Genomic DNA, 113,536 nt, shown 5'->3' on the forward strand with positions numbered 1-113,536 from the left:
ACCGCAAGATTCTGTTCATGAAGGCGCTCTCGGAGAACCTCTACTTCCGCAACCTGGACAACGATGCGGGCGTCTTCCATCACCTGCTCGACGCGGCCGAGGAGGCCGAGGTCACCGAGGTGCTTCTGGCGTACCACTTCCTGCGCACCGCCGACGGCCCGCAGGCCGGGCGCGACGTGGCCGAATTGGACCGGCGCATCGAGGAATTCTTCGCGCAGCGCTGGGACACCCAGGTCGACTTCGAGGTCGAGGACGGCTTGCGCAAGCTGCGCGATCTGGCCCTGGTCAGCGAGGACGCCGAGGGCGGGTTGCGGGCGCTGCCCCTGGACGAGGCGCAGGAACACCTGCACCGGGTGTGGGACGACCTGTTCGTCAGCGCGCAGCCCACACCGCAGAGGTAAAGGGGGCAATCATGAGCCGGCTGCGTGGGCCGCTGCGCCCGTTCCGCAGCGGACAGTACAGGCTCCTGACCGGTTCGGTCGTCATGTCGCTGTTCGCCACCGGCGTTTGGGTGATCGCGCTGGTGTGGCAGGTCATCGCCATGGGCGGTGGCCCGAGCCAGCTGTCTTTCGTCGCCACCGCGGGCGCGGTCGGCATGCTGGCGACCACGCTGCTCGGCGGCGTGCTGGCCGATCGGGTTTCCCAGCGCGGCATTCTGCTTGCCGTGGCGGGCCTGCGCACGGTCGCGATCGCCGTGGTGGCCGCGCTGGCGCTGGCCAACCTGCTGACGATGTGGCAGCTGGCCGTGGTGGCGCTGCTGATCGGCGTCGGCAACGGCTTCACCTATCCGGCCTACTCCGCGCTGCTGCCGTCGATCCTGCCGGCCGAGGATCTGCTTGCGGCCAACGGCGTCGAGGGCATGGTGCGCCCCACCGTCATGCAGGCCGCCGGACCCGCCCTGGCCAGCGCGCTGATCGCGGCCTCCTCGCCGGGCGCGGCGATCGCGGTGGTGGCGCTGCTCGAGCTGGCCGGGGTCGTGTTTCTGATCGGGGTCAGGCCGGTTCCGCTGCACCGTGAGCGTTCCGTTGCGGCCTCCCATCCGGTACGTGGCACGCTGATCGATCTGCGCGACGGCCTGCGCTACATGGTGCGCACGCCGTGGCTGTTCGCCACGCTGCTGTTCGCCTCGGTGCTGATCCTGCTCGTGATGGGGCCGCTCGAGGTGCTGATGCCTTTCGTCATCAAGGATCGGGCCGGGGGCGGACCGGCCCAGCACGCCATCGTCATGGCCGCCTTCGGCATCGGCGGCGCGCTGGGCTCGCTGGCCACGGCCTCGTTGACGTTGCCGCGGCGCTATCTGACCGTCATGAATGTGGGCTGGGGCGTGGGCTGCCTTCCGCTGGTGCTGCTCGGCTTCGCCCATCGGGTGTGGGTCATCGCGGCGGCCGTCTTCGTGGTGGGCGCATGCTTCTCGGCCTCGATGGTCATCTGGGGCACGCTGCTGCAGCGCCGCGTGCCCTCCCACATGCTCGGCCGGGTGTCCAGTCTGGACTTCTTCGTGTCATTGGCGTTCATGCCGTTGTCGATGGCTATAGCCGGGCCGGTCAGTGTGGCCATCGGCGTCGGCGCCACCTTCGTGCTGGCCGGTGCTTTGCCCACAGTGCTGGCCGTGCTGGCGGTGGTGCTCGCCAAGATGCCCCGCGACGAGCTGGAGCACCCGCTCGACAGCGCGCCGGCGCAGCCCGAGGCAGCCAGCGTTACTTGAGCAGCTGCGCCGCGGCACGTTCGGCACCGGCGCGAGCCTGCTGGTAGTACAACGGATCAGCGCCGCGTCCAATCGGGACAATCTGAGCAACCGTGTAGCGCACCTCGATGACCCGGTTATCGCGACGGGCGATCAGGGTGGCTTTGACGGTGGTGTTGTCGAAGCTGAACTCGAGCAACGCCTGCTCGCCCAGCTTGGGATGTTCGGTGGGCGGCAGGAAGCTGCGGTTGAACCGCGATCGGATCTCCTCCTCGGTGCGGAAGCTGCGCTTGGCCTCGGCCGGGTCCAGGTGATCGTTGATCTTCACGGTCAGCTCACGGCCGCCGCCGGTCAGCGTGCACTCGCTGAGCAGCCGAGTCAGCGTGCGATGGGACGCCTGGGCGTTGGGCACCAGCTCCGCGTTCATCGCCGGGGTGAGAATCACGCACGCCGAGGGCAACCCCGGCCCCTGTTCGGTGGCATCGATCGGCCCGGTGGGCGGCGACATCGCATACCAGAGCGCCCAGCCGAACATGGCCAGGAAAAGCAGGATGCCACCGATCCGGAACACCTGTTGTTTCACTTGGCCACCACCACCATCGAGGCGACCGCTTCGGCGGCGGCTTCGAGCGCGGCGAGGTTCTCCTCCGACGTGTACGGGGCGGAAGCCTCGATCTTCACGATCCGGAAGCCGTCGAAGGCCTTCACCGTGACCGTCACCACGTCGTCATAGATGGCCGTGTACCGGTATCCGCCATCGCCGAGGCCCGGAACGCGATGCGTGACCTGCACGCGATCGTCGCGTTCCCAGTCGTCCTCCATCGCCGAGTCGGCTCTGGTCTGACCCTCGGTGTAGCTCACCGGCTGGGTGACATTGGCCTTGACCGTTACCGGGCCGCCCGCCGCCTCGGCCGCGCGCCACTCACACCTGATCGACTCTGACCCGGCCTGCTCCTGGTGCGCCAGCTTCAATCCGGCCAGCCCGGCCGGCAGCGCCTCCGGCTTGAGCAGGGCACACTCGGTGAACCTGGTGGAAGCGCAACCGGTCAGCAGCAACCCGGCCAACGGCACCGCGAGCAACGCCCGCGCGACAGTCATCACCGGCACAGTGTGCCGGGCACCCGCAACATCATCATGTGTGCTCAGCTGGGCAGGCTGCGGCGCAGGAAGTCCAGCTCGTGCAGCATCAAATTCTCGGCGATCACCTCGTTGCCGGCCATGTGCGTGATGCCGGACAGCGGCAGCATCTCGTGCGGCCGGCCCGCGGCCACCAGCGCGCCGGAGAGCTGAAGACTGTTGGCAGGAAACACATTGTCGTCAGCCAGCCCGTGCACGAGGAGCAGCGGCCGGGTCAGCTTCGGGGCGTCGAGCAGCAGCGAGCAGGCGTCGTACCTTTCCGGGAACCGGTCGGGATGACCGAGGTAGCGCTCATTCCAATGCGTGTCGTAGAGCCGTTTGTCGGTGACGGCCGCCCCGGCCACGGCGGCGTGGAAGACGTCCGGGCGGCGCAGCACGGCCAGCGCGGCCAGCGATCCACCGTAGGACCAGCCCCGGATCCCGACCCGGCCCAGATCCAGGTCGGAATTCAGCAGGGCGGCTTGCTCCAAACCGGACACCTGGTCGTCCAGGACCGCGCTGAACACGTCGCCGTAGACCTCGCGTTCCCAGGCCGGGCCGCGGCCCGGGGTTCCGCTGCCATCGATGACCAGCACCGCGAAGCCCTGCTCGGCGAACCATTGGGAACGGAAGGACCACGGCGCCTGTGCGGCGAGAACCTTGGCCGACGCCGGGCCGCCGTAGGGATCCATCAGCACGGGCAGCTTGCCCGAACCGGGCTCGTGCCACGATGGCAGGAACAGTTGCGCCCGCAGCTGCCGCTCGCCCAGCACCAGCGTGCTGACCCGCAGCGCCTGCACCGGCTCGTGCCGGAACGCGCCCACCTCCACGCCGGGCGCCCCCACCGGGCCGGCCGTGGTGATCCGCTGCGGGCTCGCCGGGGTGCGCTTGACGCACACCAGGGTTCCGGCGCGGTAGGCGCCCGTGTACACGCCGGGCTCGTCGCTGAGCCGGCGCAGCCCGTGCTCGGCTTCGTAGAGCCAAAGGTGCCGCTCGGTCGGATCGGCCGTCCCGACGAACAGGATCGCTTCGCCATCGATGCCCAGCACCTCGACCAGCTGCAAGCCTTGTGGGGTAACGGTTTCGCCGGCAACGGTCAGATGGCGGGTCTCGCCCAGGTCGGCGTGGCCGACCAGCGCGCCCGACCCGGTCCGGCCCGGCAGGCCCGGCGTCAGGTGCACCCAGCAGTCGTCGAGCTGGCGGGCGAGCAGGGTGGTGGTGCCGTTGTCCGCGTCGATGCCCAGCGTCCGCACCTCCTGCTGGTCGCGGCTCTGCACGGCGGTGAACGGGCCGTGCTGGTCCCATCCGGCCACCGCCACGTATTCGAACGCGGCCCTGTCCCAGGTCACCTCTGCACGGGCGCCGTCCAGGCCGTAGACCCAGAGCGTCACCTCCGCGTTGGCGCTGCCCACCGCGGGATAGCGCACGGCCCGCGGGGCCTGGGCCGGCGCGGCGGGATCGGTGATGTACCAGACGTCGACCCCGGCATTGTCCACTCTGGACACCAGCAGCCGCTGTCCGTCCGGGGACCACCAGTAGCCGTGGTGCCGGGCCATCGACTCACCGGCGACATGCTCGGCCAGGCCGTAGGTGACCTCGTCGCCGTCCGGCTCGGCGATCACCCGATCGGCGGTGCCGTCAAGCTCGGCCACGTGCAGAGCGCCGCCACTGACGTAGGCGACCCGCTGCCCGGTCGGGTCAAGGCGCGGGTCGACGACCGAGCCGTGGCTGGTGACCGCTCGCGCCGCGCCGGAGCCGGTGTCCACCACCCACACGTCGCCGGAGAGGGCGAAGGCGGCCACGCGCAGGTCGCGATCGGTGCTGTAGTCGACAATGCCCCGCCCCTGCTGGCGGGACCGTTCCCGGCGCACCCGCTCCTCGGGCGGCAGCTCCTCGGTTGCCCCGCCCAGCAACACCGACGCGTCGGCGAGCAGCCTTTCCTTGCCGCTGCTCAGATCCAGCTCCCACAGGCAGCCCGCCAGCTCGTCGCCGCCGGGGCTGCGCAGGAAAAGGACGCGCTGACCGTCGGGCCCAATGGTGAAACTCGACGGGGTGCCGGTGGTGAAGGACCGGGTGCGGACCAGCTGACGGGGAAGGGAGGTCGTCGACATCCCCCGAGTATGCCTCGGACTGCGCGCAAGGTCAGGGCAGCCAGCCGGGACGGACCAGCCCCGCCTCATAGGCGAAGACGACCAGCTGCGCGCGGTCGCGGGCACCGAGCTTGACCATCGCCCGCGACACGTGGGTTTTCGCGGTCGCCGGGCTCACCACGAGCCGGGCCGCGATCTCGTTGTTGGACATACCCGCCCCGGCCAGTGCCACCACTTCCCGCTCCCGCTCGGTCAGCTCGGCGAGCCGGGCCGGTGGGGCCGGGCTGGCCTTACGCATCGCGAACTGCTCGATGACGCGCCGGGTGACACTGGGCGAGAGCAGGCCCTCCCCGGCCGCGACCACCCGCACGCCCCGGATCAGCTCGGCGGGATCGGTGTTCTTCACCAGGAACCCGGCCGCGCCCGAACGCAGCGCCTCGGCCACGTACTCGTCAAGCTCGAAGGTGGTCAGGACGACGATGCGCACCCCGGCCAGCGACGGGTCGGCGGCGATCTGACGGGTGGCTTCCAGGCCGTCGACACCGGGCATCCTGATGTCCATCAGCACGATCTCGGGTTGCAGCTGCCGGGCCAGGCGCACCGCGTGCGCGCCATCGCTGGCCTCGCCCACCACCTCGATGTCCGGTTCGGACTCCAGCAGCGCCCGGAAACCGGCGCGCACCAAGGCCTGGTCGTCGGCGATCACCACTCGGATCATGAGCTCTCCACCGCGGTCGTGGGCAGCATCGCGCTTACCTGCCAGCCGCCGCCGGGCATCGGCTCGGCGATCAGCGAGCCGCCCAGGGTGGTGGCGCGCTCACGCATGCCGCTGATCCCGTTGCCCTCCGCGGCCGGCTCGATGATGGGGCCCTGCCCGCCGCCGTCGTCTCGCACCTGCACCAGCATCGCCTCGGGCGGGGTGTAGTCGAGGGTGATGGTCGCGGTCGCGCCCAGCCCGGCATGCCTTCGCACGTTGGTCAGTGCCTCCTGCACGATCCTGTACCCGGCCCGGTCGATCTCGGCCGGCAGCGCCCGCGGCTGCCCGGTGACGATGGTGTGCACCGGCAGGCCGGCGTCGACGGTCAGCTGGTCGAGCCGATCGAGGCCGGGCTGCGGCGCCCGCGGCGCGTTCTGCCCGGTGGGATAGAGCGCATTGAGCACCGACTGCACCTCGCGCAGCGCCTCGGCGCTGGCGTCCTTGATGGTGTCGAGCGCCGCGCGGGCCTGCTCCGGCTGGCGATCCATCAGGTGCCGCCCCACCCCGGCCCGCACGTTGATCAGCGACAGGTGGTGGCCGAGCACGTCGTGCAGCTCCTGCGCGATGCGCAGCCGCTCCTCGCTGGCCTGGCGGCGTTGCTTCTCCTGCTGCGCACGCCGCTGTTCCCGCATGGCCCCGGCGGCCAGCCTCCCGACTCCCAGCACCACCTCAAGGACCACGGCGAGACCGAAAACCCACGCCGCCAACGTCAGCCCCTGGGCGAAGGTGGCTTCGGCGAGGACGATCCAGGCGATCATGCAGGCGATCGCGGTCAGGCCAAGGAGCTTGTGACGCCCTGCCCGGATCAGGGCCACCGCCGTCACGATGGCGGCCATGAAGGTCGGGCCGCGCGGATAGTCGAGCACGTGATAAGCGACGGTCACCCCGCCCACCGCCAGCGCGGTTAGCCGAGGAGAGCTGTGCCGGGCCGACACCAGCATGCCGCCGCCAATCAGCAAGGCATAGCCGAGCAGGTTGAGCTGTGCCTCCTGGCCGCGTGCGGCGAGCATGGTGCCGATCGTCTGCACCAGGATCGTCAGCAGCGCCAGGCCGCCCCCGCCGCGGCCGTGACGTTGCGGCAGCCGGCTCGGGCTGGCGCTTGTCATGCCATGCACCATAGGCGACGCGAGCCAGGCGCGCCGTCGGCCAAAGAGGGGCAGGCTCGATACTCCGGGCGGCGCAGCGATCGCGACCGGATACCCCGGCGGGCGCAGACCGGTTGCCGCCATCGGCCCGACGCGACCACCACCCCCGCCTTGGCAACCTGACCGCCATGAAGGCATTCGTTTATCGCGAGTACGGCACCTCCGAGGTTCTCCAGCTCGAAGACGTCGCAGTGCCAGAGCCGGGCGACGAGCAGGTTCTGGTCCGGGTGATCGCCGCGTCGGTCAACCCCTACGACTGGCACCATCTGACCGGCAAGCCCTACCTCGTGCGGCTGATGGCCGGTTTCCGAAGGCCCAAGGAGCCGACGATGCTCGGCGCCGACATGGCGGGCCGGGTCGAGTCGGTCGGTTCGGCGGTGACCCGGTGGCGGCCCGGCGACGAGGTCTTCGGGATGCGCTCGGGCGCGTTCGGCGAGTACGTCGTGTGCGGCCAGGACCGGCTGGCCCGCAAGCCCGCCAACGTGACCTTCGAGCAGGCGGCGGCCGTCCCGATGGCGGGCCTGACCGCGCTGCAGTCGTTGCGCGACAAGGGAAAGGTCAAGGCCGGGCAGCAGGTGCTCATCATCGGCGCCTCCGGCGGGGTGGGCACGCTCGCCGTGCAGCTCGCCAAGGCGTTCGGCGCCCACGTCACGGCGGTGTGCAGCACCCGCAACGTGGAGACCGTGCGCGGGCTCGGGGCGGACCGGGTCATCGACTACACCGGTGAGGATTTCGTCCACAGTGGACATCGCTACGATCTGATTCTCGACGGACCCGGCAACCGATCCATACGAGATCGCCGCCGCGTCCTTGCCCGCAACGGCATCCTGGTGATGTATAGCGGCCCGAAGAAGAACAGGTGGGTCGGGCCGTTGTTGTCCACCTTGCGCGTCTCGCTGGCTTCCTCATTCGGTACCCAGAAAATGACGGGCATGATGACCAGCAACAGCAAGGCGGATCTGGACCTGTTGGGGCAGCTCATGGCCCAGGGAAAGGTCACCCCGTGGATAGAGCGCACGCATCCGCTGGTCGAGTTGCCCCGGGCGATCGATTATGTCGGCACCGGGCACGCCCGAGGCAAGGTGGTCATCACGATCGGATGAAACGGATGAGGGCGACCCCCGCCAGGATCGCCCTCATCCGCCTTTGCCGCTCAGCCAAGGAATTCGTCGACCGCCGCCGCGGTCTGGTCGAACTGTTCCACCTGGGGCAGATGGCCACTCTGCTCGATCATCGCCACCTTGCTGTGGGCGATGAGGTCGGCGAAGTCGGAGGCATAGCGGGACGGCACGAAGGCGTCCTGCCGGCCCCAGACGATCAGGGTGCTGGAGGTGATTCGGTGCAGCCGCCGGCGCAGGCCGCGATCGGGAATCGGCCAGATGAACTTGCCCGCACAACCCAGCGACCACACCATCTGCGAGGCCGCGACCACGGCGGTCTCCGGGTCCTCCGGCATGGCCATGGCCACCTTGGCCACCTCGGGATTGTGGAAGAGGATGCCGGGCAGCTGCTCGGCCGAAGCGGCCAGCAGGTTGGTCACCGGCGCATCGTCGCGCCAAAGCCCAAGCGGGGCAAGCAGAACCAGCCTGTCGGTCAGCGAGGGGAAATGGGCGGCCAGCTCGGCGGCGAGCATCCCGCCGAACGACTGTCCAACCACGACCGGATTGTCCAGGCCCAGATTGCGCACCAGTTCCTCATACGCCAGCACCATGTCGGAAAGCTCGTCGACGACATGGATCGAATAAGGATCTCCCAGGGTGGTACCGGGAAACTGCGGCGCATACACGGTGTGCCGCTCGGTCAGGTGTTGCAGGAACGGATCCCACGCCAACCCGGCCGCCTGGTGCAGATAGAGCAGGGGCGGGCCGGTTCCGGCGACGCTGACGGCCACGGTCAGCTTGCCGCCCCACAGCTCGACGGTCTCCTGACGAACCTCGGACATCAGACGCTCACCTTCTCTCCCGGCTTCGCGGTGGCGGGTGCGGGCTTGCCGCCCAAGCGTTCCGGCCACCAATGGTGCTCGAACCCGCTGTCGGACCACAGTTTGCGCAGATGCGGCGCCACCTGTTCGGCGAACAGCTTGATGTTGCCCTTGGCCAGCTCCGGCGGCATCGACCCGAAGCTGAGCATCGCGTGCAGGTTGCCGATGCCGTGCTGCTGGCACAGCTCGGTCAGCTGGTCGCGCACGGTGGCCGCGCTGCCGACCACGACCGTGCCGTTGTCGATGAGATCGCGCAGCGACGCGGTGCGCATCTGCGCGTACATGCCGAAGTCGGCCGGATCCTTGAGCAGCGCCTGCACACCGCGGATGTCGATCCCGCCGGGAAGGGAGAGCTTTTCGGCCGGAATGGCGCCCAGTCCGGTGTGGAAGGCGTACTCGATGTGCTTGCCGTAAAGCCGTTCGGCTTCGGCGTCGGTGTCGGCGACCGCCACGTTCTGCAGGAAGCCGACCCGATACGGGTTGCGCGGGATGTTCGACTGTTCCGCCAGCTCCCAGAACCGGGGGAAAATCCGCTGCGCGGTGAGCTTGCTGCCGGCGAAGCCGAAGAAGTTGAAGCCGAATCCTCGCTCCAGCACCTGTTGCATGGTGGCCGGGTTACCTATCCCGGTCAGCCACACCGGCGGCTGCTCCTGCAGCGGCCGTGGCCAGATGTTGACCTGCGGGTATTGGATGTGTTTTCCGTTGAAGGCGAAGGGAATCTGGTCGCGCCACGCGCGCAGCACCAGATCGAGGTTCTCGTTGAATCGGCCCCGCACCTCGATGGGCGGCACTCCGTTGTTGATGCTCGCGTCGTAGCTCAGGCCGACCGGGAACCCGGCCACCAGCCGCCCGCCGCTCATCACGTCAAGCAACGCGTACTCCTCGGCCACCTTCACCGGCTCGCGCGACTTGCCCAGCGAACGGCCCATCGGATAGACGGCCACGGGCAGCCCTTCGGCTTCGGTGACATAGGCCAGCGCGCCCGCCACCACATTGGGATTGGGCATGACGTCATAGCTGCTCTGCCCGTGCTCGGTGATGGAGACGCCGTCCAGGCCGCAGCGCGCGCCGAAGAGCAGCTCGTCGATGAGATGGCGCACCGACGCGTACATGCCGTCCTTGGTCACGAGCGAATAGGGGGTGTCGCAGACCGAGTCGTGATGCTGGGCGAAGTCGTCCGGCAGGTAGCGATACGCGGCCTGCCCGAAGATTGAGACCTTCATGCTTCTCCCGCCTACAGCTGGACGACGAGCACGACCGACTCGCCATTGACGCTCTTGCTGGCATGGCCTTTGCCGGTGGTGTCCTCCACCAGAACCGTCTCGCCCGGACGGAACTGGCGCACCTCGCCATCGCTGGCCCGCACCTCCAGCGCCCCACTGAGCAGCGTCATCTGCTGACGCCGGGGCGCTGGGTGCAGGTCGCCGTACCAGCCGGTGGGCAGCTTCAAATAGACCATCTGCTTGACCTCGGTCGGCGCGGACATGAACATCGGCGGGGCCGGAGGCGCGAAGTCAACCTCTTGCACCTGCGCCGTCTCGTCCAGGAAATGGGATTCGCCCGCCGAGTCTGTGTAAAGTCGCGTGACATTTAGCTTGCCTGAGTCCGCTGCCATGTCTCTCCTCAAAAAAGAGGCGAACCGGCCGTAGCCGGTTCGCCGCGAGCGGAGAGGGCAGGATTCGAACCTGCGTGAGCCGGAGCTCTTCCAGACCGAAGTCCGGATCCGATAGGCCGCTACGGTGACCTCTCCAGTTTCCCGGCTGAACTTCCGCCGTTGAGACCAACTATGGCAGGCCGCGCTGACCGTTGGCTGATCGATGGCTGACGGGTCATCCGTCAGCGGACCGTCAGAGCCCCATCACCTATCTATGTTACTGATTGTTATAAATCCCTCGACTGAATTGGGCGGGCATCACCTATGGAATCGACCTCGACCATTGTGCGGCTACGGTCGCTGCCCATGTCGGAGCGCCGCGAAGAGCTGGAGTCGACGATCCTGTCGGTTCTCAGAGCCGCGCTTCTGATGAACGAGGACGAACCCATATCCACCTCGCAGAGCTTTTTCGACATGGGCCTGACCTCGCTCGCGCTCACCGAGGCCAAGGAGCGGCTGGAGGGCATGCTCGGCTGCCACATCAGCGCGACCGTGCTGTTCAACAGCCCGACCGTGGAGCAGATGACCGATCATCTGGCCGGCGATGTGCTCGCCGACCTGTTCGACGAGCACGACTCGGCCGCGCCCGGCAACGGCAAGCGGCCGTTGTGGGATGACGTGATGAGAGACGTGGCAGTCAGTGAGTGAGGAGTCAGCCAGATGACCGAAAACGTCGCAGTCATCGGGGTCGGGTTGCGTTTCCCGGGCGGTAGCACGGGTTTGGACAGTCTTGACGAGTTCCTGCGCGGCGGCGGCTCGGGCATCGGCCCGCTGCCCGCCGACCGCTGGGACGTCGAGGCTTTTCGCCACGAGGATCCCAAGCAGCCGGGCACCATCCGCACCGAGGCCGGTGGATTCCTTGACCGGATAGACGAATTCGACGCCCAATTCTTCAACATCTCCCCGAAGCAGGCGGTCTACGTCGACCCACAGCAGCGGCTGCTGCTGGAAACGGCGTGGGAAGCGCTGGAGAACGCCAACATCGACCCGTCCACCACCCGGCACGGCAACGGCGGCATCTACATCGGCGCGACCCCATTCGACTTCGCGCTGGAGCTGGAGGCGTTGCCCTATCCCGAACTTGACGGGCAGCTGGCCACCGGCATGGGCGCCTATGCGCTGTCCGGGCGGCTGTCCTACTTCCTGGGCTGGCGGGGGCCGAGCCTGACCACGGACACCGCCTGCGCCTCTTCGCTTACCGCCCTTCACCTGGCGGTCAACGGGCTGCGTCGCGGCGAGTGCGACCTCGCCTTGTGCGGCGGGGTCAACGCGCTGCACCATCCCCGCATCTTCACCATCCTCTCCCAGGGGCAGGTGCTGGCCGCCGACGGGCACTGCAAGGCTTTCGACGAGGCCGCCGACGGCTACGCCCGCGCCGAGGGGTGCGGGGTGCTGGTGCTCAAACGCCTTGCCGAGGCGCAGCGCGACGGCGACCGGGTGCTGGCCGTGGTCCGCGGCACCGCGATCGGCCAGGACGGCGAAAGCGCCGGGCTCACCGCCCCCAACGGCGCGGCACAGGAAACCATCATGCGAGCGGCGCTGGCCGACGCGCGGCTGGAGCCGGGTGACATCTCCTATGTCGAGGCGCACGGAACCGGTACCCCACTTGGCGACCCGATCGAGATGGGTTCCATCAACGGCGTCTTCGGCCCGGCCCACGACGGGCGCGAGCCGCTGGTGGTGGGCTCGCTCAAGTCGAACATCGGGCACATGGAACCCGCCGCGGGCATCGGCGGCGTCATCAAAACGGTGCTGCAGCTGGATCGCGGCGTGGTCTACCCACACCTTTACACGACGCCTTCCAAGCGGATCCCTTGGGACAGCTACCCGGTCCGGATCCCGACCAAGACCGAGCCGTGGCGCGCAGAGCCGCGCCGGGCCACCGTGAACAGTTTCGGCCTGGCCGGGGCGATCGGTGTCGCCGTGCTGGAGCAAGCGCCGCCTTTTGAGGGGACGGCAGACGACGGCGCTGTGGACGACCAGGACCACGTGGTGACCTTCTCCGCGAAGAGCTCGGCGGCGCTTGCGCTGCAAGTCAAGCAATACCAACGGTTCCTTGCCGATAACCCGCGGATCAGCCTGGCCGACCTGAGCTTCACCCGCAACACGGGCCGCGCCCACTTCGGTCACCGGCTGGCGTGCGTGGCGCACGACGTCGCCGAGCTGGCCGAGCAGCTGGGCGCGGAACAGAGCCCCGCCGGTGACTACCGCAAGGCGGCATTCCTTTTCACCGGCTCGGGTTCCCAGCACGTCGGCATGGGAAAGGCGCTCTACGAACAGTTCCCGCTGTTCGCCAAGCACATCGATGAGTGCGACGAGCTCTTCCGGCCCCATCTCGACCGCTCGATCCGGGACCTGATGTTCGGGCTGACACCAGACGCCGCGACGGCCCTGGACTCCACGACACACACCCACGCCGCGCTGTTCACGCTCGAGTATTCGCTTGCCCAGCTTTGGCTCTCCTTCGGAGTAAGGCCCAATGTGCTTATCGGGCACAGTGTTGGCGAGGTCATCGCGGCCGCGGTGGCCGGCTTGGTGAGCCTGGAGGATGGCGTGCATCTGCTGGCCACCCGGGCCGGGCTCATCCAGTCAATCACCACGCCCGGCGGCATGTTCGCCGTCGGCGCCCCCGCGGCCCAGATCGAACAACTACTCGGGCCGTGGCCGGACCTGTCCATCGCCGCCATCAACTCGCCGCGCCAGACCGTGGTCTCGGGCGCCACCGAGCCGCTGGAGAAGCTGGCCGACAAGCTGCGCGCCGACGGCCTGACGGTCACCCCGCTGAAGGTCACCACGGCGTTCCACTCGCCGCTCATGGCCCCGATCGCGGACCGGCTCGGCGAAGCGGTGCAGGCGATCCGGTTCCGTGAGCCGTCCTTCACCCTGATCTCCAATCTCACCGGGCAGATCGGCCATCCGCGCGACCTGTCCACGCCGCAGTACTGGATGCGCCACCTGCGTGAAGCGGTCAACTTCGCCGACGGGATGCAGACCGTCGCCAAGCGCGGCAAGCTGGTGATGCTCGAAGTCGGCCCGTCCAGCGCGCTGACCTCGCTGGCGCGCCAGGCGGTCACCGACTCCAAGCACCGCTGGATCGCCAGCCTGCATCCGCAGGACAAGCGGGGCAAGGCTCTCCGCCGAGCGGTGGCCCAGGCCTACACCGCTGGCCTGAGCATCGATTGGCGCAGGTTCCATGCCGGACGGCCGGGCGCCCGGATCGAGCTGCCCGGCTATGCCTTTGACCGCAGGCGCTATTGGCTGCCCATCCGCGGCACCCGGCACGGCCTGCGCGGCAGCGCCGCCGCAGGTGTCACGGTGTTGGGCGCACAGGTCCGCGGCGAGCTTGAGTTCCACACCCGGCTGAGCACCGGCAGCGCCGATTACCTGGCCGACCACCGGGTTCGCGGGCGTGCCTTCGTCCCGGCCGCGTGCTATCTGGAGATGCTGCTCGGGGTCTGCGATGCGATCCACGGCGTGACCGCCCATCCACTTGAGGACATCCGCTTCGAAGAGGCGATGTTCCTCAGCGACGTGCCCACCGAGGTCCACACGCGCGCCACCCGGGACGAGAACGGCCGCGCCCACGTGGAAATCTTCAGCGTGCACGGCACGGGTGAGGAGGCGATCCAGCGCCGCCACGTCACGGCCACCATCGCCACCCACAGCACCCACACCCTCAGCGATCGCGCTCAGGAGCTGCGTCATCGCGAGGCGTCCCCGGGCGAACCCGAGGCATCCCTTACGCCCGACGAGGTCTACGCCGAGTACGCGAAGATCGATCTCGACTATGGCCCGGGCTTGCGCCGGGTTCGGGAAATGACCCGTTACCGCGATGGGCTTGTGCTCAGCGACATCGACGGCAGCGGCATCAGCGCCGCCGACCACCTGCCACCGGCCGTCTTCGACACCGCCACCCACGGCATGGCCGCCCTGGCCGCGGGCGAAAACCTGATGGGTGTTTCGATCGGCTCGGTACGGGTCTTCCGCAAGCCGCGCTCGCAGCGGCTGCGGGTCGCGATGGCGGTGGCGCCGCCCGCCGATGGGCTCGACTTCGCCGTCGACATCCTCATTCTCGACGGCGACGAAGTGGTCGCCGAGGCGCTGGGGCTGGGCTTCGTCCGGCTCGCCACGCCGCCCGCCCCGACTCAGGAGCCGACCGGAAAGGTCGCGATGGCAGTCGACCGGATCGAGGAGCTGATTCGCGACTGCGTCGGCGGGATGCTCGAGCTGGAGGAGCCGATCGCCGCGGACCTTTCCTTCCTCGAGCTCGGGATGGATTCGCTGATGGCCGGTGAGCTGAAAGCCACGCTGGAGGCCAAGCTCGGGCTAAGCCTGCCGAACACCGTCGCCTTCGACCATCCGACCGTCGAGTCTCTAGCCGAACACCTTGCCACCAAAGCTGACCAAGGCGGGAGATCATGACAGAGCTCACCAGCGAGACCATTTGGGCGAGATCGGCGAAGCACGCCAAGCAGCGGCCGGACGAGATCGTCATCATCTGCGAGGGACGCCGCGTCACCTACGGCAAGTTCCACCTCGACACCAACCAGACCGCGCACGCCCTGCACGCGGCGGGGCTGCAAACCGGTTCCCGGGTCGGCTATCTAGGCCGGGAGTCGGAGCACTACTACGACATCGCGGTGGCCTGTGCCAAGGCCGGGGCGGTGCTGGTGCCGGTCAACTGGCGGCTCACCCCGGCCGAGGTCGATCACGTGCTGCGCGACTCGCAGGCCGAGGTGCTCTTCGTGGAGCGCGAATTCCTCGGCGTGGCCCACCGGCTGCGCGACGAGCTCTCGTCGCTGAAGACGGTGGTGCAGATGGACACCGCCGACCGACGGGCCGCCGGTTTCCTGGCCTGGAAGGCCGATCAGCCCAATTCCGATCTGGAGCCGCGCACCGGGCCCGAGGACCCGGTCGCGCAGATGTACACCAGCGGCACCACCGGCCTGCCCAAAGGGGTGGTGCTGGCCCACCGAAGCTTCTTCACCTTCATCGCCGACATGCGCGCGCACGATCTGGACTGGATCGACTGGCTGCCGCAAGACCGCAGCCTCAGCCTTTTCCCAGGTCTTCACGCCGGCGGGTACGCGTGGTTCATGCACGCCTTCAACGTTGGCGCCACCAACGTCGTGATGCGCATGTTCATCGCCGAGGAAGCGATCAAACTGATCGAAGGGCATCGGGTCACCCTGATCTGGGCCGCGCCGGCCATGCTCAAGATGCTGCTCGCCGAGCCCGATGTCTCCCACGACACCTTCCGGTCACTGCGCAAGATTGTCTATGGCGGCTCCCCCATCGATGGCGACCTGCTGCGCGAGTGCCTGGCGGGCTTTCCCTGCGAGCTGGTGCAGGCCTACGCCTCCGCCGAGACCGGCAGCTTCGTCACCTGCCTCACCTCCGCCGAACATGTGCCGGGCAACCCGAAGCTGGCTTCGGCCGGGCGGGTCTGCCCGGGCAGCGAGATCCAGATCGTGGACGACGACGACCAGCCGTTGCCCGCCGGTGAGATCGGGCGCATCAAGCTGCGCAGTCCGGCGGCATTTCTCGGGTACCACAACCGCCCCGACGCGACCGCCGAGATGATCGCCGATGGGTGGCTGCGCATGGGCGACGCGGGCTATCTGGACCCGGAGGGCTACCTGTTCCTGCGCGACCGGATCAACGACACCATCATCGTGGCGGGGCAGAACATCTATCCCGTCGAGATAGAGAACGCGCTGCGCGATCACCCGGCGGTGGCCGATGTGGCCGTCTTCGGAGTGCCCGACGCTCGCTGGGGCGAGGCCGTTCGCGCCGCGGTGGTGGTGCGCGACGAGGCCCGGGTGGCGCCGCGCGAGCTGATGGTCTTCTTGCGCGGCAAGCTCGCCGACTTCAAGATCCCGACCGGTTACACCTTCGTCGACGATCTGCCCCGCAACCCGACCGGGAAGGTGCTGCGGCGGGTGCTGCGCGACGACGCCGTTGCGGCGGCCGGCTGACATGTGGCTGCGTCCCGCGGAGGCGAGCCCGGAGGCGGCGGTGCGCCTGTTCCTGTTGCACTACGCCGGCGGCGGGATCGCCATGTACAGCCGGTGGCCTTCGCTGGTACCCGGCGACATCTCGTGTCAAAGGGTGCAGCTGCCGGGTCGCCATGACCGCCACCACGAGCCTCTGTTCACCGAGCTGGATCCCCTGCTCGACGAGCTGCGTGCGGTGCTGGAGGCGGAGGAGGACGGCCGCCCAACCGTCCTGTTCGGACACTCGATGGGCGCGCTGCTCGCCTATCGGCTCGGCCTCGCCGTCAAACCCGCTCTGGTCGGCGTTTCCGGCTGGGCACCGGTCGGGTTTCGCGGCCCGAGCATTCAAGCCGCCACCGCTTCCGGCTCGGCGCCGGTAGGGCTGCACGGCCCCGGCACCCACACCGCCGCCGATTCCGGCTCGGCGCCGGTCGGGCCTCACAGCACCCAGCCCGTCCCCGATGATGAGCAGATTGTTGAAGGCGTGCTCGCGCTCGGCTCGGCGATGCCCTCGCTGCTGGCCGACGAGGAGCTGCGCGAGCTGATGGTGCCGGTGATGCGCGCCGACATGTCCGTCTGTGCCAGCTATCGCGACGACGGCGCGGCGCTGGATTGCCCGCTGGTCGCCTACGCCGGCACCGACGACCCGCTGGTGCAGCCCGAGGCGATGGCCTCGTGGTCGAGCCGCACCCCGCTTTTCCTTGGTACCAGACAGTTCCCGGGCGGGCACTTCTTCATCCACGACCACGCCCCCGCCATCGCGGCCGACCTGACCCAGGTGATCCGCCAGCACGCGCACTGAGGTGAATCATCACCGAGTCAGGCTGTCGTCAGGCCGCCTCGCCACAATTGAGCTATGACGATATCGCCAAACGCTTTCGCAGAGCGCTATGTCGAGCTGTGGAACGAGACCGACCCCGATATCCGGCGCAAGAAGGTGGCCGAGCTTTACGCCCCGGACGCGACCTACATCTTCTATCGCCGCGACCCGTTCCACGGCCAGGAGGCCATCGCGGAACAGGTCACCTACACCGCCAACATCTATCACCCGATGGGATACGTCTTCAAGCCCGCCTACAACGCGACCGGCCACCACCACCTGATCCGCTTCAACTGGGCCATGGTGCATCACGTGACCGGCGACCTGCAGATGGCCGGCCAGAACGTGGTGGCCCTCAACGACGATGGGCTGATCGTCGAGGACTACCAATTCCATGACAAGATCCCGACGGCCTTCGTCTACAACGACGGCTTCGAGGAGACCGGAAAGGTCACCCGGCCCGCCAAGCCCACACCGGTAGCGGCGGCGGGCTGAGACTCCTCAAGCGGCGCGGCCGGCGGGCTCCGGATCAAAACGTGTCAACAGCGGATCATGATTGAGGATGGCCATCTCGTACTGCCGCAACACCGGCGATGGCTCGATGCCCAGCTCCTCGGAGAACCGCAGGCGCAGCTGGCGGTAGAGCTCCAGGGCGTCGGCCTGCCGGCCGGCCCGGTACAGAGCGACCATGAGCAGGCTGCAGAACTGTTCCGACAAGGGGTTCTGGTTCACCAGCTCGGTCAGCTCCGGGATGATCTTGGCGTGGCTGCCGTTCTTCAGCTCGAGGTCGAAGAGCATCTCCAGCGCCGTGTTGCGGGCCTCGTCATATTTGAGCGCCGCCACCTGGCACAGCGGGCCGCCGGCCAGCCCGCCGAAGACCGGCCCGTTCCACATGGCCAGGGCGCTGCGCAGGTCGGCGATGTCGCGGGCCAGATCGGTCCCGTCGCGGGCGCGGATCGCGTCGATGGTGTGCAAGAAGGAACACGCATCGATCTCGCTCCAGTGCACCGCGAAGCGGTAGCCGGCCACGCTGGTGGTCAGCCTCTCCGCGCTGTTGTCCGGCTCAAGACGGTGCAACGCCCGGCGCAGGCGGCTGATCTGCGCCTGCAGTGCGTTTTCCATCTTGGCCGGAGGCGTTGTCCCCCATAACTCTTCGGCCAGCGTATCGACAGATACGAGTTTATTCTCGGCTGCGAGAAACGCGGCCAGCAGCGTCTGCCGCATCGGGCGACGGGGCCGCAAGATCTGGCCTACTCCGCGGATCTCGATCGAGCCAAGCACAGAAAACATAAGCACATATGGCTTTTCCGTGCCGCGCTCGACCTTAAACGCCTCAGCGGTGCCAATGTTTAACAAATCTCAAATTATGTTACGAAGCGGCTCTCGCCTCTGAGAATGCTTGCTGGATAACGGAAACTGTCGCATCAACATCATCGGCGGTGGTCTGCCAGGAAGCCACCGAGATGCGCATCGCCGCCCGGCCGTTCCACATGGTGCCGCCGAACCAGCACTGGCCGCTTTCCTGCAGCCGTTTGATGACCTCGCGGGTGAGCTCATCGTCGTCGCCGAAGCGGACCATCACCTGGTTGAGGGCCACTTTGTTGAGCACCTCCACCCCCGGCACCTCCCGCAGCCGGCCGGCGAAACGCCGCGCCAGCAGGCAACAGCGGTCGATCTGCTCGGCAATCCCTTCTCGCCCAAGGGTGCGCAGGGTCGCCCACACGGGCAGGCTTCGGGCCCGGCGCGAGAAATCCGTCACCCACTCTATCGGGTCACGCTTCTCGGCCGCAGCGTTGGGCAGATAACCCGCGCGCTGATTGAGCATCGCGGAGCTGTGCGCTTCGGCATGCGCGACAAATACCAAGCCGCAGTCATAGGGGACATTCAGCCATTTATGCGCATCGCTTGCCCAGGAGTCGGCCCGGTCCAGGCCCGGTACCAGGCGCCGCAGCTTCGGGCTCGCCGCCGCCCACATTCCGAACGCACCGTCCACATGAACCCAGGCCTCGCGTTCGTGGGCGATGTCGCAGATCTTGTCCAGCGGGTCGATCGCGCCCGTGTTCACATCGCCGATCTGGGCACAGACGACGATAGGCCCGTCGAGTTTGGCGATGCGTTTGCGCAATTCGCCCACGCGCATGCGGCCCTGGCTGTCGCTGGGCACCACGATGACGCGGCTCGTGCCGAAGCCCAGATAGCGCAGGGCCAGGTCGATGGTGAGGTGACGCTGCGCCCCGACCACAATGTGGACCTCGGGCGCGCCTTGCAGCCCATCGTGTTCCACGTCCCAGCCCGCCTTGGCCAGCACGTGGTGGCGCGCGGAAGCCAGCGCGACCACGTGCGCCATGGCGCAGCCGGTGGGAAATCCCACCGACGTGCCCTTGGGCAGCCCGAACAGGTCGACCAGCCACTCGGCGGTGATCTGTTCGGCGACGGCGACCGCGGGGCCGAGCTCGTGCACGCCGCTGTTCTGGTCCCAGGCGCTCACCAGCCAGTCCGCGGCTATCGACACGGGATGGGTGCCGCCCACCACGAACCCGAAGTAACGCGGGCCCGAGCTGGCCACCACGCCCCCGGCCTCGGCGGCCTGTTCCAGCAGGCCCATCGTCTCGGTCGCGGGGATCCCCCGGGCCGGCAACGGCCCACCCAGCAGAGAGCGCAGCTGTTTGGGGGTGGCCGTGGCGCCCACGGGCCGCTCGGGCAGTCCCATCAGATAGGCCAAAGCCTGCTGCGAAGCCAGTTCCAGCACGTCCGTGCCCGCGTATTCCATAGTGTGCAAACTATTCCGGTGCGCTGATCGGACGCTGATGCGAACAATTCGAAATTGTCGCGTCAGGTGATGGTCAGCGTTCGATCAGCGCGCTGCGGGAAACTGGAGCCACTCCTTCTCAATGAATGAGGCGGGCCGTCGGACAGCGCTCTCTCCTGGCGGCCCGCTTTTCTTGCCCCATCGAGCGTCAGGCGATGGTCAGGCCGAGGTCAGCGCGGGTTGTGATACTTGCCGGTAATTGCACCCCAAGGAGTGGCGGAATGAATTCCAACACGGCAAGACTTCGCTCTTTGCGCGATGCCCGGGAGGTTTGCGAAAAATATCACCCGGGCCTTATCGCGGCTCTCGAAAAGACGCCCCTGACCAAACGCGAGGGTGCCAAAAGCTCGGTCGTCGAGACCTATCGTGAATTCGGCGGCCCGGGGCTTCTGGTCCCCTCGAAATACCAGGGCCCCGCGGCTAGCGCCCTTGATGCCAGCCGGGTCCAGCGGGCGGTCGGCTCCCTGTCGCCCTCGCTGGCCGTCGCCTCGGTGATGCACCATTTCACCGTCGCCATGCTGTTCAGCCTCGCCGAGACCGCGGAAAGGCTGACGCCGGAGCAGATCAAGATGCTTTCGGCGATCGCGACTGACGGTCTTCTGCTCGCCTCCGGATGGGCCGAGGGAAGCACCGACCAGAACATCCTGCTTCCCACCGTGGTGGCCGAGAAGACCAACGGGGGCTACCTCGTGAACGGCTCGAAGAAGCCGTGCAGCCTGTCCAAGTCGATGAACATCCTCACCGCGAGCGTGTCCATCACCGACGACCAGGGCCGGGCCAGCCTGGCGCTGCTGCTCATCCCCGCCGACTCCCCCGGTATCTCGGTCAAGCCGTTCTGGACCAACCCGGTGCTGGGCGCCGCCCAGAGCCACGAGGTCATCCTCAAAGACGTCCTGGTGCCCGACGAACTGGTGATCAGCAGCACCCCCGAGGACCTGCATCGCCTCGACGATCTGCAGACGGCCGGCTTCACCTGGTTCGAGCTGCTGACCACGGCCTCCTATGTGGGCGCCGCGAGCACGCTGGTGGATCTGGTCTACCAGCACCATCGCGCGACACCGGCGGTGCGTGCCGCATTGGCCATTCGGCTCGAGGCGGCGGTGGGCCTGGTCGAGGGCACCGCCAAGGCCATCGACGCCGGCCTGAGCGGCGATGACTCGGTCGCCGCTGTGCTAATCACCCGCTATGCGACCCAGGACTTGCTCTCGCGCGTGGTGGACGACGCAGCTGAATACCTGGGCGGGCTGGCCTTCATGCGCTCCTTCGACATCGCCTACCTGAGCTCTGCGGTGCGCGCGCTCGCTTTCCACCCGCCATCGCGCGCCAGCGTCGCCGAGCAGATGGACGAGTACTTCGTCGGCCAGCCACTTCGCCTCACGTGACGAAAGGAGAGTCGGATGGACCAGAAAAACCCGTTCGAGTCACCCATCACCTTCAAATTGCACCGCGCCGAGTACCTGGTGTTCTTCGCCATCTCCATCGTGCTCACCATCATCCACTTTGGAGAGATCAACTGGTGGGCATGGGCCGGATTGTTCCTCTACATAGATCTCATCGGCTACATCCCGGGCGCGATCGCCTTCCGGCGCAGCAAGGACGGCCGGATTTCCAAGACGTACTACGTGCTCTACAACACCATGCACAGCCTGGTCACCCAGACCGTCGTGGTCGGGCTGTGGCTGTTGCTGTTCGGGCCGGAATGGGCGCTGCTGGCGATCCCGTTCCACGTCTACGGCGACCGCGGGCTGTTCGGCAACTTCCTCAAGCCCTTCGGGCTGCCGTTCGAGCCGACCCCGAACCCGATCTACGAGCGCCTGATGGCCCTCATGAAGACCCGGTCCGACCACGAGGACAGGGTGCCCGCGCCCGTGCACCACGAGCGCGTCCAGGTGGGAGCGAGCAGTTGAAATCTCCCACCGTGTCGGAGCTGGAGACCAGCTCGGCCGCGCGATTGGCGCTGCGCCGCATCGCCTCGGGCGTGACCGTGCTGACCGTCAACCTCGACGGGGTACGCCACGGCGCCACCGTGAGCGCCGTGGTCCCCATCTCCCGCGATCCGCTGGTGCTGGGCGTGTGCCTGCGAAGCCCGTCCGGCTTCAGCGAGATGACCCGCCAGGCGGGCCAGTTCTGCGTGAACGTGTTGTCCACCAAGCAGGCCTGGCTCGCCACCCAGTTCGCCAAGCCCAACCGGCCGCCGGGCGACGCCCAATTCCATGCGGTGCAATGGTGGGCCGATCGGGTCACCGGCGCGCCGTTCCTGGCCGGCTGCGTGGCCCACCTGTCCTGCGCGGTGCTCAGCCACCACCCGATCGGCGACCACGACCTGATCGTGGCGCAGGCCATGGCCGGATTCTTCAACAACGGCTCGCCTTTGATCAGCTACGCCGGCGCCCTAATGGAGGAGAGTTCATGACCACCGTCATTGCCAAAGAAGCCGACTGGGACGACGCACCGTCACTATTGGACGGCGCAGCGAACCTCGAACTGACCGTTGAGCAATGCGACCTCGCCTACTGGTTCACCTCGGTGGCGCAGGGCACCCTGCGTGGCCGTCCGCTGGGCCACTCCGGCGACATCCCGACCCCCGAATACATGAAGACGCCCGGCCCGCTGCGCGAAGCGCTCAGCCTCGAGCTGGCCTACCGATCGCTCGACGAAGAAGCCGCCACCCGCGTTCTGGCCGACTACGTGGCCACCGCCCCAGGCATCCCCGAGCTGGAGTTCTTCAGCACCCAGCTGCTCGACGAGGCCCGCCATCACATGATCTTCCGCAATCACCTGGTCGATCTCGGCCATCCGCGCGAGGGCCTGATGGATTGGGTACGGGAGGTGGGCGCCGACTACGAGCGCCTGATCCTCAACCCGATCCGCGAATTCGCCACCCAGGTGACACGCGAGGAGCGTGACTTCGTCGGTGGCGTGGTCGCCTTCGCCATCATCATCGAAGGCGTCCTGGCCGCGTCGACCGAGCTGAGCGAAATCAAGTGGAAGGTGCTCGATCCGGTGGCCGGTGAGATCGCGCGGGGCGCCGCCATCGACGAAATCCGGCACCTTGCCGTCGGCAGTTCCTTTGTACGCCAGCACCTTATCGACCACCCCGAGTCGCGCGAACACGTGCTCGACATCCTGCGCCGGGGACGCAAACTCTGGGAGACGTTGGAGGACAAGGAATTTGTGATGAATCGCGAACGGCTCTTCCAGGAGGGCATGCAGCCGCATGCGGAGTTGCTGAGGGATTACGAGCTTTTCCCCGGTACCCGTCTGATCGATACCACACCGGAGGAGCGCTGGGACATCGCGGCGCGCTGGAACGACGAGCTGGCCGACGCGCGCCTGGCCTACATGGGCATCCCCGAGGCCATCGACCTGTTGCGGGCACAGGCTCCGCGCATCCTTTAGGAGAAACTGACATGAGCTCTCAGCCGCTGCGCGGCTCGCTGACCACACCGCGCATCGTGTTCCTGGTGGTGGCGGCGGCCGCGCCGCTGGCCGCCATGGTCGGCACCGTCCCGCTGGCGTTCGCGATCGGCAACGGCGCCGGGGTCCCGGCGACCTTCGTCCTGGCCGGGCTGGCGTTGCTGTGCTTCTCGGTCGGCTACGCCGCGATGAGCCGCAAAATCGTCAACACCGGCGGGTTCTACACCTACCTCGCCCGCGGGCTCGGCAAGCCGCCGGCCGTGGCGGGCGGACTGGTCGCCGTCATCGCCTACAACGCCCTTACCGTCGGGCTGGTCGGCGCCTTCGGCTACTTCGTCCAGCTCATCGCGAGCGACTACGGTGTGAACCTGCCCTGGTACCTGTTCGCCGGAATCGGCCTGGCCTTGCTGGCCTTCTTCGGCTATCGGCAGATCGACCTCAGCGCCCGCGTGCTGTCGGTGGTGATGCTGGCCGAGATCGGCATCCTGACCGTTCTCGCAATCGCCATCGTCGCCCAGCGCGGCGCGGCGGCGTTCCCGCTGACCACCTTCGACCCGAAAACGTTCCTCGCCCCGGGCCTCGGTGTCGCCCTGATGTTCGCCCTCATCTCCTACGTGGGTTTCGAATCCGCCGCGCTCTACGGCGAGGAAAGCCGTAACCCCACGCGAAGCGTGCCGCGGGCCACCTACGCCTCGATCTCGGTGATCACCGTCTTCTATGCGCTCATCAGCTGGGTCGCCGTCGGCGCGATCGGTGTGGCAGGCGTGACCGAGACCGCCACTTCACAGCAAGGTGAGCTGTTCTTCACGCTCAGCGGCGACTTCCTTGGTCAGGCCGCCACGGTGATGATGCAAATCCTGTTGTGCACCAGCCTTTTCGGCTCGACGCTCGCGCTACACAACGGCGCCAACAGGTACATGTACGTGCTCGGCCGGGAGCGGGTGCTGCCGCAGTGGCTCAGTGGGGTGCACCACAGCCGCGGCGTCCCGCACCGGGCGAGCATGGCTCAGGTCGCCATCACCGCGCTCATCGTGGCCATCTTCGCCCTAGCCGGCCTGCATCCGTACACCAACCTGGCCACAAGCATGCTGGGCCTGGGCACGCTTGGGGTGGTCGCCTTGCAGTGCGCCGCAGCCGTGTCAGTGCTCGGGTTCTTCCGCAACCGCCCCGACCGGCACTGGTGGCGCACAGGATTGGCGCCCGTGCTCGGCCTGATCGGGCTCGGCACCGCCGGTGTGCTACTGGTGCAGAACTTCGCCATCGTCACCGGCACCACCTCCCCCATCGTCAACCTTCTGCCGTGGCTGCTGGTAATAGCGGCCGTGGCCGGGGTGGCCTACGCGTGGTGGATGCGCGCCAACGATCCGCAGCGCTACCACGGGCTAGCCGAAACGCCTGCGCGCCAACAAGAGCGGGAAACGCCGCTTTGCCCACTCTGGCCAGAACCCGCACTCATCAACGGCAACCAGCGCTACGCCAACCATGCCTCGTCATACGACCGCTCCCGTGAGGGTGCGCAACCAGGGCGGCGCAGCCATGCATGACGCCAAGGCTCTGCTCGCCGGGCCGGCCAAGGAACGGCTGGCCCGGCGCGGGTTCGAGCTGCCCGTGGAGGAACTGCAGGCCCTGGTCACCCAGCGTTCGAAACTCATTGCCGAGCGCGACGCGTTGCGTGGCGAGCTGAAGAGCCTGGCACGCGAGGCAAAGGCCGAGGCCAAAGCGCGTCTTCGCCAGCTGGAAGAGGACTCGGGCGGCTGCGACGGCGAGCTTCGCCGAATGCTGCTCACCATTCCCAACCTGCCCAGCGACGATGCTCCCGACGGCGGGCCGGCCGACCCCATGGTGACAGTCCGCAGCTGGGGAACCGCGCCAGAATTCGACTTCCCACCACTGGACCACGTCGAGCTCGGAACCCGGCTCGGGATCCTTGACCCGGCCAGGGCCGCGAAGCTTTCCGGAGCGCGCTTCGCGGTCACCCGCGGCGCGGGCGCCCGGCTGGAACGGGCATTGGCAGGCTTCCTGCTCGATCTGCACACCGGCGAACACGGCTACCTCGAGCACGGCCTGCCCCATCTCGTGACCGCCGACGCCATGACCGGAACCGGACAGCTACCCAAGTTTGCCGATGATTTGTTTGGTACCAAGGTAGGCGATCGCGATCTGCTGCTCGTTCCCACCGCGGAAGTTCCACTGGTGAACCTCTACCGGGAGGAAATCGTCGACGCGGCGACGCTTCCTCTGGCCCTGACCGCGTGCACGCCCTGCTATCGCGCCGAGGCGGGCTCATACGGTCGGGACACCCGTGGCCTGATCCGGATGCACCAATTCGAAAAGGTGGAGTTGGTGCGCCTGTGTCATCCGGACCAGGCCGAGCGGGAGCTGCAGATCCTCCTCGGTCACGCCGAGGAGGGGCTGCGGCGTCTCGGATTGCACTACCGCGTGGTCGACCTGCGCGCAGGCGATCTGGGATTTTCGGCACGCCGAACTTTCGACATCGAGGTCTGGCTGCCCGCCCAGGGCGAGTACAGGGAGGTCTCCTCGTGCTCCGACTGCGGCGACTTCCAGGCGCGGCGCGCCGCCATCCGAGCCCGCGAACGCCAGGGCGGCAAGATCTTTGTCAACACCCTGAACGGCTCCGGCCTGCCCATCGGCCGGACCATGGTGGCCCTGCTCGAACAGGGTCAACATGCCGACGGATCGATAACCATTCCGCCTGCGCTGGTCCCCTACACCGGGTTCTCCAAAATTCCCTCGAATGGTCACGTTTAAAGATGTTTCCGGCACCGCTCAAGGGGAACTACCCCTGTTGATGGACCACGACCAAGGAGGTTCAGGTGGCCGCTCAGATCGGTAACGTAGGAATCGACACCAACGACATGAAGGGCGCAGTGGCCTTCTGGAAGAAGGTGACCGGTTACCAGGTTGCCTCGTCAGACGAAACCACGACCTATCTAGAGGACCCGGACAAGAAGAGTGTAGGGATCTCGCTGCTGGTGGTGCCCGAGGCGCGCAAGGGCAAGAACCGCCTTCACCTTGATCTGTTCACGGACGATCTCCATGGCGAGGTGGCACGCATAAAGAAGCTCGGCGCCACCGAGGTGAAGAGCTTCGCCGACGGCGACTCCGGCTGGGTGGTCCTGGCCGACACCGACGGCAACCAGTTCTGCGTCTGCGCTTCGTAACCACTGGGAACACGCTGGGCCGAGCGCGGTGCAAACCCGCCTGGCCCAGCGGTCGCGTCGATACACTGGCCCGCGGAGGCACATCGTGACTGAGCCCAAATACGCGCTCTTCGACACCCCGATCGGCAGCTGCGGCATCGCATGGAGCCCCGACGGCCTGCTGGCCGTCCAGCTACCCGAGGCCGACAAGCGCGCAACCCGCGCCCGCATGGCCAAACTGCTCCCCGACGCCGAAGAAGCCGAGCCGCCCGCAAAACTGCGCCAAGCCATCGCCGCCATAACCGACCTGCTGCACGGCAAACCCATAGACCTACACTCGATCCCGCTCGACATGAAAGACGTCCCCCCATTCCACCGCCGCGTCTACGAAGCGGCCCGCGAAATCCCACCCGGCGACACCCTGTCCTACGGCGCTATCGCCAACCGCATCGGCTCCCCCGGCTCAGCCCGCGCCGTCGGCCAGGCCCTGGGCCGCAACCCCTTCGCCATCGTCGTCCCCTGCCACCGCGTGGTAGCCGCGAACGGCAAGCTGGGCGGCTTCTCCGCCAACGGCGGCGTCACCACCAAAGCCAACCTCCTAGCCCTGGAAAACCCCGACCCCCAACCCTCCGCCGCGCCCAAGAAGACCAGCGCGGCCAGCGCGGCCAGCGCGACCAGCGCGGCCAAAGTCACCACGGGCAGAGCCAGCACGGCCAAAGTCAGCACGGCCAAAGCCGATAGCGCAGCAAAGGGTGTTGCTGCCTCAGCTAGCGGCTCAGCCACCGCTGGCGGAGGCAACAAAGCAGGCCGTGCAGCCAAAGCTAGCGTCGGCAAAGCGGGTGGCGCGGCCAAAGCCGGCGGCACTGCCAAAGCCGGCGGCGCGGCCAAAGCCGGCGGCACTGCCAAAGTCGGCCGTGCGGCCAAGACTGATGGTGCAGCCGAGGCGGGTGGCTACGGTTTTAGTCCGAAGACGGCGCTGGCTCATTTGCGCAAGGTTGATCCGAAGCTGGGCCGGTTCATCGACGGCGCTGGGCCGTTCGACATGATTATCAATCCGGCCGACAGCGTGTTCGGCATGCTCGCCGAGGCTATCGTCTACCAGCAGCTGACCGCGAAGGCTGCCAGCACCATTTTCGGCCGGGTCTGCGAGGCCACCTCCGGCGGCAAGCGGCCCAAGCCGAAGGATGTGCTTGCCACGTCTGAGGCCGACCTTCGCGGTGCCGGCCTGTCCAACGCGAAAACCCGTGCCCTGCTTGATCTTGCCGACAAGGCTGAGAGCGGTGAGCTTCCCACGCTTGCCAAGATCCGGCAGCTACCCGACGACGAGATCATCGAGACCCTTGTCAAGGTACGTGGCATCGGCCGTTGGACGGCCGAGATGTTCCTCATTTTCCGTCTCGGCCGCCCCGATGTCCTCCCGCTCGACGACTATGGCCTGCGGCGCGGATACACCATAGTGTTCGGCACGAAAGACCTGCCCAGCAAAGCAGAGCTGGAAAAAGCGGGCGAGAAGTGGGCGCCCTACCGCACTGCCGCCAGCTGGTACCTATGGAAGGCTGCCGAGCCGCCGGGCCTGACCACGTGACCGCCTGACGTTAGATGAAGAAGAGCATGTTCACGACGGGAAGCAGCACGGTCACCTGGAAGCCGAGCACGAAGGCGCTAAAGATGGCAAGCAGCCGGAACTCCATCCCGCCGCCGGCGCGGTATCGCCGCACGCCGACGACGAGGCTGCCCAGGATCATCGGGACACCCAGCCAGGACAGCGTTCCCAAGGCGAAGAGCGTCCAGCCTGGCCAGCTGCGCGCGACGAACCCGTCGACCGGCCTTGGGAATGCCGGCCGGTGCAACAGGCTCACCGTCAAGATGGTGAGGCATAAGACGAAAAGGATCGCCGATCCCAGTACCATGGCATAGGCGGCCATATCCACATCGCGGTCGCCAAATCGTTCGGCCTGTTGTCTAATTTGGATATTGCGATGGCTGGCCCACTGGTGCAGCCCCAAACTGATCGACGTGACGGCGATCCAGAACCAAACGTAGGGCCCTGAGGCGAACCGCTGGCGCAAACCCGACCACATCAGCGAGCGCCGTCCATGGCCGCTCAACGGATCTTCGCCGTTGTCGCTCGCATCGAGCATCATGGCGACCATGTCTGCGCCGTGCCTTTCGCGCCACGGCTTGGAGTAGAAGCGCAGGGCGCGCCAGTAAGGGATGTGAGCTGTGGTCAAAGCGACTCTCCCAATGCCGGGCGGCGCGCTATCCGGCGCACCGCCTTCTCCATCGTGCTACGACGCTGTGCCTCAGCGGCAAACACGGCCTTTCCGGTAGCGGTCAGCCGGTAGTTGCGGCGCAGTCGGCCGCTGACGATTTCTTCGCTGGAGATCTGGATCCAGCCGTCGTCGAGCATGCGATCGAGCGCCTTGTAGAGCGTGCCCGGACTCAGGCTGATCACACCGTCACTGAGCGCCCGAACCTGCTGGATGATGCCGTAGCCGTGGAGCGGCTCGGTCAGCATCGACGCAAGGATCAGGTATTCGTGTTCAGTGAGCGCCCGCCTACTAGTCACGCGAGCCATATTACGCTCAGGAATATATAGGCGCAAGCGTACGGTCGATACTGTTGCGGCACAACGGTTTCACTTCTCTTGTCCTTTTAGTACATGCGTGCTAGCCTTGCTTCGTGACTGGGGCGGGGGCCTTGTGGAGCATGTCGGACAACGAGTTGTCCGGCGAGCTTCTCCAGGTGTGGGCCGCCGAGCAGGCTATCGTGGCGCGTCGTCTTGGGCTGGTTCGTGAGATTGACGGGCGCGGGCTGGCGGGTCGTGAGGGCGCTACCTCTGCGGCGGTGTGGCTGCGTGACAGGCTTCGGGTCACGATCCATTCGGCGCGGCAGATGCTGTCGCTGGCCGCTGTCCTAGATGGGCCTTGTGAGGCAACGGGAGCGGCGCTGGCCGATGGTGTGGTCAACGTGCAGCAGGCCCGCGTGATCGCCGATGCGGTGAACGATCTGGGCGAGCACGGCCCGGCGGTTCAGGCCAAGGCCGAGCAGGTGTTGCTGCATCCCGATTGTGTGGTGCTGGAGCCGGTGTCGTTGAAGGTGGCCGCCGACCATGTCCTCGAGCATGTGGCCCCAGAACTGGCCGAGGAAAAACAGCGCCGCGACCTGGAAGCCGCCGAGCGCCGTGCCGCCCGAGACCGGGCGTTCACGATGAGCCCCGACGGCACCGGCCGGGTCCGGCTATCAGGCTGGCTCGGCCACGAAGCCGCCGCCATCATCAACGCCGCCATCGACCCGCTATGCGCCCCAGCCGGCAAACACGACGACCGCACCGCCACCCAACGCCGCGCCGACGCCCTCACCGAAGCATGCCGCCTCACCCTGGCCGCCGGCGAGCTACCCGAAAACGGCGGCGACCGGCCCCAGCTCGTGCTCACCATGCGCCACGACGACCTCCTGGCCCGCATCGGCCACGGCATGCTCGACACCGGCCAGCCCCTCACCCCCGACACCGTGCGCCGCATCGCCTGCCAAGCCAACATCATCCCCGCCGTGCTCAACACCACCGGCCAAGTCCTCGACCTCGGCCGCCAACGACGCCTGTTCACCGGCCCCATCCGCCGCGCCCTCATCCTGCGCGACGGCGGCTGCGCCTTCCCCGGCTGCGACAGGCCGCCACGCTGGTGCGACGGCCACCACATACTCTCCTGGCTCCTCGGCGGCGCGACCAGGCTCGACAACGCCGTCCTGCTCTGCGGACACCACCACCGGCTCATCCACCACAGCGAATGGGAAGTCCGCATCGGACCCGACGGACTACCCGAATTCCTCCCACCATCCTATATGGACCCACTGCGCAGACCACTTCGCCACCACCGCCATAGACGGCCCTAACGGGCCACCCCTCGCCACCCTCACCACCACGATCGTCCTTTCCGGACCTACCCCCGGTGAGTCCACACCTCACCAGCGCCGCCGGTGGGAGCTGGGGTGGCCGCGAATAAATAGTCTGGCGGTGGGGCGCGGTGGTGCTAGCTTGATCGCTATGACACGACTGGTCCAGGTGGATCTCCGATCCGGTGACAGGTTCCTCACCTGCTGGGTGGAACCGCGGGTCCGGGTTGGAGATCAGATCACCCTCAAGAATCATGAGGAGCCTGCTCTGCGTTGGGACGTTCTGCGCGTGGGCACGGCTCGCGACTCGGGCGACATCAAGCGCGGCTGGGCGAATTTTGTTGCGCGCGGCGGGCGTCAGGCGGTGTCCGGATAGCGGTTGTCCATTGTGGACAGCGGTCCGGGAAAGTTGGTGAGACGACGGTCACATCGGGTCGACGGTAAGGTTCGCCTAACCTAAGCTGTGGCTCCGTGAAGAGGAGCGCCGTAGTAATCCTCGGCGTCCTGCTGTTGGGGGCTGCCGTTGCCGCGAGCCTGGCCGTCGGCAGCCGGGACATCCCGCTGAACGACGTGGTCAGCGCACTGCTGCGACCGTCGGACGGCGAGCACACGGTGATCGTCAGAGAGCTGCGGTTGCCGCGGACCTTGGTGGGGTTGCAGGTTGGCGTCGCGCTCGCGGTTGCGGGCGTGATCATGCAGACGCTGACCCGCAACCCCATTGCCGAACCGCGCATTCTGGGCATTGCGGCGGGCGCATCGTTCGGGGTCGTCGTGGCGATCGCGGTGTTCGGCCTGAGCACGCTGGCGGGGTGGATCTGGTTCGGGTTGGGCGGAGCGGCGTTAGCCGGCGTCGCCGTGTTCAGTATCGCCGCGCGAACGCGCGAGGGGTCGGCCCCGGTCAACCTTGCGCTGACCGGAGCGGCCATCGACGCCGGCCTCGGTGCGCTCATCTACGGGGTGCTGAGCATCGACGCCGCCACGTTCGACCAGTTCCGGTTCTGGGTGGTGGGCTCGCTCGCTGGGCGTACCCCACAAATGGCCCTTCAGGTTTTGCCGTTCCTCGCCCTCGGCCTCGTCTTCGCGGCGATGGCCGCTCGTGGGTTGGATGCCCTGGCGCTCGGCGACGATATGGCGCGTGGGCTGGGACATTCGGTGGCGCGCTGGCGGGCGATCGCGGCAGCGGCGGCGATCCTGCTTACGGGTGCGGCGGTGGCGGTGGCCGGGCCGATCGCCTTCGTGGGGCTGGCCGTGCCGCACGCGGCGCGCGCGCTCGTGGGAACGAATCATCGATGGACTCTGCCGGTGTCGGCATTGCTGGGCGCGATCCTCGTGCTTGGCGCGGACGTGCTTGGGCGCGTGCTGTTTCCGCCCGGCGAAGTGCCGGCCGGAGTCATCACGGCGCTGGCCGGAGCGCCCGTGCTGCTGTGGGTGGTGCTGCGCAAATGAAAGGGTACTCGCGGCTGGGGCTGGTGGCGGTGGCGCTTGCTGTCGCGGTGGTGGCCAGTGTGAGTGTCGGTGAAGTGAGCGTGCCGCCGATCGAGGTTGTTAAATCTCTTCTTTTCGCGGGTACCGATTACGACCTCATAGTTCGCGAATTGCGTTGGCCCCGAACGGTTCTGGCCGTGGTGACGGGAGCCGCGTTCGGCATCGGCGGGGCGCTCATCCAGTCGGTGACGCGCAATCCGCTCGCCAGTCCCGACATCATTGGTATCACCCAGGGTGCGGGGCTGGCCGCCACGATCGCGCTGACGACCGGGGTGATCGCAGTCGCCCCGGCCGCATTGGCGGGCGGATTGCTTGCGGCGCTGCTGGTTTTCACGTTCGGGTCGCGGTCGGGATTTTCCGCCAGGCGGTTCGTGCTGGCGGGGGTGGCGGTCGCCTTCGCGCTGCGGGCCGGCATCGAGGTGGTGCTCACGTCGGCGGAAACCATTGACGCGCAACGGGCGCAGATCTGGCTCATCGGCTCGCTCAATGGGCGGGGGTTCACCGAGGCGTCCGCGATCGCGCTGACGCTGGTCTTGGCGCTCGGCCCGCTGTTGTGGGCGGGCTGGGCGTTGCGCACGAGCGCTCTGGACGACGATGTGGCGCGTGGTCTTGGGGTTCGGCCGGTGGCACGCCGCTATGGCCTGGCCGCGGTCGGCGTGGTCTTGGCGGCCGCCGCGACCGCTCAGGTCGGCGCGATCGATTTTGTGGCTCTGGTCGCGCCGCAGGTCGCGCGCAGGATCCTGCGCACCGAGCGCCCTGGCTTGCTGGCTTCCGCCCTTGTCGGCGCGACCCTGGTGGTACTGGCCGATCTGGCCGGGCGGCGGCTGCTCGCGCCCACCCAGCTGCCGGCCGGTGTGCTCACCGCCGCGCTGGGCGCGCCTTATCTCATCTATCTCCTTCTGCGCGGGAGGCGTCATGCTGCTTGAGGCTCAGTCACTTTTCGCCGGGTACGATGAACGCACTGTCCTGGATGGACTGTCGGTGCGGATCCCGCCCGGCGAGCTCACCATCATCATCGGACCCAACGCGTGCGGCAAGTCGACCCTGTTGCGCACGCTGGCCCGGCTGCTCAAGCCGCGCGGCGGTGCGGTCTTGCTTGACGGGCGGTCGATTCACGAGCTGCCGCCCCGGCTCGTGGCTCAGCGACTCGGCGTGTTGCCGCAGTCGCCCCTGGTACCCGAAGGAATAACGGTTTTGGAATTGGTGTCGCGGGGAAGGCAGCCATACCAGCGCTGGTGGCAGCAGACGGCACCCGGTGACCGCGCTGCCATCGAGGCCGCGATGCTGGCCGCCGACATCGTGGCGCTGGCCGATCGGCCGGTGGATTCGCTTTCCGGCGGGCAGCGGCAGCGGGTGTGGATCGCGATGGCGCTGGCGCAGGAGACCGAGGCGCTGCTGCTCGACGAGCCCACCACCTTCCTCGATCTGTCGCATCAGGTCGAGGTGCTCACGCTGCTGCGCCGGCTGCAACGCGGCGGGCGCACCGTGGTGGCCGTGCTGCACGACCTCAACCAGGCCGCCCGCTACGCCGACCACGTGATTGCCATGCGCGACGGGGCGATCGTGGCCGCCGGCCCGCCAGCGCAGATCGTCACCACCGAGCTTGTCCGTGACGTCTTCGCCCTCGACTGCGTCATTGTGCCCTGTCCTGTCACGGGCGCACCCTTGGTTGTCCCCTCTGGAAAGGAATTGTCGTGAAACGAATTCTGCTCGCCGCCGCAGCCGTGCTGGCCCTGGCCGGTTGTGCCAACGAGCCGTCCATGCCCATCGTCACCTCCGTGTCTGTCAAGCACGCCATGGGCACGACCGAAGTTCCGGTGGCCCCCAAGCGGGTGGTGGTGCTCGACACGGACAAGGTGGACACGGCGCTGACGCTGGGCATCAAGCCCGTGGGCGCGGCTCGGGCGGGCGAGCTGACCGGCTGGCCCACCTATTTCGGCGCCGACGCCACCGCGGGCATCAAGGAGGTGGGCACGCTCGCCGAGCCCAACCTGGAGGCCATCGCCGCGCTGAAGCCAGATCTGATTCTGGGCTCCAAGTTCCGGCAGGAGAAGTTCTACGACGAGCTGACGAAGATCGCCCCCACCGTGTTCACCGAGAACGTCGGCAAACCGTGGAAGGAAAACTTCCTGCTCGACGGCGAAGCTCTCGGCAAGAAGGCCGAGGCCGAGGCCGCCCTTGACGGCTATCAGAAGCGCACCGCCGCCCTGAAGGTGAACAAGGCGCTCAAGGTTTCTCTCGTGCGCTTCATGCCTGACCACATCCGCGTCTACGGCCCCGAGTCGTTCTCCGGCATCGTGCTGGGCGACGCCGGCCTCGCCCGGCCCCAGTTCCAGCTGTTGGAGGGCAAGCAGGACAGGCGTTTCGAGAAGGTCAGCCCGGAACGGATCTCCGACGTTGACGGTGACTTCATCTTCGTCGCCGCCTATGGCGAAAAGGCCGCCGCTGAGCAGGCCCGCGTGACCGGTGGGCCGCTGTGGGCCGGGCTGGGCGCGGTGAAAGCGGGCAGGACCAAGGTGGTCGCCGACGAAACCTGGATGACCGGCATCGGCGTGACCGCCGCCCACAAGATCCTCGACGATCTGGAGAAGTACCTGGCGTAGATACGCCGCCGCCCCGTCCAGGACACCGAGGGGACGGGGCGGCACGTTATCTTCGGTGATGACTATTGCGAGGTGTCGCGTTCGTTGAGCAGTTTCTCCAGGCGTTCCAGCGCCTTGTCGGCCTGCTTGCCGACCTTGACGTCGTCCGGTGCCTCCCCGCACGCGCCGAACATCTCGAACACCTTCTGACCCGCTTCCGCGATCGCCTGATCGGTGGGCATCTGACCAATCCTCCACTCCTAGATGGCGTTGCAGGCCCTGAAGATGTGGATGAGCGCGGGAATGCTGGCCCGGCCGTGCTGGAAAGCGATGTACTCGCCGAGCACGAGGTCCTGCGCCCACTTGTCCTTATAGGCGAACTGGGTTTGCGCCGGGTACACCATCTCGCCGTTTTCCCACAGGTGCGACATGAACCAGTGGAAGGCCCGGCTGTAGTTGGGGAACTTCGGCTGCGAATCCAGGCCGGTGAAGGGGGTGAAGCCAAAGTGCAGCCACTCGACCTTCTCCTCCTGGAACTTCTCGATGGCCGTTCTGTTGATGGCCTCCATGACGCCCGGCGGGCAGTCGGGTTGGCGGCGGCTCAGATCGTGCATCCATCCCGGACGGGTGCCGTAAACCGGCGAGTACGAGATGTAGCCGATGAGCTTGCCGTCGTTCTCGGCGACGAACAGACGCCGCATGTGCTGGTACGGCCCGCCGGTCTGGCCGACCAGGAACTCCAGCGGCTTGGCCCCGCCTTTGGTGCCCAGCCAGGCGCCGTCGAGCTCGCGAATCCGGTCGATCCACGGCTCCAGCGGAACCTCATTCACCTGAAGACCGCTGCCGAAGGCGCGCTTTATCTTGTTGCGCAGCTGCATGAACCGAGTCCCGGCGAGGGTGAACGTCTCCAGGCGCAATGCGAAGGACGCGCCCATCTGATTCACCACAAAGCCTTCCGCCAGGTACTCGGGCGCGTCTGCCGCTTGTAGTTGCACGGCAACGATTTCGCGCTTCTGTTCGGCCGCCCATTCGATGAAGGCTTTCAGCAGCTGCGCCCGCGCACCCTCAGGGGCGAATGGCCCACCGAATTGGACGATGTAGCGGCCGGTCTCGCGATAGACGATCACTCCTGGGACGTCCGGCAGCGTGAAGTAGCTGTTTCCTTCGTTGACGGCGAGGAACGAGCTTGGGTTGTCGGCGTCCGGGTAGCTTTGGATCGCCTCCAGCGCCACATCGGACCCCGTCAGAACATCGGTCATGGGGATCTCCGTCCACTATTAGCTCACCCCACGTTATGCACGTCCTTGCTTCAATCGCAAGGAAAATGGGGCCGTAAAATAGCATCAGGCGCGCGTCAGCCGATCGTCAGAGCGATGCGGCAGACTGGCCTTAGCAACAAACCAGGAGAGGTCTCCATAGCGGCCTATTGGGGATCGGCTTTTGTCGGTCGGGTGCTTGTCACCCGCGCAGGTTCGAATCCTGCCCTCTCCGCTCAATATAGTCGGCGAAGCACCAGGTGATCACCTGGTGCTTCTTCGTTTTCGGAGCTCGAATCACTCATCAGGCTTGCGTCAGGTGCAGGTCAGGAATCGCTGCGAGACTTCCTTTTGAAGCCGCCACGGAGAGGCATGCAGGTGAGCATCATTATTGATCGCACCAAAGGTGATACCCGCGCATTCGACGCGGCCTCTATTGGCGCTGCTGCGCGCCAGATTGCGGGCGTCGAGCCGGACGAGCCTTTGCGTTTCATGGACGGATTTGCCCACCTCACCTCCTCCCTCGATACCGAGGCCAGGCTCACCGACGCCGGGCGGCGCTCCGCCCGGGCAGCGCTGGTGAAGTCGCTGGTGACCCAGCTGGAAGTGCGAAGGATGCTGCGCTCGCAACCGGAGCTGGCGCAGACCCCGATCCAGCCCATCGTCATTACCGGGCTGTTGCGTTCCGGGACCACGTTTCTGCAGCAGCTGCTCGCCCAGCATCCGGGTCTGCGCGCGCCTGCGCTCTGGGAGCTGATGGCTCCGGCGAGCCCGCGTAAACCGAGCCATCTCGTCGCCGACGGGGAGTCCTATGTGGAGGAATACTATCGGGCGGCTCCGGACTTCAGGTCGATTCATCCGCTCGATGCGCGGCAACCCGAGGAATGTCACCGGCTGACCGCGAACTCGTTCCGGCACTTCATCTTTGGGTTGCGCTACCGGGTGCCGAGCTATGTCCGATGGTTGCGGGCTCAGCCGATGGCCGAGGCCTATCGCTTCCACCGTGAACAGCTTTCCTGTCTGCTGGCACGCGAGCCGGGCGATCCCGTTCTGCTCAAGTGCCCATCACACCTGTGGCACCTCGACGCCCTCGCGCAGGTCTATCCGGGGGCCAAAGTCGTTCGGCTGCATCGCCGCGCGTCGGTGAGCCTGCCGAGCGTCGCCAGCCTGACCGCGGTGGTGCGCGCGGCACGGTCGGCCGCCGTGGATCCGGCGGAGATCGGCGCTTACTGGCTTGAGGAAGCCGCGCCGGTGCTCGACAGCATGCGCCGCGGCGTCGGGCCATTGCGCACGCCGCCGCTGGACATCCGCTTCACCGATCTGACCGCCGACCCGCTGCGGGTGGCCGGGCAGGTCTGCGACTACGCCGGCGTGCCCATGACCGAGCAGGCGACGGCTCGGATGACGGCTTTCCTCTCCGGCGCCACCGGCAAGCCGGGCAACCATCGTTACCGCGCGCAGGACTTCGGGCTCAGCGCCCAGCTGCTTGACGAACGGTTCGCCCGCTATCACAGCGAATTCGACCTGTAGACAGCAGGAGGAACAGTGACCACCACAGCATCAAGCCACTTTGAACGTGCTCGGGCCATGGTCGCCGAGGTCAATGAACGCGCCGGTGAGGACCCTATCCGGATCGGCATCATCACGCCGCTGTGCGAGCCGGGCGATGCCACCGCGGGCGAGCTGGTGGTACGCGGCGCCTGCCTGGGTGCCGAATATGTAAGGGAAACCGGGGGAATGCGGGGCGGCCGGCAGGTCGAGTTCGTCCTCTACAACGACCAAGCGACGGCGCAGGAAGAGGGCATGGCTCGGTCGTCGGCCGCCCAAATGACCAAACTGGCTCTGGTGGACAACGTGGTGGCCGCGATGGGCCAGTGGCATCTGCGCACCACGCCGTGGGTGGTCGACGTCGCCACCCGGTACGGTGTCCCGATTTTCATCGAGAACGGGCACAGCTGGATCACCGCGCAGAAGCGCCGCAACGTTTTCCGGGCCTATTTCACCATCGCCGACCGGGTCCCGATCATGCTCGACTTCGCAGCGCGCAACTCGATGAAACGCATCGGCCTGATCGCCGCGGATACGGTGTTCGGCCAGATGACCGCGGACACGCTGGTCGAGTACGGCCAGCAGCGCCACGGCATGGAGTTCCTGCGCTTCGACTTCGCCCAGGACGACACCACCGACTTCCGCGAACAGCTCAGAGCGATCAAGGAGTACCAGCCCGACCTGTTCATCAACGGCGCCGTCATCAAGACCAACTACATGATCATCGAGCAGGCGGCCGAGATCGGCCTGATTCCGGCCACCCCGATGATGGTGACCTTCGGTTTCCCGCTGCGGTCGGCCGACTTCTGGCGGCTGTCCGGCGACGCTGGGGTGGGCACCATGTGGCCGGCCATGCGCTATCGCGACTCCTGGGACGGCCTCACCGACGTGGGCAGGTGGTTCATCGACCGATACACCCAGCGATACGGCCAGTTCCCGCCGGACACGGCATTGACCCACTTCACCGACGTCACCATCATCGCCGCCGCGCTGCGGGCCGCGCGCTCGGACAGCCGGGAGGACCTGCTCGACGCGTTGGAGGCCATGGAGTTCCAGACATGGCAGGGCCCGATCCGTTACGAGCGCGGCCCGGCCCACTGGCATCACGTCGCCCCCGAGCTGGCGTTGCTGCAGTACCAGAAGATGGATCAGCTCTTCGACGATTCGGCCATCATCCACCCGCCGCAGCTGGCGACGGCCACCTATCTGCCACCGGCGACCAACGGCACGCAGAAGGACGGCACGCAGAAAGCCGTCAAGCGGGGCACGGTCAGCGCGGCTTCCAACACCGCGGCGAAACGGCGCGCAGTCAACGCGGCGGCTGGCACCCGGCACGCCCCGGTCAAGGCCGCCAAGCCGGTCAAGGGCGCCAAGCAGACGCGGCCGCACAAGGGTGGTGAGCGCGGTGACCGGTGAACAGCGCACGGCCGCCTGGGCGGTGGTGGAAAGCCTGCGCCAGCACGATGTCGACCGCGTCTTCTGCGTGGCCGGGGAGAGTTACCTGCCGATCCTCGATGCCCTCCATGACCTGCCGGAGATGGATGTGGTGACCTGCCGGCACGAGGGTTCGGCCGCCTTCATGGCGCTGGCCGACGCGAAGCTGACCTGCCGCGCTGGTGTCTGTTTGGTCAGCCGGGGCCCGGGGGCCACCAACGCGGCGATCGGGGTGCACGCGGCGGCCGAAGATGCCACACCTCTTGTGCTTTTGGTGGGCGGGGTTGGTACCCAGAAGATGAACCGCGAACCCTTCCAGGGCCTGGATTGCGCGAGCCTGTTCGGCGGGCTGGCCAAGGCGGTCTGGACAGTGCACAGCGCGCAGGCCCTGGCCGAGTTCGTGGGGCGGGCTTTCCGGCTGGCCGAGGCCGGCACCCCCGGCCCGGTGGTGCTGGAGCTTCCCGAAAATGTGCTGGAGGGCAGCGCACCCGCTGTGGCGGCGCAGCGTCCCACCATGGCGGCGGTGAACGTGGCCGAACGCGACCTGGAAAGCGTGCACACGTTGCTGGAGCGGGCTTCCCACCCCATGATCCTCGCCGGATCCCGGCTCTGCAGCGACCTGGGCCGGGCCCTGTTGCAGCAGGTCGCCGAGAGGCACGGGCTGCCCGTGGTGACCAGCAACAAGAATCAGCACCTGCTGCCCAACCGGCACCCGAATTACGCCGGGCATCTGCACAACGCGACGCCCAAGCATCAGCTCGAGGCGCTGAGCCAGGCCGATCTGGTGCTGGCCATCGGCACCCGGCTGGATGGGGTTTCCACGCGGGGGCACCGCTTCCCCACCGCCGAGCAGAACCTGGTGCACGTCTATCCCGATCCGGCCCGCATCGGCACCTACCACGACACCAAGGTGGGGATAGCCTGCGAGCCCATCGAGTTCCTGCGCCAGACGGTTGCCTGGAGTTCGTCCGATGTGGAGGAACGGCAGGCCTGGCTGGCTCAGCTGCACCAGATCGAGGTGGACAAGGCGGTCTGGCATCCGTTCTCGGCCGACGACGGGATAGTCTTCGGCGAGGTGGTCGCGGCCCTCGATGAGCTCACCGGTGGAGACGTGCGGGTGGTCGTGGACTCGGGTACCTTCACCAGCTGGGTCTACCGATATCTGCGCCTGGGCCCGCACGGGCACCTGCTCGGCATCGGTTCCAGCGCCATGGGTTTCGGGGTCGGCGCGGCGGTCAGCGCCGCCCTGCGCTCGGAGGGCCGGCCGGTGGTCGCCTTCGTCGGCGACGGCGGATTCCTCATGAACAGCGGTGAGCTGATCACGGCCTGTGCCCGGCAGCTGCCGGTGGTCTACGTGGTGGCCAACAACGGCAGCTACGGCACGATCCGGCTGCATCAGGAGAAGACCTACCCGGACCGGGTGGTGGCCACCGACCTGACCAACCCGGACTTCGCCCGGATGGCCGAATCCTTTGGCGCGCTTGGACTGCACGTCGACTCCCCGGATCAGGTCAGGCCGGCGCTGACCAAGGCGCTGGAGTCGCAGGGCCCGGCCGTTCTGGACGTCACCACCAGCCTGAAGCACATCACCGCCTACACCGTGCTGGGGGCGAACCGTGCAGTTTCGTGAGTCGGTCATAGACCTGATCGGGCAGACCCCACTGGTGAGGCTGGGCCGCCTCGGCGCCGGGCTGGCCCCGACCATCCTGGCCAAGCTGGAGTCGGCCAACCCGGGCGGCTCGGCCAAGGACCGCATCGCGCTGCGCATGATCGAGGCCGCCGAGACGGCCGGACTGCTGCGCGAGGGCGGCACCATCATCGAGCCGACCTCCGGCAACACCGGCGTCGGCCTGGCCCTGGTCGCCCAGCGCAAGGGCTACCGCTGCATTTTCACCTGTCCGGACAAGGTTTCCGCAGACAAGATCGCGGTGCTGCGGGCCTACGGGGCGCAGGTGGTCATCTGCCCGGCCGCGGTGCCACCGGAGCATCCCGAGTCGTATCGCAGTGTGGCGCAGCGGCTTGCCGAGCAGACGCCGGGCGGCTACCGGCCCGACCAATATTCCAACCCGGGCAACCCGGAATCGCACTACTACGGGACCGGGCCGGAAATCTGGGCGCAGACCGAGGGACGGGTCACCTGTCTGGTCGCGGGCGTGGGCACCGGCGGCACCATCTCAGGCACCGGCCGGTACCTCAAGGAGGTCTCGGGCGGGAAGGTGAGCGTCATCGGGGCCGACCCGGACGGCTCGATCTACACCGGCGGCTGCGGCCGGCCCTACTTCGTGGAGGGCGTGGGCCAGCCCAGCTATCCGCAGTCATTCGACCCGAGCGTCCCCGACGAGATCCTCGCGGTCACCGACGAGGACTCCATCGCCACCACCCGCCGCCTGGCCCGCGAGGAGGGCATCCTCACCGGCGGCTCGGGCGGGATGGCGGTCGCGGCCGCCCTTCGCCACGCGCGAGCCTGCGGGCCCGATGACGTGATGGTGATCGAAGGTGCCCGACTCCGGGCGCGGGTACCTGTCGAAAATCTTCAATGACGACTGGGTTTTTCGGCACGGCTTCGAAGACCCGCAGGGCAACGGGGCACGGGTCGGCGATCTGCTTGAGCACGGCCTGATCGTGGTCGAGCCGGGGCAGAGCCTGCGCGTGGCCGCCAAGGCCATGCACGCCAGCGGGCTGACCCACCTGCCGGTCTCCGCCGCGCAGGCGCCGGTGCGACTGGCCGAGATCGTGGGCACTCTGACCGAGGAAAGCCTTGCCCGGCGGGCGATCCACGGCCGCATCGGCGAGGACGACGCCGTCGCCGACCATATGGGGCCGCCGCTTCCCATCGTCGGGCGCGGCCAGTACGTGCGCGACATCATCGACACCATTCGTCCCGGCGGCGCGGCCCTGGTCCTGGATCACGGGCTGCCGTGCGGGGTCATCGGCTGGCGGGAAATAGCCGGAATTGTTTCGGCGTGAACGGAGTGATGGCATGACGACGCTTATCGAGTACGAGGATCCGGCCGAGGGTTTCCGCGGCTGGCTCGCCTACGACGGCATGCAAAGCCCGCTCGCCGCGGGCGGTTGCCGGATGCAGGCCGGCCTGACCGCTGACGAGCTGGCTGTGCTGGCGGGCAGGATGACGCTCAAGCAGCGGGTGCTCGGCATCAATGTGGACGGTGCCAAATGTGGCATCGACTACGACCCGCGCCGCGGCGGCGCGCGGGCCGCGCTGGGCCGGTTCATGGCGTTCATCGCCGACCAGATGCGCACCAGGTTCAGCATGGGGCCCGACATGGGCACCAAATGGCCTGAGCTGAACCAGCTTGCGGCCCGCGCTGGGCTTCCCTCCATCAAGTACGCGATAAAGCACGCCCAGGGCCTCAGCGACACCGAGTTCTTCGCCCGCATCGGACGTCTCGACGACCGCGTCGGCCCGCTGACGCTCACCCAGCGCCGGGCCGGGCACGCGCTGGCCCACGCCGCGATCGCCGCCGCTCGCGCGGCGGGCGTCACCGGCGCTATCACGTGTGCCATGCAGGGCTTCGGCAACCTGGGCCTGGCGGCGGCCTGTTCCCTGGCCGAGGAGGGGGTGATGCTGACCGCGCTGGCCGACGAGCACGGCTGTGTGGCGCAACAGGACGGGCTCGATGTCGCGGCCATGCTGCGCACCACGCTCGGCGCGCCAGTGCCGCAGCTGCTCACCCCGGGCGAACGGTTGGAGTCGGGGGAGCTTTTCCAGCGCCCGGCCGATGTGCTGATCCTGGCCGGCTGCGCGGATGCCATGGGCGACAAGGACACCGCTTCCGCCGCGTTCGGCAGTGTGGTGGTGGGTGCGAACTGTGGCCTGAGCGAGGCCGCCGAGGACGCCCTGCACCACCGGGGAGTGCTGGTGGTGCCCGACTTCATCGGCGGCATCGGCGGATCCGCCTCGATGGAGGCGCTTTTCGGCCCGCCCGAGCCGCCCACCGCCGAACAGGTTCTCGACAACCTGGCCAGGCTCATGCGCGAACTCGTCGGCGACCTGATCACCGGCGCCCGCGAAAGCGGCGTCGCACCAAGGACAGCGGCCAAGCAATTGGCGGCCGATGCCCAACCCGATCCACACGCCCCACCCTACGGCCAAAGCCGTTACCTGGCATCAACTGTCCATTGAGGAGACACCCAAATGACTGGCATAGTCTGCGTCAGCGAATGCACCCATAGCCGGGGCCACATCAGCGATTCCCGGTTCTATGGGGACAGATACGCCACGCCCGCGAGCCGGCGGATATTCTGCGACAACTGCCGGCATCAGCGATGGCTGGATGTCGAGTCGGCGCTGGCGCAGGCCGAGGCCGAGCTGGGTTTGATACCACAATCGATGGCCGACGAGATCAGCGCTTCGGCCCAGCTGGAGCTGATCAACCTGGGCCGGGTGGAGGAGGAGATCACCATCAGCGGTCACTCGCTGGTGGGCCTGTTGCGAGTCTTCGAGCGCGCCTGCGGCAAGGCGGCCGGCCAGTTCATCCACTATGGAGCCACCACCCAGGACATCCAGGACACCGGCCAGGCCCTGGAAATGCGAGATGTCCTGCGGGAGGTCGAACCGGCCCTGCGCGAGATCGTCAAGCATCTGGCGAACCTGGCCGAGGAGCATGCCGAGACGATGGCGCTGGGGCGCACGCACGCGCAGCCCGCGCTGCCCATGGGTTTCGGGCTGAAGCTGGCCAGCTGGGTCGATGAGCTCAACCGCCACTTCGACCGGATTGAACAGGCCCGTGAGCGGATCCTGGTGGCGCAGCTGTTCGGCGGCGCCGGAACCATGGCCGGTTTCGGCGTGCGCGGGCCGGAGCTTCTGGAGCGGTTCGCTTCCCGTCTCGGCTTGAAGGCGCCCACGATGGGCTGGCATGTGGCCCGCGACCGGGTGGTGGAGTTCGTCTCGCTGCTAGCCATGATCACTGGGAGCCTGGGCCGGATCGCCGATGAGATCCGCATCCTGTCCCGGCCCGAGTTCGGTGAGCTGGAGGAGGCGTGGAAGGCCGGCAAGGTGGGCAGCAGCACCATGCCGCACAAGCGAAACCCGGAACGCTGCGAGCAGGTGGTGGTCATGGCCCGGCTGGCCGCGGCTCAGGTGGGGCTGGCGTTGACCGGCATGATAGGCGACCACGAAAGGGATTCCCGTGCGCTGCGAATCGAATGGGCCTGTGTGCCCGACGTCGCCCACTACTGCCTTTCCGCCTGCGCGATGGTGAAGGAGAGTGTGGCCACCCTGATCGTGCACCCGGAGCGGCTCGCCGAGAACGTGGCCGCGGTCACCAATCAGGTGATGTCCGAGCGGCTGATGCTGACCCTGGGCGAGGGCGTGGGCAAGCAGCGGGCGCACGAGATCGTCTACGACATGACCCAGCAGTCCATCGAGGAGGGCGTGGACATCCACGAAATCATCGACCACAACGAGGAGGTCAAGGACCAGCTCGACGACGAGGAGCTGGCTACGGTCTTCAACCCGCTCACCTATCTCGGCTCGTCGGCCGAGCTTACGACGCGCACGGTGGCCGAGGCGCGCAAGCGCCTCGACGAGGACCGGCCGGAGGTCGACTGATGCGCAGGCTTTCAGCCGCGTCCGAGTTGCGCGCCGCCGTTGATCTGGATGATCTGGCCGGTAAGGAAACCCGCTTGTGGGCTGCACAGGTGGGCGACGGTGGCCGCGACCTCCTCGACCTCGCCGCCGCGGTTCATCGGGTTCTGCGCGGCCCGTCCGGCGTGGAATTCCGGGTTCATCCGCGCGCCGTAGAATTCGGTCGCCGGGATGTATCCGGGGGCCACCGCGTTGACCGTAATCCCTTGCGGCGCAAGCTGAGTGGCAAGGTCGTAGACCCAGGGGTGCAGGGCCGCCTTGGCCCCGCCATAGGTCGCCGGGCCGCGCAGCGCCGCGATCGACGTCACCGCGATGATGCGCCCGCCGGGACGGGCCATCAGCGGCAGCAGCGCGTGGGTCAGCAACACGGTGGGCAAAATGTTGCCCTCCAGGTTGTCCAGCCAGGTCTGGCGGACACCGGCCAGGTCCTGCGCGGCCTGCGCGGCGAAGTTGCCGCCCGCGTTGTTCACCAGAACATCAATTTTCTGGGTACGGAGCTCGGCCGCCACCCGTTGCACTTCCTGCACCGAACACAGGTCCCCGCTGATCGCCCGGACAAGCTTGGCCCGCACAAGCTCATTGACGGTGTCGACCGTCTCCGCAAGCGGCTCCGGGCGGCGGCCCACGACGACGACTTCTACTGCTTCGGCGGCGAGGGCGGCGGTGATGGCACGCCCAATCCCTGTCCCGCCTCCGGAAACAACGGCAAATCGAGGCATGTGCCGGTCTACCCCGGCCGTGCGGCGACCAAACACCTTGGTGGTGACCTGTGATGCGGCGGTTCCTCAGCGTCTATCTGCTCACCGTGGCGGTGCCGGCCGGGCTGGCCATCTTCGCCGTGGCAATGCTCGCCAACGGCTCTTCCTCCGGCGGCGCTGAAAACACGTCCGGGCAAGGCGGAAGTCAGCTGGTCTACCGTCTGCTCATCGCGACAGCGATCGTGGTGGCCCTGGCCGCGGCCGCCGGTGCCCTGGCCCGAAAGCTGCGCCAGCCACCCGTCATCGGCGAGATGGCGGCCGGGCTGGTGCTCGGGCCCTCGGTGCTGGGCTGGATCGCGCCTGACGAACAGCGCTGGCTTTTCCCGCAGTTCATCATGCCGCACCTGAACACCTTCGCTCAGTTCGGCGTCGTCTTCTTCATGTTCCTGGTCGGCGCGGAACTGGCCCCGCGCACCCTGATGGCCAGCGGCGCCAAGGCGGTGGTGATCGGGCACGCCTCGATCGCCCTGCCGCTGCTGGCCGGGGTCGGCGTGGGCTGGTGGCTCTACACCGTCTTCCCGCCCGCCACCGACCCCGGCCTGCTCCCCTTCGTGCTGTTCATCGGGGTGGCCTTCGCCATCACCGCTTTCCCAGTGCTGGCAAGGATTCTCACCGACCTCAAGCTGCTGCGCACCCCGGTCGGCACCACCGGGATAGCCGCCGCCGGGATAGGCGACGTCACCGCCTGGTGCCTGCTGGCCGCCGTGGTGGCCATCGTGCGAGGCACCTCGATGATCTCCGCGGTGATCGCCGTGCTGCTGGTGCTCGTCTTCGGCGCGGTCATGTTCTTCGCCGTCCGGCCCGCGCTGACCTGGGTCCTGCATCGTGCCGAAACCCGTGCCACGCCCAGGTTTCCCATCTTCGCCGGCCTCATCACGCTGGTGCTGGCGGCGGCGCTGGCCACCGAACAGATCGGGGTGCACCCCATCTTAGGCGCTTTCGCCGCCGGGGTCGTCATGCCGCGCGGCTCACGCCTGGTCACCGAGCTCACCAACAAGATTGAAGGCATCACCATCTGGTTCATGCTGCCCATCTTCTTCGTCGTGGTCGGCCTCAACACCAAACTGGCGTCGCTTAGCGGTGGCCTGCAATGGCTGGCCTGTGGCTTGATCACGGCGGTGGCCATCGCCACCAAATTCCTTGGCACCGGAATCGCCGCCCGGGCAACGGGTTCGCCGCTTCGCGACTCGGTCGCCCTGGGCGTGATGATGAACTGCCGTGGGCTGACCGAGCTGGTCGTGCTCACGGTCGGTCTCCAGCTCGGGGTGCTCAGCCCGGCGCTGTTCGCGATGTTCGTCATCATGGCCCTGCTCACCACCGCGATGACCGGCCCGTTGCTGCGATCCACGATGCCTACCGCACCTGTCCAATCCGATCGAAAGGCGAGTCAACATGATCCAGCCTTGCTCTGAAATCCCGGTGACCGATCAGCTCGAAGCGCTCGAAGCCGAGGCGATCTTCATCATTCGCGAGGTCGTCGCCGAAGCACAACGCCCCGTGCTGCTTTTCTCGGGCGGCAAGGATTCCATCGTGCTGCTTCGCCTGGCCGAGAAGGCATTCGCCCCCGCCAAGGTGCCGTTTCCGCTGATGCACGTGGACACCGGCCACAACTTCCCCGAGGTTCTGGAGTTTCGTGACCGGCGGGTGGCCGAGCTGGAGGCACAGCTCGTCATCGGCGATGTGCAGGCGGCCATCGACGAAGGTTTCGTCGTCGAGCCACCGTCGGGCATGCGCAACCCGATCCAGACCCCGGTGCTGTTGCGCACCGCCGAGGAGCATCAGTTCGATGCGCTGTTCGGCGGGGCCCGCCGCGACGAAGAGAAGGCGCGCGCCAAGGAACGCGTGTTCAGCTTCCGCGACGACTTCGGCCAGTGGGATCCCAAGAACCAGCGGCCCGAGCTGTGGTCGCTCTACAACACCCGGGTTCAGCCGGGCGAGTCGCTGCGGGTCTTCCCGCTGTCCAACTGGACCGAGCTTGACGTCTGGCAGTACATCGAGCGCGAGAAGATCGACCTCCCCTCGCTCTACTTCGCCCACCACCGCACCGTGGTCGACCGCGACGGGCTGCTCTACGGGCTGCATCCGGCCCTTCGGGTCAGCGACGACGAGGAACAGTTCGACGCCATGGTGCGCTATCGCACCGTCGGGGACGCCTCCTGTACGGCGGCCGTGCGCTCGGATGCCTACGACGTGTCCAGCGTGATCGCGGAGCTGACCCTGACCCGCATCACCGAGCGCGGCGCCACCCGCGGTGACGACAAGGTCAGCGAGGCGGCTATGGAGGATCGCAAGCGGGAAGGGTACTTCTAAAATGACAATGCTCCCAAAGATGCAAATGCTACGTCTGGCCACAGCGGGCTCGGTCGATGACGGCAAGTCGACGCTCATCGGCCGCCTGCTCTACGACTCCAAAGCCATCTTCGACGACCAGCTCTCGGCGGTCGAGGCGGCCTCGGCCGCGTCCAACGACGACTACACCAACCTCGCGTTGCTCACCGACGGGCTGCGCGCCGAACGCGAGCAGGGCATCACCATCGACGTGGCGTACCGCTACTTCTCCACGCCCGCCCGCAAGTTCATCATCGCCGACACCCCGGGCCACCTTCAGTACACCCGCAACATGGTGACCGGGGCGTCCACCGCGGATGTGGCCGTGATTCTGGTCGACGCCCGCAAGGGCGTGCTGGAACAGAGCCGCCGCCACGCCTACCTCTGCTCGCTGCTGCGCGTGCCGCACATGGTGTTGTGCGTCAACAAGATGGACCTCGTCGACTGGTCGGCCGACGTGTTCACCGTCATCTCCACCGAGTTTCGCACCTTCGCCGAATCCCTGGACCTGTCCAGCCTGACCACCGTTCCCGTCTCCGCCCTCAACGGGGACAACATCGTCGCCGGTTCCGGCAACGCGCCCTGGTACACCGGCGAGCCCTTGCTGCCCTACCTTGAAAGCACCGCGTTCGCAGGCCCCGACGCCTGCGCCGCCGGCCGGCTGCCGATCCAGCACGTCATCCGCCACGACACCGGAGTGCGCTACGCCGGCCAGATCGCCTCCGGCGAGCTGCGCCCCGGCCAGCAGGTCACGGTGCTCCCGTCGGGCGCCCAATCCTGCATCGCCGCCATCCACACCGCTGACGGCCCGCGCGACTTCGCCCGTGCCCCGCTTTCGGTCGCCATCGAGCTTTCCGACGACATCGAGCTGCACCGCGGGGACATGATCTGCACCGGTCCCGACTCCCCCAGCGTCACCCAGGACATCGACGCCACCATCTGCTGGATGGACGAAAACGCCGCGCTGACAACGGAATCCGAGTACACCATCAAACACACCACCCGTACCGGGACCGCCACCGTCACCGACCTGGTGCACCGCATCGACGTCAACGACCTGGGCGCCACCACCGCGGCCGATGAGCTCACCCTCAACGAGATCGGCCGGGTTCGCCTGCACACCTCTATCCCGCTCGTGTGCGACAGCTACCGCGACAACCGAGCCACCGGAGGTTTCATCCTCATCGAAAACGAATCCAACCGCACCGTCGCCGGCGGCATCATCACTTGCTAGGGGGTACAAATGTCCTGTCCAACTCCGGATCGGTGACTCTGAACGCCACGGTCCCGCGCACCTACCGTTTGGGTCATGACACAAGCGGTAAGGCTGGCCGGGGTCGCCAAGACCTACGGCCCGGTGCGGGCGGTGGACGGGATAGATCTTTCGATCGGCCGGGGCGAGACCGTGGCGCTGCTCGGCCCCAACGGGGCCGGTAAGTCGACCACCATCAACATGCTTCTCGGCCTGGCCGAGCCCGGCGAAGGCGTCATCGAGGTCTTCGGCCGCAGCCCGCACGAGGCCGTGCAGGCGGGCAAGGTGGGCGCCATGTTGCAGGAGTCGGGGTTCGCCGCCAACGCGAGGGTGATCGAAATCATCGAGCTGGCCCGCGCCCTGTACAAGCACCCGCTGCCCACGGCCGAGGTGCTGGCCACAGCCGAGCTGACCGAGGTGGCCCGGCGCCGGGTGGACAAGCTCTCCGGCGGGCAGACCCAGCGCATCCGCTTCGCCTTCGCCCTGGCCGGAAACCCCGAGCTGCTCCTGCTCGATGAGCCGACAGTGGCCATGGACGTGGAAAGCCGCCAATCGTTCTGGGCCGCGATGCGCAGGTTCACCGCGACCGGGCGCACAGTGCTGTTCGCCACTCACTACCTCGCCGAGGCCGACGATTACGCCGATCGGGTCGTGGTGATGGCCCACGGCAAGGTGATCGCCGACGGCAGCGGCTCGGAGATCAAGAAGATGGCCGGCGGCCGGACGATGAGCTTCCGGCTCAACGGCACCGGCGACGGCCTGGCCGATCTTCCCGGCGTGACCGCGGTCGAGGTCCGCGGCGACCGCATCCTGCTGCGCTGCGACGACTCCGACGCGGCGGTACAGGCCTTGATCCACAGCGGGCGGGCCTATCGTGACCTGGAGATAACCGGCGCCGGACTCGAGGCGGCCTTCCTCACCCTGACCTCAGCCAACGGCAAGGAGTGATCGACATGTTGGCTTTCCTGAAGTTCGAGGCACGCCGGTTGCTGCGCGAGCCGCGGGCCATCGTGCTCACCCTGGTGCTGCCGGTGCTCGTCTACACGATCAGCTCCGGCAATCAAGGCGATGTCGGCGGCCTCGACGTAGCGGCCTACCTGATGGTGAGCATGGCCGCCTACGGTGTACTCGTGGGTGTGATGACCGTCGGCATCTCGGTTTCCCAGGAACGCGCCTCCGGCTGGCTGCGCCAGCTGCGAATCACCCCGCTGTCCCCCGGAAAAGTGGTGGTGAGCAAGGCATTGCTCGGCTCGCTGCTGGCCGTGCCGGTCGTCCTCGCGGTCGGCGTCACCGCGGTCGCCTCGCACGGGGTTTCCCTGGGCATCGACCGCTGGGCGGCCCTGATCGGCCTGCTCTGGCTGGGCAGCCTGCCCTTCGCCGCGCTCGGGCTGGCGCTGGGCTTCTCGCTTCCCCCGCAGCTGACCCAGCCGGTGAGCATGCTGGGCGTGTTCGGGCTATCGTTCCTGGGCGGCCTGTTCGTGCCGACCGAGGTGATGCCCAAGGCGCTTGCCCAGATCTCGGGCTGGCTGCCCAGCAACCGCTACGCCGAGCTTGGCCGTTCGATCGTCCTGCATCACGCCCCGCCCGCGCGCGGCGTCCTCATCCTGGCCGGCTGGGCGGTAATCTTCGCGCTCCTGGCCATGACCGCCTATCGCCGATCGGCCGCGGCGAAATGAGCTCCGGGGTGTTCTGGGCGAGCGTGGACGATCCGCGCCCGCCCAGCGCCTCCGAAATCAGAGCCCGGCGGCTGCGCGGCATGCTCTTCGCCGCGCCCTGGCTCTCGCCGCTGATCGGCACCTTCGCCGCGATCCAGCGCGGGCAGGTGCCGCAGCCGTGGCTGGCCGCCCTGGGCCTGGTGGCCTTCATCGCGCTCTACCTCTACGTGGTCGTCAAAGCTTTCGGCCGCCGCGCCGCCGACCCGACCGCGATGGATCAGGCCGTGCTGTTCCTCACCACCGGCCTGGCCGTAGCGCTGATGCTCCGATACTCGACCAGCCCCGGCTGGTGGGGGCTGACCCTCTACCTCACCGCCGCCGGAGCCGCGCTTTACCGCCCGCCCAAGGCGTTCTACTGGATCGGCGGTGTCATCGCCCTGCAAGTCGCCATCGGCGTCATGAACCAGCACACTCCGCAAGACATCGCCGAGACTGCGTTCTCCACGCTGCTCGGCGGGGCCGTGGTCCTGCTCATGCGGCAGATGGTGCAGCTGATCCGGGTGCTGCGCGACACCCGCGACGAGCTGGCCCGCACCGCCGTCGAACGCGAACGGCTGCGTTTCGCCCGCGACCTGCACGACCTGCTGGGCCACAGCCTTTCCCTGATCGTGGTAAAGGCCGCGGTGGCGCGCAGGATGGCCGCCACCGATCCACAACGCGCCGCGCAGGAGGCTACCGAGATCGAACAGATCGGGCGCACCGCGCTGACCGAGGTACGTCAGGTGGTGACCGGCTACCGGACTCTGACCTTCGGCGACGAGGTGCGCAAGGCTGAAGCGTCGCTCAAGGACGCGGGCATCGACACCGTCGTGCGGGTCACCGATCGCGAGCTACCGTCCAATCTCGACGATGTCTTCGGCTGGGTGGTGCGCGAGGCCGTCACCAACGTCATCCGGCACAGTGGCGCTTCTTCATGCGTTATAGCTTTGTCTGGTACCAAGGAATGGGTGCTGGAAATCAGAGACGACGGAAAGGGCGGGCCACCGAGCACGGGCAACGGCTTGCGCGGGTTGACCGAACGCATGGCCGAGGTAGGCGGCACACTGTCCGTCATGACCGACGACGGCTACACCCTCCGGGCGGCCGCACGATGATCCGGCTGCTGCTCGCCGAGGACCAGGGCATGATGCGCAGCGCCCTGGCGCTCCTGCTCGGCCTCGAGCCCGACATCGAAGTGGTGGCCCAGGTCGACCGCGGCGACGCCGTCCTGGCCGCCGCCCTTGAACACCGGCCCGACGCCGCGCTGCTGGACATCGAGATGCCCGGCACCTCGGGCCTCGACGCCGCCGCCCAGCTGCGCACCCACCTTCCGGCCTGCCGCGTCATCATCCTCACCACCTTCGGCAGACCCGGCTACCTTCGCCGCGCCATGGACGGCGGCGCCCGCGGCTTCCTCGTCAAAGACGCCCCCGTCGAAGAACTCGCCGCCGCCATCCGCCAAGTCCTGGCCGGCCAAACCGTCATCGACCCCGCCCTGGCCGCCGCCGCCCTAGCCGCCGGCCCCAACCCGCTCACCGACCGCGAACGCGAAGTCCTCTCCGCCGCCGCCGACGGCGCAAGCGTCGCCGACCTCGCCATACGGCTGCACCTCTCCGAAAGCACCGTGCGCAACTATCTTTCGGCCGCCATCGGCAAAACCGCCACCCGCAACCGCATGGAAGCCGTCCAAGCCGCCCGAGCCCAAGGCTGGCTCTAGCGGGGCGCTCGGTGCGGCTAGAGGACTTCTAGCAAGGCATCGATCTCCACCTGCCGTTCTGGATGCGCCTGTACGTACCGGGCCGCCACCTCGTCTCGAAGTTCTGGTATCTCCAAGGCGGCCAAGACTGCCGCATTCTCGCGCATTCCCTGCCCATGCTCCTCGCTGCGCAGCCACGCATCCAATGGCTGATGGCGGCTGCGGTGAGACGCCACTGACCTCCTCGCAGCGGCAAGGGCTTCGACCATCTGCGCCTTGGTTGGCGGCGGTGAGATGCCGGCACAAAGCAGGGCCATCAGAGCCGCCCGCCGACGATCCTCAAGCGCTTCTTCCATCTCGGCGCAACTCCGTGACAACCTGGTTGAGAAGCTTCGTCGCCAACGCCCACTCTCCGACGAGGCGCGGCCCGGAATAGGCGGGATCAGCCGGGACGAACTTCATGTCGAGATAGAGATTCGCATCAACCGCGATCGTCGAATAACCAGCCTTGTCGCCCCGGTAATACCGAGCCGCTTCCGCTGCGGTCTGCACATCATCTTTATCGCCACGCATCTCCCCGTCGTACTTTGCCGCACCCTTGTTGAAAGCCGTTTGGGCACCTTCAGCAGAGGAAAAGGTCTGGGCCACCAGGTCGAGTCTTTGGACAAACTGGGGATTCGCCTTCTTGTCGGTCAGTGTGACCCGGCAGGTCACCTTGTCCGAGGTGTCAGCCTGTTCGCCGGGCGACAAGTTGCTCGCTTCGCCAATCGGGCTGAAGTCAATCCGCTGGCACAGATCAGCCTTCATCGCATACGACGCAGGCTTCGGCGCCGACGCCTCAGAGCCCGATCCGCCAGCACAACCCCCGACACTCAAAGCTACGAGTGACAGCGTCGCGCCCAGAACCAATGACGCTCGTGCCGCAGTCGCTCGAATCGCGAACCCCATCACGGTATCTCGTCCTCCCCAGGAGGTGTGGGCTGCGGTCACGCTGCACCAACCGCCCACACCTCCAAACTCACTATTAGCCGATTTTCGTACCAGCAAGCACTGTCGCAATCGCCGCATCCAGGGTTTGATCCCGCTCGCTACTACGCAACTTCTCCAGCAGCTCCTCGCCCTCAATGAGGCGGCCGCTACCAAGAAGATTCGCATCATCAACAATTTGACCCGCTGCACACACAGCGATGGCTATCGACATCGCAATACTGAGTACATAAGAGCCATCGGTTCGATCCGAAGTGACATAGGCGAAGAGGCCCGACTCCGGATCATCACCTCTGGGCAAGAACTCCGCCAGACCGAGTGAACATCCACCCCCGATGGCGGGGACTTCAAGCAGAAAGTCGATCGATTCCGTCCCCGCCCCCCATGAGTAGGGGTCATATATCTCAGCCAACCCTTGAGGTTCGATCGGGCGACGACCGCCGCCGGCAACGAGCGTCGATGTCGCAATCACTGTGAGTGACTCATCACCTGGACTGCCGAGGATCTCCTGCAAATGGGCCGTAGAAGATCTAAGCACCTCATCCAGCGTAAAGCTGCGATTCACCCGCACCGACCACTCGACGCTCACTTCAGTCTCCTATGCACAGGTTCCGTTTGTGCAATAAATCCAACCGCTATCAGTCTTGATGAAGATCTGGCCAACGGTTCCTTGCGTCGTAATGTCCGCGAAGTTTCCCTTCGCGATGAAGTCTCGCATCACTGCATCGGAAACATTCGATGCTCTAATCGAGACAATCCCATTGGAATAACCGGCATTCCTTAGTTGACTTTCAGCTTTAGACGCATGCCGGAAGACGGCGGTTGGGCTAGCCCCGGTCACGTCCTTCAGGCTCGTCGGAATACTATCCATCCAGCCGTCAATTCCCGGCATGTTCGGTGCGGTCTGTCCAACAAAGTTGCCAGCTCCCGCGTAGTCACCAAGCTCTTTCGCATGAGCCGCCTCGGTTGGACTCATCCTATTCGGCGTGACGATACAGGGCCCGCTACTGTTGTGCACGAGAACCGGCGTAGCCCCTGCCAGCACGTAATAGGTGTGGAGATCCGACACCGTGAGGTTGTAGGCCAAGCCTTCCGTGGTGGGCTTTACTGCGCTGCTCGTCACCGGAACGCGACGGCCGTCGGCTGCGATGAGCAGGTCGCCTCGGTCTAGCTCGTCCGCACGCTGCCACTCTTGGTCGGTGTCGTTCCAGAACGGGTGATCTTCGGTGGTCCTGACGACCTTTCCATCGACTTCCAGCTCAACGAAACTGTCGTCGTGAATCCAAACTGCGGTGATCGTGCGACCGCCGCTTTCGCCGGTTTCGGGATCTGAGGCGTGGACCTTGTCGCCGATGCGTACGTCGGCTAGCGCCTTCGAGTTTCCATCCGCCATGAGCACGCGGGTGTCGGGGCTGAAGCTGCAGAAGGCGCCACCACGGCTAATCTTTAGATCCTCTAGCCCTTTGAGAGCCTTCGCGTCGGCGCCAAGGGAATTCGCTATGGCGGCGCCAAGCCTGCCCATTTTCGCTAGTTTGGCCAGGCCGCCCAGGGGAATGAGCCCGATTGCCGTCCAGACACATGCGTCGCGTTCGCCTGCGGCGCATTTCATTCCGTCGATTACGGTGCCGACGACCGGGACCAGGCTCAGCAGGAATTCGAAGACTTCGCCGACTGTCTCGCCGCCACCGCCGCACATGGTGGGGTTCAGTTCGCAGTAGGAGCCTCTGAGGACGGCCGCCTTGTCCTCCTCGCCGAGCTGGGCGAAGGGGACGCCGAACATCTCGCGTGAGTAGTCATCCAGCGACCACTTGTGGCCGTGCTTCAGGACCGTTCCGCAGTAGGGCACGCTGGTGTAAAGGCTCTTGTCGACGTTCCAGTTTTCGAGTGCGCTTTGGTTTTCAAGAGCTGTGCCGCAATTGACTTCGTTGTCGAAGGTGAACTTGCCGGTCAGGTAGTCGTCGAGGTTGCTGACACCGCCTTCGCAGACGATCAGCCCGACGCCTTCGCTGTCCTCGACGAAGCCGCCATGGCATGCGCCGTCCTTGATGGTGTAGGCACCGGGGCCTCCGCTGCTGGGTGGTGGGGTGGCAGCGATCATCGAGGATTTGATCGCGGCGATGCGTGCCGCTTTCTTGATCTTCTTGATGACTTTGGCTTCCGCCGGGTGGCTTTCGAGATATTGGGCTTCCTCTACCTCGGAGCCGGTGACCATGGGCACGTGGCCGGTGGGGTCCACGTTGACGAGCGGATTTGCGTTGCCGTAGCCGTACTTGTTGCCGCCGACCGAGGCTGGCACGGGCGAGACGTCGATGGTGTCGCGGGTGTCGAACTGGCCGGTGTCGGTGTTGTACCAGCGGGCGTGCATGTTGACCCGGCCGGTGGCCGTGTCCGACCAGCCGGACTGGAAGCCGAGGCTGCCCTGCATCCCAGTGGAGGCAAGGGTTTTGCCGAACGGGTCGTAGGTGGTCGAGCCGGTGAAGGTGGCCGAGGTCGCGCCGAATTGGGCAACGACGTCCGAGTGCAGGTCGGTCCAGGCGTAGACGCCGGCGCCGGTGGGTTTGACGCCGAGCAGGTCGCCCGCGGGGCCGTGCACATATTTGGCGGTCGGGTCCTCGGCGAGCTGGTTGCCCAGCGCCGTGTATTTGAAGCCGGCTCGGACCATCCGGTCCAGCCCGTCGTATTCGTAGGAGCTGTACCCGGTTCCGGTGCTGTACTGGCGGATCACCCGGCCGAAGGCGTCGGTCTCGGTCGGCAAAGTCACCGTGCCGGTCGTGGCCGACAGCATGGTGCCGCGCGGGGTGTAGGCGTAGTTGGTCCCGTCGGCGGTCTTGAGCCGGTTGCGCTCGTCGTAGGTGAAGTTGCGCAGCCCGGCCTGCAGCCGGTTTCCGGACTTGTCCCACAGGTAGGATGCGCCGTTCCAGGAGGTGAGCCGGTTGGCGTAGTCGTAGGTGTAGACATTGGTGGCTGCGCCGGTGAACCCGGTGGTGTTCTTGGAGGTCAGGTTCCCGTTCTTGTCCCACCCATAGGTGATCTTCCCGAGCGACGTGCCGCCCGAGGTCTTCACCTCGTCGGTTTCCAGGCGCTGCGAGCCGTCGGTGCGGTAGCCGAGAAGCCGGCGGTTTTGATTGGAGCCGTAGGTGATCTGCGTAACCTGCGAAAGGTTGTTGTAGTTGTAGTCGAGCGCGATTCCGGCCGCCGTGTTGGTGACGGTGTCCAGACGCGCGCCGGTGTCATAGGTATATGACGTCAGCCCAGCCGCATCGGTACACGATGCCAGCAGGCCGTCGGGTGTGTAGGAGAAGCTGGACGCTCCGGATGGCCCGGTGGTGCTGGCGAGTTTGCCGCGGCCGTCGTAGATGAAGTTGTTGGTGCCACCCGAACCTGAGGCAGACTTGAGCCGGCCCGCCAGGTCGTAGTCGAGCACCCGGTCGGTGGTGGCGGCCTGCGCCCCGGTTCCGGTGGTGGTCTTGGGCCGGCCGGCGGTGTCATAGGTCTGTGTGGTCGACACCCCGCCGGGCAGGGTCTGCCCGACAGCGAGTCCGGCCGCGTTGTATTTGATGGTGAAGGTACGGTCGACGGCGTTCGGATGGGCATTCGTAGGCGGCTCGATCCGCGACTCGGGCAGGTTCCACGTGTTGTAGGTGGTGACGTAGTGGTAGCCGCGCCCGTCGGTGAACCGGGTCGGGTTACCTGCGATGTCGTAGCCGAAGGTCGAGGTGATCGAGTCCGACGAGCTGATCGGCTCGATGGTGCGGATCAGCTGATTGAGCGCGTCATAGGTGAACGTGGTCGTGTTGGTGCGGGCGTCGTTCACCGACAGCGTGTTGTTGTTCTTGTCGAAAGTGGCCAGCACGGTGGAATACACCGCACCGCCGGGGTCCAGCGTCTGCTGGCGATCCACCCGGCCGAAGTCGTCGTAGCGCAACGTCTGCTGGGAGTTGTCGGCAAGCTTGGTTGCTGTCTTGCGCGCGGCGAAGTCGTAGCTGTAGTCGACGGCCACGCCCGCACCGTCGACCACCCTGGTCAGGTCGCCGGCGTTGTTGTGGGTGTAGGTGATCGCGGAGCGGCCCGGGCCGGGCGGTGTCACCGTCGCCAGCCAGCCGTTTACGTGGTAGCTGTAGTTCGTGATGTAGCTCGCCGGGGGCGAAGCCACCACCTCGGTGGAGGTGAGCACCCGCTCCATGTAGTCGTAGGTCGCCTCGGCCCGTACCCCGGTCGGATCGGTGACCGACGACTGCTGGCCGTTGAGGGTGTACCCGAACCGTGAGACGCCCAGGTCCGGTGCAGTGGTTGAGGCGAGCCGTCCCAACTGGTCGTAGATGTAGGTCGTCGCATTGTTCAGTGGATCGATGGTCTTCTTAACCAAGCCGTTGTTGAAGTACTCGGTCTTGGCCACCGAGTCGATGGGCGTCGACGATCCCGGCGCGGTGTACGACGGCTTGTGGGCCTCGGTCACCCGGCCGTTCGCGTCCACCACGAACGTGCTGATCAGACCGCGCGGGTCCTTTACCGCGACCTGGTCGCCGAACGTGTTGTAGCCGATGGTGCTCACCCGGAACACGGTCACCGGAGTGCCGCCGGATTCCTCCGAGGCCACCGCGGGCAGCTTCGTCTCGGTCTGACGGCCGGCAGCGTCGTATTCGGCATACGTGCGGCTGCCGTTCGGGTCTGTCATCGACGTGGCAAGGCCACGCTTGTCCAGCTGCCACGAAGTGCGCTGCGCGGTCGTCGCGGTGGGCGCGGTTCCGTTGTAGACAGCCAGAATCTCGGCCGGCGTCAGCGCCTTCTGGTAGGCCTGGAGATCGTCGACGGTGCCTTTGAATTTACTCCCGCCCAGGCAGCTGAGGCAGAACACGCCCTTGCTCGGCCACATCGTGATGTTCGACAGCGAATTGGCTTGCGCCACCCCGTTGACGTAAAGCACGAGGGTCTTCGCGGCAGCGTTGTACACCCCGGTCAGGTGGGTCCACGTGTTCAGGGTCGGGGTGACATCTGAACGCGCCACCAGGCTCGTCCCCGGATCGCCGGAACCGACCACCATCGCCCACCGGTCGTAGAACGACGAGTACTCGAGGTTGAACGCCAATCTGGTCTGCCCCCACTGCCCGGCGATGACGCGCGTGGAGGCCTTGTCGGCCAGTTTCGCCCACGCCGAAATCGTGAAGCTCTGCGCGGAGTCCAGCACCGGGCCGGCCATGTCGATCTGGGTGGTGGTGCCGTCGAACACGGCCGAACCGCCGCGCTCCGCCGACCAGGTGACACCGGTGGCCGTGGCGGGACTGTTGCCGAATGCGTCGGCGGTGTCGTTGTCCAGCTTCCACCGGCCCGCCAGGCCGCCGCTGCCGCCGGCCGTGACGGTCTTCGAGGTTTGCCGGCCGGCCAGGTCGTAGGCGGCTTCGATGGTCTGCTGCCCGGACGCCGCGGAAACCCTTGTGGTGATGACGTTGTCGTCGAGTCCGTAGCTGAACGTGGTGGTGCGGTTGACTCCGGCCGCGTCCAGGGTGGCCGACGTTTTCCGCGACGCGGCGTCAACGACGAATGAGGTCAGCGTCGCTCCGTTGTTGGTGGTTTTGGTGAGCGGGTTCCCGGCGGCGTCGTAGGTGTTGGCCTCCAACACGAACTTCGTCGGCCCGTCTTCGCGGGTGACGGTGACGGGCAGGTTGTTGTCGGTGTAAGTGTAGGTGGTCAGGTAATTCCTCGCGTCGGTCACCGACGCCAGCCGGCCGCCCGGATCGTAGGCACGCCTTTCGGTCACCAGGTCGGCTGCGGCCGTGGGGTTGTTGGGATCGCCCGTCCAGCCCACCAGCGTGGTGGTGATTTTATTGCCGTTCTTGTCGTAAGCGATGGCGGTGGCGACGCCATCGGGCTTCGTCGTCTTGACCGGCCGGCCCGACAGATCGTACTCGGTCGTCGTCACCAGATTCATGGCATCGGTTTGGGTGGTCTGCTGGCCCAAGGTGTTGTAACCGAACTTCACCTCACGCCAGCCGTCCCCGCCGGTGAGGTCCTCGCTCTTGACCGACGTGGTGTGCCCGTCGAGATCGTAGGTGGTCGTCGTCTTCTTGGTGTGCAGGATGCTGCTGTTGACACGGTCGTACATCGCCGGATCCGTCTGCGTCTGCACGCGGCCGTAGGCGTCGTAGGTGAACGTGGTGACCAGATCGCCGCCATCGGCCTTGACCGTCTTCTTGGTCATCCGGCCGACCGCGTCGTATTCGAACACGGTCGCCAGACCGGCTGCGTCGGTGCTTTGCAACAGATCGCCGTTGGCATAGTAGGTCGACGTGGTGGTGCCGCCGTTGGGCGAGGTGACCGTGGTCGGCAGGCCTTTGATTCCGGTGGTGGTGTAGGCCGTGGTGGCGACCCGGCCGAGCGGATCGGTGACACTGATCCGGTTACAGGCCGCGTCATAGGCATACGCGGTGCGATAGGCGTTGTCGGTGTCCGACGACGACCTCGGATCACGCACGGCTTCGATCTGATCGTTGCACGGGTCGTTGGCCGCACCCAGGTGGTAGCTGTTGTACACGGTGGAGCATTTGTTTTCGGAGCGGTCCTGACAGGTGGTGGACGTCTTCACGTTGCCCCGCGATTCGCGTTGCAGCACGGTCATGTTGCCGTTTGCGTCCACAGTGGACTGAAGGAAACCCTTTTCGTCGTACCCGAAAACAGTCCTCCCGCCCAGAGGATCGACCTGCTGGACCTGGCGGCCGCCGGCCAGCACGTCATAGATGTAACTGGTGGTGGTCGCCTGCGGCCCGGTCGCGGCGGGGCCGGTGACCGAAATCGTCTTGGCCGGCACGGCAACTGGCTGGCCGGTGATCGGGTCCAGGGTGCGCGCCGCGTATTGGGCTTCCACCTGAGCCGCGGTCAGCGCATTGCGGTAGGTGGCCACCTCCGCGATGTGGCCCGCCCACGGCCCGTATTGGCCGCCGGCGTATTTGAAGCGGCCCAGCGACAGCGGGCCCGCGGCGAAGATGGATGGCACAGCGACTGTATTCTGCGGGACGCCGTTGACATACAGGGTTATCTTGCCCTGGGTTTTGTCGTAGACCCCGGCTAGGTGGGTCCAGGTGTTGAGCGCTGTCGAGTCGAGCGCGGAGGCGCTGAAGGTCGTCGGCGAGTCGACATCGTTCTGGCTCACCATGAACCGGTATCGATCGCTCGAGGGATCGTGATAGAGCAGCGCCGAATAGATCCGGTTTCCCTCGAAGGAAATCGCGGCCCGCTGCACAGTCTTGTCGGTGAGGTAGACCCAACCGGACATCGAGAATGACTTCGAGGTGTCGATGGTGGTGCTGTTGGCTTGAATGTAGGAGTTGTTGAAGCTGGCGGCTTTAGCGCCGAACGGCCCGTCGAATGAGCCGAAGGTGACCGCCGACGCGGTCGCGGTCGCCCCGTTGAGCTCGTTGGCGGCGCTGCCGACCAGCCGGTAGTGGTCGACCGGTGCCCCGGACATCACGGCTGAGGTGTAAGGCAGGCTGGACCCGGCGACGGTGGGGGCGCCGATTGTCCACTGCCCGTTGTCGGCGTCGGTGACCTTGGTGACCACGCTCGTCCCAGCCTGGTATTCGACCTGCGCGGTGATCCCGGTCGACGGCCGGGTGATCCTGGTCAGCGAGCTCGCCGCGACCCGGCCGGCGTCCCACATGCCGGTCACCTCGGCCGCGCGCAACGGCCGGGTGTAGAAGGCGAAGTCGGAGATCGAGCCGTTGAAGTAGCCGTCGTTGCCGGAGGTTTGCGGCCACAGCGCCCATTTGCCCGACCCGATGATGGCGTTGGTGCCGAAGGCGATGTCGGCGACACCTGTCAGCGTCCCTATCAGCTGACCGTCCAGATACATGTCCTGGGTGGTGGCCGACAGGGTCAGTGCCACGTGATGCCAGTTGCCGTTGTTGACCGCGGCGGCGGTGGTGATGGGCACGCCTGCGCCCTGATAGAACTCACCGCGGAGCTTGCCGTCCGTACCGATGTAAAGCACCGGATTCCAGCCGTTGGCCGGATTGGCCGCCAGCGACGCGGATTGCAAGGAATACAGGACACCGGTCCCGGTGGTCTTGAACCACATCGACACCGACTGCCAGGACGAGGTCAGCGCCACCTTCTGCGGCAGCGTGATGTGGGCGTTGCTGCCGTTGAATCCGGCGCTCGTCCCGGACTGCGTCAAAATGCCGGGCTGGCCCTGCGATACGTTCTGGTACACGCCGGCTGCGGTGTCGAAGTCGTCGATGACCGCCGACGCCGCGCCCGGAATTCCCGCGGCCTCACCCAATCGCAGATAGGTATGCGGACGGGCGTTGAGCGCGGTGGCCGGGTAGGCCCAGGTCGGCCCGTAGGTGTAGACGGTGCACGCGGTGGTGGTGGTCGGGTCGCACACCTTCGTCAGGTTGCTGCCGGTGTAGGTGTAGGTCCATTTCTGGGCCAGGTCGTTGGCGACCTCGGTCACCCGCGAGTTGACGATGGTGAAGAAGAGTTTGCGGCCCGAAGCGCCGGTCATCGACACCAGCTTGCCGGTGCCGTCGTAGTCAAGCGCCAGCCCGCGCGCGTTGGTATCGGTGATGGATTTGAGTTTGAACGTCGGCGCGGTGCCCTGCGTGAACGAATACTTGGTGCCGTCCTTGTCGGTGAGCGCGTAACCGCCGGCCACCGCGGCCAGTTCAGAGAAGCGGCCCGACGGCGGCGTGAAGGTTGTCCCATCGGGGTTACGGCCGAACGCCACCTCCTGCCCCGACGGATAGGTGATCACGATCGTGGTCGGCGTCTCGGTCGCCTTGGCGTCAAGCACCGTGGACCAGCTCGCCCCGAACATCCCGCCGGTACGCGGATCGCGGGTGTTGTAGTTGCGCACTATGGCCAGCGCCGGGCCGGGCGAGGCAGCCTGGGCGTCGGTGGCCGAGGTGGTGAAGTTGCCGATCTCCGCGGAGAAGCCTTTGCCGCCGTTCTGGGACAGGCTGGAGGTGATCGGCGGTTGCGGCACGGCCGTGGAAAGCACCTTCCACGACTGGTTGGTCGAGGCCAGCGCCCCGTCCCAGGCCTGCGCCGTCCACACGTAAGTCTTGCCCCACGACAGTTTTCCTGCCGGAACCGTCCACTTGGTATTCGCCGAGAAGCCGGAGTCGGCGACGTCGACAAAGGTCGAGCCGACCGCCTCCTTGACGAGGAACCGGTAGGTCACCGGCAACGGGAACGCGTCCGAGTCGCTTCCCCGCACCAGTAGCTCGGGGGTCAACGTCGGGGTGGCATAGCCGTGCTCCGGGTACTGCGTGTCGATCATCGGCGCGGCGTTGAGGCTGTAGTTGAGTTCCAGGTAGGGCTTGAGGTTGGTGTTGATCGACGACAGTTTCTTCCACGTGGTGTCGCTCGTGCTGGATTCATCGCCCAGCAGTGCCACCCCGTTGTTGGTCCCGCCGCTTGTCCATCGGTTGAGCACAGCGGCGCCGTTGGCGTTGAACGGGATCCCCCACCAGATGCCCACGTTAAAGCTTTGAGGATCGTGGTTGTTGCAAACAGTCGAGTTAGGCGTGCCCCAGGAGCTGCCCATCTCCGCGCCCAATGCGGGCTGGTTGTTCCAGTTGGTCACGCCCGCGGGCGTCCACGGCGAAGCGATGTCATACACCCACATCCCGCTGCCGGTGTAGGTGGGACACGCACCCGACCACCCCAGGCTCACCATCACCTGGCCAGACCAGATGCGGTAGCCGGGAGGGCTCCAGCCGACATTGTCGAACTTGAGAAGCGAGCGGGTCCGCCACGGCCCCGAGCTGTGATAGCCGACCCTCAGCTCCGAGGAGCCCGAGTTGTTGTTGGTACAGCAGCTGCTCGGATCCGACGTTTTCGTCTGCACGTAGGTCGATCCGGTCGCCACCGGGTACATCGTGGGGTCCATCCGGATCGGGAACACCCGTGCCGGGTCGGCGATCCAGGCCGGATCGGCCGACACCTTCAACGCGGGCCGGCCTCCTACCGTGATGAGTTCGTAGGACACCGCATCCGAGCGCACGCCGTCCTCGACCGCGTCGGCCTTCGAGTCGCGCATCCACCCGTGCGGGATCGCCAACACCGCCGCGCCCGCCGAGTCGAGCAGATTCACCGAGCCGTCGGCTTGAAGCTGAGGCGTCAAACCCTTGAGCTTCAACGGAAAGACCCATTGCGTAGGCGCCTTTGCCGACTTGAGGATGACGGTTTCTTTGATCTGCCCGTCTCCGGCGATCAGCTCCACATCGGTCCCCGGCAGGATGTCGGGGTAGGTGGCCATCGACCCGGACACGACCGGCTCCACGCCGGCCGCGCCGACCAGCCCGTACTCGAGGCTTTGCCCGGTGGCGAGATTCAATGACGCCAACCGGTTCGCCGTGTCGGCGCCGGACAGTTCGCCGGCTTGCGCCTGCCCGGCCGTTGCTCCGCCGCCGAAGGCCGAAGTGCCCGCGCCGGCGAATTCCACCGACGAGCCACCGGCCCGAGTTCGCAAGCGGCCGTTGGCATCTCGGCGCAGCGAGACGTCGATGGGACGCCACAACCCGTCGCTGCCGCGGTAGTTCACCGGCCCGGAGTGAACCCGGCGGGTGATGGTGCCATCGGCGTTCTGGAAGACCTCCGTGGTCGCCGACGCGCCGTCCTGGATCCGGCGCGACGTCGCCGCGTCGAAACCCTTCCGGCTAGGCGTGGTCTGCACTCCGCTGACCTCGGCCGGCATCTTGTACCCGGGCACGTCAGGTGGCGCGGAACCCGAACCGCCGTTGGCGCGGGTGGCATCGGAGCCGACCGCGGTCGCGCGGCCGGCGGTGCCGTGGGCCTGCCGCGGCGTCTCCGGCCGGTCTTGCGCCCAGGCGAATGCAGAAGCGAAAAAGTCACGAATACCAGCTAGCGGAAACGCTGTCCCACTGGGCGCCGGCGGTAATCCGATCGGCAATCCCAGCACCAGCAGCAGAATTACGGCTAGCGCAGCGCAGCAACGAACAGCCCAAGTGGACCGCATTTTGTCCCTCCCCGTTTAGGACAACATCGGTTCATCGATATGGAGACCGCAGTCTGCCCGACGGGACCGCACCGCCACAAGACCCTGTCGCCATTGTCCGATTTAAATTTGGTACAGGGACAGCCGTTGATGTCGAGATTGGACTCGCCCATCGCGCGTATATCGAACCCGGGCATTGCCAGAAGGGGCCTGATCAGCACTTTACACCCGTTTGGGTGAATTGTCCCGTTCTGTCGGGACGGCCCGGTAGCGATCACTGAATGATCCATTTGGTAATGACCAACCGCTTCACCGGGGGCAACATGAAGCTACGTCCAACGCACCTACTAGCGCTCACCGCGGCGGCCTCAATCGGGCTCGCCACACCCGCAATCGCCTATGGCGCACCGGGAGAAACCGAAACGCCGGTCACGACCGAAGCACCGGTTCGCCTCGGGATCGGCCTGACCACCGCGCAGCACCTCGTCACGTTCAAGGTGAACGACCCGTGGACCGCCGAGGACATCGGCGAGATCTCCGGTCTCGTCGGCGACGAAGACATCGTCGGCATCGACTACCGCGTGCAAGACGGGCTGCTTTACGGCCTTGGCAACGCGGGCGGCGTCTACACCTTCGAAGGCGTCGTGGGCACCAAAGTCAGCCAGCTGTCGGTGGCCCTGACGGGCGCCTTCTGGGGTGTGGACTTCAACCCGGTCGACGGCTTGCTGCGCGTCGTCAGTGACAACGGCCAGAACCTGATCCACGACCTCGAGACCGCCGACGCCGACCCCCTCACCGACGGCAACACCGTCGAGGAGGCGGCGCTCGAGGCATCGGCCATCGCTTACGAGAACATCGACAGCGATGCCACCACGGGTACCAGGCTGCTGGACATAGACACCGATCTCAACCAGACGTCCCACCAGTCCACGGACACCGAAGGGGTGCTGACGCTGGTTGGCCCGCTCGGGATCGACGTTCAGGACAACGCCGGCTTTGACATCTACTCCACCCTCGACGCCAACGGCGCTGCCGCGTCCAACAAGGGCGTGGCCGCGCTTTCCTACGCGGGCGTTTTCGGCCTGTACGACATCGATCTCGTGACCGGTGCCGCCAAGGCGATCTGTGACTTCCCCGACGAGCTTCAGGTGACCGACCTCGCGGTGCAGCTGAGCTGAAAGACGAAGAGCGAGCGGGCTTCCCGGGACGCCGGGAGGCCCGTTCGCCCATTCGGGGAGAGAATGGCATCTCATGATTTGGCCGAATTAAGATGAATTCTGACTATTCGGGTATAAAGAAAGCCATGAGCCAGTTCAAAGGTTTCGCCAACGTGGTCTACCCAACCGACGATCTTCAGGCCAGCGTGGCCGCCTGGACCGCCATCCTCGACCAAGAGCCGGCCTTCGTCGGCGACGATTTCGCCGGGTTCACCGGCAAAGGCGTGGAGGTCGCCCTCTCCTCGGCACCGTGGGTGGATCACCCGCTCGTGTTCTGGAAGGTCGACAACCTGGAAGAGGCGCGCGAGGAGCTGATCTCCCGCGGCGCTGTGCCCATGGGCGAAGTGGCCGACGGCTCGCTGGCCGAGCTGGGCACCGCCAAGATCACCAATGGTGATCCGAAGACGGGCATCGTGGATGTGGGCGCCGGCAAGCTTGCTGTGCTCAAGGCGGCCGACGGAAATCTCGTCGCCCTCACCAGCTGAAAGGGATAGCCTTCGCCGGTGGACGTCTACGTAGAAGATCAGGGCACCGGCGAAGCTGTCATTCTGGCCCACGCCGGGGTGACCGACAGCCGCATCTGGGATCTGGCCGTGCCCGCCTTGCTGGGCCGCGGCTACCGGGTCATTCGCTATGACCTTCCCGGCTACGGCCGCTCGCCCCGGCCGACCGAGTTTTTCTCCCTCGTCGAGCTGGCGCTGCGCGTGCTCGACGACGCGAAGGTGGATGTCGCGCACTGGGTGGGGCTGTCCCAGGGCGGCGCCACCGGAGCCGATGTGGCCCTTGCCGCACCGCACCGGCTGAAGTCACTTTCCCTTGTCGCGCCAGGCCTTTCTGGGTACCAGTGGCCGCCGCGCGAATACAGCGCCGCGATGATCGCCGCGGATGAGCGGGGCGACGCCCACGGCGTGGCGGTCGAGGTGCTCCGGCGGTGGGGGATCATGTCCTTCGACGCCGACGGCGAGCTCATCGCCGACCCCGCCTCGCAAACCCTGCTGGACCAAGCGGACTGGCTCAACACCGAGGAGGACTTCCAGCGCGAGGAGCCTTCGGCCGTCGAGCGGCTGGGCGAGATCGCCGCACCCACCCTCGTCGTGCTCGGCGACCGCGATGTGGACACCATCACCGACATCGGAAACCTTTACGCGGCAACGATTCCGAATGCCCGGCTGGAGATGCTGACCGGCGCGGACCACCTGTTGCCGCTGCGCGTGCCGGAGCGGCTGCACGCCCTGCTGTTCGAGCACCTCGAGGCGAGCAAGTAGCAGATGAACGTTGCGGCTGAAGGCCCCGGCTAGCCGCGCAGCGCGGTGGCAGTCCTGGCGTCGGCGGGGAAGAACGACTCGATGGAAAGCTCGGCCACGGTGATGTCCAGCGGGGTGCCAAATGTGGTGAGAACGCTGAAGAAGGCCAGCTCCCCGCCCTCGTGGCGCACCCGCAGCGGCACCACGATGTCGCCCGGCCCGGGCAGCTCGACGTGGGGTTCCGGCTGATCGCAAGGGTAGGCGCTGAGCTCGGCGTAAAGCTCGGCCAGCTGCTCGCCCGCGGCGAAGCCGGTTTGCCGGCGCAGCCGGGCCAGCAGGTGCGCCCGCCACTCCCCCAGGTTGACTATTCGCGGCGCCAGACCGTCGGGATGCAGGCTGGCTCTGAGCACATTGGACGGTGGCTGCAGCAGGTGGGCGGCTATCCCGGTCATGAAGACGCCGGCCGCGCCGTTGGCGTCGACCAGGTTCCACTCGCGGTCCACCACGATCGCCGGATAGGGCTCGTGCCCGGCGATCACCTGCGCGATCGCGGCCCGCACCTGTGTCATGTGCGGTGAGGACAGCGGGGTCTGGGCGTAGACGGGCGCGTAGCCGGCGGTCAGCAGGAGCTGGTTGCGTTCCCGCAGCGGCACATCGAGCTGGTCGGCCAGGCGCAGCACCATCTCGCGGCTGGGCTGGGAGCGCCCGGTTTCCACGAAGCTGAGATGGCGGGTGGACACCCCGGACAGCGAGGAAAGCTCCAGCTGGCTGAGCCGCCGTTCCTCCCGCCACCGCCGCAGCAGCTGCCCCACCGGACGATGTTCGGTCGCCACCGCCATTACCTCCCGGGTAATCGACAACATGACCCCACTGCCGAGATCGTAGGCGGCATGACGATGACACGGAACATTGAACAGACGAATTCGCTGCGCATAGCGCTGAAAGCAGACGCGACCGCCTCGGCGGCGATGGGCCTGCTCCTGCTGGTCGCCGGTGGGTGGCTTGCCGAGCCGCTCGGCGTGGGCAAAGGTCTGCTGGTGGAGGCCGGCATCGTGCTGGTGGTCTTCGCGGCCTTCGTGCTGTGGACCGGCCTGCGGGCCGTGCCGAGCCGGGGCGCGGTGCGAGCCATCGTGGTGGTCAACGGGCTGTGGGTGGTGGCCAGTGTGGCGACCGCTTTCGCCGCCTGGCTTCCGCTGACCACGCTGGGAACCCTGTTCGTCCTCGCACAGGCGGCCGCCGTGCTCGTGCTGGCGCTCTGGCAGGTCATCGCCTCCGGGCGGGCGGTCCTCTCGCCCGGAACGTGACAAGCGGCCGGCGCGGCCTACGATCCATGCCGTGAGGTATTTGATGACGGCGCCCGCCTGGTTCGCGGCGTTCGCAGTGGCCACCATCGGCGCCGTCATCCGGATAGCCAACCTGGGCTCGCCCAACAGCGAGATATTCGATGAGGTTCATTACGTCGGCGACGCCAACGACATGCTCACCCGCGGCGTGGAGTGGGACGTCATCGGCAACGGCCCGGCCTACGTGGTGCACCCGCCGCTGGGCAAATGGATGATCGCGGCCGGGATCAAGGCCTTCGGCTACGACAGCTTCGGCTGGCGGATAGGGGCCGCGGTCATCGGCGTCGCCACCATCCTGATGATCACGCGGGTGGCGCATCGCCTCTTCGGCTCCCTCGTGCTGGGATGCGCCGCCGGGCTGCTGATGGCCTTTGACGGCATGCACTTCGTGCTCTCGCGGTCGGCGCTACTGGACATCTTCCTGATGTTCTTCGTGCTGGCCGCTTTCGGCGCGCTCGTGCTCGATCGCGACCAGCGCCGCGAGCGATGGGCCCGCTTCGTCGCCGACGGCGGCGACCCGGGCGCGAGCGGCCCGGCCAGCCGGCCCGCGTTTGCGGTGCCCTGGTGGCGGCTGGCCTCCGCGGCGCTGCTGGGCTGCGCGACCGGGGTCAAGTGGAGCGCGCTGGCGTTCCTGCCCGCGCTGCTGATTCTGGTGATGTGGTGGGAAATCGGGGTGCGCCGTCGCCATGGCGCGCGCCGCCCGGTGCTCGACGCCTTCCTCGACGAGCTGCTCTGGCTGGTCGTCTGCTTCGCCATCGTGGTGGTGGTGTACCTGGCCACCTGGTCGGGATGGTTCCTGACCGACACCGGTTACTACCGCCATTGGCTGCGCGATCGTGGGCTGTCCGAGCCGTTCTTCTTCGGCGACCTGAGAAACCTCATCGAGTACCACCATGCCGCGCTGCAGTTCCATCTGCAGCTCGACGACGCGCACCCGTTCGCCTCCCCGGCCTGGACCTGGCTGGTGCTCGGGCGATCGCTGCCGTTCTACATCGACCGCTCTGTCCCATGTGGAGCGACGGACTGCATCGCCGAGATAGTCCTGCTCGGTACCCCGCTGCTGTGGTGGAGTTTCCTGCCCGCGCTGCTGCTCACGGCTTGGTTCGGCGTCGCCCGGCGGGACTGGCGGGCCGGGGCCATCCTGGTGATGTCCGCATTCGCTCTCGTGCCATGGTTCTTCTTCTCCACCCGCACGATGTTCTACTTCTACGCCCTTCCGGCCGAGCCTTTCCTCATCCTCGCGGTCGTCTTCACGCTGGGCATGCTGGCCTCCTCGCCGCGCGGGATGCCGCAGGACTTCGCCCGCCTGCAGACCGGCACCGTGATCGCCGGTGCGTTCGTGATTCTGGTGGTGCTGAATTTCGCGTTCTTCTTCCCCATCTACAGCGGGGAATCGATTCCGACCCTGGACTGGGCCAAGCGAATGTGGCTGGGCAATCGCTGGGCCTGACCCGGCTCAGAGCGCGAAGACCACGGTCACGCAGGTGCCGGGATCACGGGAAGTGATGGTGCATTCGTCGGTGAGCTGGCGCACGATCCACAGACCGCGGCCGCCGTCACCGGTGAGCGGCACCTGTTCCCGCCCGGCGACCTCCGGGTCGGCTATCCCCGGCCCGTTGTCGGTGACCTCGCAGTAGACCCTGGCGTCCGAGCGCCAGAGCCGGATGTGGCCGTGCCCGTCGCTGTGCCGGATGACATTGGTAACAAGCTCGGTCGCCACCACCAGCAAATGCCCGAGCCTTGGCCCTTCCAGGCCCAGGCGCATGCCGTGTGCGGCCAGCGCGGCCCTCAGCGCGTAGAGCCGGTCGGCGGTGAACCCGATGGACAGACCGGCCTGTTCGCGGGTGTTGTCCCGGGCGTTCACGGCTTGGTCCTGATTCGCAGCTGCGGCACCTGACTCGCACCGACCGCTTCCAGAACCGTCGCCACCATTTCCGAGCACTCCACGATCATCTCCCGCTCGGGCGGAAGGTTCAATGCCGCCTTGGCAATTGCCGTGGCGGCCGTGACATCGATGAATTGCAACTTATAAAGGTTTACGTAGATCGTCTCGTCGAGGCGCAGCGCTTCGGCCAGGGCTTGCTGTAGTGGTACCAGATGAGAACAATCGATCTCGCCGGCGATCCGGATGCCGGGCGGCCTGTACTGCCGGCAGATGCGCAGCAGGGCGGTGTCGTAATACGCTTCCGCCGCAACGGTTTTAGCATGGGTGTCGGCCGCGAAGCCCAGCGTCACCGAGTCGAAGACCTCCCGGTCATACTGGCACATCACGGTGAGCCGATCGCTGCCCGGCCCGAGCGAGGCCTGCTTTTCGAAGGCGAGCAGCTGCTCCGCCGCGACCACGGGCGCGGTCGCCCAGCGCATGTCGGCGGTGACCCGAAGACCGGCAAAGCCGTCGCGCAGCGCGCGCTCGAGATCCCCGCTGATGCGGCTCATCATCCGCTCACCGTCGGCGCGCCCGTCTGACAGCCAGGAGTGGCTGGCCGAGAACGCCGCCAGCTGGCCGATCTCCATCGCCTCGGCCACGGGGATCTGCCTGGCGCTCAGCTGCGCGGCGACATCGGCCAGCGGAATCGACTCGGTGAACCAGATGACCCGCTGTCCGGCGCCCAGCCCGCCGGCGATGAACTCCGCCACCAGATCGAGCCGCTCGTCGGGGTCGCTGAAGGTCAGGCAGGCGTGGTCGCCACCCGCAAGCTGATGTACCGCCACCGCCTCGCCCACGTCACCTGTCCCCTGCCGTCGACTCACCACCATTCGATAAGCGCCGCAGTGCCGACCGGCGTCACTGCGGCATTCACCGGTGTCACAGCTCGCGGTGTTCCTCACGGGTCACCACGGTGCGGTTGCGCGGCCCCCAGATGAAGGCGGTGAAGATCAGCCCAAGCACGCCGCCGACCATGAGGATCCATCCGACCATGTCGATGTCCACGCCGGCGACGGTGACGTCGAGGGCGAAGGTGAGGATCGCGCCGACGACGATGAGGAAGATGCTGGCGCCAATGCCCATGATGTGCCCTCCTGATGGGTGCGCAGTTAGCGTGCGGCGCGAGTTACCCCACTTCAGGCGAGCCCAAACACACGACCGGGCCGCAGTTTTTTGCGGCCCGGTCGTTCGGGTTACCGACGGTCTAGCGGCCCTGCAGCGCCTTGACGTTGTCGCCGAAGGTCCAGTTGCGGGAACCGTCCCAGTTGATCGACCACGTCATCAGGCCCTTGAGCGTGGTGCGGAACGGGTTCCAGCACTGGCTCACCAGCGACGGGGTCATGTAACCGCCGCCCGCTCCGGCCTGCGCTGGCAGCCCGGGAACCTGCTTGTCAAAGGGAACCCGGATGGTGGTGCCCTGGATGACCAGCCCCTGGTTGAGACAGTTGGTCTGCGCGGTGAAGCCCTGCACCGTCCCGGCCGAGTAGGAGTCGCCGGCGCAGCCGTACATGCTTCCGTTGTAGTACTGCATGTTCAGCCACCAGAGCCGCCCGTTGTCCGCGTACTTCTTCACGATCGGCAGGTAGGCGCCCCAGATCGAGCCGTAGACCACACTGCCGCCGGTGACGTACGCCGTCTCGGGCGCCATGGTGAGGCCGAAGTTCGACGGCATCTGGGCCAGCACGCCGTCGATGATGCGGATGAGGTTCGCCTGCGACGCCGACAGCTGGTTGATGTTGCCGCTGCCGGTGAGGCCGGTCTCGATGTCGATGTCGATCCCGTCGAAGTTGTACCGCTTCAGGATCGGCACGATGGTGGCTACGAACCGGTCGGCGACCGCGCTGGAGCCCAAGTCGATGCCGGCCGCCGCGCCGCCGATGGACATCAGGATGGTCAGCCCGGCTGCCTTGGCCGAACACATCTCGGCCGGGGTGGCCACCTTGACGCCCGCGTCCATGCCGTCCTCCCACAGCACGGTGCCGTCGGAGCGGATGACCGGGAAGGCCGCGTTGACCACGTTGTAGCCGTGGGTACGGATGCGCGAGTCGGTGATCGGGATCCAGCCCAGCGGCGGGTGTACCCCATTGGCCGCGCCATCCCAGTTCTCCCAATACCCCTGCAGCACCTTGCCGGCCGGCCGCGACTTCACCGCACACGTCGTGCCTCCGGGCGGCTGCGAGGACGGCGGCGGCGAGGAGGGCGGCGGCGAGGAGGGCGGCGGGGGCGACGACGGCGGCGGTGAGGACGGGGGTGGTGACGAGGGAGGCGGGGGCGAGGAGGGCGGCGCCCCGGTGCAGGCGCCTAGGTCGCGCCAAAGCGAAGGCGTCGCAGCGGGGTTCCAGCCCGCGCCGACGTACGCGGTGTGCGTCACCAGCGCTTCGTAGAGCCGGCCGCTGTAGGTGACCCGCGTTCCCACGGTGTAGGTATTCCCCTCGGCCCAGGCCGGTGAGTTGCACACGACAAGGACGCCGACCGCGTCAGGCGCGACCGCGGCCCGCCCCGACGGAACGAGGATCAGCGCGGTCACGATCGTCACGGCGGCGCTCACCGCGGCCGCCACCACCATGCGCCGGGGTGGTGTCAATCGATAGGTGTTCCACATCTGTTAATTATTAGGAAGGTTTACTGTCAATGTCTATAGCACTGTCGTTACAGGACGCCGTGGGTTTGGTACCAGGCGCGCACCCGCGCCAGCATCGTCGGGTCCATAGCCATCCGCTGATGGTCGAAGCCGGCGTAGACCCGCAGCTCATGCGGCACCGCGTTGCCGGTCAGGATGGTGTCGAGCCGCTGGTCCAACGCCAGCGCGACGACCTGGTCGATGTCGCCGTGGTGCAGCTGGTAAGGCGTGACGATCTGCTGGGCGGCGGCCGGCTTGGTGGCATTGGGACCGTCGCTGACCCCGCCCGCGGTGTGTGACGCCGCCCGGAAGTCGCCCGGGTGGGCACCCAACAGCCGACCGGTGACGAAAGCGCCCATGCTGTGGCCGTGCGCGGCGAGCCGGGTCAGGTCGACACCGCCGACACGGGTCAGCAGGGCGCGGGCCTTGACGGCGCGCTGCACGTTGGCCGTCGAAGCGCCGTCCGGGCCGTCGGGCGCATTGCCAAGGTCGTCGGCGTCCGGGGCATGGGTGTACATGGTGCCGATCGCGACCAGGCCCCAGCTTCGCATGGCCACCTCATCGACGATCGTCATCAGCCTTGATTATGGGATTCGAGATTACCAATCTCTGGGGCTGCCCCGGGAGAGTCGTGCACAACCTTCCAGAAAGGAGCACCCCCTCCATGCTCCGTTCCGTAGTCATGACTCTGGCCCTGAGCCTCGCCCCCGGCCCGGCCGCGGTGGCCCACGAGTGGCGCGAGGTCTTCTCCCCCGACGGCACCATTACCCAGCTCTACCTGCCCAAGCAGGTGGACACCGCACCGAGTGGGTTGGCGGCACTGGCCGCCGACGTCACGCCGCTGCAGCAGACCGGCCCGTCGAGCCAGCGATTCGACCTGGTCTTCGTCGGCGACGGCTACACCGCAAGCCAGCAAAGCCTTTTCGTCAGTCACGCCACCGCCAAATGGAACGAGGTGTCCGCGGTCGAGCCGTTCAAGAAGTACAAGGCCTACTTCAACGTGTGGCTGGTCCATGTCATCTCCGCCAGCTCCGGTGTGGACAACGACCCGACCCGCGGGATCAGCCGCAGCACCGCGATGGACATGGGTTTCTGGTGCGGGGGAACGGAACGCCTGCTGTGCGTCAGCCAGTCCAAGGCGCTGGGCTTCGCCGCCAACGCGCCCGCCGTCGACCAGGTGATGGCCCTGGCCAACAGCACCAAATATGGCGGCGCGGGTTACACGAGCGGTGGTCTGGCCACGGCCTCCGGCGGCAACGCCCAGTCGGGCCAGGTGGCGATCCACGAATTCGGCCACTCGATCGGCCGGCTCGCCGACGAATACTTCACCGCCGGGCGCACCTACACCGGCGGCGAACCCACCTGGATCAACGCCTCGAAGCTCACCTCGGCCCAGATGACGGCGGCCCGTACCAAGTGGTATGCCTACATTGGACGGCCGACCCCCGACGGCGGCGTCATCGGCACCTTCCAGGGCGCCAACCAGTACGCCAACGGGATCTACCGGCCATCGGACAACTCCCTCATGCGCTCGCTGGGCAAACCGTTCAACCTGGTGGGCCTGGACGCCATGGACGCCGCGATCGCGGCCAAGATTGTCATCACGGCCGCACCACCCGACGCCCCATCATGGACTGATGGATCTCGAGATCCGGCATATGCGGGCGGTCTGCGCGATCGCTGACACCGGCAGCCTGACGAAAGCCGCTGCGGCGCTTGGGCTTTCCCAACCTGCCCTCACCGCACAGCTGCAGCGGGTGGAACGTGAGCTCGGGGGTCCCCTGTTCACCCGGAGCAGGCAGGGAGCGGCCCTGACCCGGCTGGGCGAGTTCGTGCTCAGCCGGGCCAGGGCCACTTTGCTGAACATGGATGAGCTCAGGCGTGGCGCGGCCCGCCATCACGACGGCGGCCGGATCATCCGGCTCGGTGGCGCGATGGGGTCGGTGGCAGTGGGGCAGGCGCATCGGCTCGGCGCCTACCTGCACGACATCGATCTGCGGCTGCAGATGGAGTACTCGCCGCGCCTGCTGTGGGAGTTGCTGATGGCGGGCCGGCTGGACGCACTGACCACTGTGGACTATCCGGGGTTCGAGGTGCGACCGCCGCCGGGCATCGCCTGCGAGGTGATCGAGTTCGAGCCGGTCTTTGTCGCGCTCTCGGCGCAGCACCAATTCGCCGGTAGGCAGGAGATCGAGCTGGCTGACCTGGCCGACGAGACCTGGGCGCTGACCCCCTCGGACGGGGCCGGCTGGCCCGACTGCTTCCACGCCGCCTGCCAGCAGGCCGGGTTCATCGCCCGGGTGCCGTACACCATCGCCAGCCGCGCCCCGATCTGCGATCTCGTCGCCGCCCGCCAGGCCATCTCGGCATGCCAGGCCGTTTTTGAGGTTTCCGAAGGCATCGTGGTACGGCCGCTGGCCGGCTCGCCGATCGTCATGCGTCACCTGCTCGCGTGCCGCCGCGACGGCCCGCTGGCCCCGCATCTGGCGATGCTGCTGCGATTCGGCCAGGAGGCCCATCACGACTATGCCCAGCGGGCACCCTCCTACCTGGCCTGGCGGGCCGCCCGCCGGGGTGAGTTTGATTGACAATTCGCGATCAGCCGCGTACTCAGTTTCCTACCGTCCCATCGGCCCCCGAGAGAGCAGGCATACTATGGCAACTGTCTCGCAGGACACCACCACGGTTCGCCGCCTGCGGCTTGGGGTCGGCGTCATGGGCATGGCCCTGCCGGTGGTGATCACGATCGGATACGCGCTGCAGGTCGGCGAGGCTGTCCTGCTCAACTCGATCAGCGGCGCCTACTACACCGACATGCGCGACGTCTTCGTCGGCAGCCTCTGCGCCATCGGGGTCTTCCTCATCTGCTATCGCTATGCCCGCCCGGACAATGTGCTGAGCACGGTGGCCGGCATCGCCGCCATCGCGGTGGCCCTGTTCCCCACCACCCCCAAGGGCGAGCAGATCCTCGTCTCCGCGGCCGACGACACGACCGGAATAGTGCACGGCGTGGCGGCCATCATCCTCTTCCTCGACCTGGCCGCCTTCTGCTTCTTCCTGTTCCCGCGCTCGACCGCGCCGAGCGCCCTGACCATGCGCAAGAAGACCCGCAATGTCATCTATACGATCAGCGGGATAGCGATCCTGGTCGGTCTGGGCCTGGCCGCGCTGGGCAGCAGGATATTGCCCGACGACGTGGTCCGTACGATACGTCCGCTGTGGTGGGGCGAGTCGGTGGCCATCTTCGCCTTCGGCATCGCCTGGTTCACCAAGAGCAACACCATCTTCCGCGACCGCGAGTCATAGCGGACGCGCACTGGATCACCGGGCGTGACAGGGCTGGTTACCATGGCGCCATGTTGCACGCCCGCAAACCCAGCTGGTGGACCAATTCCTACGACATCATGGCCGGCAACCAGCTGATCACCAGGTGGAACCGGTCGTTGTGGCGCAATGGGGGCACCTTCGCACTGGACGGCCACAGCTACACGATCCGCGCCAATGCCTGGGGCAGCAAGTACACGATGACCCTCGGCACCGACCGGGTGATAGCCGCGGCGGAGCGGGTGGGCCGCAAGAACTGGACGGTGCAGGCGGGCGGGCACACCTATGCGTTCCAGCGCACCTCCATGTGGCGGCAGGAGGAGGCCCTGGTCACGGGAGGCCGGGTCACCGGCGTGATCAGGCGCGTGAGCACCTGGCGCACCGACGCGGTCGCCGACCTTCCCCAGCTCGAGCCGGCCGTCCAGGTCTTCGTCCTCGCGGTGGTGCTGACGATGTGGGACAACGCCCACTACGCCGCGTCTTCCGTCACCATCGTCAGCTGAGCGCCTAGTCGACGAGCTTCTTGAAGTTCGCCTTGGCGAAATCGCTCACCGGTGTCACCCAGACGGCGGTGCCGTAGGCACAGACCTCGGTCCACTGCTGGAAGGAGCCGGTGTCGAAGCGCATCGCCACAATCGCGTTCCCGCCGCGCGCCTTGGCCTGCTCGACCATCCGGGCCATGGCCTGGTTTCGGCTTTCTGCCAGCAGCCGGGACATCTCCGGGATCTCGCCTCCGCTCATGGCGCGCAGCCCCGCGCTGAAGGTCGTGCCGATCGTCATGGCCCGCACGGTCAGCCCGAACACCTCGCCGTACACCGCGCCGATCTCGAAGCCCGGTACTTCATTGGAAGTCACCACCATCATTGGTCACACGCTAGCCGGGCCGATCCACCCATGTCAGCCTGCGAACCATGGCGTGGCAAGGCCGCGGCATCCCGGGTCGAGCAGCAGTACTTGGCCGGAGAGCGGCGCTTGCGCCAGCTGGTCCGCGCTCAGGCCGATGCTCGCGCTCGTGACGGCCAGGGTGCTCAGGTCCGGGCCGACGAAGGCGCACCGGGTGGGTCGCGGCACCGGCACCATCACCACCCGGTCGACGCTGCCGTCCGGGGCGTAGCGCACTATCCGGCCGCCGTCCCATTTGCAGTTCCACACGAAGCCCTCGGCATCCACGGTGACTCCGTCCGGGTACCAAGGCTCGCCCTCGTCGCACACAAAGACGCGCCCCTGCCCGACCGTGCCCGTGCCCGGCTCGAAATCGTAGGCCCGCACCACCTGCCGAGTGGAATCGACGTGATAGACGGTGCGCCCGTCCGGGCTCCACGCCGGCCCGTTGGAGCAGATGATGCCCCCGAACGAGGCCGAGACCGTCCTATCCGGATGGAAGCAGTAGAACGTGCCGGTCGGCTGGGACTCGGCCATGTCCATGGAGCCGAACCAGAACCGGCCCTGCGGATCGACTGCGCCGTCGTTGAACCGGTTGCCGGCCAGGTCGGTCTCCAGCGTGTAGACGACCTCGAGGTCGCCCGAATCGATGTCGCAGTAGACAAGCGAGTGCCGCAGCGCGGCCAGCAGACCGCCCCCGGCGCGCAGCGCGACCGAGCCGACCGGGTCGGGCAGCTGCAGGGTGCGGGTCGGCCCGGAGGGCCAGTCCCGTGAATAGATCTTCTGGCCGGTGATGTCGACCCAGTAGAAGCGGGACAGCCGCGCATCCCACAGCGCACTCTCGCCCAGCTCGCACTTGACGTCGGAAAAGACTTCAGGCATTGGATTTTTCCCTGCCGTAGGTGAGCAAGATGGCGAGGATGACCAGACCGTAGATGATGCTGCGGCCGTATTCGGGGACTCGTTGTGCCTGTAGGAAGGTGACGACGGCGACCAGGGTCAGCGAGCCGGCGACGACGCCGACGTAATGCCCGCGCCCGCCCAGGATCGAGACGCCGCCCACCACGACCGCGGCGATGGACTCGAACAGGTAGGGGTCGCCGAGCCCGAGCGATGGCTGACCGCCGTAGGCGACCAAGGCTATTCCGGCGATCGCGGCGAAGACTCCGCTGAGCGTGTAGAGCGCGACCGTCACCCCGCGCACGCTGACCCCGGACAGGTAGGCCCCCCGCGGGCTGACCCCGACCGCGTAGACGCGCCTGCCAAAGGTGGTCAGCGTCAACAGGACGGTGAGCAACAGCGCGACTCCCGCCCACAGCAACAGCTGGGCCGGGACACCGAAGACCTTGTCCACAAACACCTCCCGCAGCGGCTTGGGCGCGTAGGAGGCGCACGAGGCACAGGTGAGCCCCTTGGACAGGCCCAGGGTCAGGCCTTGCATCACCCCGTTCATGCCCAGCGTCATCACCACCGCGGGCACGCCCAGCCAGGCCACACCCATTCCGTTGGCGAAGCCGATGACCGCGCCGAGCCCGAGCGCCAGCGCCAGGGCGAGCCCAGTCCGCCCGGTCTGCCCGAGGCTGGTGGTGGTCAGCACGATCGCCGCGCCGTTGAGCACCCAGGGGATTGACAGGTCGATGCCGCCCACGAGCACCACGAGCATCTGCCCGGCGGCGACGAATCCGATGAAGCTGGCCACGACGAGCATCACCCGAAGGCTTGACCAGGTGGCGAAATCCGGGTTGAACAGCGAGCCGATCGCGATCACCGCCACCGCCGCGGCCCAGGCGTAAAGCACGCGCCGCGTGTTCGGTGTCAGCGCGCGCAGTCGCGCGCGCCAGGACGGACCGCCGATTTCCGTTGTGCTCACAACGCTCCCCTTCTTGCTCGGGCGATCAGAGCGGCCCCGGTGCCCAGCAGCACGGCGACAACCAGGAAGAGCCCCTGAAACAGTGACTGGTAAAGCGGATCGATGCCGGCGAAGAAGATGACGTCGATGACGAGGGTGAGCGCGACCGCACCGGCCATCGCGCCCAGCGCGCTGCCCCGGCCACCGCTGAAGGCCACGCCGCCGACCACCACCGAGGCGATGGAGGTCAGGATGAAGGGGCCACCCGCGTTCGCGTCGCCGGCCGTGGTGGTGGACACGTAGAACACCGCGGCCAGCGCGCTGCACAGGCCCGAGAGCGCATAGACCGCTATCTTAATCCGGGCCGCCGGGACGCCTATCGCCACCGCACTGGTCTCGTCACTGCCGACCGCGTAGACGCGCATGCCGAATCTGGTGCGACGCAACACGAGCCAGCCGAGCACCGCGAGGCTGAGCCAGATCAGGCCGGTCGGCACGGTCGGGTTGGTGAGCACCATCCGCACCCCGGACGGAATGGAGCCGCCCGGCACCGGCAGCACCCACAGCGCGAGCCCGCTGAAGATGGACAGGGTCGCCAGCGTGGTGAGGATGGGAGCGATCCGCGCCCGCGCCACGATCACGCCGTTGACCGCCCCGCAGGCTGTCCCCAGCGCCAGTATGGCCAGCAGCCAGGCGAAAGGGGTCAGGCCCGATCCGTGCACCCGGGTCGCGGTGACAGCGACGCAGAAGGCGACTATTCCCCCGACCGACAGGTCGATGCCACCGGTGATGACGACCAGGCTCTGTCCAATCGCGACAAAGACCAGGGGCAGCGTGGTGTTGAGGATGGACAGGTAGTCGAACGAGGTGGGCAGATGGCCCAGGTTCGTGGTGTAGACGAGCAGATAGGTCACCGCGGTCGCGGTGAGCACCGCGTAGCCAAGACTGGCCGGGCCGCTCAGCAGCCGGCGCAACCGATCAGGCACCGGGCACCTCCTTCAGCGAGGCGGCCACGATGCGCTCGGCGTCGCGCACCGGCCCGTCGAGTTCTACGGCAACCCGTCCCTCGCGCAGGACCAGTACCCGATGACAAAGATGCGCGATCTCCTCGGTCTCTGACGAATAGAACAGGATCGCCTTGCCCTGCGCGGCCAGCTGAGCGATCAGATCGAAGATGTCGCGTTTGGTGGCCGCGTCCACTCCCCGCGTCACGTCGAAGAGCAGCAGCACCTGGGCGTCGGTGAGCAGCCACCGGGCCATCAGTACCTTCTGCTGGTTGCCCCCGGACAGGTTGCCCACCGCTTGGCTGGTGGAACGGCCCGCGCCGATGCGCAGCTGCCCGACCAGCGAGGCCACGGCTTGCGCTTCCCGGCCCCGGCTCACCAGCCCGCCGGAGGAACGACGGGCCAGCGTGGCGAGCGCGATGTTGTCGCGAATGGACAGTGGCAGGAACAGGCCCTCCGCCTTGCGATCCTCTGGCACATAGGCGATGCCCAGCCCGGCCCGGATGGCATCGCGCGGCCGGCGCAGGGTGACCGGGAAGCCGCCCACCTCAAGGTTTCCGGCCGCTGCGCGCTGCGCGCCGAACAGGGTGAGGAACAGGTCCCGCTGCCCCTGCCCGGCCAAGCCTCCCACGCCCAGGATCTCGCCCTGGCGCATGCTGAACGAGACACCCTGCAACCGGCCGCCTCGCAAATCGCTTACCCGCAAAGCGGTCTCGCCGGTCGCGATGGTGGTGACATCGGGATAGGTACCCTCGAAGGTGCGCCCACTCATAAGCGTGACCGCTTCGGCCTCGGAAAGGTTTTCCCGGGTGGCGACGTGGGTTCCGTTGCGCATCACGGTCACCCGGTCGGCGAGCGCCTCGATCTCACGCCAGCGATGCGAGGTGAAGATGACACAGGTGCCCGCGTCGCGCAGCCGCCTCATGTGCCCGGAGAGCCACTCCACCTGTTTGTCGGGCAGGGCAGCGGTCGGCTCGTCGAGGATGAGCACCCTGGGCTCGGTGGCCAGTACCCGCACCAGCTCCACCACCTGCCGGTGCGCGACCGACAGCTCGGCCGCGGTGAGCCGGCTGTCGATGTAGTCCACGCCGTAACGGTGCAGGATCGCCTCGGCCTCGGGAACCAGCCGGCCGCGCCGGACCAGGCCCAGCCTCCCGCGCGGTGGGCTGTGCAGGAGGAGGTTCTCCGCGACGGTCAGGTCGGGGATGAGCGAAAGCTCCTGAAACGCTGTCGCCACACCGAGACCACGCCGCGCGGCCGGCTCGACCACGCGGCGCACCTGCTGGCCGAAGATCTCCACCTTCCCCCGATCGGCGGTGATCACTCCACATAGGACTTTGATCAGCGTGCTCTTGCCCGCGCCGTTCTCACCGGCCAGGGCGTGGATCTCTGCGGGGCGCGCCGCGAACGACGCCCCCCGCAGAGCCTGGACCCCGCCAAAGGCACGGTCGACTCCGGACGCTTCGATCGCCATGACCTGCATCTCGGATTTTTCTGTGAGTACCATCGACGAGGCCCCCATGATCAGGAACCGAGGTTGACTTTTAGCGTTCCAGGGCAAGGTGTTCCGTCGGTGGCCGCGTTCTGGCACAGCACGACGGTGGCGTTGGGGCCCGAGTCGGTGAAGTCGGCGAAGAAACTGTCCGGCAGATCCGGGAACACGGTCTCGCCCGGCTTGAGCGAGTCGGAAGTGGCCACCGGGAACGGGATTTCGATGCTCTTCTTCTGGCGCTCACCCTTGAGCACCGCCCGCGCCAGCTCCAGCGAGATGACCGACAGGAACGGCGGTTGCCCGACCGACATGCCGACCACCTTGGGCGTGAGGATGCCGGCCATGTACTTGCGGAAGCCGTTCTCCCCTTCCCCACCGAACACCGGCATCGGCCGGCCCGCCTCGGCGAACGCCTTGATCACGCCGTCGGTGCCGCCCGAGACCCATACCCCGTCCACCTTCGGCAGCCCCGGCAGCTGGGCTGAGGTGTTGCGCTGCGCGGTCGCCGAATCCCACATGCCGGTGTACTCGCCGACAAGTTTGATCCCGGGGTTGGCCGCGAAGACCTCCTTGGCGCCCTTGTTGCGGTCGTTGTCGGCACCCGTGCCGGCCACGCCCGTGACCATGATGACGTTGCCCTGCCCCTTGAGCTGGTCGACGATGAACTGCGCCAGCTGCTTACCGAACTTGACCTGATCGGTGTTGACGGTCAGGCCACACGGAGCGTCCACCGTGTTGTCGAACGACACCACCACGATGCCGCGGTCACACGCCTGCTGCACCACACCGTTGAGGCCGCTGGTCGACGCGGCGTTGATGACGATGGCGTTGACACCCTGCGAGATCAGGTTCGAGATCTGCCGGGACTGGGTCGACACATCGTTGCCAGCGTTGTAGATGCTGCATTCGACCTGCTCGAGGTAGGGCGGCATGGCGCAGGCCGCCTTGAAGACGTTCTCCATCTCCACCCGCCACTGGTTGCCGATGAAGGAGTTGGAGAGCGCGATTTTCACCCTCTTCGCCCCGCCTGTCGCCGGATTGTCGGCGGACCCGTCGCCACAGCCTGTTGAGATCAATAGCACAACAGCCGCCGCGGCAAGCAGACGCGCGTACCGATGTATGCTCATTTCGCTCCACCTTGTATCACCGCCCCGGGCCGTTCCCGCGGCGTCTTACGGTTTGGCAGCGGCGGCAACCGCGGCCAAATCTCTTAGCCCGCGTGCATGCGGGCATGGCGGCCAGAGACTTTGGGCTCTGGCCGTTTTGTGCGCAGGTGGTTGTTTAGTGTTTCGGCAAAGGGAAGCTTTCAGCGTCCCTCAGCACCGCCGATGCGGCGCCCCGGACCACGACGACGTCGTAGTCCAATTCGCCCACAACGACCGGAGGCAGCACCTCTCCGGCATGGATAGCCCGGCGAGCCATGGATTCCCGAAGCGGGCCGAGCAGGATCTCCCCAGCCGGGGCCAGATTCCCGCCGATGACGATCAGCTCCGGGTCGAGCAGGTTGTACATGTTGGCGGCGGCCAACCCGATGTGCCGGCCCGCGTCGGCGAGCACCCGGCGGCAACCGGCGTCGCCGACCTGGGCCAGCTTGATGACGTCTGCGATGGACAGCCGGTCGCGGTGGCTGCGCCACAGGTTCTGGGTGATGGCGTCGGCGTTGGCCAGCGTGTTGAGACAGCCCCGCCCGCCGCACTCGCACACCAGACCGTCTTCGTCGATGGTGGTGTGCCCGAGCTCGCCGGCCGTGCCGTTGGCACCCGAATAAAGCGCGCCGTTGAGCACCAGCCCCGCGCCGATGCCCGACGCCGAATAGATGAAGGCGACATCCTTGCACCCGCGCGCCGCGCCCCAGGTCATCTCGGCGAGCGCGCCGAAGTTGGCGTCGTTGTCGACCAGCAGGGGCAACTGCAAAACCTCGTGTGCGGTGGCCCAGGGATTGACGTTGACCCACGGCTTGAGCGTGGTCGCTCTGCCATTTACGCCGGTACGGCGCTGGATCGGCCCGGGCATAGCCACGCCGACGCCGATCACCTGCGCCCGGGTGAACCCCACCCGGGCCAGCATGTGATCGATCAGCGTGCCCGCCATCTTGAGGGTGGCTTCCGGCGGGGTGTGGTCGTCGACCGGAATGGAGTCGTGCACCAGCAACTCCTGAGCGGTGTTGCAGATCGCCGCGCGCACCACGCCGTTGGCGATCTCCAACCCGAGCGCCACCCCGAGCGAGCCGTTGAGACCGACCAGGGTCGGTGGGCGGCCGGTCTTGCGAGCATCCTTGCCGGCCACCACCTCGACCACGGTGCCGGCCGCCATCAGCTCATCGATCACGCTGGTGACGGTGGAGCGGGAAAGCCCGATCTGCGCCAGCGCACTGCGGCTGAGCGCACCCCGCTCCCGAAGCGCACCCATCACCCGGGCGCGATTGGCCCGGCGTTGTGACGACGGCGTTTCGGGGACGGACATGCGACGAGTATCAGCGCTTTACCTTGAACTAGTCAATACAGGTCGCCAAATATGCATTCTCACGACTTTATTAAGTCTGCTTTAGACAAAAGCCAAGCACATCTGCCGGGTGCCAGGAATTCTCGATCATTTCCGAGAGCGCTCTCATCTGGTCTGCCGCAACGGTTATGAATGGTTCATGCAAAACTACGGCAATTGTTTGGCAACACAGCCATTGGTATTGACCGGATTAATGAGAAAGCGCAGACTCCGTCGTCATGGCCACCTCATTGACGACGGCCCAAGAGGCCATGCGGCGCTGGGCATACGGCGCCGCCGACGGCGACTGGTCGGGCTTGCTGCAGATGCTGGATCCCGATGTGACGTTCCACGTTCCGGTCGCTGAATTCGCCGGCGTGCGGCACGGCGCCGCCGAAGCCGCGCGATTCTTCGGTCATCTCAGCCCCACCCTGCGCGCCCAGCTCGACGTCACCGGCACCCTGGCCGACGGCGACCGGGTCGCCTTCGAGGTCTCTGTTCGCGGCAGCTGGCACGGCCAGCCGCTGACGCAGGCGCTGTGTCTGGTCTTCGTGGTCGACGGGCATCGCATCCGCGAGTTCCGCGAATACCTGGCCTGGCCCGGCGGACTGGAAAACGCCGGGTGAACACGCGGCTCGCGTGCTCACCCGGCTGGGTTTCTGGACCGACCCGCGGCCACGGCTGAGCCAAGGCTAGACCGTGCGCGGCTGCGGCGATGGGTCAGTCGCGCCCGGACCGTCCGGCCAGCACCGGCTCGGGTTTGGCCGCGGGTGTGGTGGCGGCCTGCTCGGGCAGGTCCAGACTCGTCCGCAGCACGATGCTCGGCAGCAGCAGCGCGGCGATGAGTCCCACCACGCCGATGCCGGCCGAGATGAGGAAGATGTGGCCGGTGGCGTCGCCGTAGGCCGCCCGCACAATCGCTTGCACCGCTTCAGGAAGCGCGCTGAGGTTCAGCGAACCGCCACCGCTGCTCTTGCCCGCCGGCATTCCCGCCGCGGCCAGGTGTTCGGTGATGTTGGACTGCACCCGGGTGGCCAGCACGGCGCCCAGCACCGACACGCCGATCGTGCCGCCCAGCGACCGGAAGAAGGTCACCGCGCCGGTGGCCGCGCCCAGATCGCGCAGGGAAGCGGTGTTCTGCACGGCCAGCACGAGGTTCTGCATGGTCATGCCCACGCCCGCGCCCACGAGCAGCATTCCGAGACCCAGCTGCCACAGCGGAGTCTGGTGGTCGATGAAGCCCAGGCCGAGGAAGCCCCCGACGAGCACGACGGTTCCGGCCACGATGTAGGCCTTCACCTTTCCTGTCCGGGTGACCAGCTGGCCGGTGACGGTCGTGGCGATCATCACGCCGGCCATCATCGGAATGGTCAGCAGACCCGCCTCGGTCGGTGTGTAGCCCCGCCCGATCTGGAAGTACTGGCCCAGGAACACCGATCCGCCGAACATCGCCATCCCGACCGCGAGGCTGGCGATGATGGCCAGCGCGGGGGTGCGCTGCTTGACGATGTCGAGCGGAACGACCGGGTGCTCGGCTCGCTTTTCCACCTGCACGGCAGCGGCCAGGATCGCCACGCCGGGGAGGACGAACGCGGCGCTCTGCCACGACATCCAGTCGAAGTTGTTGCCCACGAACGACACCCAGATCAGCAACACGCTCACCCCGACGGCGATCAGGCTCGCGCCCAGGTAGTCGATCTTCTGCTTGGTCCGGGCCGGAACGGCGATGTGCAGGGTCCACTGCAGCAGCGCGAAAGCCAGCACCGCGATCGGCACGCCGATGAAGAAGCACCAGCGCCAGCCGAGCCATGAGGTGTCGACGATGATGCCGCCCAGCAGCGGTCCGGTGATCGTCGCCACGGCCATCACCGCGCCGAGGTAACCGTTGTAGCGGCCGCGTTCCCGCGGCGAGATCATCGCGGCGATCACGATCTGCACCAGCGCTTGCAGACCGCCGACGCCGATGCCCTGTACCGCCCGCGCGGCGATGAGCTGCCCAGAATCCTGGGCGAACCCGGCCAGCAGCGAGCCGACGACGAAAATGCCGATGGCGATCTGCACCAACAGCTTTTTGCTGAACATGTCGGCCAGGCGGCCCCAGATCGGGGTGGTGGCGGTGGCGGCCAGCAGGGTGGCGGTGACGACCCAGGTGTACTGCGTCTGCGTGCCATTGAGTTCGCCAAGGATGCGCGGAAGCGCGGTGGAGACGATGGTCGAGCTGATCATGGCGACAAACAACACCAGCATCAGCCCACTGAGCGCTTCCAGGATCTCCCGGTGCGTCATTGCATCAGGCTGCGGCTTCGCAGCAAGGGTCTTCATGATTAAGAATCATGCCACGAGATTGCCCTGAGGGCAAAATTGCCCCCTAGGCATTCAAGCTCGGCGACCGGTATGATCTCGGTCCGTGGAGGAAACCACGACCTTGCGTGAGCGCAAGAAAGAGGCCACCAGGCAGGCGTTGCACGAGGCAGCGCTGCGTCTGGCGCTCGAACACGGCCTCGACGCCGTCACCCGCGACGCCATCGCCGACGAGGCCAACGTGTCGAGGCGCACATTTTCCAACTACTTCGCCAGCAAGGAAGACGCCATCCTGCACGGCGACCGGGTGCGTGTGCAGCGATTGCTGGAGATGCTGCGGGCCCGCCCCGCGCGCGAGGCACCGTGGCAGGCGCTCACCGCCGCCACTCTCGCCCACTACCGAGAGCGCGGCGACCTCGACCCCGACTGGCTCGCCCGGCTGCGCCTGCTGCGGCGTCATCCTTCGATCCTCGCCGAGCAGATGGCCGCCAACGCCAAACTGGAGGACGAGCTCGCCACGGAGATCGCTGCCCGTGACCCCGGTCACCCCGACGAGCCGATGCGCTCACGCGTGATGGCCTCCGCCTTTCTGACCACACTGCGGGTGGTCGCCGGCATCTGGGCCGAGAGCAACGGCAGCGAGCCACTCGACGAAGCGATCCGCGCGGGCCTGGCCCGTGTTGCCGAGCGATTCAAATGACATCGGCACGACGCTGGGCCCGCAGACTCATCCCGCTGCTCGCCATCGCCGTCGCCGCATTGACCGTTCGCGACCAGCTGCCAAGCCCCGCAACAATTTGGTCGGTCATCGCCACGGCCGATCCGACCTGGATCGCCGTGGCGTTCGCCGCCGAGTGGGTGTCGATGGCGATGTTCGCCCGCCAGCAGCAGCGGCTGCTCAAAGGGGTCGGCATCGACGTGGCCATGGGCAGGGTGCTGGCCGTGACCTACAGCCGCTCGGCCATCGCCATCAGCATGCCCGCCGGGACAGCGCTGTCGGCAGGCTTTGCCTATCAAGCGTTCCGGCGATGGGGCGCGAGCCGCGAGGCGGCCACCACCGTCATGATCCTGTCTGGGGTGCTCTCCTTCGCCGCGCTGGCGCTGCTCTACCTCACCGGGTTTCTGTTCACGCTGGGCCAAGCCCCGATGAGCACCTGGCACGCGCACCCGGTGGCCACCATCGCCGCGCTCACCGCAGCCGTCGCCGTCGCGGTCCTCCTCGCCTGGCGGCGCGGCCGAAGTAGGTCGAATTCCCCTGCCACGCCAACGGTTCGCAGCAACCGGCTAGCCACCTTCCTGGGTGGAATCATCGCGGCCGCGGCCACCATGGCCCCCCGCCACCGCGCCGCGGCGCTCGCCTTCGCCGCCGCGAACTGGCTGGCCGACATGGCCTGCCTCGCCGCGGTCACCCGCGCGGTCCATCTGCCCCTTGCCTTCTTCCACCTCGGCACGATCTATGTCGTGGTGCAGATCGTGCGGCAGATCCCGCTCACCCCCGGCGGCATGGGCGTCATCGAGGCCAGCCTGCTCAGTGCACTCGTCGCAGCCGGCGCCGACGACGCCTCCGCCGCGGGCGCCGTCATCGGCTACCGCCTCTTCTCGTGCTGGCTCATCATCGCCGCGGGCCTGGCGATCTGGGCCTTCCTACGGCGCACCCTGCGATCGCACACCGACCTCGCTCCGCCGCACGACATGCCGGCCTCACCTGATAGGACCCTGAGCGCCACCGCGACCACGACCGGCCCGAGCCACTGATTCACCCCGCCGTGAAACAGGCCGGCGAAGCGGCCTAGCGCCTCGAATGGGCAAGCGGCCATCGCCAGGACAGCTATGGACACCTGCCGCTGGTGGTCACAAGTTGGACAGAAGGCGCATGGGTTGCCCTAGATGTATCTCTGCGGATACGGTGGTCGGCATCATTGGCATTCTCTACATGGTCATCTCTCCCTGTGTAGATCGACTGCTGGTCGGGCGGAACATGCGTGCTTAGTGAGGTCTGGTACCATGTCAGCCGATTCCACAACGGACGGACTGGCCCGCGTGCTTGGATCCCGAGCCGCGTCAGCCCTTCGCGACTGGGCGCTGGCAAAGTCCCGCTCGGTCCGACTAGCCAGTCCCGAGTGGACCTCTCGCGGCTACACGGGAGCCGTGCTAGCAGCGGTCAACGTCAGCACCCTGGGCGATCCTGATGTAAAGGTCATCGTCAAGGTCTGCCCGCCCGGCCCGTATGCTCGCGAGCCGACAGCCCATCGCCAGGCTAAAGCAAGTTCGAGCGCGACCTTCTATGCAGCACACCTGGTCGAGCAGATCTATAGTGCGCACCCGATAAACGGCGGCGGGATGCTGATGTTCCAGGAGATCGCCACCGCGACCTTAGATGGTGTTCCCCTCTCTCAGGTCCCCGATGACCATCTGGCCCGATCGTGCGGGATTGTGGTCCATGGCTTGCTGGCCGAATGGAATTCGGCGCGGATACGCACCAGTGACACTACGGTCGGCGCTTTCCTCCAAGGCGAATTGCGCGGAGCCCTCAACTCCGGCGGGTCGGTTCATGCCCTCGCAAAGCATGTGCGTCTGCTAGAGCCGGAGGCAAGATGGATCCTTGATGCCGGCCGTGATGGCCACCCGTTGCCCAACCCGGCGATGATGGCCAGCGATCCGGCGCTAGGTGCTCATCTGAAGTTCGATGTCATCCGCGGTCCCGCCCACGGCGACTTGCACCTCGAGAACGTGCTGATCCCGCAGGAGTACGGCCAGTTCGAGCCACAGAAGTTTCGTCTGGTGGATCTGTCAACTTTCGAAGATGACGCACCTGTCACCCGCGACCCGGTGACCCTCATGTTGTCAGTCATCGCACCGTCGGTGTCGGAGCTGCGCGCCGATGAGCAGGAAGCCCTTCTCGACTTTGTCCTTGAACCGTGGCCTCCGACGCCACCTCGCCTCAGCACGCTGATGGCTCACATCCTTGAGGTCATCTACCGCACTGGCAACGAGGCGATAAAGGCCATGCGGCTGGGTGACTGGCGCTCACAGTACCTGCTATCAGTCCAGGCCACGGCCACGCTCTTCACCTCATTTGAGAGCGTAGGGGAGGCGGGGCGATGGTGGTTCTTGCGACTTGCCGCCCGCGCTGGTGCCGCATTCCTGCGCCGTCATCACCACTACCATCCAGGCACGCCGGTTTCATTGCGACGCCCCCTATCGCTACCGTCATCGCGTTCGTCGTGGTCTCAGTCCCAGACCCTGTCGGTGACCGGCGACCTATCGCGGCAGTCCTCGCTACTTCCGACGGAGCTCGCCACGCTGTTGCGGCTCTTGGCCGAGTCATCACACGAGCTTCTAACTGCTGCCTACCACGCTACGTCCCATCCAGACGCCCAGTCGGCTGGTTGGGAGAACGCGTCGTCGTTGGTCGAGCTTCTTCAGAGGGCGGATGCAAGTTCTGCGCCCGCACCTCCACTACTAATTTTCGTAGACCAACTGGCGCACCTCAGCACCGGCTCACATGATCTTGCCTTGCACCGCTGGCTCAGTGCGGTGGGCCGCAACCACGGGTATACCGACGAAACATTGCGCCAACTTTGTTCCACTTCGCTGCGCGCCTCTAGCCAGCACCCCACTACCAAGCCTTTATGGGTCGGCGATACAAATGCCGACGACCCCAATTCAGGCGGCTCCACCTCAGTTACTAAGTTATATCCGAATAGTCAGTCTTTGCCAGGAGGCTCCATGATTTCCGAGACGACGCAAACCCCGAGCGTGGAGGGGGTGAAGAACCCTCCGCAAAGGCGGCAGATTGTCGGTAGTCTTCCGGCCAAGAATCCGGCGTTCACTGGCAGGGATCAACTCCTCCGTATCATGGCGACCACCTTGAACGAAGCGTCGGCGGTCTCGGTGATCCCGCAGGCCCTGCACGGCCTGGGCGGCGTAGGTAAGACTCAGCTCGCCACCGAGTTTGTTCACCGCAACCTCCATCATTACGAGATTGTGTGGTGGATGTCGGCCGAGGACCCGTCTCTCGTGCGAGCGTCGCTTGTGGAGCTGGCGAGGAAACTTCAGCTTCCCGCCGGTGAGGAGGTCCGGCAAACAATCGCGCTCGTGCTGGACGCATTGGCTACCAGTACAAGCCGTTGGCTGCTCGTCTACGACAATGTTGATAGTCCCGACGACATCAGCGGATTGGTGCCCAGCGCCGGCGGCCACGTGATCATCACCTCGCGCAACAACGCCGCTTGGGCGACTGGGAGCGGAGCTGTGGAGGTCGATGTCTTTGAGCGTTCGGAGAGCGTCAAGCTGTTGCAGCTGCACGGGAAGAGCATAAGTGATCATGATGCTGCCCGTCTCGCGGAAAAGCTCGGCGATCTTCCGCTAGCCCTGGAACAGGCAGCTATCTGGCATGCCAGCACCGGTATGCCAGTGAGCGAATATCTGGAGTTGTTCGACAAGAACTTGAGGGAGCTGCTAAGTGAGGGCAGGCCGTCCAATTACCCGGATACTATCTACGGCATTCTGAAGGTTGCCGTGGGTCGGTTGAGAACGGATGCACCTGCCGCCGCTGAGCTGCTTGAGTTGTTCGCTTTCCTTGGCGCTGAACCGATTTCGGTTGATTTGCTGCGCGCTGGACGTGGAAGTGGGTTATCCGAAGCTCTGGCGGCTGCGCTAGACCGCCCGATCGAACTCAACCGCGTTATTCGGGAGCTGCGGCGCTTCGGCCTGGCTCGGGTTGATACCAAGGAGGGCCAACGGGTTCAAGTGCACCGGCTGGTGCAGCGGGTGTTACGGGAAGAACTCGTGGAGGACCGGCTCAACCAGGCCAGGTCGAATGCCCAACGCCTGCTTTCATTGGCTAATCCCGGGTACCCCGACGTCCCTAAGAACTGGCCGGTTTACAAGGAGATCTTTCCGCACATCCACGCCGCCGAGCTGCTCGATGCACCGCAGGAGGTGGCGCGAACCGTCGTGCTGGATGAGATTCGGTATCTGTTCAAGACCGGCGACTACCTGGCCAGCAAGATGCTTGGTGAGACGACGCTGAAAGCGTGGGAAGGAAAGACCGACGCAGCTCTCGGCCTAGACCAGGAGTTGGTCTTGATCGCCTCCCGGCTCCTCGCCGACGCACTAAGACTGCTGGGTGAGGCTGCCAAGGCCCACCAGCTTAACACCGCTACCCTTGAGCGGCTGCGCAACAGCACGCACTTTGGTGAGGATCATGAACATACGCTTAACACGGCCAACGGGCTCGGAGTGGGCTTGCGGATGGAAGGTCGGTTCGTCGAATCCCTTGCGGTGGAACGAGATAATGTCGAGCGCCACGTGCGGGTCTGGGGTGACAAAGATCAGGCGACCCGGCGCGCGCAAAACAACCTTGCGGTCAGCCTGCGGCACCTGGGCAGGTTCGAAGAGGCGTTCGATATCGATCAACGACTCGTTTCATTGTGGCGTGAAAGCGCTGGCGACATCGATACCCGGACCTTGTTCTGCGTAGCAAACTTCGCTCGCGATCAAATTGGCCTTGGTAAATACCGCGATGCATTGGAAATGCAGCGCAAGAACCTCGAGCCGTATCGCGACCAGCTTGGCCTGCACCACGGCGAGGTTTTGATGGCGGCACGGACCATCACCATCACGCTCCGGAAATCGGGATACTACGCAGATGCACGGGATGCCGGCCGGGACAATTATCACGACCATCACGCGAAGTTTGGAAAGAACCACGAGCATACGCTGTCGGCAAGAATGAGTTATGCCAACGCCTTGCGCTGCTGTAGCGAATTTTCGGCGGCGCGTGCCGAGTTGCGCGAATGTGTAGACACGTATCGATCAGTGTTTGGCGACCAGCATCCGTTCACTCTCGCAGCAAACGTGAATCTGGCGATCGCATTGCGATCGGCCCGTGACTACGACGAGGCGGCGGTGATCAGCGAGCACTCGCTCAGGCACTTGACTGACCTTCTCGGGCCGAAACACCCTTATACGATTGCCGCAGCCAACGGCAGGGCGAACGGGCTTGCCCTCTCCGGAGACGTTATGGCTGCTGGGCAACTGTCGGCGCAGACCTTTGACCACGCACGGGAAATCTACGGCGAGAAGCACCCCGTGACGCTGGCCTGTGCGGTCAACGCCGCGCGCGACGACGCTGCGGGGGGTGCACTGCTCGACAATTCGTTGTCAAGAATGCGGGAGACATTGGGTGCCGATCATCCCGAGGTGCTTGATGCGGCCCGAGGCGAGCGAATGGAGTGTGATATCGAACCCCCGCCAACGTAGGCGAATCTTTCTGTTTCATTGTTGGCGATTGCGCTGTCGCCATAGTTTGTGCTGAGCGCGGAGTACATCGTTTGCATGAGCAGCGACGCTGGCCGGGATCGGCTGGGCCATCAGCAGATCGCATCTATGCCGCATGGTTTTGGCAAACTGCACGCCCTCGGGAGTCAGTGAGTCAGCGGACACAAGTATGTCCAAGGCCGTGTCCACCTGTACTCGCCGAAGGGCAAGCTCGTTCTCTGCGGTCTGGCGAATGCGAGTATCTTCACTGAGATCCAGCCAGGTCTCGGCGACGGCCAGAAATGCGTATACGCCGTGAAGTAGTCCACCTATTGGCCGGGCATCGGGTCGCCAGGGAGCGAAGTAGCGGGCCTCACTACGGCGATCGAATAGCGGCATGAGGTTTAATAGCCCGTTGAGCGTGGAGTGGGCCTGCTCGTGGACTAGCGCAATTGCGAAGCGAGCAGGATCGGTTGGCAGAGTCATGGCTAGCGCACCCATCGCGTCCTGCGATGTCATGCTTATCTCGGCGAGCCCGGGCTGAGGTGCTAGGGGCACCAGCACCTGCATGATCTGCGATACCTGCGCCGCCCGTTGCGGCGAATGCCTACAAAGTAATTGCCAGGCCGACAAGAATAATTCGTTCCAGCGACCATACTGATCCGATGGCACTCGTCCGGTCGTACGTGCCCCATAGCAGTCGCGGAGCGGGTCTAGGTCATCGAAAGCGAGATCTAGTGCGAGTTGGCCATGCATTGCTGTCAAACGCCGCATCGCGATCCAGCTAGTAGATGCCGATTCCTGGCCATGCTGAACGGTAAGAGCGTTGCCGTCGCAGTGAATTGTCAAACGCCCGTCCTTCACCACCAGCCTGATGTTCAAACTGCTCCCGTCGCACGGTATGGCCACGCCCAGTGTCGGGAGGACGAGACATCCGCTGTCGGTCACGGTCCGGGTTTCAGCATCGACACCAGCCCGCAGCGCGGCGACCGCCGCAAATGCGCCGAGGCGGGCCACGCTTTGATCGAGCGTGCGACGATTTGTCTGTGGGGCCTTAAGCGCCTCGATGCAGCGCGCGATCCAGTGTCCGGACCAGGCCTGGTTGGACAGGCATGCGATCTGCTGCGGCGAGCGAAGTTGCGCCTCGGACAACACGTCAACCGCGCGGGAGAGCGGCTCGCTGGTCGGCATCGACCGAAGGATGTGTGCGGTAAGTAAGTGGTCGACGCTGGCTTGGGCCGAGCGGAGCGTCTTCGCCGTCAGGGGGTCCAGCTTCCCGGCCGCCAACGAGGTAATTGACGCAGCCGATAAAATGTATCTATTTATCAAGTGCCCCTCCGCTATGGCGCAGTTTCGGACTGCTCGCCCTTCGCGTGCTGGACCGTGGTGTCGTCGACTGAGTTGGAGACGATCGCCTCAGGCAGTACTGCACTACTCCAGCCCAGGAGGGCCACGCGCGGGTGCTCGCGTTCAGCTAACAGCTGCCGAAGCGCTGCGATCAGGTGCGGCTCCCCTGCGGAGATTAGGTCGCGTGCCGTCCAAACGCTCACATCGGTCAGGATTGACTCGTAGCCGTCGGTCTTATCCATCGCTAACCTCCCTGATTTCGGCTTCGGACGGAAGACCGCACCGACGAGCTTCGGATTCCTTGCGCCTCAGCGCTGATACCGCTGGACAGCCGCAGACGGGCCGCTGACGGTGCGGCTGTCCGTCCGGTGTCTATTACCATACGTCGATGGCGTGTACTTTCCCAGACCATCCGCCCTTGCCCGGATTCAGTGGGCGTTCACCATACGTGACAGCTCCTGCATCGACGCCTGAAAGTCGACGCGATCCCGGTCGCGGTACCGGTCAAAGAAGATGTTGGGCACGCGGGTGCACGTGACACGAGTCTGGAAGATCACATTCTGGACTTCCCGCGCCAGCCGGGACAGCTCTGGCTCGCTATCGGGCCGACCGAGCGCCGCAACGATTTGCTCGCGCACCACGATCAGCGCTTGGGAGCGGGTCTTTGCCGTCAGCTGCTGGGCCCGGTAGGTGTCAAGCCCCATCATTAGTGCTCCCAACGATGGGACGTAAAACTGGAGCACGATGTCGGCGACGGTAATTTCGAGTAGCGAGCCCAGCATCACGCCGGCGGCGGCCCATGTGGCGACCACGATAAGGATGGCAAAGGAGTATCGCTGACGGATGCGGGCGCCCCAGCCGAGGTTCTGTTGCTGGCAAGCCAGGACATCATACGGGCCAGGCAGTTCTGGTATCTCGTAGTAGCCCCTCAGGAGGTCCTCGGAGCCGCGATACAACCGTGCGAGCTTGCTGATCTCGTCTGGGTTGACCCGCGGCCCGGCCACGACAAGATTCCACGGTAGGCGGAATAGCGCGACATCGAACATCTCCTGAAGAAGCGCGGCTCGCTGGACCTCACGTTGCGCCCACGCCGAAAGCCCTACTGCGTGCAATAGCGCCCACAGCCCGCCGATCACTGTGACCGCAGTAGCAATGCTGGTTACCGTCGTGGTGACGAGACCGAGCACCGCGATAAGGGCCGAGGTGCTCAGGCGCAAGCCCTCGAGTCGCTGGGCTCGCAAATGCGACGCAGTGATGGCGCGTAGCAACAAAAGCGACTCTGGGCTGTTCTGCTGCTCACGCAGATCGGATTCTGCCTTGGATGCACGGCCCTCTTCCGTAGGCATATTGAAGTTCTACATGGTCGCGTGCCGATAGCATTCCTCAGCCGGATCGCCAGAACGTGAGTGAGTGACCGTCGGATCTTGGCCTCACTCGCTGCGCTTCCGATCACCTCAACGCCCGGCAAGCTTGTGCTGGTCGTCGGCTAAGGCCGCCGAGGCCCGGCCCCCTCCTGCACCTGGGCAGGTCGAACCGGGAACGGTGCGCGGCGATCCAGCCCGGCAGGGCTGCGCCCACTCCGAGCGACGCTACCGCTTCCGCGTCAGCCAGGTGGCAAGTGGCCCTCTGCCGTCGCACATTGACCTGGAGCAATCGTCATCTTCGATGTGGCCGCCGCTGCACCGCCCAGGCAGCGGTCGCACCGCGCCTGCCACAGCGGGCCGATCGGTATCAGCGACGTGGCCGCCTGCGAAGCCTTGGGGGTGTCAACGCGCGCCCGGGTGCTGGTCGTCGGCGGACGCCGACGGGGCGCCGGCCTCTTCCTGCACCTGCAGGTCGAACCGGGAACGGTGCGCATTCGGCTGGTACACCTCGTCAAGCGGGCCCATCACGGCGCCGCCGAGACCTCGTCGGCGCATGACCGACGCCAACCAGACGAACCCGCCCATGATGATCGCGAAGCCACCGGCGACCATGAGGAACGCTAAGAACTCCAGCACGAGACGAAGCCTACGTCGGCTCGTCAGGTAGGTTTCGCGTCATGCTCATCGGTGAAGATGCCAAGCCAGCCACCCTGCACCCCGACGCGCCCCCACCGGGCACGCAGCTGCCGTCGCACTATGACCGGTGCTACGGCTGCGGGCCGCACCACCAGGCGGGGTTGCGGATGCAGATGACGGTCGGCGAAGGCACCAGCGTCCACGGGCGTTTCGAGGTGACCGACGAGCATCAGGGCGCCCCCGGCCTGGCCCACGGCGGGCTGCTGGCCTGTGCGATGGATGAGGCGCTGGGCACCCTCGGCTGGCTGCTGGGCATCCCCGCGGTCACCGCCCACCTCGAATCCGACTTCCGCATCCCGGTGCCGGTCGGCACCATCCTGCACCTGCACGCGCACTGTCTGGGGGTCGCGGGCCGCAAGATCTACCTTTCTGCCACCGCCCGGCTCAACGATCCGGAGGGGCCGGTCGCGGTGCAGGCGCAGGCGATGTTCCTCGCGGTCAATCTGACCCACTTCGCCGAGCACGGCCGTCCCTCGGGCATGGATCGCGAACCTACCCGCATCAACCCATAACGGCGACGCCGCGCTCAGACGAGCGTCCAGGTGGTGCAGACCGGCACCCCATCGCCGGGATGGCAGGTGATGCGCAGGTGGCCTCGGGCGAGCCCGGGCGCGGCAAAGCGGCCCAGGGCATCGGCCTCAAGCCAGGTGGGACCGGCCGGATGGTCGATCCTGATCCGGGCGCTCTGCGGCGGGACCAGCTGGCCGAGCAGGCTGACCTGCCGCCCCGTGGTGGTGAGCTCGACTTCGATGGTGAGCTCGCCGGCCGTGAAGGTCAGCAGCTCGGGCTGGTGCTCACCGCGTACCCCGGCCAAAGTGGCGGAACGGGATTCGTCGGCCAGCTGGGCGAGGGCGGCATCGGGATCGCGCCAGGACAGCGCTTCCTTGGCCGCCAGCACCACATCGGCGGGCACGGCATCCTGGCGGGATGTCAAGCCCTGCAAGGCTTCCCAGAGGGCGTCATCGTTGGTGGGCATCACACGGTGACCTTCTGCCGGAGCTGGTCGAGACAGCGGGATCGAGTAGGGCCGATGCTGCCGATGGGAATCTCCAGCGCGGCACTGATCTCGTGATAGCTGGGCGGCGGGTCCAGCACCATCAGGCGCAGCAGCCGCTGGCAGTTCATCGGAAGCTGGCCCACCGCCGCCCACAGGAACTTGTCGCGCTCGCGCTGCAGCATGTCGTCGTCCAGCTCGGGCTGGGAGGCGTCGTGCCGGTCCAGGCTGAGCAGATCGCTGGCGGGCAGGTCGTGACCCGCCCGGCGCAGCAATGCCAGCGCTTCGCGCCGCGCGGTGGTGGCCAGCCAGGCGCCGAGGCGTTCCGGGTCCCGGATCCGCCCGAGCTGTTCCACCAGGCGAAGCCAGGTCGCCTGGTGGATGTCGGCCGCGTCGGCGGAACCGAGCCGGAAGCTGCGCGCCACGGTCCACACCAGCCCGGAGTATTTGTCCACGATGGAACTCCAGGCTCGCTGGTCTCCGGTGGCCGCCGCGTCGAGCAGCGACTTGATGTCTGCCTCGGGGAGGTTCACATCGAGTGAGCCTACCGTCACGGCAGTCCCGGGTATTGACCGACTATGTTGGCTCGAGCCTTGGCCATCACCGCTGCTAGAGCAGCCTGCACCGTGGCGGCCTGGCTCAGTTCCTCGGCCAGGGCAGCCACCACGTGCGGGGTGGCGAAGGAGGTTCCGCTCCATAATGCCCATCCCGTCGGGAATTGCTCGTGGCGCACAAAGGTGCTCGTGATGTCGGCGCCGGGCGCCGCCAGGCTGACCCACTCGCCGCTGTTGCTCCATTGACAAATGCCGGTGCCATCGTGCGCCGCCACCGCGACGACCTGCCGCGCCCAGGGCACATCGGCGCCGGCGAACGCCGCCGGCCAGAACGGGCGGCCGCGCTGGCCGTCGTTGCCCGCCGCGGCGACCACGAGCCGTTCCCGGCCGGCCAGCACCTGGCCCAGCGCCTGGGAAAGGGCCAGCGGCGGCTGGTCGTCGAGGGTGAAGCCACCCAGCGAAAGATTGATCAGTTTCTCGTCACCGAGGCGGCCCAGCGCCACGATGAGGTCGGCCTCGGTGCAGGCGCCGAAGGTGTCCAGCACCCGGATGGCGCGGATGCCCGCCTTCTGGGTCTGTGCGGCCAGCACCCCGATGATGAAGTTGGCGTGGCCGACGTCGCCGTCGAGAACACCGTCGTTGTCCACATCGGTGTCGCTTTCATAGTCGCCGTCGGCGGCGGTGTAAGCGCGGGCCGGCAGGGGGCTGTTGCGCCACACCCCGGTGTCGAGCACCGCCACCGACACCTGGCCGGCACTGCGCGCGGGCAGGGTGCGCGGACGCAGCGCCGGAACCGGCGGGCCGAACGGGCCACCATGTTCGAAGGGCGCCGACAGGAAAACGTGGTTGGGGCTGGCGGCCACCCGATCGTCGCCGTCGTCCTGCGCGAGCTGGCGCAGCCTGCGTGCCGCGACCGGGACATCGAGGCCACTGCCGCGATAGCGGATCAGGCCCGGAGCGAGCTGGCTTTCCTCGATCGAGCCGGCGGCGCCGAGCTGACCCAGCACCCGTTCGGCCGATTGCCGGTGATCTGCCAGCACGAGCAACTCGCCCTGGGCGAACCAGACCGGCAGCCCGCCCGGTCGCGTCTCCTGGCCCAGCCAGCTCAGCCCGCGCATCCGGCTTGCCCTGCGCTGCTGCCATTGCCGCAAGCGGTCCTCCGACAGTGCCATCTCGCCCAACCTCCGTCATCTCGTGTCATCGCGAACAACCAAACAGAGAGCACCCTGAACGACGCTGATACATACACCTATGTCGGAAGACCGACACCGCGAGCCGTGCGACGATCACGCATGTGGATTCATCGACTGCGGGCCGGGCCCTGGCCATGGTCATGGCCGATCCGCGCGGGGCGCAGGCCCTCGCCGTGGATCTGCTCGCGACAGCCAAGCGCGAGGCGGATCCGGCTGGCGAAGTGACCGCGCTGCGGGCGCTCGGATTGGCCGCCCGGGAGCTACAGGACGCCGCCACGGCTGCGCACCAGCTGCGGCTTTCGGTGGCCGTGGCCCGGCGGGCAGGTCTGGCCGAGCTGGCCGCCGAATCCCGGATGAGCCTGGCGCTGGTCCTGGACGATCTTGGCCGCCCACGCTCGGCCGTACGGGAGATCGATCTGGCCCTGACCGCGCTGCGCGGCCTCCCGCTGGCGCGGGCGCGCATGCAACAGGGCATCCTGTTGCGCCGGCTGGGCCGGGAAGCCGACGCGCTGCGCGCCTACAGCACCGCGCTGGCCAGCTTCCGCCGGCACGGGGACCTGCTGTGGCAGGCCAGGGTGCTCACCAACCGCGGGGTGCTGCAGGCCTACCGCGGTGGGCTGAGCCAGGCACGCGCAGACCTTCTTCGCGCGCAGGAGCTGTATAGGGAGCTCGGTCTGACCTCGGCGGTGGCCCAGGTGGAGCACAACCTCGGTTTCGTCTCGGCCCAGGGCGGCGACCTGGTGTCCGCCTTGGACTGGTACGACCGCGCCGACGAGCATTTTCGGCGAAGCGGCTCACGTCCGGCGGTGGCGCTGATCGACCGGGCCGAGCTGCTGCTGGCGGCCCGGCTGCTGGGCGAGGCGCGGCAGGCCGCCCAGGACGCGGTGCAGGCCGCCACCGACGCGCAACTGGGATCCCTTGTCCCGCAAGCCAAGCTGCTGCTCGCCCAGAGCGCCCTGGCCGCGGGCGATCAGGCGGCCGCGCATGAGGCGGCCGGTCAGGCTCGGCGCGCCTTTCAGCGCCAGCAGCGCGAACGCTGGGCTGTGCATGCGCGCTATCTGGAATTGCGTTCCGCCGCCAGCCAGGATCGCGCCTCCCTGCGCAAGGTCGCCGCCGCGCTGGAAAATTCCGGCTGGGCCGAACAGGCGCTGGAGGCACGGCTGTTTCTCGCCTCCTGCGGCGACCAGGCTGCCCTGGCCGGGCTGGCGGCGCCACCGGCCAAGGCTGGTCTGGCCCGGTTGCGCATCCGCGCCTGGCACGGCCGGGCGCTCAGCCTGGTGCATCTCGGCGACCCGGCCGGGGCCAAACGAGCCCTCGACGCCGGGCTTCGCCTGCTCGATCAGTATCGGGCCGCCCTGGGCGCCACCGAGCTGCGGGTGCTCAGCTCCGGCGAGGGCGCGGACCTTGCGGCGCTTGGCATCCGGCTGGCCCTGGCCGATCACCGGCCCCGCCAGGTGCTGGCCTGGGCGGAGCGGTGGCGAGCGGCCACGTTGCGGCTGCGGCCGGCCCGCTCCCCCGACGACCCCGAGCTGACCCGCGATCTGGCCCAGCTGCGCCGGGTGGGCGCCGAGCTGACCGGCCAGGACGGCGACCCGGTACGCCGCCACCGCCTGCTGCGCCGGCAACGGGCGCTGGAGGAGGCGATCCGCAGACGCACCTGGCGGACCGGCGCCGCCATGTCCACAATGGACAAGGCCATCCCGCTGGAGCGGGTCATCGCCTCGCTCGGCGACCGAGCGCTAGTCGAGCTCGTGGAGGAGCAGGGCCACCTCATAGCACTGGTCGCCGTGGCCGGTCGGGTCCATCTGCGGCAGCTGGCCACGGCCGCGGCCACCACCGCCGAGGTCGCCGCGCTTCGGTTCGCCTTGCGCCGCTTGGTTTCCAGGTACGGCTCGGCCGCCTCGCAGGCCGCCGCCGACGCGGCCGCCAGGCACGGCCTTCGCCTTCTCGACGAGTGGCTGCTCGCACCGGTCCGGCCGCTGATCGGCGATCGCGAGCTCGTCATCGTCCCCACCGGGGCGCTGCAGGCGCTGCCGTGGTCGGCCCTGCCGAGCTGCGCCGGCCGCCCGATCACCGTCGCCCCCTCCGCCACGGTGTGGTGGCAGGCCGCCACCTCTGATCGCCACCACAAACCGGTGCCGCACACCGGAAAACGGCGCACGGTACTGGTGGCGGCGCAGGAACCGCCGTGCGCCGTCCCGGAGGTACAAGCGTTGGCCGCGCTGCTGACCCACGACGCCTCGCTGGTCGGCACTCAGGCCACTGTCCAGGCCACGCTCACCGCGATGGACGGCGCACACCGCGCGCACATCGCCGCGCACGGCGCCTTCCGCGCGGACAACCCGCTGTTTTCCTACCTGAGCCTGGCGGATGGCCCGATGACCGTGCACCACTTCACTTCTCTGCGCCGGATGCCAGAGCTGGTGGTGCTATCCGCGTGCGACACCGGCCTGTCGACGGTCTATCCCGGCGACGAGCTGATGGGCCTGAGCGCCACCCTGCTCGGCGCGGGAACCCGGACCCTCGTCGCGAGCACCGGCCCGGTCGAAGACACCGCGACCCAAACCCTCATGGTGCAGCTGCATCGTCACCTCGACGCCGGAACCGCGCCGTCGCATTCGCTGGCCTTGGCGCGCAGTGCAGCTGACCCGGACAGCTGGGCCACCGCACATTCATTCACCTGCTTCGGCGCGGGTACCGCCTGATACGTCGGATATCGGCGACGGCCCAGTCGCCCAGCCGACATCAACCGCCGTATCAGCCGCCTGCTCCCAGACCTCTGTCTGTCTGACAAGCGTGCCATCGGGGCACGCCGGACAGCTGGAGGCGCACAATGCCACTGCCCGATGAGCACACCGGCCCGTTGGTAAGCGCCAACGCTGCTCTGCTCCACCAGCTCGCCGCGGCGGGGGTCGCGGTCGAGATGTCACCGCCGCCTGAATCGCAGGATCGCTTGCGGCTCATGGTCTGGCCGGTGGCGCTGCTGCCGGAGGACGTTCCCGCGCAAGCAGGAAACCCGCTTCGGCTGCGGGTGCGCTATGTCGTGGCGGTGGGCGGGCCGGCCGAGGCGGCACTGGCGCTCTGGGATCGTTTGCTGGAAACAGAGCAGCCTTATCTGGTACCCGAAAAAGTCTCCTCGTCGCTATGGCAGGCGATCGGGGTGGGGCAGCGCCTCGGGTTGCTCTTCGAGGTTCCGGTTCAGTTCGCCAGGCCGGTCACCACGGCGCCCCGGGTGACCTCGCTGCCGAGCCTGGTTTCCATTTCCCTGCGCCGGGTTCACGGCCGCGTCGTCACCTCCGGTGGCGTGCCGCTGGCCGGGATGCGGGTGGCCGCCGCCGATGGCACCTCGGTCACCCATTCCGACACCAACGGCCACTTCGTGCTCAGCGGCGTCCAAGCCGATCAGCCGTTGCGGCTCAACGTCACGGGCCGCGGTCTGCGGCTCGCCGCCGAGGTTGCGGCCGTCTCGGCCGAACCCGTCGTCATCACCTGCGAAATCTAGGAGGTTAGTCGATGCCCATGTACTCCTCTCCCGGCATTTATGTCGAGGAGGTCTCCGGTGGCAGCAGGCCGATCGAGTCGGTCGGCACCAGCACCGCGGGATTCGTTGGCACAGCACCGGATCAGAACGCGCGCCGCGGCGAAGCCGTGGCCGTGAACAGCTGGTCGGAGTTCCTGCGGGTCTTCGTCGGGGACAGCCAGCAGGGCACCCCGCTGTCCCGCGCGATCTATGGCTTCTTCGACAATGGCGGCGGGCGCTGCTATGTCGTCAACATCGCGCCAGGTGAACCGTTGGCGGGCAAGGGCCGTCAGCGCAGCGGGCTGCGCCTGCTGGAGGCGATCGATGAGATCGCCGTGGTGGCCGCGCCCGGCTACACCGACGCACTGTCCTATGAGGACCTTCTGGCGCACTGCGAGCTGATGGGCGACCGGATGGCCATCCTGGACGGCCCCGAGCAGGTCGGCGATGTGGAGCGGCTCACCCGAGCCGGCGCCAGCGGTCTGCCCAAGCCCAAGCGGGCCGAGGGCGACCCCGCCCCGCAGGCCGCCGAGGAAAACGCCGGCCTGCGGCCGCGGCAGTCCGACTACGGCACGTTCTATGTGCCATGGCTCGTCGTACGCGACGCGCTGAGCGGTGACGTGGTGGGAACCCCGCCCAGCGGCCACGTCGCCGGGGTGTGGGCACGCAGCGACACCCTGCGCGGGGTGCACAAGGCCCCCGCCAACGAGCCGGTACGCGGCGCGGTCGACCTGACCTACCGGGTGACCAAGGTGGAGCAGGACATCCTCAACCCGGCCGGCGTCAACTGCATCCGTCACTTCCCCGCCGAAGGCATCCGCATCTGGGGAGCGCGGACACTGGCCGCCTCGGGCAGCGAATGGCGCTACCTCAACGTGCGCCGTCTTTTCAACATGCTCAAGGAGTCCATCGGCGACGGCACCCGCTGGATCGTCTTCGAGCCCAACGACAACCTGCTCTGGCGCTCGATCCGGCGAGACATTTCCGCCTTCCTGACAAGGGTTTGGCGCGATGGCGCGCTGCAGGGCCGCACCCCGCAGGAAGCCTTCTTCGTCAAGTGCGACGAGGAAACCAACCCGGCCGAGGTTCGCGACGCCGGCGAAGTGGTGACGCTCATCGGCGTCGCTCCGGTCAAACCGGCCGAATTTGTCATCTTCAAGATCAGTCAGTCCGCCGGTACCGGCGGCGAGCAGGCAGGAGCCTGACATGCCTGAAGTCACTGCACGTCCCGCCGCCCAGCCGGGCAATCTGGTGGACCCCTACCGCGCCTACAACTTCAAGCTGCTCATCAACAACGTCACCGAGGGCCACTTCACGGAGGTGGGCGGGCTTGGCGTCAAGGTGGAGACGATCGCCTACCGCGAGGCGGGCAACAACTCGGTGGTGCGGGCGATCCCCGGACGGGTCACCTACCAGCCGGTCACCCTGCGCTACGGGCTGACCTCCTCGGTCGAGCTGTGGGAATGGCTGATGACCGCGGTCGAGGGCCGGGTCAGCCGCCGCAACGTCTCGATCGTCATGCTGGACAGCTCCGGCTCGGCCGAGTCCATGCGCTGGAACCTGGTCAACGCGTGGCCCCAGGAATGGTACGGCTCCCCGCTCAACGCGATGAGCCGCGACCTCGCCGTCGAAACCCTAGTGCTGGCGCACGACGGACTCCAGCGGGAGATCAGCAATGTGGGCATGGCTGCTTAGCCTGGCCGGATTCGCTCGCCGGTTCATGGGCCGCGGCATCGCGAACCGGCCGAGCCCAGCGGTACGGCTGGGGGGCGTCGCCCCCCAGCCCGACCCGCCGGACTGGCCATCGGTGTTCCCGCGGCCGGCCACCGAATCCGACGACATCTATCCGGCAGCGCTGACCGATCCGCGCTGGTCCGACCTGTCTCGCCCGCGGGCCCTGCCGGCATCACCGCGGGCGGCGAACACCAACGGCGGCAGCCAATGGATCACGCCGCGCCGCTTAGGCTCGACGCCGATCCGCGATGGTGCCGAACGGATGCCGCCACAAGCGGCACCCGTTGCCGCGCCGACCCTTCCGCACGCGAGCCCCGGTGCCAACCAGACCTCGCCCGGCCCGACAGCCGGTGCCGACCACATCTCGCCACAAGTGACCCCCGGTGCCGACCCAACCTCAGCCCATTCAACTCCCGGTGCCGACCACGCCTCTCCACAAACGACTCCCGGTGCCGACGACGCCTCGCCCCACGTGGAGCGCCGTGCCCACCAGACCTCACCGCACGTGATGCCCGAGACCTCGCCACAAGCGGGGCACGGCGACCAGAACTCGCTCCACGCGGGGCCTCGTGGCCAGCAGGCCGAATGGCAAGCAACGCCCGGAGCCGATCAGATCACGCCACAAGCATTGCCCGGTCTCCACCAGACCTCGCCACAAGCGGGGTCTGGCACCCACCAAAGCCCGCTCCACGCGGTGCCCGAGACCTCGCCACCAGCGGAACTCGGCACCGACCGGGCCTGGCCTGAGCCGCAGGCGTCATTTGGCGACAGCGGCTGGCGGCTGCGGGATGGCTGGACGACAAGGGTTTCGCCCCGGCGAGACGAACCGGCCGCGGAAGGCGGCGGGCGAGCTGCGCCGGCTGAAGCGGCACATAGCCAAGCCGACGACCGCCCACGCCACGAGCTGGCGGCGATGCCGGGCGTGGTGGGCATCTGGCCATCGCTGCCCTGGCACGACAGCCCGGGCTCCGCAGCGGCGGGCGGTGAACGGCGAACGCAGCTGACCGCCGAGCGCCTGCCGCCGGGCGGATGGACCAAGACGTCCCCAGGCAACCTCACGGACTCAGCGCAATGGCCACAGCTGCTGGACGACAGCGAGCTCTGGATCGCCCCGGCCGCCGCGGCAGACGAGCGAAGGGTCCGCCGGCTTGATCGTGAACAGGAGGGTAGACCATGGAGCGCATAGCTTTTCTGGTCGATGAGACCGGCGAGCGGATCGACTGTCTGATCAATCCGGAGACCTTGGTCATGCGCCGGCTGGCCGGTGTGCGCCCGGCGGCGCTGCCAGGGGCGGTGATGGGCGCCGACGGCGACGACGTGTTGCTCTACACCGGCGGCGGCCGCACCGAGCTCGTGCTCGATCTGCTCTTCGATGTCGAGCTGATGGAGCCGGCGAACCGGCCCGACGATGTGCGCAAGCTGACCAGCCGGTTGTGGCGGCTGGCCGACAGCGGCGAGGGCAGGCCGCCCCAGGTGCGCCTGGTGTGGGGCAAGACCTGGAACCTGCCCGGAGTCGTGGTCAGTGTCGCCGAACGGCTCGACGCCATCGACGCCGCCGGCAATCCCCGCCGGTCTTGGCTGCGCCTGAAACTGGTGCGCACCAACGAGGAGGTCAAGGCGCGCCCGGCGAAGACCAATCAGAGCGCCGTGCAGGCGGTCGGCAACGGCTCCGGCTCCGATGGCGTGCGTTTCGATCTGCTGGCAGCCGATGCCCTCGGCGATCCGTCCCGGTGGCGGGAATTGGCCGAGCACAACGGAATCGCCGACCCGCTGCGGGTCCCGGCGGGGGCTGTGCTGGCGGTGCCGTCATGATCATTCCGAACGTTGAGGTACGCCTGAACGCCCGCCCGCTGGAAGCGAGAGTGCTCGCGTTACGCGTCGCCGCACGCATCTCCCAGCCCACCCAGGCAGAGGTGACCCTGGCCGGGCCGGCCGACGGCTGGCCGATCGGCGTCCCGCTGCGGATCAGTATCGACGACGAGATGCTCTTCGACGGTGAGGTCACCGCCATGGAGCTGATGCGCGGTCCGGGTTCTGAGTCGGCGTGGGTGTTGCGCGGCTACGATCTGCTGCACCGGTTACGCAAACGCCAGCAGCCAAGGGTTTTCGAGAACATCACGGTCGCCGACCTGGCCCGCGCGCTTGTCGCGGACTGCGGGCTCGAGGTCGAGTGCGACAACGCGGGTTCGCCGATCCCCCGCCTCGTGCAGCATCGCCAAACCGACTGGGAACTGTTGTCCCAGACGGCCGCCAGGCACGGCGTGTACCTGATCCTCGACGGCGACAAGCTGTGCCTGACCAAGCTGCGCCCACGCGGCGAGGCGATCGAGCTCAAGCTCGGCGACACGCTGTGGCAGGCGCGCATCGAAGCCAATGTGGATCGCTCGCTCGGCTCGGTGACCGCCATCGGCTGGCACGCCGAACAGGCCGAGGTGCGCAAGGAGAAAGCCACCGCGCCGAGGCGCGACAACCTGCCCGAGATAGCGGTCGACGCGACGCAAACCCTGGTCGATCAGCCGCTGGCCAATCTGGCGGAGGCGGCGCAGGCGGCGCTCGACCTGAGCGCGGCGCGCACAGTTCACCTCGACGGGACAGCACGCGGCAACACCGCGCTGCGTCCCGGCCGGGCGGTGGCGGTGCACGGCCTCGCTGACGCGGTCACCGGTGTCCACCCGTTGTGCAGCACCATCCACACCGTCACCGCCGAGGGCTATCAGACGTGGTTCAGCACGCAGCCGCCGTCGGTGGCCGCTGCCCCGTCCGGGGCGTCGGTCACGCTGGGGCGCGTCGAGTCGGTCGCCGATCCGCATGGTGCGGGCCGGGTTCAGGTGAGCCTGCCGGCCTACGGTGAGGTGGATCTGGGCTGGCTGAGCGTGTTGTGCCCGGGCGCGGGTCCGGGCAAGGGCATCGTGGCGCTGCCCGACGCCGGCGATCTGGTCGTGGTGGCGCTGCCGCACGAGAATCCGGCCGAAGCCATCGTGCTCGGCTCGCTCTACGGCCCGGCCACCCCACCGGACGCCGGTGTCGAGGGCGGCGCGGTGCGGCGCTGGACGCTGCACAGCGGTGCGGGCCAAAGCATCGTCATCGACGACGAGCACAAGCTGGTGCGTCTGTCCAATGCCGATGGTAGCCGCCTGGAGCTGGCCCCGGATCTGGTGACCCTGTGCGCGCACACCGACATGGTCATCGAGGCGCCGGGCCACCACCTGACCATCCGGTCGGCCGCGGTCGACTTCGAGCACGCCATGCTGCCCGAGGTGATCTCATGAAATGGATCGTCACCACCGCCGACATCCGCTGCGACCACGACGGCAAGGTGGCCAACAACCCGTCGCAGCACTGGGTGGAGATCTCCGGGCATCCGGTGCTCGTCGACGACGACCCGCAGGGGCGGGCGATCGCGCGCTGTCCCAACATCGGGGCCACCATGAAGCCCTGCGTGAAGACGCTGCGCGTCGCCGTCGGCTACAGCGATTGGATCCGCATCGACGGCCACGCCATCGTCCTGGACACCCTCGACGGCTTGACCGACGGCACCGTCCCCGGCACGGTGCACTACCGCGTGCGTACCCCCGGACAGTCCTTTGTGGAGGCTGAATCATGAATTCATTGCGTTTCGCGGCCGAGGAAGGCCCGGTGGTCACCGCCGCGGGCAGGCTGGCCATGGTGCACGGGGACGAGGCCATCCGGCAGGCCATCATCCTGCTGCTGGGCACCGCGCCCGGCGAACGCTTGATGCGGCCCGACTACGGCTCGCACCTGCATCGGCTTTTGTTCTCGGCCAACGATCAGACCACGGCCGGGCTTGCCATCCACTACGTGAAGCAGGCGCTCCAGCGCTGGGAGCCCCGTATCGAGGTGGAGGAGGTCGACGCCGATCCCGATCCCGATGTCGCCTCACGCCTCAACATCCATCTGCGGTACCGAGTCAAGCAGACCCTCACCATCGATGTCCTGCAGTATCCGCTTTCCCTTGGAGCGACGCCATGAGCATTCCCGTGCCCAACCTGGACGACCGCACCTTCGCCGATCTGGTCGCCGACGCCACCAGCCGGGTGCAGCGGCTGTGTCCACAGTGGAGCGACCTGTCGGTGCACGACCCCGGGTCGGTGCTGTTGGAGGCTTTCGCCTACCTCACCGACGTCATGCTGTTCCGGCTCAACCGATTGCCGGAGAAGGCCTATCTGGAGTTCCTCAACCTGCTCGGGGTCAGCCGGCATCCGCCCGCGGCGGCCTGGACGCAGCTCACCTTCAGCCGGGTCGGCCAGGACGCCACCGAGCGGATAGTCGTTCCGGCCGGCACGAAAGTGGCCGCGGTGCGGGGCAGCGATCCGCAGCCGGTCGTCTTCACCACCACCCAGCCGATCGCGCTGGCGGCGGGCGAGGCGCAAGCCTCGGTGCGCGCCTATCACTGCGAGCTGGTCGACGGCGAGCTGCTCGGGCTGGGCACCGGGCTGCCCGGTCAGGTGCTGCGCACCACCCGCGCGCCGCTGGTGAGCACCGGCGAGGCGCTGGAGGTCATGCTGGGCGTGGAGACCACGGCGCCCGCCGAAGGCGCCGCGGCACGCGAGTTCATGGGACTCACCTTCGAGATCTGGCCGGAGGTCGCCACCTTCGCCGGGCTCAACCCCGATGAGCGCGGTTACCTGCTGGACCGGGCCTCCGGTGTGGTCACCTTCGCGCCGGCGCTGGACCGGCTGGCCACTCCGGCCGCGGTGCCGCAGGCGCATCGCCAGATCAGGATGTGGTACAGGGTGGGCGGCGGCGAGACCGGAAACGTTGCCGCGCAAACACTCACCGGGTTGCGCGACCCCATCGCCGGGGTGCGGGTGAGCAACCCCGACCCGGCGCGCGGGGGGCGCGACATCGAGCCGGTCGACGCGGCGGCCAAACGCGGCCCCTACGAGCTGTTCACGTTGCACCGCGCCATCACCGCCCGCGACTTCGAGCTGCTGGCCACCGCCGGATCCCCCGCGGTGGCCCGGGCCAAGGCCTTCACCCGGGCGTCGATGTGGTCGTTCGCGCGGCCGGGCGAGGTCGAGGTGACCCTGGTGCCCTTCGTCGCGGAGGCGGCACGGCCGGGCTGGCGGCTGCCGGTGGAGACGCTGGCCGACCGCCAGCTGGACGAGGTGCGCCTGGAGGCGCAGGCCGACCTGGACCGCAGACGGGCTTTGGGCACCAGCGTGACCACGACGTGGGCGCGGTACAAGACAGTGTCGGTGCGGGGCCGGGTCGTGGTCGGCCGCCAGGAGGATCTGGAGGCGGTGCGGCGGCGCATTCACGACCGGCTGCACCAGACGATCAGCCCGCTGCCCGCGCCCGGCACCGCCGACGGCTGGGCCTTCGGCGAGCCGCTGCGGGCGTCCAATGTGTACAGGATCCTGGAACAGGCCGAACCCGGCGTGCGTTACGTGGAAAACGTTCGCTTCGTCGTGGACGGCGCGCCCGATCGCGAGATCCGGTCCATCGCCGCCGACGGGTATCAGCGCGGCACTTGGTACGCCGGCGGGGGCGAGACGGTTTTCCGCTCCACCAACGACGGTGAAGGCTGGGAGCTGATCGCGCGGTTCCCCGAGGAAACGGTGCGGCAGGTGCTACCGGCCCCGGTCAGCGATCGCCCCGGGGTGGTGGCAAGGCCCGGTGCGGTCGCCGTGATCACGTCGCTGGCCGAGGGCGGATCGGCGCTTCACGTCTCGGCCGATCTCGGCGAAACCTGGCGCAAACTCGGTGAGATTGACGCGCTCGTGCTGGAGGCCGCCTGGATCGACCGGGAGGAGGCGGTGTCGCTGCTGCTGGCCACCGACGTCGGTCTTTACGAGCAGTCCCTGCTCGACGGCGCGGTGCCGCTGCAGATCATCGTCGACACCAAGGACGCCGACCGCGGCTTCTACTCGGTCAAGGCTTTCGTCTCCGAGCGCGGCGGATGGGCGGTGGCACTGGCCGCACAGGGCCAGCACGGGGTCTACCTGTCCACCGCGGGCGGGCGTCAGGACACCTTCGCGCACATAGGTTTGAAGGGCACCGACACCCGAACCCTCGCCGTGCAGATCGACGGCCCGCACACCCACCTGTGGGTGGGCACCGGCATGGCCGATCCCCGTCAGCCGGGCAAGGGCTGTTACCGGGCAAGGCTTTTCGAGGCCGACATCCGGTGGCAGGAGCTGTCGTCGGGGTGGACCGGCGGAACCTGCTGGGACGTGGACTTCATGGGCGGCAGCGCCTTCGCCGCCACCCAGAGCGCCGGGATTCTCCAGCTGGACGTCAACTCCGCCACCCCGCAATGGGAGACGCCGTCGGTCAACTGCGGGCTGCCGCTGCGTGACCGCACCCGCTTCGAGCCGGTCCAGTCCGTGGCCGCCACCACGGCCGGGCAGGTCCTGGTGGCCGGCATTCGCGGCGTACACCGCAGAACCGGTGCCCTGGCTTGGAAAGCGGCCGCCAGCACCGAGCTGGCGCAGCTGGTCACCATTCCGCCGACGTGGCTGCTGGTCTCCGGCGACCACGACATCGAGGTGGTGAGCGAAGATGCGTAGCGAGGCGATCGCCACCCTGCTTCCCGCGGCCTATCAGCGGGCGATCCATCCCTCCGGGGTACTGGCCGCGCTGCTGGACGTGATGGAAAGCCAGCACGAGGCGAGCGAAACCCTGCTGGAGACCGTCGAGGATCTGTTCCACCCCTATCGCTGTCCCGACCGCATGGTGGCCTTCCTCGCCCGCTGGGTGGCGGTGGACCACCTCGGGGCCAACCGGGATCTGGTCGCCCGGGGCAGCGCCCTGGCCCAGTCCCGGGGGACGGCGGCCGGGCTGCGCGAGGCGATACAGCTGGCCACCGGGCTGGCCGAGGTCGCCATTGAGGAGCGGGCCGACCGCCCCTTCCACCTCATCGTCAGGGTTCCCGACGGATTCGATCGGGTCGAGCACCTGCGCCAGATCGTCGAGCTGGAAAAACCAGCCGCCACCACCTACGAAATAGGAGTTTTGATATGAGCACCAAGTGGGTCGTCACCACCGCCACCGAGCGGGTCACCCTCGACAACACGCGCAGCGCGGAGATCACCTTTACCGTGACCAACCAGGCCGAACGCAGTGCCCGCGCGCTGTTCGACATTCGCACCGGCACCGGGGTCGACACGTCCTGGTTCGCCATCGACGATCCGCAGCGCCTGGTGCGCCCGGCGGCCTCCGTGCCCTACCTGGTGCGCATCGCCGTTCCGGCACAGGTCGCCCCCGGGTCTTACGACTTCGAGGCGCGGGTCTGCCCGCCGGATGCCGCGCCGGAGGAGAACTTCGTGCTCAGCCGCCGGGTGCTGCTCGAAGTTCCGGCCCCGCCGGCGCCACCGAAGCGCAAATGGCCATGGTGGCTGATAGCCATCGCCGCGGCCATCCTCGCTCTGGTGATCGGTGTCATCACCTGGCTGGCGTGGCCCACCGCGCAGGCACCGCAGGCCCTGCCCAGCCCGACACCTTCGGTCTCCCCTGCCGTGGCCGCCGAGTACGTTCCCGTTCCGAAGGTGATCGGCCTCAGCCTGCCCGATGCGCTCACCTCCTTGCAGAAGGCGGGTTTCACGCAGGGCACGACGGTGTACCGTTTCGAACCCGGCAGCCCCAACCTGGTCACCCGGCAGGGAATGCCGCCCGGCACCCTGGCTGTCAAGGGCAGCCGGATGGACATGGAGATCTTCATTCCCACCACCAAGCCGACCATCCTGTCCCCCAAAGCGGGCTCCAACGTCACCCCCAACTCCATGCCCCTGGTGACATGGTCGGCAGCGCAGCCGACGGTCAGCCGGTGGCTGGTCACGGTGCAACCGGAACGGTGCAGCAAGACCGCGGCCGGAACGGAGACGTGCAGCGGCGGGCCTCTCCTTCCGGCACAGCTCGTCGGCGCTCGTGAGCACATGCCGCCGCTTCCGACTTTGTCCTATGTGGACACCACCAAGGCGGGCTGGCGTCACAACGGCTTCATCACCATCTACGTCCAGCCGGTCGATGACATCGGCCTCTGGGGCGAGCCCGCCTCGATCCGCTTGTACCTGGAGCACTGACATGCCCGCGCTGACCCGTGGGCAGAAGATTCTGGCGCTGGTGGCGGTGCTCATCGTCGCGCTCTACGTGACCGGCGTCGCCACTCAGCAGGGGTCCACCGGCAAGGTGGACCCCACCGAGAACGGCTTGGTCAAGATGCTGGGCCGCTGGTTCGGCAGCCCCGATCAGGCCGAGCCGGGCGAGCTTTCCGCGCCCTGCCTGGCCCAGCAGCAACTGACCATAAAGGACAGTTGTGTGCTGACGGTGGCCTCCTCCGACAAGGATCTGCGTGAGGTGGTGTTGCGCGCGCAGCAACCGGTGCGGCTGCACACCCGCGCCCCACACGACGATTCCTTCCTGGACAAGGACTTGACCGCCGGAGAAGAGGTCAAGGTGACCGTGGACTCCTCCGGCGGCGACGTCACCCTTACCTGTTCCTCCTGCGTGGTACTGGTGGGTGAGTGAGATGGATAGGCTGCGCACCCCGTTCTTCTTCATCAGCCTGGTGGCGCTCGGGCTCGTGGTGCTGGTGGAGACCGGCAGCTCGTTCCTGCTGGGCCTGCAACCGGCCATGGGCACGGCCGCCGAGCTCGGCGCCGACGTGCCACCCGGTGCGCCGGAAAACCCAGGCGGCCTTGCCATCTCCTATCTGGCTCTGATCGATGTCATCGTGCTCGGCACGGTGGCCCTGATGGCGGTGGGCATCGTCTTCTCCAAGCGGCTGCACGCTCGCGCGCAGGGAATCATCACCCTGATCGGGGCGATCGTTCTCATCCTCATCGCGATCGTGCTGCTGATAGTGGCCATCGCCCAGCTGATCCTCATGGTTTCGCTGCTGCTCGCGATTCCGTTCGGCACCATCGCCTACCTGATCATTTGGGGCTCTTTCCCGCGCGGCGAGGCGGCGGTCGTGCTGTCGCTCATCATGTTTCTCAAGCTGGTCGCGGTGGCCTTCCTCATCGCGGCACAACAGCGGTTCCTTCAGAACAAGGGGCTCGTGGCGCTCATCCTGACCTCGTTGCTGGGCAACGTGGTCGCGGTCTTCCTGCACGGTCTTGTCCCGGGCATCCTGGTCAGCATCACCGACGACATAGCCGCGATCGTGTTCGCGGTGGTGGCCATCATCTGGGCCATCATCCTGCTCATCGGCTCGATCCCGGCCATCGTGCGCGCCCTGCAGGTCACGGTGGAGAGCAAACCCGTGCCCTCGTCGTAAAACAGTGGTGGCGCCAGCGGCGTGGGGGTTCGCCGCTGGCGCCGGGACCGGTGCAACGTTTTGCCGGCTCAGCTCTCGGTGGCCGGCTCCGCCGTGGCACCGTTGATGGCGATGCGCTTGGGCTCGTCATCGGAGAAGGCGCCGCTTACCCGAACGGTCAGCACGCCGTCGCTGTAGTCAGCACTCAGCGCTTCCGCCGTGACATGGCGCGGCACGGTGAAGCTTCGCCGGAACGAGCCGTATCGGACCTCACGCAGGCGATAGACGGAGCTGTCCTCCGCCCGCTCATCGCGGCGCTCGCCGTGGATGACCAGACGGCCATTGGTCAGCTCGACGGTGACGTCCTTGGTGATGTCCACCCCGGGCAGTTCGACGCGGACCACGGCGTCCGTGCCGTCACGCACGATCTCGGCTGCGGGCACGAAAGCATCCTTCTGAGCCGGCCCGAAGCCACGGCGAAGGAGGACGCTGTCGAAGCTGGCGAACGGGTCGCGCCTGGTCAAAAGGGTCAGGTTGGTCATTTTGTCGTCTCCTGGGAGTCTCAAGTTTTGTCCACCTGACAGACCAAACTTGAGCCGACCCGACTCAATTCCGAGCGGCGCTGTGATCCGGGCCACCGCGGTCAAGGCGCAGCGCGGCCTCACGCCACACCTGCTGGCTGCCCTGGGGCTCGAAGCGGCGCACCGGTTGGGTGGCCCGGACCAGGGCGCGCATATCGTCCAGGCTGGCCCCGACCGCGCCCAGCGACCGGGCCTGCACGAGGATGTTGCCCAGCGCGGTGGCCTCGACCGGCCCGGCCAGTACGGGCAGGCCGCAGGCGTCGGCGGTGAGCTGGCACA

Annotated in this window: 103 protein-coding genes, 2 tRNA genes and 2 pseudogenes (2 of these 107 running past the window's edge); 64 read left to right on the plus strand and 43 right to left on the minus strand. The window is 67.1% G+C overall.

Annotated elements, in window-relative coordinates; all coding sequences use genetic code 11:
- Together Rhe02_RS00490 and Rhe02_RS00495 are read left to right on the plus strand one after the other, a co-directional pair.
- Window positions 1-401, plus strand: the 3' end of a protein-coding gene (locus tag Rhe02_RS00490) for a TMEM143 family protein (protein WP_203905982.1). The gene continues 862 nt to the left of window position 1, outside the view; 401 of the gene's 1,263 nt are visible here — the last part of the coding sequence; the start codon falls outside the window, past its left edge; the stop codon is at window positions 399-401.
- An 11-nt stretch (window positions 402-412) separates the two neighbouring features.
- Window positions 413-1,705, plus strand: coding sequence for an MFS transporter (locus tag Rhe02_RS00495; RefSeq protein WP_203905983.1), 1,293 nt, complete (start codon window positions 413-415; stop codon window positions 1,703-1,705).
- Here the strand turns inward: Rhe02_RS00495 and Rhe02_RS00500 are convergent.
- From Rhe02_RS00500 to Rhe02_RS00520, 5 genes are read right to left on the minus strand one after another with little or no spacing between them, the layout of a single operon-like run.
- The gene (locus tag Rhe02_RS00500) at window positions 1,698-2,267 is read right to left on the minus strand and encodes a hypothetical protein (RefSeq protein ID WP_203905984.1); all 570 of its coding nucleotides are present in this window, start codon (window positions 2,265-2,267) and stop codon (window positions 1,698-1,700) included. The two genes, Rhe02_RS00495 and Rhe02_RS00500, sit on opposite strands and share 8 nt — an antisense overlap.
- A complete protein-coding gene (locus Rhe02_RS00505; protein WP_203905985.1) occupies window positions 2,264-2,782 on the minus strand; it encodes a hypothetical protein in 519 nt (172 codons plus the stop codon). Before Rhe02_RS00505 ends, Rhe02_RS00500 begins: the two co-directional genes overlap by 4 nt.
- A gap of 44 nt (window positions 2,783-2,826) precedes the next feature.
- Window positions 2,827-4,911 carry a S9 family peptidase gene (locus Rhe02_RS00510; RefSeq protein ID WP_203905986.1) on the minus strand — a complete coding sequence of 695 codons (2,085 nt, stop codon included), beginning with the start codon at window positions 4,909-4,911 and terminating at the stop codon, window positions 2,827-2,829.
- 31 nt (window positions 4,912-4,942) lie between these two features.
- On the minus strand, window positions 4,943-5,608 hold the full coding sequence (locus tag Rhe02_RS00515; RefSeq protein ID WP_203905987.1) for a response regulator: 666 nt from the start codon (window positions 5,606-5,608) through the stop codon (window positions 4,943-4,945).
- On the minus strand, window positions 5,605-6,753 hold the full coding sequence (locus tag Rhe02_RS00520) for a sensor histidine kinase (protein ID WP_239123124.1): 1,149 nt from the start codon (window positions 6,751-6,753) through the stop codon (window positions 5,605-5,607). The genes Rhe02_RS00515 and Rhe02_RS00520 overlap by 4 nt, the downstream gene beginning before the upstream one ends.
- Before the next feature lie 167 nt (window positions 6,754-6,920).
- On the opposite strand from Rhe02_RS00520, the gene Rhe02_RS00525 reads away from it, so the two are divergent.
- Complete coding sequence (locus Rhe02_RS00525; RefSeq protein ID WP_203905988.1) at window positions 6,921-7,895, plus strand: NAD(P)-dependent alcohol dehydrogenase; 975 nt, start codon at window positions 6,921-6,923, stop codon at window positions 7,893-7,895.
- Between the two features lie 50 nt (window positions 7,896-7,945).
- On the opposite strand, the gene Rhe02_RS00530 is transcribed toward Rhe02_RS00525, so the two are convergent.
- The 4 genes from Rhe02_RS00530 to Rhe02_RS00545 all read right to left on the minus strand — a co-directional run bounded on the left by Rhe02_RS00530 (window position 7,946) and on the right by Rhe02_RS00545 (window position 10,523).
- A complete protein-coding gene (locus Rhe02_RS00530; protein WP_203905989.1) occupies window positions 7,946-8,734 on the minus strand; it encodes an alpha/beta fold hydrolase in 789 nt (262 codons plus the stop codon).
- Window positions 8,734-9,996, minus strand: coding sequence for an LLM class flavin-dependent oxidoreductase (locus Rhe02_RS00535; RefSeq protein ID WP_203905990.1), 1,263 nt, complete (start codon window positions 9,994-9,996; stop codon window positions 8,734-8,736). The genes Rhe02_RS00530 and Rhe02_RS00535 overlap by 1 nt, the downstream gene beginning before the upstream one ends.
- 11 nt (window positions 9,997-10,007) lie before the next feature.
- Window positions 10,008-10,388, minus strand: coding sequence for a cupin domain-containing protein (locus Rhe02_RS00540; protein WP_203905991.1), 381 nt, complete (start codon window positions 10,386-10,388; stop codon window positions 10,008-10,010).
- 49 nt (window positions 10,389-10,437) lie between these two features.
- Window positions 10,438-10,523, minus strand: a tRNA-OTHER gene (locus tag Rhe02_RS00545).
- A 210-nt stretch (window positions 10,524-10,733) separates the two neighbouring features.
- Here Rhe02_RS00545 and Rhe02_RS00550 point away from each other — a divergent pair.
- Genes Rhe02_RS00550 through Rhe02_RS00570 form a run of 5 tightly spaced genes read left to right on the plus strand, consistent with a single transcriptional unit; the run spans window position 10,734 to window position 17,738 of the window.
- Entirely contained in the window at window positions 10,734-11,075 is a 342-nt protein-coding gene (locus Rhe02_RS00550) for an acyl carrier protein (RefSeq protein ID WP_239123125.1), read from the plus strand.
- Window positions 11,076-11,087: 12 nt separating this feature from the next.
- The gene (locus Rhe02_RS00555) at window positions 11,088-14,849 is read left to right on the plus strand and encodes a type I polyketide synthase (protein WP_203905993.1); all 3,762 of its coding nucleotides are present in this window, start codon (window positions 11,088-11,090) and stop codon (window positions 14,847-14,849) included.
- Window positions 14,846-16,405: a long-chain-fatty-acid--CoA ligase gene (locus Rhe02_RS00560; RefSeq protein ID WP_203905994.1), complete on the plus strand. Its 1,560-nt coding sequence runs from the start codon at window positions 14,846-14,848 to the stop codon at window positions 16,403-16,405. The genes Rhe02_RS00555 and Rhe02_RS00560 overlap by 4 nt, the downstream gene beginning before the upstream one ends.
- A gap of 1 nt (window position 16,406) precedes the next feature.
- Complete coding sequence (locus Rhe02_RS00565; protein WP_203905995.1) at window positions 16,407-17,225, plus strand: thioesterase II family protein; 819 nt, start codon at window positions 16,407-16,409, stop codon at window positions 17,223-17,225.
- A 54-nt stretch (window positions 17,226-17,279) separates the two neighbouring features.
- A complete protein-coding gene (locus Rhe02_RS00570; RefSeq protein WP_203905996.1) occupies window positions 17,280-17,738 on the plus strand; it encodes a nuclear transport factor 2 family protein in 459 nt (152 codons plus the stop codon).
- 6 nt (window positions 17,739-17,744) lie between these two features.
- On the opposite strand, the gene Rhe02_RS00575 is transcribed toward Rhe02_RS00570, so the two are convergent.
- Together Rhe02_RS00575 and Rhe02_RS00580 are read right to left on the minus strand one after the other, a co-directional pair.
- Window positions 17,745-18,467: an AfsR/SARP family transcriptional regulator gene (locus Rhe02_RS00575; protein ID WP_373320563.1), complete on the minus strand. Its 723-nt coding sequence runs from the start codon at window positions 18,465-18,467 to the stop codon at window positions 17,745-17,747.
- A 145-nt stretch (window positions 18,468-18,612) separates the two neighbouring features.
- Entirely contained in the window at window positions 18,613-20,013 is a 1,401-nt protein-coding gene (locus Rhe02_RS00580) for a pyridoxal phosphate-dependent decarboxylase family protein (protein ID WP_203905997.1), read from the minus strand.
- Window positions 20,014-20,273: 260 nt separating this feature from the next.
- Between Rhe02_RS00580 and Rhe02_RS00585 the strand changes: the two genes are divergently transcribed.
- From Rhe02_RS00585 to Rhe02_RS00620, 8 genes are all read left to right on the plus strand, one after another.
- A complete protein-coding gene (locus tag Rhe02_RS00585; RefSeq protein ID WP_203905998.1) occupies window positions 20,274-21,434 on the plus strand; it encodes an acyl-CoA dehydrogenase family protein in 1,161 nt (386 codons plus the stop codon).
- Between the two features lie 15 nt (window positions 21,435-21,449).
- On the plus strand, window positions 21,450-21,959 hold the full coding sequence (locus tag Rhe02_RS00590) for a hypothetical protein (RefSeq protein WP_203905999.1): 510 nt from the start codon (window positions 21,450-21,452) through the stop codon (window positions 21,957-21,959).
- Complete coding sequence (locus tag Rhe02_RS00595; protein ID WP_203906000.1) at window positions 21,956-22,465, plus strand: flavin reductase family protein; 510 nt, start codon at window positions 21,956-21,958, stop codon at window positions 22,463-22,465. Before Rhe02_RS00590 ends, Rhe02_RS00595 begins: the two co-directional genes overlap by 4 nt.
- Window positions 22,462-23,451 carry a ferritin family protein gene (locus tag Rhe02_RS00600; protein ID WP_203906001.1) on the plus strand — a complete coding sequence of 330 codons (990 nt, stop codon included), beginning with the start codon at window positions 22,462-22,464 and terminating at the stop codon, window positions 23,449-23,451. The genes Rhe02_RS00595 and Rhe02_RS00600 overlap by 4 nt, the downstream gene beginning before the upstream one ends.
- Before the next feature lie 11 nt (window positions 23,452-23,462).
- Window positions 23,463-25,013, plus strand: a complete 1,551-nt coding sequence (locus Rhe02_RS00605) for an APC family permease (RefSeq protein WP_203906002.1) — start codon at window positions 23,463-23,465, stop codon at window positions 25,011-25,013.
- Window positions 24,976-26,238, plus strand: coding sequence for a serine--tRNA ligase (gene serS, locus Rhe02_RS00610; RefSeq protein ID WP_239123128.1), 1,263 nt, complete (start codon window positions 24,976-24,978; stop codon window positions 26,236-26,238). The genes Rhe02_RS00605 and serS overlap by 38 nt, the downstream gene beginning before the upstream one ends.
- Before the next feature lie 65 nt (window positions 26,239-26,303).
- On the plus strand, window positions 26,304-26,651 hold the full coding sequence (locus Rhe02_RS00615; RefSeq protein WP_203906003.1) for a VOC family protein: 348 nt from the start codon (window positions 26,304-26,306) through the stop codon (window positions 26,649-26,651).
- Window positions 26,652-26,736: 85 nt separating this feature from the next.
- Window positions 26,737-28,215, plus strand: coding sequence for a methylated-DNA--[protein]-cysteine S-methyltransferase (locus Rhe02_RS00620; RefSeq protein ID WP_203906004.1), 1,479 nt, complete (start codon window positions 26,737-26,739; stop codon window positions 28,213-28,215).
- Between the two features lie 10 nt (window positions 28,216-28,225).
- Here the strand turns inward: Rhe02_RS00620 and Rhe02_RS00625 are convergent, their stop codons facing one another.
- Complete coding sequence (locus Rhe02_RS00625; protein ID WP_203906005.1) at window positions 28,226-28,861, minus strand: hypothetical protein; 636 nt, start codon at window positions 28,859-28,861, stop codon at window positions 28,226-28,228.
- Window positions 28,858-29,199 carry a PadR family transcriptional regulator gene (locus Rhe02_RS00630; protein WP_239123130.1) on the minus strand — a complete coding sequence of 114 codons (342 nt, stop codon included), beginning with the start codon at window positions 29,197-29,199 and terminating at the stop codon, window positions 28,858-28,860. The genes Rhe02_RS00625 and Rhe02_RS00630 overlap by 4 nt, the downstream gene beginning before the upstream one ends.
- Before the next feature lie 113 nt (window positions 29,200-29,312).
- Here Rhe02_RS00630 and Rhe02_RS00635 point away from each other — a divergent pair, with 113 nt between their 5' ends.
- The 6 genes from Rhe02_RS00635 (at window position 29,313) to Rhe02_RS00660 (ending at window position 34,612) form a co-directional block, all read left to right on the plus strand.
- Window positions 29,313-30,524: an HNH endonuclease signature motif containing protein gene (locus Rhe02_RS00635; RefSeq protein ID WP_239123132.1), complete on the plus strand. Its 1,212-nt coding sequence runs from the start codon at window positions 29,313-29,315 to the stop codon at window positions 30,522-30,524.
- A gap of 151 nt (window positions 30,525-30,675) precedes the next feature.
- A complete protein-coding gene (locus tag Rhe02_RS00640) occupies window positions 30,676-30,900 on the plus strand; it encodes a hypothetical protein (RefSeq protein ID WP_203906007.1) in 225 nt (74 codons plus the stop codon).
- A 95-nt stretch (window positions 30,901-30,995) separates the two neighbouring features.
- Entirely contained in the window at window positions 30,996-31,970 is a 975-nt protein-coding gene (locus tag Rhe02_RS00645) for a FecCD family ABC transporter permease (RefSeq protein WP_239123133.1), read from the plus strand.
- Window positions 31,967-32,935 (plus strand): FecCD family ABC transporter permease, encoded by a 969-nt coding sequence (locus Rhe02_RS00650; RefSeq protein ID WP_203906008.1) that lies wholly within the window; start codon window positions 31,967-31,969, stop codon window positions 32,933-32,935. Before Rhe02_RS00645 ends, Rhe02_RS00650 begins: the two co-directional genes overlap by 4 nt.
- On the plus strand, window positions 32,925-33,707 hold the full coding sequence (locus tag Rhe02_RS00655; protein WP_203906009.1) for an ABC transporter ATP-binding protein: 783 nt from the start codon (window positions 32,925-32,927) through the stop codon (window positions 33,705-33,707). Before Rhe02_RS00650 ends, Rhe02_RS00655 begins: the two co-directional genes overlap by 11 nt.
- Window positions 33,704-34,612, plus strand: coding sequence for an ABC transporter substrate-binding protein (locus Rhe02_RS00660; RefSeq protein ID WP_203906010.1), 909 nt, complete (start codon window positions 33,704-33,706; stop codon window positions 34,610-34,612). The genes Rhe02_RS00655 and Rhe02_RS00660 overlap by 4 nt, the downstream gene beginning before the upstream one ends.
- A gap of 62 nt (window positions 34,613-34,674) precedes the next feature.
- Here Rhe02_RS00660 and Rhe02_RS00665 read toward each other — a convergent pair whose 3' ends face one another.
- Both Rhe02_RS00665 and Rhe02_RS00670 read right to left on the minus strand, forming a co-directional pair.
- Window positions 34,675-34,833 (minus strand): hypothetical protein, encoded by a 159-nt coding sequence (locus tag Rhe02_RS00665; protein WP_203906011.1) that lies wholly within the window; start codon window positions 34,831-34,833, stop codon window positions 34,675-34,677.
- A gap of 18 nt (window positions 34,834-34,851) precedes the next feature.
- A complete protein-coding gene (locus tag Rhe02_RS00670; protein ID WP_203906012.1) occupies window positions 34,852-35,850 on the minus strand; it encodes a bifunctional lysylphosphatidylglycerol flippase/synthetase MprF in 999 nt (332 codons plus the stop codon).
- 144 nt (window positions 35,851-35,994) lie between these two features.
- On the opposite strand from Rhe02_RS00670, the gene Rhe02_RS00675 reads away from it, so the two are divergent.
- From Rhe02_RS00675 to Rhe02_RS00705, 7 genes and pseudogenes are all read left to right on the plus strand, one after another.
- Window positions 35,995-36,082: transfer RNA gene (locus Rhe02_RS00675), tRNA-OTHER, on the plus strand.
- Window positions 36,083-36,225: 143 nt separating this feature from the next.
- Window positions 36,226-37,377, plus strand: a complete 1,152-nt coding sequence (locus tag Rhe02_RS00680; protein WP_239123134.1) for a sulfotransferase family protein — start codon at window positions 36,226-36,228, stop codon at window positions 37,375-37,377.
- Between the two features lie 57 nt (window positions 37,378-37,434).
- A pseudogene (locus Rhe02_RS00685) lies at window positions 37,435-38,622 on the plus strand (ABC transporter substrate-binding protein); the annotation flags it as partial.
- Window positions 38,623-38,800: 178 nt separating this feature from the next.
- Window positions 38,801-40,459 carry a thiamine pyrophosphate-dependent enzyme gene (locus Rhe02_RS00690; RefSeq protein ID WP_239123141.1) on the plus strand — a complete coding sequence of 553 codons (1,659 nt, stop codon included), beginning with the start codon at window positions 38,801-38,803 and terminating at the stop codon, window positions 40,457-40,459.
- A pseudogene (locus tag Rhe02_RS00695) lies at window positions 40,446-41,796 on the plus strand (pyridoxal-phosphate dependent enzyme). Before Rhe02_RS00690 ends, Rhe02_RS00695 begins: the two are co-directional and overlap by 14 nt.
- A gap of 13 nt (window positions 41,797-41,809) precedes the next feature.
- Entirely contained in the window at window positions 41,810-42,973 is a 1,164-nt protein-coding gene (locus tag Rhe02_RS00700; protein WP_203906014.1) for a Glu/Leu/Phe/Val dehydrogenase dimerization domain-containing protein, read from the plus strand.
- Between the two features lie 12 nt (window positions 42,974-42,985).
- Window positions 42,986-44,401 carry a class-II fumarase/aspartase family protein gene (locus Rhe02_RS00705; RefSeq protein ID WP_203906015.1) on the plus strand — a complete coding sequence of 472 codons (1,416 nt, stop codon included), beginning with the start codon at window positions 42,986-42,988 and terminating at the stop codon, window positions 44,399-44,401.
- A gap of 11 nt (window positions 44,402-44,412) precedes the next feature.
- Here Rhe02_RS00705 and Rhe02_RS00710 read toward each other — a convergent pair whose 3' ends face one another.
- On the minus strand, window positions 44,413-45,156 hold the full coding sequence (locus Rhe02_RS00710) for an SDR family NAD(P)-dependent oxidoreductase (protein ID WP_203906016.1): 744 nt from the start codon (window positions 45,154-45,156) through the stop codon (window positions 44,413-44,415).
- A gap of 53 nt (window positions 45,157-45,209) precedes the next feature.
- Here Rhe02_RS00710 and Rhe02_RS00715 point away from each other — a divergent pair, with 53 nt between their 5' ends.
- From Rhe02_RS00715 to Rhe02_RS00745, 7 genes are all read left to right on the plus strand, one after another.
- On the plus strand, window positions 45,210-46,607 hold the full coding sequence (locus tag Rhe02_RS00715; protein ID WP_203906017.1) for a cation:proton antiporter: 1,398 nt from the start codon (window positions 45,210-45,212) through the stop codon (window positions 46,605-46,607).
- Window positions 46,588-47,505, plus strand: a complete 918-nt coding sequence (gene cysD, locus Rhe02_RS00720; protein WP_203906018.1) for a sulfate adenylyltransferase subunit CysD — start codon at window positions 46,588-46,590, stop codon at window positions 47,503-47,505. The genes Rhe02_RS00715 and cysD overlap by 20 nt, the downstream gene beginning before the upstream one ends.
- Window positions 47,447-48,757, plus strand: a complete 1,311-nt coding sequence (locus Rhe02_RS00725) for a sulfate adenylyltransferase subunit 1 (RefSeq protein WP_373320565.1) — start codon at window positions 47,447-47,449, stop codon at window positions 48,755-48,757. The genes cysD and Rhe02_RS00725 overlap by 59 nt, the downstream gene beginning before the upstream one ends.
- A gap of 75 nt (window positions 48,758-48,832) precedes the next feature.
- On the plus strand, window positions 48,833-49,723 hold the full coding sequence (locus Rhe02_RS00730; protein WP_203906020.1) for an ABC transporter ATP-binding protein: 891 nt from the start codon (window positions 48,833-48,835) through the stop codon (window positions 49,721-49,723).
- Window positions 49,724-49,728: 5 nt separating this feature from the next.
- Window positions 49,729-50,451: an ABC transporter permease gene (locus Rhe02_RS00735; protein WP_203906021.1), complete on the plus strand. Its 723-nt coding sequence runs from the start codon at window positions 49,729-49,731 to the stop codon at window positions 50,449-50,451.
- Window positions 50,452-50,459: 8 nt separating this feature from the next.
- Window positions 50,460-51,584 carry a sensor histidine kinase gene (locus tag Rhe02_RS00740; RefSeq protein WP_203906022.1) on the plus strand — a complete coding sequence of 375 codons (1,125 nt, stop codon included), beginning with the start codon at window positions 50,460-50,462 and terminating at the stop codon, window positions 51,582-51,584.
- On the plus strand, window positions 51,581-52,186 hold the full coding sequence (locus tag Rhe02_RS00745) for a response regulator transcription factor (protein WP_203906023.1): 606 nt from the start codon (window positions 51,581-51,583) through the stop codon (window positions 52,184-52,186). Before Rhe02_RS00740 ends, Rhe02_RS00745 begins: the two co-directional genes overlap by 4 nt.
- A gap of 17 nt (window positions 52,187-52,203) precedes the next feature.
- Here Rhe02_RS00745 and Rhe02_RS00750 read toward each other — a convergent pair whose 3' ends face one another.
- The 4 genes from Rhe02_RS00750 to Rhe02_RS00765 form a co-directional block, all read right to left on the minus strand.
- Entirely contained in the window at window positions 52,204-52,521 is a 318-nt protein-coding gene (locus Rhe02_RS00750; protein WP_203906024.1) for a hypothetical protein, read from the minus strand.
- Window positions 52,505-52,972, minus strand: a complete 468-nt coding sequence (locus Rhe02_RS00755) for a hypothetical protein (RefSeq protein WP_203906025.1) — start codon at window positions 52,970-52,972, stop codon at window positions 52,505-52,507. The genes Rhe02_RS00750 and Rhe02_RS00755 overlap by 17 nt, the downstream gene beginning before the upstream one ends.
- A gap of 217 nt (window positions 52,973-53,189) precedes the next feature.
- The gene (locus Rhe02_RS00760; RefSeq protein ID WP_203906026.1) at window positions 53,190-53,741 is read right to left on the minus strand and encodes a hypothetical protein; all 552 of its coding nucleotides are present in this window, start codon (window positions 53,739-53,741) and stop codon (window positions 53,190-53,192) included.
- Between the two features lie 9 nt (window positions 53,742-53,750).
- A complete protein-coding gene (locus Rhe02_RS00765; RefSeq protein ID WP_203906027.1) occupies window positions 53,751-64,127 on the minus strand; it encodes a LamG-like jellyroll fold domain-containing protein in 10,377 nt (3,458 codons plus the stop codon).
- A gap of 260 nt (window positions 64,128-64,387) precedes the next feature.
- On the opposite strand from Rhe02_RS00765, the gene Rhe02_RS00770 reads away from it, so the two are divergent.
- The 3 genes from Rhe02_RS00770 (at window position 64,388) to Rhe02_RS00780 (ending at window position 66,588) form a co-directional block, all read left to right on the plus strand.
- Window positions 64,388-65,284, plus strand: a complete 897-nt coding sequence (locus tag Rhe02_RS00770) for a DUF4394 domain-containing protein (RefSeq protein WP_203906028.1) — start codon at window positions 64,388-64,390, stop codon at window positions 65,282-65,284.
- Between the two features lie 125 nt (window positions 65,285-65,409).
- Complete coding sequence (locus tag Rhe02_RS00775; RefSeq protein WP_203906029.1) at window positions 65,410-65,808, plus strand: VOC family protein; 399 nt, start codon at window positions 65,410-65,412, stop codon at window positions 65,806-65,808.
- 18 nt (window positions 65,809-65,826) lie between these two features.
- The gene (locus Rhe02_RS00780) at window positions 65,827-66,588 is read left to right on the plus strand and encodes an alpha/beta fold hydrolase (RefSeq protein ID WP_203906030.1); all 762 of its coding nucleotides are present in this window, start codon (window positions 65,827-65,829) and stop codon (window positions 66,586-66,588) included.
- Between the two features lie 29 nt (window positions 66,589-66,617).
- Here the strand turns inward: Rhe02_RS00780 and Rhe02_RS00785 are convergent, their stop codons facing one another.
- Complete coding sequence (locus Rhe02_RS00785; protein WP_239123142.1) at window positions 66,618-67,400, minus strand: MmyB family transcriptional regulator; 783 nt, start codon at window positions 67,398-67,400, stop codon at window positions 66,618-66,620.
- A 57-nt stretch (window positions 67,401-67,457) separates the two neighbouring features.
- On the opposite strand from Rhe02_RS00785, the gene Rhe02_RS00790 reads away from it, so the two are divergent.
- Together Rhe02_RS00790 and Rhe02_RS00795 are read left to right on the plus strand one after the other, a co-directional pair.
- On the plus strand, window positions 67,458-67,871 hold the full coding sequence (locus Rhe02_RS00790; protein WP_203906031.1) for a hypothetical protein: 414 nt from the start codon (window positions 67,458-67,460) through the stop codon (window positions 67,869-67,871).
- 31 nt (window positions 67,872-67,902) lie between these two features.
- Window positions 67,903-69,360: a dolichyl-phosphate-mannose--protein mannosyltransferase gene (locus Rhe02_RS00795; RefSeq protein WP_239123143.1), complete on the plus strand. Its 1,458-nt coding sequence runs from the start codon at window positions 67,903-67,905 to the stop codon at window positions 69,358-69,360.
- A gap of 6 nt (window positions 69,361-69,366) precedes the next feature.
- Here the strand turns inward: Rhe02_RS00795 and Rhe02_RS00800 are convergent, their stop codons facing one another.
- From Rhe02_RS00800 to Rhe02_RS00820, 5 genes are all read right to left on the minus strand, one after another.
- Window positions 69,367-69,774, minus strand: a complete 408-nt coding sequence (locus tag Rhe02_RS00800) for an ATP-binding protein (RefSeq protein ID WP_203906032.1) — start codon at window positions 69,772-69,774, stop codon at window positions 69,367-69,369.
- Window positions 69,771-70,661 carry an MEDS domain-containing protein gene (locus Rhe02_RS00805; protein WP_203906033.1) on the minus strand — a complete coding sequence of 297 codons (891 nt, stop codon included), beginning with the start codon at window positions 70,659-70,661 and terminating at the stop codon, window positions 69,771-69,773. The genes Rhe02_RS00800 and Rhe02_RS00805 overlap by 4 nt, the downstream gene beginning before the upstream one ends.
- 55 nt (window positions 70,662-70,716) lie before the next feature.
- Window positions 70,717-70,920 (minus strand): DUF6458 family protein, encoded by a 204-nt coding sequence (locus tag Rhe02_RS00810; protein WP_203906034.1) that lies wholly within the window; start codon window positions 70,918-70,920, stop codon window positions 70,717-70,719.
- A gap of 121 nt (window positions 70,921-71,041) precedes the next feature.
- The gene (locus Rhe02_RS00815) at window positions 71,042-72,403 is read right to left on the minus strand and encodes a carbohydrate-binding protein (protein WP_203906238.1); all 1,362 of its coding nucleotides are present in this window, start codon (window positions 72,401-72,403) and stop codon (window positions 71,042-71,044) included.
- Between the two features lie 83 nt (window positions 72,404-72,486).
- On the minus strand, window positions 72,487-73,032 hold the full coding sequence (locus Rhe02_RS00820; protein ID WP_203906035.1) for an alpha/beta hydrolase family protein: 546 nt from the start codon (window positions 73,030-73,032) through the stop codon (window positions 72,487-72,489).
- Window positions 73,033-73,121: 89 nt separating this feature from the next.
- Between Rhe02_RS00820 and Rhe02_RS00825 the strand changes: the two genes are divergently transcribed.
- The 4 genes from Rhe02_RS00825 (at window position 73,122) to Rhe02_RS00840 (ending at window position 76,284) form a co-directional block, all read left to right on the plus strand.
- Complete coding sequence (locus tag Rhe02_RS00825; protein ID WP_203906036.1) at window positions 73,122-74,141, plus strand: M64 family metallopeptidase; 1,020 nt, start codon at window positions 73,122-73,124, stop codon at window positions 74,139-74,141.
- On the plus strand, window positions 74,095-75,045 hold the full coding sequence (locus Rhe02_RS00830; RefSeq protein WP_203906037.1) for a LysR family transcriptional regulator: 951 nt from the start codon (window positions 74,095-74,097) through the stop codon (window positions 75,043-75,045). The genes Rhe02_RS00825 and Rhe02_RS00830 overlap by 47 nt, the downstream gene beginning before the upstream one ends.
- A 67-nt stretch (window positions 75,046-75,112) precedes the next feature.
- Window positions 75,113-75,763, plus strand: coding sequence for a DUF998 domain-containing protein (locus Rhe02_RS00835; RefSeq protein ID WP_203906038.1), 651 nt, complete (start codon window positions 75,113-75,115; stop codon window positions 75,761-75,763).
- Between the two features lie 50 nt (window positions 75,764-75,813).
- Window positions 75,814-76,284: a hypothetical protein gene (locus Rhe02_RS00840; protein ID WP_239123146.1), complete on the plus strand. Its 471-nt coding sequence runs from the start codon at window positions 75,814-75,816 to the stop codon at window positions 76,282-76,284.
- A gap of 4 nt (window positions 76,285-76,288) precedes the next feature.
- Here Rhe02_RS00840 and Rhe02_RS00845 read toward each other — a convergent pair whose 3' ends face one another.
- The 7 genes from Rhe02_RS00845 to Rhe02_RS00875 form a co-directional block, all read right to left on the minus strand.
- Window positions 76,289-76,645, minus strand: coding sequence for a YbjQ family protein (locus Rhe02_RS00845; protein WP_203906039.1), 357 nt, complete (start codon window positions 76,643-76,645; stop codon window positions 76,289-76,291).
- A gap of 33 nt (window positions 76,646-76,678) precedes the next feature.
- Entirely contained in the window at window positions 76,679-77,545 is an 867-nt protein-coding gene (locus Rhe02_RS00850; RefSeq protein WP_203906040.1) for an SMP-30/gluconolactonase/LRE family protein, read from the minus strand.
- Window positions 77,538-78,533: an ABC transporter permease gene (locus Rhe02_RS00855; protein ID WP_203906041.1), complete on the minus strand. Its 996-nt coding sequence runs from the start codon at window positions 78,531-78,533 to the stop codon at window positions 77,538-77,540. Before Rhe02_RS00855 ends, Rhe02_RS00850 begins: the two co-directional genes overlap by 8 nt.
- Window positions 78,530-79,498: an ABC transporter permease gene (locus Rhe02_RS00860; RefSeq protein ID WP_203906042.1), complete on the minus strand. Its 969-nt coding sequence runs from the start codon at window positions 79,496-79,498 to the stop codon at window positions 78,530-78,532. The genes Rhe02_RS00855 and Rhe02_RS00860 overlap by 4 nt, the downstream gene beginning before the upstream one ends.
- Window positions 79,491-80,990, minus strand: coding sequence for a sugar ABC transporter ATP-binding protein (locus Rhe02_RS00865; RefSeq protein WP_203906043.1), 1,500 nt, complete (start codon window positions 80,988-80,990; stop codon window positions 79,491-79,493). The genes Rhe02_RS00860 and Rhe02_RS00865 overlap by 8 nt, the downstream gene beginning before the upstream one ends.
- A gap of 50 nt (window positions 80,991-81,040) precedes the next feature.
- Window positions 81,041-82,135 carry a sugar ABC transporter substrate-binding protein gene (locus tag Rhe02_RS00870; protein ID WP_203906044.1) on the minus strand — a complete coding sequence of 365 codons (1,095 nt, stop codon included), beginning with the start codon at window positions 82,133-82,135 and terminating at the stop codon, window positions 81,041-81,043.
- Between the two features lie 154 nt (window positions 82,136-82,289).
- A complete protein-coding gene (locus tag Rhe02_RS00875) occupies window positions 82,290-83,471 on the minus strand; it encodes an ROK family transcriptional regulator (RefSeq protein ID WP_203906045.1) in 1,182 nt (393 codons plus the stop codon).
- A 257-nt stretch (window positions 83,472-83,728) separates the two neighbouring features.
- On the opposite strand from Rhe02_RS00875, the gene Rhe02_RS00880 reads away from it, so the two are divergent.
- A complete protein-coding gene (locus Rhe02_RS00880; protein WP_203906046.1) occupies window positions 83,729-84,115 on the plus strand; it encodes a nuclear transport factor 2 family protein in 387 nt (128 codons plus the stop codon).
- A gap of 94 nt (window positions 84,116-84,209) precedes the next feature.
- Here the strand turns inward: Rhe02_RS00880 and Rhe02_RS00885 are convergent, their stop codons facing one another.
- On the minus strand, window positions 84,210-85,775 hold the full coding sequence (locus tag Rhe02_RS00885) for an MDR family MFS transporter (protein ID WP_203906047.1): 1,566 nt from the start codon (window positions 85,773-85,775) through the stop codon (window positions 84,210-84,212).
- A gap of 121 nt (window positions 85,776-85,896) precedes the next feature.
- Here Rhe02_RS00885 and Rhe02_RS00890 point away from each other — a divergent pair, with 121 nt between their 5' ends.
- The 3 genes from Rhe02_RS00890 to fxsT all read left to right on the plus strand — a co-directional run bounded on the left by Rhe02_RS00890 (window position 85,897) and on the right by fxsT (window position 92,057).
- On the plus strand, window positions 85,897-86,490 hold the full coding sequence (locus Rhe02_RS00890; protein WP_203906048.1) for a TetR/AcrR family transcriptional regulator: 594 nt from the start codon (window positions 85,897-85,899) through the stop codon (window positions 86,488-86,490).
- Window positions 86,487-87,545, plus strand: a complete 1,059-nt coding sequence (locus Rhe02_RS00895; protein WP_203906049.1) for a lysylphosphatidylglycerol synthase transmembrane domain-containing protein — start codon at window positions 86,487-86,489, stop codon at window positions 87,543-87,545. Before Rhe02_RS00890 ends, Rhe02_RS00895 begins: the two co-directional genes overlap by 4 nt.
- Before the next feature lie 393 nt (window positions 87,546-87,938).
- Window positions 87,939-92,057 carry an FxSxx-COOH system tetratricopeptide repeat protein gene (fxsT, locus tag Rhe02_RS00900; protein WP_203906050.1) on the plus strand — a complete coding sequence of 1,373 codons (4,119 nt, stop codon included), beginning with the start codon at window positions 87,939-87,941 and terminating at the stop codon, window positions 92,055-92,057.
- 15 nt (window positions 92,058-92,072) lie between these two features.
- Here fxsT and Rhe02_RS00905 read toward each other — a convergent pair whose 3' ends face one another.
- From Rhe02_RS00905 to Rhe02_RS00920, 4 genes are all read right to left on the minus strand, one after another.
- The gene (locus tag Rhe02_RS00905) at window positions 92,073-93,245 is read right to left on the minus strand and encodes an aKG-HExxH-type peptide beta-hydroxylase (protein ID WP_239123148.1); all 1,173 of its coding nucleotides are present in this window, start codon (window positions 93,243-93,245) and stop codon (window positions 92,073-92,075) included.
- 149 nt (window positions 93,246-93,394) lie between these two features.
- Window positions 93,395-93,643 carry a hypothetical protein gene (locus Rhe02_RS00910; RefSeq protein WP_203906052.1) on the minus strand — a complete coding sequence of 83 codons (249 nt, stop codon included), beginning with the start codon at window positions 93,641-93,643 and terminating at the stop codon, window positions 93,395-93,397.
- A 186-nt stretch (window positions 93,644-93,829) separates the two neighbouring features.
- On the minus strand, window positions 93,830-94,747 hold the full coding sequence (locus Rhe02_RS00915; protein ID WP_203906053.1) for an S-4TM family putative pore-forming effector: 918 nt from the start codon (window positions 94,745-94,747) through the stop codon (window positions 93,830-93,832).
- A gap of 420 nt (window positions 94,748-95,167) precedes the next feature.
- Window positions 95,168-95,401, minus strand: a complete 234-nt coding sequence (locus tag Rhe02_RS00920; protein ID WP_203906054.1) for a hypothetical protein — start codon at window positions 95,399-95,401, stop codon at window positions 95,168-95,170.
- A 41-nt stretch (window positions 95,402-95,442) separates the two neighbouring features.
- On the opposite strand from Rhe02_RS00920, the gene Rhe02_RS00925 reads away from it, so the two are divergent.
- A complete protein-coding gene (locus Rhe02_RS00925; RefSeq protein WP_203906055.1) occupies window positions 95,443-95,973 on the plus strand; it encodes a PaaI family thioesterase in 531 nt (176 codons plus the stop codon).
- 14 nt (window positions 95,974-95,987) lie between these two features.
- Here the strand turns inward: Rhe02_RS00925 and Rhe02_RS00930 are convergent, their stop codons facing one another.
- From Rhe02_RS00930 to Rhe02_RS00940, 3 genes are read right to left on the minus strand one after another with little or no spacing between them, the layout of a single operon-like run.
- Window positions 95,988-96,437: a hypothetical protein gene (locus Rhe02_RS00930; RefSeq protein ID WP_203906056.1), complete on the minus strand. Its 450-nt coding sequence runs from the start codon at window positions 96,435-96,437 to the stop codon at window positions 95,988-95,990.
- Window positions 96,437-96,988, minus strand: a complete 552-nt coding sequence (locus Rhe02_RS00935; protein WP_203906268.1) for an RNA polymerase sigma factor — start codon at window positions 96,986-96,988, stop codon at window positions 96,437-96,439. Before Rhe02_RS00935 ends, Rhe02_RS00930 begins: the two co-directional genes overlap by 1 nt.
- Before the next feature lie 17 nt (window positions 96,989-97,005).
- Window positions 97,006-98,181: a S8 family peptidase gene (locus tag Rhe02_RS00940; protein WP_239123150.1), complete on the minus strand. Its 1,176-nt coding sequence runs from the start codon at window positions 98,179-98,181 to the stop codon at window positions 97,006-97,008.
- A gap of 155 nt (window positions 98,182-98,336) precedes the next feature.
- Between Rhe02_RS00940 and Rhe02_RS00945 the strand changes: the two genes are divergently transcribed.
- From Rhe02_RS00945 to Rhe02_RS01010, 14 genes are all read left to right on the plus strand, one after another.
- Window positions 98,337-100,907, plus strand: coding sequence for a CHAT domain-containing protein (locus tag Rhe02_RS00945; protein ID WP_203906241.1), 2,571 nt, complete (start codon window positions 98,337-98,339; stop codon window positions 100,905-100,907).
- Window positions 100,908-101,035: 128 nt separating this feature from the next.
- A complete protein-coding gene (locus Rhe02_RS00950) occupies window positions 101,036-101,704 on the plus strand; it encodes a carboxypeptidase regulatory-like domain-containing protein (RefSeq protein ID WP_203906057.1) in 669 nt (222 codons plus the stop codon).
- 11 nt (window positions 101,705-101,715) lie between these two features.
- Window positions 101,716-102,927 (plus strand): phage tail sheath family protein, encoded by a 1,212-nt coding sequence (locus tag Rhe02_RS00955; RefSeq protein WP_203906058.1) that lies wholly within the window; start codon window positions 101,716-101,718, stop codon window positions 102,925-102,927.
- 1 nt (window position 102,928) lies between these two features.
- The gene (locus tag Rhe02_RS00960) at window positions 102,929-103,417 is read left to right on the plus strand and encodes a phage tail protein (protein ID WP_203906059.1); all 489 of its coding nucleotides are present in this window, start codon (window positions 102,929-102,931) and stop codon (window positions 103,415-103,417) included.
- The gene (locus Rhe02_RS00965; RefSeq protein WP_203906060.1) at window positions 103,398-104,642 is read left to right on the plus strand and encodes a hypothetical protein; all 1,245 of its coding nucleotides are present in this window, start codon (window positions 103,398-103,400) and stop codon (window positions 104,640-104,642) included. The genes Rhe02_RS00960 and Rhe02_RS00965 overlap by 20 nt, the downstream gene beginning before the upstream one ends.
- Complete coding sequence (locus Rhe02_RS00970; protein WP_203906061.1) at window positions 104,630-105,268, plus strand: CIS tube protein; 639 nt, start codon at window positions 104,630-104,632, stop codon at window positions 105,266-105,268. The genes Rhe02_RS00965 and Rhe02_RS00970 overlap by 13 nt, the downstream gene beginning before the upstream one ends.
- The gene (locus Rhe02_RS00975; protein ID WP_203906062.1) at window positions 105,265-106,725 is read left to right on the plus strand and encodes a phage baseplate assembly protein V; all 1,461 of its coding nucleotides are present in this window, start codon (window positions 105,265-105,267) and stop codon (window positions 106,723-106,725) included. Before Rhe02_RS00970 ends, Rhe02_RS00975 begins: the two co-directional genes overlap by 4 nt.
- Window positions 106,722-107,060: a hypothetical protein gene (locus Rhe02_RS00980; RefSeq protein ID WP_203906063.1), complete on the plus strand. Its 339-nt coding sequence runs from the start codon at window positions 106,722-106,724 to the stop codon at window positions 107,058-107,060. The genes Rhe02_RS00975 and Rhe02_RS00980 overlap by 4 nt, the downstream gene beginning before the upstream one ends.
- Window positions 107,057-107,446, plus strand: a complete 390-nt coding sequence (locus Rhe02_RS00985) for a GPW/gp25 family protein (protein WP_203906064.1) — start codon at window positions 107,057-107,059, stop codon at window positions 107,444-107,446. Before Rhe02_RS00980 ends, Rhe02_RS00985 begins: the two co-directional genes overlap by 4 nt.
- Complete coding sequence (locus Rhe02_RS00990; RefSeq protein WP_203906065.1) at window positions 107,443-109,989, plus strand: putative baseplate assembly protein; 2,547 nt, start codon at window positions 107,443-107,445, stop codon at window positions 109,987-109,989. The genes Rhe02_RS00985 and Rhe02_RS00990 overlap by 4 nt, the downstream gene beginning before the upstream one ends.
- Window positions 109,982-110,443 carry a phage tail protein gene (locus Rhe02_RS00995; protein ID WP_203906066.1) on the plus strand — a complete coding sequence of 154 codons (462 nt, stop codon included), beginning with the start codon at window positions 109,982-109,984 and terminating at the stop codon, window positions 110,441-110,443. Before Rhe02_RS00990 ends, Rhe02_RS00995 begins: the two co-directional genes overlap by 8 nt.
- On the plus strand, window positions 110,440-111,501 hold the full coding sequence (locus Rhe02_RS01000) for a PASTA domain-containing protein (RefSeq protein WP_203906067.1): 1,062 nt from the start codon (window positions 110,440-110,442) through the stop codon (window positions 111,499-111,501). The genes Rhe02_RS00995 and Rhe02_RS01000 overlap by 4 nt, the downstream gene beginning before the upstream one ends.
- Window position 111,502: 1 nt before the next feature.
- The gene (locus tag Rhe02_RS01005) at window positions 111,503-111,946 is read left to right on the plus strand and encodes a hypothetical protein (protein WP_203906068.1); all 444 of its coding nucleotides are present in this window, start codon (window positions 111,503-111,505) and stop codon (window positions 111,944-111,946) included.
- Between the two features lies 1 nt (window position 111,947).
- Entirely contained in the window at window positions 111,948-112,697 is a 750-nt protein-coding gene (locus Rhe02_RS01010; RefSeq protein WP_203906242.1) for a hypothetical protein, read from the plus strand.
- Between the two features lie 68 nt (window positions 112,698-112,765).
- On the opposite strand, the gene Rhe02_RS01015 is transcribed toward Rhe02_RS01010, so the two are convergent.
- Window positions 112,766-113,218 (minus strand): Hsp20/alpha crystallin family protein, encoded by a 453-nt coding sequence (locus Rhe02_RS01015; protein WP_203906069.1) that lies wholly within the window; start codon window positions 113,216-113,218, stop codon window positions 112,766-112,768.
- Between the two features lie 64 nt (window positions 113,219-113,282).
- On the minus strand, window positions 113,283-113,536 hold the end of the coding sequence (locus Rhe02_RS01020; protein ID WP_203906070.1) for a rhamnulokinase. 1,210 nt of this gene lie beyond the right edge of the window; only the last 254 of its 1,464 coding nucleotides appear in the window; its start codon lies off the right edge, out of view; its stop codon occupies window positions 113,283-113,285.

Source organism: Rhizocola hellebori (genome assembly GCF_016862955.1).
In the GTDB taxonomy this organism is placed as follows: domain Bacteria; phylum Actinomycetota; class Actinomycetes; order Mycobacteriales; family Micromonosporaceae; genus Rhizocola; species Rhizocola hellebori.

Excerpts from the sequence above, each read along its gene's own strand:
- Rhe02_RS00670 (WP_203906012.1), bottom strand. The coding sequence starts at position 35,850 with ATGACCGATGTTCTGACGGGGTCCGATGTGGCGCTGGAGGCGATCCAA.
- Rhe02_RS01000 (WP_203906067.1), top strand. The coding sequence starts at position 110,440 with ATGAGCACCAAGTGGGTCGTCACCACCGCCACCGAGCGGGTCACCCTC.
- Rhe02_RS00560 (WP_203905994.1), top strand. The coding sequence starts at position 14,846 with ATGACAGAGCTCACCAGCGAGACCATTTGGGCGAGATCGGCGAAGCAC.
- Rhe02_RS00885 (WP_203906047.1), bottom strand. The coding sequence starts at position 85,775 with ATGACGCACCGGGAGATCCTGGAAGCGCTCAGTGGGCTGATGCTGGTG.
- Rhe02_RS00995 (WP_203906066.1), top strand. The coding sequence starts at position 109,982 with ATGCGTAGCGAGGCGATCGCCACCCTGCTTCCCGCGGCCTATCAGCGG.
- Rhe02_RS00820 (WP_203906035.1), bottom strand. The coding sequence starts at position 73,032 with ATGACGATCGTCGATGAGGTGGCCATGCGAAGCTGGGGCCTGGTCGCG.
- Rhe02_RS00555 (WP_203905993.1), top strand. The coding sequence starts at position 11,088 with ATGACCGAAAACGTCGCAGTCATCGGGGTCGGGTTGCGTTTCCCGGGC.
- Rhe02_RS00945 (WP_203906241.1), top strand. The coding sequence starts at position 98,337 with ATGGTCATGGCCGATCCGCGCGGGGCGCAGGCCCTCGCCGTGGATCTG.
- Rhe02_RS00700 (WP_203906014.1), top strand. The coding sequence starts at position 41,810 with ATGACGACGCTTATCGAGTACGAGGATCCGGCCGAGGGTTTCCGCGGC.
- Rhe02_RS00570 (WP_203905996.1), top strand. The coding sequence starts at position 17,280 with ATGACGATATCGCCAAACGCTTTCGCAGAGCGCTATGTCGAGCTGTGG.
- Rhe02_RS00585 (WP_203905998.1), top strand. The coding sequence starts at position 20,274 with ATGAATTCCAACACGGCAAGACTTCGCTCTTTGCGCGATGCCCGGGAG.
- Rhe02_RS00575 (WP_373320563.1), bottom strand. The coding sequence starts at position 18,467 with ATGCGGCAGACGCTGCTGGCCGCGTTTCTCGCAGCCGAGAATAAACTC.
- Rhe02_RS01010 (WP_203906242.1), top strand. The coding sequence starts at position 111,948 with ATGGATAGGCTGCGCACCCCGTTCTTCTTCATCAGCCTGGTGGCGCTC.
- Rhe02_RS00655 (WP_203906009.1), top strand. The coding sequence starts at position 32,925 with ATGCTGCTTGAGGCTCAGTCACTTTTCGCCGGGTACGATGAACGCACT.
- Rhe02_RS00735 (WP_203906021.1), top strand. The coding sequence starts at position 49,729 with ATGTTGGCTTTCCTGAAGTTCGAGGCACGCCGGTTGCTGCGCGAGCCG.
- Rhe02_RS00530 (WP_203905989.1), bottom strand. The coding sequence starts at position 8,734 with ATGTCCGAGGTTCGTCAGGAGACCGTCGAGCTGTGGGGCGGCAAGCTG.
- Rhe02_RS00520 (WP_239123124.1), bottom strand. The coding sequence starts at position 6,753 with ATGACAAGCGCCAGCCCGAGCCGGCTGCCGCAACGTCACGGCCGCGGC.
- Rhe02_RS01015 (WP_203906069.1), bottom strand. The coding sequence starts at position 113,218 with ATGACCAACCTGACCCTTTTGACCAGGCGCGACCCGTTCGCCAGCTTC.
- Rhe02_RS00715 (WP_203906017.1), top strand. The coding sequence starts at position 45,210 with ATGCGGCGGTTCCTCAGCGTCTATCTGCTCACCGTGGCGGTGCCGGCC.
- Rhe02_RS00650 (WP_203906008.1), top strand. The coding sequence starts at position 31,967 with ATGAAAGGGTACTCGCGGCTGGGGCTGGTGGCGGTGGCGCTTGCTGTC.
- Rhe02_RS00510 (WP_203905986.1), bottom strand. The coding sequence starts at position 4,911 with ATGTCGACGACCTCCCTTCCCCGTCAGCTGGTCCGCACCCGGTCCTTC.
- Rhe02_RS00955 (WP_203906058.1), top strand. The coding sequence starts at position 101,716 with ATGCCCATGTACTCCTCTCCCGGCATTTATGTCGAGGAGGTCTCCGGT.
- Rhe02_RS00950 (WP_203906057.1), top strand. The coding sequence starts at position 101,036 with ATGCCACTGCCCGATGAGCACACCGGCCCGTTGGTAAGCGCCAACGCT.
- Rhe02_RS00565 (WP_203905995.1), top strand. The coding sequence starts at position 16,407 with ATGTGGCTGCGTCCCGCGGAGGCGAGCCCGGAGGCGGCGGTGCGCCTG.
- Rhe02_RS00525 (WP_203905988.1), top strand. The coding sequence starts at position 6,921 with ATGAAGGCATTCGTTTATCGCGAGTACGGCACCTCCGAGGTTCTCCAG.
- Rhe02_RS00540 (WP_203905991.1), bottom strand. The coding sequence starts at position 10,388 with ATGGCAGCGGACTCAGGCAAGCTAAATGTCACGCGACTTTACACAGAC.
- Rhe02_RS00970 (WP_203906061.1), top strand. The coding sequence starts at position 104,630 with ATGGAGCGCATAGCTTTTCTGGTCGATGAGACCGGCGAGCGGATCGAC.
- Rhe02_RS00765 (WP_203906027.1), bottom strand. The coding sequence starts at position 64,127 with ATGCGGTCCACTTGGGCTGTTCGTTGCTGCGCTGCGCTAGCCGTAATT.
- Rhe02_RS00975 (WP_203906062.1), top strand. The coding sequence starts at position 105,265 with ATGATCATTCCGAACGTTGAGGTACGCCTGAACGCCCGCCCGCTGGAA.
- Rhe02_RS00505 (WP_203905985.1), bottom strand. The coding sequence starts at position 2,782 with ATGACTGTCGCGCGGGCGTTGCTCGCGGTGCCGTTGGCCGGGTTGCTG.
- Rhe02_RS00755 (WP_203906025.1), bottom strand. The coding sequence starts at position 52,972 with ATGAAGGCTGATCTGTGCCAGCGGATTGACTTCAGCCCGATTGGCGAA.
- Rhe02_RS00875 (WP_203906045.1), bottom strand. The coding sequence starts at position 83,471 with ATGTCCGTCCCCGAAACGCCGTCGTCACAACGCCGGGCCAATCGCGCC.
- Rhe02_RS00790 (WP_203906031.1), top strand. The coding sequence starts at position 67,458 with ATGACGATGACACGGAACATTGAACAGACGAATTCGCTGCGCATAGCG.
- Rhe02_RS00845 (WP_203906039.1), bottom strand. The coding sequence starts at position 76,645 with ATGATGGTGGTGACTTCCAATGAAGTACCGGGCTTCGAGATCGGCGCG.
- Rhe02_RS00965 (WP_203906060.1), top strand. The coding sequence starts at position 103,398 with ATGTGGGCATGGCTGCTTAGCCTGGCCGGATTCGCTCGCCGGTTCATG.
- Rhe02_RS00985 (WP_203906064.1), top strand. The coding sequence starts at position 107,057 with ATGAATTCATTGCGTTTCGCGGCCGAGGAAGGCCCGGTGGTCACCGCC.
- Rhe02_RS00770 (WP_203906028.1), top strand. The coding sequence starts at position 64,388 with ATGATCCATTTGGTAATGACCAACCGCTTCACCGGGGGCAACATGAAG.
- Rhe02_RS00815 (WP_203906238.1), bottom strand. The coding sequence starts at position 72,403 with ATGGTGGTGGCGGCCGCGGTGAGCGCCGCCGTGACGATCGTGACCGCG.
- Rhe02_RS00550 (WP_239123125.1), top strand. The coding sequence starts at position 10,734 with ATGTCGGAGCGCCGCGAAGAGCTGGAGTCGACGATCCTGTCGGTTCTC.
- Rhe02_RS00895 (WP_203906049.1), top strand. The coding sequence starts at position 86,487 with ATGACATCGGCACGACGCTGGGCCCGCAGACTCATCCCGCTGCTCGCC.
- Rhe02_RS00640 (WP_203906007.1), top strand. The coding sequence starts at position 30,676 with ATGACACGACTGGTCCAGGTGGATCTCCGATCCGGTGACAGGTTCCTC.
- Rhe02_RS00590 (WP_203905999.1), top strand. The coding sequence starts at position 21,450 with ATGGACCAGAAAAACCCGTTCGAGTCACCCATCACCTTCAAATTGCAC.
- Rhe02_RS00835 (WP_203906038.1), top strand. The coding sequence starts at position 75,113 with ATGGCAACTGTCTCGCAGGACACCACCACGGTTCGCCGCCTGCGGCTT.
- Rhe02_RS00905 (WP_239123148.1), bottom strand. The coding sequence starts at position 93,245 with ATGCCGACCAGCGAGCCGCTCTCCCGCGCGGTTGACGTGTTGTCCGAG.
- Rhe02_RS00495 (WP_203905983.1), top strand. The coding sequence starts at position 413 with ATGAGCCGGCTGCGTGGGCCGCTGCGCCCGTTCCGCAGCGGACAGTAC.
- Rhe02_RS00910 (WP_203906052.1), bottom strand. The coding sequence starts at position 93,643 with ATGGATAAGACCGACGGCTACGAGTCAATCCTGACCGATGTGAGCGTT.
- Rhe02_RS00880 (WP_203906046.1), top strand. The coding sequence starts at position 83,729 with ATGGCCACCTCATTGACGACGGCCCAAGAGGCCATGCGGCGCTGGGCA.
- Rhe02_RS00825 (WP_203906036.1), top strand. The coding sequence starts at position 73,122 with ATGCTCCGTTCCGTAGTCATGACTCTGGCCCTGAGCCTCGCCCCCGGC.
- Rhe02_RS00930 (WP_203906056.1), bottom strand. The coding sequence starts at position 96,437 with ATGCCCACCAACGATGACGCCCTCTGGGAAGCCTTGCAGGGCTTGACA.
- Rhe02_RS00730 (WP_203906020.1), top strand. The coding sequence starts at position 48,833 with ATGACACAAGCGGTAAGGCTGGCCGGGGTCGCCAAGACCTACGGCCCG.
- Rhe02_RS00865 (WP_203906043.1), bottom strand. The coding sequence starts at position 80,990 with ATGGCGATCGAAGCGTCCGGAGTCGACCGTGCCTTTGGCGGGGTCCAG.
- Rhe02_RS00830 (WP_203906037.1), top strand. The coding sequence starts at position 74,095 with ATGGATCTCGAGATCCGGCATATGCGGGCGGTCTGCGCGATCGCTGAC.
- Rhe02_RS00840 (WP_239123146.1), top strand. The coding sequence starts at position 75,814 with ATGTTGCACGCCCGCAAACCCAGCTGGTGGACCAATTCCTACGACATC.
- Rhe02_RS00810 (WP_203906034.1), bottom strand. The coding sequence starts at position 70,920 with ATGGGCATTGGCGCCAGCATCTTCCTCATCGTCGTCGGCGCGATCCTC.
- Rhe02_RS00980 (WP_203906063.1), top strand. The coding sequence starts at position 106,722 with ATGAAATGGATCGTCACCACCGCCGACATCCGCTGCGACCACGACGGC.
- Rhe02_RS00515 (WP_203905987.1), bottom strand. The coding sequence starts at position 5,608 with ATGATCCGAGTGGTGATCGCCGACGACCAGGCCTTGGTGCGCGCCGGT.
- Rhe02_RS00915 (WP_203906053.1), bottom strand. The coding sequence starts at position 94,747 with ATGCCTACGGAAGAGGGCCGTGCATCCAAGGCAGAATCCGATCTGCGT.
- Rhe02_RS00940 (WP_239123150.1), bottom strand. The coding sequence starts at position 98,181 with ATGGCACTGTCGGAGGACCGCTTGCGGCAATGGCAGCAGCGCAGGGCA.
- Rhe02_RS00925 (WP_203906055.1), top strand. The coding sequence starts at position 95,443 with ATGCTCATCGGTGAAGATGCCAAGCCAGCCACCCTGCACCCCGACGCG.
- cysD (WP_203906018.1), top strand. The coding sequence starts at position 46,588 with ATGATCCAGCCTTGCTCTGAAATCCCGGTGACCGATCAGCTCGAAGCG.
- Rhe02_RS00745 (WP_203906023.1), top strand. The coding sequence starts at position 51,581 with ATGATCCGGCTGCTGCTCGCCGAGGACCAGGGCATGATGCGCAGCGCC.
- Rhe02_RS00705 (WP_203906015.1), top strand. The coding sequence starts at position 42,986 with ATGACTGGCATAGTCTGCGTCAGCGAATGCACCCATAGCCGGGGCCAC.
- Rhe02_RS00605 (WP_203906002.1), top strand. The coding sequence starts at position 23,463 with ATGAGCTCTCAGCCGCTGCGCGGCTCGCTGACCACACCGCGCATCGTG.
- Rhe02_RS00600 (WP_203906001.1), top strand. The coding sequence starts at position 22,462 with ATGACCACCGTCATTGCCAAAGAAGCCGACTGGGACGACGCACCGTCA.
- Rhe02_RS00990 (WP_203906065.1), top strand. The coding sequence starts at position 107,443 with ATGAGCATTCCCGTGCCCAACCTGGACGACCGCACCTTCGCCGATCTG.
- Rhe02_RS00850 (WP_203906040.1), bottom strand. The coding sequence starts at position 77,545 with ATGCCTGAAGTCTTTTCCGACGTCAAGTGCGAGCTGGGCGAGAGTGCG.
- Rhe02_RS00710 (WP_203906016.1), bottom strand. The coding sequence starts at position 45,156 with ATGCCTCGATTTGCCGTTGTTTCCGGAGGCGGGACAGGGATTGGGCGT.
- Rhe02_RS00580 (WP_203905997.1), bottom strand. The coding sequence starts at position 20,013 with ATGGAATACGCGGGCACGGACGTGCTGGAACTGGCTTCGCAGCAGGCT.
- Rhe02_RS00870 (WP_203906044.1), bottom strand. The coding sequence starts at position 82,135 with ATGAGCATACATCGGTACGCGCGTCTGCTTGCCGCGGCGGCTGTTGTG.
- Rhe02_RS00665 (WP_203906011.1), bottom strand. The coding sequence starts at position 34,833 with ATGCCCACCGATCAGGCGATCGCGGAAGCGGGTCAGAAGGTGTTCGAG.
- Rhe02_RS00535 (WP_203905990.1), bottom strand. The coding sequence starts at position 9,996 with ATGAAGGTCTCAATCTTCGGGCAGGCCGCGTATCGCTACCTGCCGGAC.
- Rhe02_RS00775 (WP_203906029.1), top strand. The coding sequence starts at position 65,410 with ATGAGCCAGTTCAAAGGTTTCGCCAACGTGGTCTACCCAACCGACGAT.
- Rhe02_RS00960 (WP_203906059.1), top strand. The coding sequence starts at position 102,929 with ATGCCTGAAGTCACTGCACGTCCCGCCGCCCAGCCGGGCAATCTGGTG.
- Rhe02_RS00750 (WP_203906024.1), bottom strand. The coding sequence starts at position 52,521 with ATGGAAGAAGCGCTTGAGGATCGTCGGCGGGCGGCTCTGATGGCCCTG.
- Rhe02_RS01005 (WP_203906068.1), top strand. The coding sequence starts at position 111,503 with ATGCCCGCGCTGACCCGTGGGCAGAAGATTCTGGCGCTGGTGGCGGTG.